Raw genomic sequence first — 115,343 nt, 5'->3', positions numbered from 1 at the left:
GCCAGACCCAGACCCGTCATCACCAGCGCTTCACCCACAGGACCAGCAATCTTGTTCAGGGTCACGCCATCGGACAGACCAATATTGATCAGTGCGTGGTACACCCCCCAGACCGTACCGAACAAACCCACAAACGGGGCGGTGGAACCGACCGAAGCCAGCAGCGTCAGGCCGTTTTCCAGCTTGGCGGTTTCTTCGTCCATGACTTTACGCATGATGCGCGAGACAAAGGCATCGGTAGAACCCTTCTCTTCCAGACGCATAGCGCCATATTTCACATGATGTTTTTGAGCGTGGATGGCGTGACTGGCCAAATGGCTGAACGGATCGCGGGCACCGTGAGTGGCGATTTCGTTTTCAACCTGCTCCAGGGAGCTGGCGGACCAGAACTCGCGCATGAAACCTTGCGAGCGACGCTTCAGACGGAAGGACAGTACGCCCTTGACGATGATCAGGTACCAACTGGCAACCGACATCAAGGCCAAGATCACGAACAAGGTCTTGCCAACCACATCACTTTGCTGGATAAAGTGCAGCACCCCGGTCGCTTCCTCAGCAGCAGCAACACTGGCGGCAGCCTGATCGGCAACAGGCCCTGCAACTTGTGCCAGGCTTACCCATACGCTTTGAAATAGTTCCTGCATCATTGATATATCCTAGTAAACAAAGTCGAAAGGAATATCGGCCATGGCACGATAGGCCACACCATTTTCCGTATACGGTTTGAAACGCGCTGTGCGTACCGCCTTCAATGCTGACTCATCCAGACGCTCATAGCCTGAAGAGCTTTGCACCTTGGCCTCCAGCACGGTTCCTTGGGTTGAAATCACTACACGAACCACCACGCGGCCCTGTTCACGACGGCGTTCCGACGCCCTTGGATACACAGGCACAGGACGGCGCCCCAAATAATCCACACGACCGATCAGCTTGGGTCGGTCCCCATCGGTAGAGCGGGCAGCGGTTTGGGAGGTGTTGTCCGTTGCCGGGCCTGCTTGAGCGGCCGGCGCTGCTGGTTGAGCAGGCTGTGGCGTTTCTGCCGGTGGAACCTCAGGCTTGGGCTGTGGCTTGGGCTTGGGTTTCGGCTTGGGTTTTGGTTTGGGCTTGGGCGGCTCGGGAATGGGTGGTTTTTCCACGATAGGCTCTGGCTCAGGCTCCGGCTCAACAACGGGTTCGGGCTCAGGCTCGGGATCGGGATCGGGTTCCACCTCGGGTTCAGGTTCAGGCTCAGGCTCAGCCACCACCTCCTCAGGGGGGGCGCTGACCTGCTCTTGCTGAACCGGGGACTCCGACACTTCCACCAGGGTCACACCGACAACATCCATCGGGGCGGGCTCGCCCACAATCTTGGGGGTTTCCGTCCACAAGATGGTAGCCACGACACCCACGTGCAATCCCAGTGCTAATGCCAAGCCAGTTGCCTTCAAGGCCAGCATCGAGCGATTATTCTTTTGAGAAGCAATTCCGGTCATAATCCGTTCTACACATTCTGCAACCCGCATGGACCATGACGGGACCGGACAGGATGCCCAGTGAAGTATCGAATCTTAACAGAAACAGGAATGATTCTCAATACTGAATCTCTATAATATTTTCTGCTGACAACCCGCCTCACAAAAACCTTCCAGATACTAACGCAGACAGGCTGCCCTAAGGGCAGCCTGTTTGTGAATAATTTGCAAAAAATCAGGACAAACGCACTTCAGCCTCAGGCTCGATAGGAAAAGCGCTGAACTTGCGCGGCAAGGCCAAGGCCCGTTCACCAGGTCGCAAGCCCAGCTGCGACCAGCGCTGATGATCAAACTCAGCTTCCCAGGCTCGCTCCCCCTCGTTCAAGGCCAACTCAACCCGCACCGTCGCGCCCAGAGGAATAATGCGCTGCACGGCTACGACGATACCCTGACCATCCAATTGACGCTGCAAATCCAGATCGTGCGGACGTACATATCCGACAGCCTCGCCCTGCCCTGTAGCCTGACCATTCAAAGCCTGATTGGACTCGAATTGCCCCAACTGAGGATCAGCGACAAAGCGTCCGTGCTCGAACTGACCCGGCAAGCGATTCGCTGCCCCCAGAAACTCATACACAAAGGGACTGGCTGGATGATTGTAGACATCCTGCGGAGCACCCTCCTGCTCAACCCGACCTTTGTTCAGCACCACAATACGGTCCGCCACTTCAATGGCCTCTTCCTGATCGTGCGTCACAAACAAGGTGCTGATATGCAGATCGTCATGCAGACGACGCAACCAGGAGCGCAACTCTTTGCGCACCTTGGCATCCAAAGCACCAAAGGGCTCGTCCAGCAGCAAGACACCCGGCTCTACGGCCAAGGCACGTGCCAGAGCAATACGCTGTCGTTGGCCACCTGACAAGGCCGCTGGATAGCGATCGGCCAGCCAGTCCAGTTGCACCAGTTCCAATAGTTCATGCACACGCTGACGAATCTGGGCTTCGGGCAAACGCTGCTTACGCGGTTTGATACGCAGACCGAAGGCAACATTTTCAAACACCGTCATATGACGGAACAAGGCATAGTGCTGGAACACAAAACCCACCTGGCGATCACGCGTGCCCACGGCGGCTACATCCTTGCCGTTGATCAGCACCTGACCCGCATCCGCATGTTCCAGGCCAGCCACGATACGCAGCAAGGTTGTCTTGCCGCAGCCAGAAGGCCCCAGCAAGGCCACCAGCTCGCCTGCTGGAAAATCCAATGTCACATCACCCAGTGCGGTAAACGCACCAAACTGTTTAGATAGATGACGAACTTCGATACTCATAATGAACTCCGAATGCGATCATCCGTGATGACCGTCTTGAACCATTTTGCGCTCGGCCCACAATTTAAGCGCCAACGTCAGTAAAGCCAAGACTGCCAACACCGAAGCCGCCGCAAACGCGCCCACCGTGTGATAGTCGTTGTACTCAATCTCTACATGCAAAGGCAGCGTGTTGGTCTGGCCCCGTATATGGCCCGACAGCACCGACACCGCCCCAAATTCGCCCATGGCACGGGCATTACATAGAATCACGCCATACAGCAGTCCCCACTTGATCTTGGGCAGCGTTACCCGCCAGAACATCTGTCTGCCATTGGCCCCCAGCACCCGCGCAGCCTGTTCTTCCTCACTGCCCTGCATTTGCATCAGTGGAATCAACTCGCGCGCCACGAAGGGAAAAGTGACAAACAAAGTCGCCAGGACCAAACCGGGCAAAGCAAAGACGATACGAATGTTGTTGGCATCCAGCCAGTCCCAAAACGGCCCCTGACGACCGAAAATCAGCAAGAACATCAAACCGGCAATCACGGGTGATACCGAAAATGGCAAGTCGATCAAGGTGGTCAACAGGCTTTTGCCACGAAACTCAAAACGAGCAATGGCCCAAGACGCCGCCAAGCCAAATGCAATATTCAACGGCACCGCAATCACGGCAACCAGAACCGTCAGGCTGGCCGCATGCCAGGTATCGCTCTGGCTCAAGGCGGACAGATACGGCATGATGCCCCGGCCAAAGGCCGTCATGAACACCAGGATCAAGGGCAGCAGCAAGAACAGCACAAAGAAGAGCAAGGCAATGCCAATCAGTATGGCTTTGACGGCCGGGCCTTCATCCTGTGCCGCCCGCAACCGTGCCGTATGTACCGGCACCGCCTGCACAGCGGTGTCTATTGTCAGGCTGCTCATCGTGCGCCCTCCAAAGATAAAGGCGCTGCTACCTTTGCCGCTTTAGCACTGGCCTGCCCTGAGTGACGCAACTGCAAATACCACTGCAAACGGTTGATCGCCAACAGAATGATGAAGGACAACACCATCATCAGGACAGCCAAGGCCGAAGCTCCCGCATAGTCAAACTGCTCCAGCTTGGTCACGATAAGCAAAGGCGTAATTTCCGAGACCATAGGGACGTTACCAGCAATGAAAATCACCGAACCGTACTCACCCACCGCACGAGCAAAAGCCAGGGCCACGCCCGTCAAGCAGGCAGGCAAAATGGCGGGCAAAATGACCTTGGTGACCGTCTGGAAGCGATCCGCCCCCAAACACGCACTAACCTCTTCCTGTTCCTGCTCCAGTTCTTCAAGAACCGGCTGCACGGTACGCACAACAAAAGGCAGGCCAATAAACACCAGGGCGATCAGCACCCCCCAAGGGGTAAACGCAATCTGCCCTACATAAGGTTCAGCCCAGGAACCGATCCAGCCGGTAGGCGCATAAATAGCGGCCAGTGAAACACCGGCTACCGACGTGGGCAGAGCAAAGGGAAGATCAATCAAAGCATCCACAATGCGGCGGCCAGGAAAACGGTATCGCACCAGAACCCAAGCCAGAATCAAGCCAAACACACCATTGATCACAGCCGCCAACGCGGCCATACCAAAGGTCAATTTCAAAGAAGCCAAGACGCGCGCGGCACTAATGGTTTCCCAAAAAGCAGACCAGCCCATAGAGGTGGTCTTGAGCACAACAGCAGACAAGGGAATCAGCACAATCAGGCTTAAATAACTGATGGATAAACCCATCGTCAGACCAAAGCCTGGTAAAGCCCGCTGCTTGCGCACAGCGGGCAAAAATCCCCACAGACGAGCCTGTAACATCGGACGGTCCTCGGTGATAGTAGGGTTATCTGCTCAAGTAGATGCTGTCGAACACGCCGCCATCCGCAAAGTGCTTGGCTTGCACCTGTGTCCAGCCACCCAGCTCATCATCCACCTTATACAACTTCAACGCCGGAAACTGATCGCGGTACTTAGCGGCCACCGACTCCAGGCGAGGACGGTAAAAATGACGTGCGGCGATTTCCTGCCCTTGCGGGCTATACAGATATTCCAGATAGGCTTGGGCCACTTTTTCTGTGCCATGCCTGGCGACATTAGTGTCAAGCAATGCCACAGGCGGCTCGGCCAGAATGCTGCTGGAAGGCACCACAATATCGAAGCGATCAGGCCCCAGATCCTTCACCGACAAGAGAGCCTCGTTTTCCCAGGCAATCAATACATCGCCAATGCCCCGCTCCACAAAAGTTGTGGTCGATCCACGCGCACCGGAATCCAGCACGCTGACGTTGCGATACAGTTTGGCCACAAAATCTCGGGCCTGCGCCTCGTCCCCATTACCTTTCTTTAAGGCATACAACCAGGCAGCCAGATAATTCCAGCGTGCCCCTGCCGAGGTTTTAGGATTAGGCGTCACCACCTTCACATCAGAGCGAATCAAATCGTTCCAGTCGTGAATCCCTTTGGGATTGCCCTTGCGCACCAGCAGAACAATCGTAGAGGTGTAAGGCGTACTGTTGTCCGGCAGGCGAGCTTGCCAGCCTTTGTCCAGTAAACCGGACTGGGCGATTTGATCGATATCGGAAGCAATACCCAGTGTCACCACATCAGCGGGCACACCATCAATAACGGTACGCGCTTGCTTGCTGGAGCCACCGTGGGAACTACGGATGACCACACTGTCACCTGTTTGTTCTTTGTAATGTGCCTGGAATGCCTTGTTGAATTCAGCGTACAGCTCACGCGTTGGGTCGTACGAAACATTCAGAATGCTGACCTCGGCCGCGACCGCCGTTGCAGCCGCTAACACCAAAGCGAGCAAAGCCCCTGCCCGAACGCCCTTCCACCTCTGTTGAATCCGCTTCATGTCCCATCCCCTAGAAACCACTTCCAAGCAATGAGAACGAGTCTAGCAAGGGTGTTACACCCGGCTAAATACCGATTCTTTGGTTAGATATAGCGGGGAGATGGAGGGGGCGGAAACGGCTGCCGGATCAAGACTGGTCTACGCTAGCCCGATCAAAGAAACGCTTGCAATTGCCCTGGTCGCGCTAGAAGTTGGCTTCAATCAACTCGCCCTGCCCGGCACCAAAATTCACATCTTCGATCGAGTTCAGACGACATAGAAACAAGGCACCGGGCCACAAACTGCTCCATATTCTGTGCACAATGTTCCGGGTTTCATCCCATGGGAAGTAGTGCAAGGACAGACTGGCCAGGACCAACTCAAGATTATTCGCCGCTTCCGGCCAAGGGCCGCGCCTATCCCTGCACTCAATCTGCGCCTCGGGCGCACGCTGCTGCGCGATCGCCACGCACTCAGGCGAGAGATCAAAAGCCATCACCTTCACGCCTGCCCGGATCAAAGTCAGCGTGTCGTCACCAAAACCACAGCCTGTCTCCAGCACCGGCGAGGCGATTTCACGTTGAGCGATTAAAGGCAACCAGCGATCAAGCCAAGGGCCCGAACACATAAGCGCGTTTCTTGTACGACAAGGAAAAAATCAGGCGGCAGAAACGCTAAGGTCACGGATCAGCAAAGTTAGAACAATCGCCGCCAACAGACACTCACCGACATTGAACCAAAGGTGCCACGGCTTGGACTTGTCATTCATACCCAGCGCGTAGCGAATTCCTCTGTAATTGATCCAGCCCAGGCTCACGACCAACACCGGCCACAGGATCCACAGCGGTGGGAAAAACAGAAGAAACATGAAGGCCAGCCAAGCCAGAATCAGAGTGGCAAGTGGAGACAGACAAGAGAGGAGTTTGCTCATGAAGACCCAAGGAGCGCATATCGACCAGCCTAGTGTCACCTGAAATAGTCGCTGCGCTCAAGAGCAGGCAAAAAGCAGCGACAAGTTTGGCAAGACTGCGAAATCATCTCGGCCCTACCTTGCCTTGGACCGGATAAGTAGAATTGAAAAAGCCGAACCCAATGTTTCAAAGGGCCCGGCTTTATTGATCAACGCAACGCTTGCCTAATCAGGCAAGCAGAGGATCAAATGATCTGGATCTGGGTAGCGCAAGGGCCTTTCTGGCCTACGCCTGCAACGAAAGAAACTCGTTGGTTCTCTTCAAGAGATTTAAACCCAGCACCCTGAATTTCACTGTGGTGTGCGAAGAGGTCTTTACCGCCACTTTCGGGCATGATAAAGCCGAAGCCTTTTTCGTTATTGAACCACTTCACGATACCAATTTCTGTTTTCAATGTATGTCCTAATTAATCAGGGGAAAAATGTCCCTGGACACACTATGGACGCTATTTGCAGATATAGATAGCGCCGTTACAAATTAAACCGACGCCACACCTGCACGAACCATCAACGAAGCATATGAAGGGTGCTCCGCCTCATGACTTTGCGCTCCGCTATACGTCGATATCCCAGAGCACTGTGCCCATATCTGAATACCTATAGGTCACTTACTCGCAGGTAATGCAGGAATTGACGTTGACCCCAGCTACGTCTCTCGCATGTTCTCCCCTGGAAGAAAAACAGGTCAAAAGCGCATTGGTGAGGAGCGTGTCGAACGACTGAATGCCGCCTTCCCTGGCTGGTTTGCCGCTGAATCTGGGGAGCTGACAACTGCAATCAGTTGCGCACCGCCCCCAGCATACCTATGGCCGGAATTCCTTCCCCCACCACCTCTAAGGGCCGTGGCCGGGAAGCCGGCGTCCCCGTGCAACTCATTCAACACGCAAATGTGCTTGAGCAGTGGGTGCGTGAAAAAGTGGGTAGTGTGAACCCGTACCGCATCAGGGGACTGACTGATAGCCGCAACAATATGTCTCCCACCATCAATGACGGGATTTTTTTTGTCGATGTGGAGTGCCAGAGTGTTTAAGCTGGCGGAGTCTACGTGCTTGATGTCGCGGGTCGGTTAAATAGCCGCCTGATGCTTAACCCGGCACACAACCATTTAGACTAGAGAGCCCCATACTTGCACCAGCCCAAAAAGATGCACCAGCCCATAAACCAAACAGATCGCTGAGCTGATCATGATAAACCGGCGGCTTCGACCGGTACCCGCCAGGGCCAACGGCCCAAGCAAACCGCGCAACAAGTAGATCGAGGTAATGCCGATCAAAGCCGGTCGCACCAAGGGAAGGCGCTCGATCACGCCAGCAGCGGACAGCGCGTAGGCCGCCCATACCGCAAGCACTAAGGCGATCCCTGCTGTAAACACCGCAGGAAACCAGCGGCCAGCCTGAGCCGCACGCACAAAGCGATCGCCTGCGCCAAACAGTTGATACCAGGAAGGCCCAACAATGATCACCCCAACATGCAGCAGGGCAGCTATAAGACTGAGCCCAGCGCCGATCACAAGCATTAAGTTATATTCGTTTGCCATTTCATCCTGACTTATTGCGGGCCTCCGCCAACTGGAGGGGGTTGCGTAATTTAGCATGCCAACCACTTCACCGTCGCATGAAAATGCACTCCAAAGCTGGCGGATACGGCAGATCAGTCCTTGTTCGCGGAAGTCGGCCCTCTTGAATGATCGCCAGTTTCCTTTCGTACTCACCGCACTCAAGCCTACGGTCCCGCCCCATATCAACACGTCCGCCACCCGACAGCGCAGCATCCAGCTTGATGTGCGTACCCATCCGGTAACGAGACGCTGTGAATGATCAGGAAACTGGACGTAGCCTTTTCTCACTCCCCAGTCGGTGCAACGAGCCCCTACGCGGGCACTCATGGTAGCTGGCGCAGCAGCCCCACCCTTTTTATTTCTGATGATCCAATTATCTACCCAGCCGACAGTAATCCTGGCCAACGGCCAATCCTCATGCATGCGCACAATCGTGCGCTGTGCTGCGACATTCTTCGGGAATGGATGGGCTTCCGGTTGGCACTCTCTGTCCAAGGCGTTAATCGTCAGGATGCGGCCGTCTGGCTGATGCGCTGAAGAAATGATGTCCCAATCCCGCAAAGGACATCAAACCGCTGGGCATACTCATCGCCCCCTTGCTCAGAGACGAAGGTCATATGGACAGGTTTTTCCAGTAACCCGGCTTTTTTGAATACGTATTCCCAGGTGCCGTTTGTGCGGATCTGTTTACAAGCCATTACATTTTCCCAGCACACCATCCAAGCTTAAACAGGCTTCAATGCAGGGCGTAGTTGAGTGGGTAGCAAGCCAATCCTGGTTGGTTGAGGCTATCCAAAAAGCGGGCTAAACAGGCACAAAAAAAGCACTTAGTTTTACCTAAGTGCTTGATTCGACTAGCAAAAGAAATGGTGGGTGCTGAGGGGTTCGAACCCCCGACCTACGCCTTGTAAGGGCGCCGCTCTACCAGCTGAGCTAAGCACCCATTTCTGTGATGCCGTTCTTCTTGTGAAGAAAAAGAATTATAGGATCAAAGATTTCTTTTTGCAAGCCTTTTGCGTCAATTAATTTAAAAATTAATTCACGGCGTCTTTCAGAGCCTTACCGGGACGGAACTTAGGCACGTTTGCGCCTTCGATCTCGATGGTTTCGCCGGTACGTGGGTTACGACCCGAACGGGCAGCGCGTTCCGACACAGCGAAGGTGCCAAAACCAACCAGAGTAACCGTATCTTTTTCTTTCAGCGTGGTGGTCACGGCATCGATAAACGCATCCAGCGCACGACCAGCGTCAGCTTTGGACAGATCGGCTTTGGTGGAAATGAATTCGATAAGCTCGGTTTTATTCATTGAGAAAATACCCCTGAAAATTATTTTACGGGCCCCCAGCGGGAACCAGTGTGTGGCGGTCAGACTTAATAGTGACAAACGAAAGGGCAGCTAAGCACTGCCGTCTGCCATTGCTACCGGGCGCATAAGCACCCCGGTTGGCTACCGCGTATTAAGCCTTCGTTTAATACCCGTGTCAAGCAAAAAACCTCTGTAACCCGCATCATTGCTCACTGTTGATACAAGTTGCAGGACTTTCCCTAATTTGTGCCGCGAAACTTAACAGGCCGTCGCAAATATGTTATTTGAACTTTTAAAACTTCAAAATTAGCCGACTGATACTGTGATTTTGAATGTTTTTCAACTGCTTATGCGCCCCTCTCTGCAGCCGCAAAAACCACTCTCAGCCTAATTTCCCTTACGAGAGCCGGACTTAACAACAGATAACACCTTATCTGAGTGACAGGAGCAAGGCTCTGCACCCTTCTCTTGAGCACCAACCGTGCCCATATCAGAGCGGTCTGCTCTCCTACAATTTTCTGCATTGTTTGACTGTATTTCGGTACTTGCTACCGTCAAGGAGCGCAACGATGCACGGCAAGGTTTATTTGGTTGGGGCGGGGCCTGGCGACCCTGAACTTCTCACACTACGCGCTTTATACCTGCTGCAACATGCAGATGCTGTGGTCTATGACCGCTTGGTCAGCCGCGCCATCATGAGCTGCATCAACCCTGAAGCCACCCTGCACGATGTTGGCAAGGTGGCCGCGTGCAAACCCAGCATGCAGGACGACATCAACGACATCCTCTTATCACTGAGCAGAACGCATCAGCGCGTTATCCGCCTAAAAGGCGGTGATCCCTTTATTTTTGGGCGCGGCGGCGAGGAGCAGCTTTATCTGCAACAACACGGCGTCCGGGCCGAGGTTGTGCCTGGAATTACTGCCGCGACGGGCTGTGCGGCTTCTTTAGGCATTCCCTTAACTCATCGCGGGCTGGCCAGCAGTGTGCGCTTTATCACCGGACATTTGCGGGACAACCAAGGCCTGGAACTGAACTGGGCCTCCCTATCCGACCCCACCTGTACGCTGGTGTTTTACATGGCCATGGCCAATTGCCGTCATATCGCCCAGGCCTTGATCCAACATGGACGCAGCCCACATACGCCCATCGCCCTGGCACAGGACGCCACACTTAAAAGCCAGCGATGGGGCTTGGGTACATTGCAGACACTTCCACAGCTAGCACAGACATTTAGCCCTCCTGCCTTGCTGATCATTGGGCAAGTTGTACAGCTACACCCGGACTACCCGCAGCCCACATCGAACACGCAAGACGCACTCACACCCGAATCATCCTGGGCACTGATGTGAGTGGTTTGCACTTCTCTTTAAAACGCTGCGGCAGACGGACTCTGGCCCGGATTGGGTTGCCTGTATTGCTCACCCTTGTTGACCCGCAACAAGCCACTGCAAATGACGTTACGTTGACTTCAGAGCGGCGCCTCTCTTTACAAACACTACTTCATCAAGAGTGCGGTTCCTGTCATGGCTTGTTCTTGAAAGGAGGTCTAGGCCCAGCTTTGACGGCAGATGCCTTGCAAGGCCAAAGCCCAGAACAAATCGCCTTGACCATCATGCAAGGTCGCCCCGGCACCGCCATGCCTGCCTGGAACCGCTTTTTGCAGCCAGCGGAAAGTTTATGGCTGGCGAACTTCCTTCTCCAGAACTCGGATACAGCACCATGAAAGCACTCATGACTCTTAGCCTGCTTGTCGTGTTAAGCGGCTGTGCCAACTCACTACGCGGCACTAACGACCTGGGGCTGATCGTCGAGCGCGCCACAGGCAGCGTAGCCCTTGTTGAGACCAGTCACCGCAGTCGCTTGGCGCGTATTGAGGGCTTGGGTGACCTCTCCCACGCTCATATCACTTATTCGCGCGACGGACGGTATGGCTATATATTCGGACGTGATGGCGGGCTGAGCAAAGTGGACCTGATCAAACAAGTCGTAGTCCGCCGCATTATTCAGTCCGGCAATGCCATAGGTGGGGCGATCTCCCAGGACGGCAAGCTGATTGTGGTACAGAACTACGAACCGGGCGGTATCAAGGTTTTTGACGCAAAGACCCTGGAATTGGTCAGTGAAGTTCCGTCCTACTACGCCCCCGACAAACGCGCCAAGGTGGTTGGGCTGGCTGACCTACCGAATCAGCAATTCGCCTATTCCTTGTTCGAGGCCGGTGAAATCTGGCTCACCGACTTATCCGACCCGCTGCACCCCACAACACGGCGTTTTGCGGCAGGCAGCCAACCTTACGATGCCATGGTCACCCCAGACGGACGCTACTACATTGCCGGCCTGTTTGGCGAAGACGCTTTGGCCATGCTGGATTTATGGCAGCCTGAAAATGGAGTCCGAAAAATCTTGCCAGGCTATGGCAAAGGCGAAACCGCCCTGCCCGTCTACAAGATGCCGCATCTGCGTGGCTGGTCCCAAGCGGGTCAGGACTTGTTTTTGCCTGCCATTGGACGCCATGAAGTACTAGTGGCCAGCACCTTGGATTGGCAAGAAAAAACTCGCATCCCTGTTCAGGGCCAACCCGTTTTCGTCATGGCTCAGCCCGATGGCCGGCAAGTCTGGGTGAACTTTGCTTTCCCAGACAACGACAAGGTACAGGTCATTGATGTTGCCACTTTAGAAGTGATTCGGACCTTGGACGCAGGCAAAGCGGTTCTCCACATGGAGTTCACCCCACGCGGCGAGGCTGTCTGGATTTCAGCACGAGACGATAATCGAGTCAGCGTATACGACACCCGCAGTTTCAAGCGATTGGACAGCCTGGAGATTCAGCAACCCAGCGGGGTGTTTTTTACGCATCGGAGTGGTCGCATTGGTTTCTGATCTTTCCCCTTCTGCCTTTCAACTATTGAATGCCTGGCAACACGGCTTCCCCCTGGAGTCCCGTCCGTTCCGTAAGCTGGGGCTGCTATTGGGACTAAGCGAGCAAGCCGTAATGGACTATCTCCAAGGCTGGCGCAGCGATGGCATCATCAGCCGTATCGGGCCGGTGCTGAACCCCACCTGCATGAGCAGCACCTTGGTGGGCATGCCTATCCCAGCCAAGGATCTGGACAGGATTGCGAACTGGATCAGCACCCTGCCCGCTGTGAACCACAACTACGCACGCGAACACGCGGTCAATCTATGGTTTGTGCTGACCTGTGCAAATGAGCAAGAACGGCAGGCAACCCTGGACCACATCGCCCAATACACCGGTTTGTTGCCCTTATCCTTGCCCATGCTCCGGGCCTATCACATTGACCTTGGGTTTAGCCTGACTACTCATGTCAAGATTGCCAGCCCCTTGGCACCAAGCCATAGTCTGCCTGCATTAGGCAGCGCCGAACGCAAACTCCTGGAGCGCTCCTTGCAAGGCTTGGAGATACAAGCCGAACCTTTCAAACCTTGGGCAGAGCATGCCCAAATGAGTGAGAAACAAGTTCTGCAACACCTGCGCAGCTTTCTGGAACAAGGTGTTTTCAGACGGTTTGGTCTGGTTTTACGCCATCGCACGCTGGGCTATAGCGCCAATGCCATGTGTGTCTGGACGGTAGACAACCATCGTATCGACGCCTTGGGTGAGGAACTGGCCAGGCAAAACGGCATCACGCTTTGTTACCAACGACAGCCCCACCCGCCACATTGGAATCACAATCTGTTTTGCATGATTCACGGCAAAGATCGCCAGCACGTACTGGCTCACCATGCGGAACTGAATAGCCGTTTAGGCTTGGGACAGTTCCCACAGGACGTACTGTTTTCCACTCGCTGTTTCAAACAACGCGGAGCCCTGCTTGGCCCGGCCTATCATGACTGACACTCACACGACGCCACTGCATGCGCCGGTCAAGTTAGACGACACCGACCGCCACATTCTCAATCGCTTGCAAGAGGGTTTCCCCATCTGCTCCCGCCCCTTTGCACGACTGGCTCCTGATCTTTCTTTAAGCGAATCCGACCTGATTGCGCGTGTCCAGTGCCTGCGTCAATCCGGAGTCCTGACCCGCTTTGGCCCCCTCTTCCAAATTGAAGCCTTAGGCGGCGCTTACTGTCTGGTCGCTATGTCTGTACCGGAAAAACGGTGGGACAGCGTTGTCAAAGCCGTGAACCGCCATCCCGAAGTCGCCCACAACTACCGACGCGCTCACGCCTTAAATATGTGGTTTGTACTGGCCACGGCAAGCGCACAAGACCTTGAGGCTTGCCTGACCACAATCGAAACCGAAACCGGCTTACCTGTCTTCGCTTTTCCAAAAGAACAGGAATACGCACTTAGCCTGAAACTGGAGCTTTGACATGGAGCATTTGAACCCTGCCTATACCGCACTGATACATGCTTCGCAGCAAGGGCTGGCTATAGAGCCGCAGCCTTACCTAAGGCTGGCGCAGGCGCTAGGCGTCTCCGAAGCCTATGTCATGAAGCAGTTTCAAACCATGTTGGACCAAGGTTTGATAAGACGGATTGCAGCCATCCCGAATCACTACGCCCTGGGCTATGTAGCCAATGGCATGTGCGTCTGGAATATTGCAGACGAGCGCCTGGACACCGTGGGTACATGGTTAGGTTCACAAGCTGGAGTCAGCCATTGTTATCGTCGCCCGCGTCGTCTGCCTGCGTGGCCATACAACCTGTTTGCCATGCTGCATGGCAAGGACCATGACACGGTCCGTGCCCAAGCAAAGAACATCAGCATGCACATCACGCAGCACTTTCCGGGTGTCTTGCACGATCACGACATTTTGTTTTCCACGGCCATTCTTAAAAAGACCGGCCTGCGTCTGCGGAGGCCTTGAGCATGTTCCGGATATCCCGTTTTATCGCTGCCCTGCACTCTCCTGTTGCCGCCACGCGTGCCAGCAAAGCCCCTGTGGTGATCTGGAATCTGATACGTCGTTGCAATCTCCATTGCAGCCACTGTTACTCTGCCTCCACCAACAAGGATTTTCCCGGCGAACTGAGCTACGAGCAGGCCTGCTCTGTCATGGACGATCTACATCAGTTCGGTGTGCGCGCCCTGATTCTGTCCGGCGGTGAACCCTTGCTGCGCAGAGACATTTACGACTTGGGTCGACGCGCAAAAACACTGGGTATGTACGTAGGGCTATCGTCCAACGGCACCCTGATTACTGAACAGAATATCGACCAGATTGCCGACTGCGGCTTTGACTATGTCGGCATATCCCTGGATGGTTTGCAGGCCAGGCATGACCGTATTCGTGGTGAAAACGGAGCCTACGCTGCTTCCTTGCATGGTTTACGGCTGTGTCGCGAAAAACACTTGAAAGTGGGCCTGCGCTTTACTCTGACCCAGGAAAATGCGGCTGACCTCAATGGCCTGCTGGCAGTGATGGACCAGGAGCGAATCGACCGCTTTTATCTCTCTCATCTAAATTACGCGGGCCGAGGTCTTAGCAATCGCGCTTTGGCCAGCCATCACGCCGTCACCCGGCGGGCCATGGAACAACTTTTCACGACCTGCATGACGTATCAGAAAGCCGGAAAACCCAAGGAATTTACCTCAGGGAACAATGATGCCGATGGCGTTTTCTTCCTGCACTGGGTACGACGCCACTACCCAGATCAGGCTAAAAAAATTCTGACCATGTTGCGTCAATGGGGTGGAAACTCCTCCGGCCAAGGAATTGCGAACATTGATAACCGTGGCAATGTACACCCGGACACCATGTGGTGGCACTACAGCTTAGGCAATGTGCTGAAACAGCCTTTCTCAGAGATTTGGTCCAACAATCAAGATCCTTTGTTAGCGGGACTGCGCCAACGGCCAAGGCCTGTACAGGGACGCTGTGCGGGATGCGCCTACCTGGATATTTGCAATGGTAATACGCGCACCAGGGCAGAGAAAAGTACGGGCAATGTATGGGCAGAAGATCCGGGTTGCTATCTCAATAACCGGGAAATTACTGCCTGAGCCTGCCCAATCAAGAAGCCAGTCAAAGCCCTTTTCGCTGTACCCCAATCCCGAATCCCCTTCCCTGCCCGGCCACGAAACCATGCAAAGCAACTGTCCAGAACAGTAAAGCAGCGCTGAGAGGCGAATACAGTCTCCAGACATAGCCAAGTTCGGATAAAAGTCTGGACAGAGACGGACCCGAACCCCGGATTTCCTGCATACTCTGTACCGGTATAAATACAAACACCGATGATGATGATGCTGCCGGTGCCAGTGCTGGTGCTAAAGCGGATGTGGATGTGGATGCTGGCAAAGTTCATCATTTCCAGGCCCATAAGCCTGCACAAACAAGAGACAAAAAAGTGAGGCAAGAATTCTTGCCTCACTCAAGCAGCTCCATATAACGTAGCAAGCACACGCCACCTAGTTCTTCATCACTCCAACACTTCTAAGCCAGTTCACAGCTCAAGCCTTGCTGCTTTAACAGCTCAAGCAAAGGTTGCACATCCCACGAAGACTTCCAGGCAATGACGATGCGCTCTCCTGGCGCCCATGAACGGCATAGCGGTGTCCAGAACGCCTGATTCAACAGGGTATCTTGCAAGACCACACCGGCCTGATCCAAGGCCATCAAACGGGCATCACGGCGTGCTTTTTCCAGAATCGCGGGCAGGATCAGAGGCAGGTACAAGACCCAGTCCGCCTGATTCAATTTTCGCAGGGCGCGCAGCGTCAACAAGTCCACGGCCTCCAAATCCGCGATAGGCAAAATGGTGACCTGAACATGCTGCTGGGGGGTCTGCTTCTGCAAGGCGTCATCAAAAGCTGCCAATGCTTCGGTGGACTTTCCTTGTGCCAGGAGGTCAGGAATATGGCCATCAAGCACGTAGTCAAAAAAATGACGGCGAGTATGCACCTCGGGAAAAGCTTGCTTGATATCAGCTCGACGACGAGCCAGCAGACCGGCCAAGTCCCCTACGGATTCAGGCAACTCGCTTTCTATCCACTCCCGAACCCGCCGCGCCAGCACAGGTGCAGACCCTGCCGAGGAAACCGCAATCATTAAAGGCGAACGGTCGATCATGGCAGGAACCTGCACGGTGGACAGTTGCCCGTCATCAACCACATTACAGGGCAGATGCAAGGCATCGGCCGCCTGAGCCACGATACGATTTATTTCTCGTCGTCCGGTGGCCGCGATAACCAGCCAGGCCTCGCGAATATGCTCGGCGACAAAAGCAGTGAACAAGCTGCTTAGCGCCCCTGCTTGCGCGCTGGCCCGTAACCAGGGAGTCTGTTCCGGTGCAACCACCGTCACCCGCGCTCCTGCGCGTAACAAGAGCCGAACTTTACGTTCGGCAACCGAGCCGCCACCTACAACAACAACGGCTTTGCCAGTCAGATTGAAGAACAAGGGAAACACATTCATTGCAGGACATCCTTAAGGCGCCAGTAAAAACTGGCGCCCAGTTCACACTTACTTCAAGCTGGCAAAGTAGGCAGCCAGTTCATTCACCATTTCCGGGCTGAGCGGTTCAGCCATCGGGCTCATGATGGGATCGTTACGCTCTCGGGATTTGAACTGCTGCAACTGCTTGACCAGATACTCCACCTTCTGCCCCGCCAAGTTGGGGTACATGCCTTCCGTACTGACACCTTCCAGACCATGACAAGAGGCACATAAAGGCAACATGGATGACGCCTGGGCCGACAGTTGTGACTGCCCATGCGAACCTTGTAAACCGGCGGGTTTATCCGCCGCCAACGCTGCACCTGAGCCTAAAAGACCAACCAGAGCCACACCCATAAAAAGCTGTTTCATGACATTCCTTTGCTTAGAATTTTTGGGTTTCAGGCTGACCGATGGTGAGCCAGCGAGTGCGAGCGCGAGAGAAAATACCCGATGGGCTTTCCATCTTGTGCTCGGCTACCAGCTCCAGGCTACGGCTGTCGTAGATTTTCAGACGGTCCCCCCAGTAACCCGAGCTGACGTACAAGTAATCTCCTGTGCGGTTGTAGTTAGGGAAGAAGGCATGGCCGCCCACATCCAGGGTTTTCGCCACCGACAAGGTGTTTTTGTCGATTAACTGAATCCAGGAAGCGCGCTTGTCCTTGTCAATAATGTCCACCGCCACATACGGTGCATTGGGATGTGCGGCAGGCGATTCGGTGGCCCCGGCTACCGGGATTTGTTTCACCACGGAAAAGTCCTTGGTATCCCAGGCCGTAACAACCGAACCCAGCTTGCAGCTGCCCATATTGGTACCGAAAGCCAGCATGCGACCATTCACTTCGGTAACCGCCCCCGAGCCTGCATGCGGTTGGCAGCCAGCTGGAATATCACGCACCACCTTGTCGTCCTTCAAGTCGATCGCCACATATTTGTTGTCATCGTAGGAAGCCACCATGGAGTAGCGACCATCAGGCGTCAGGAAAGTGTCATGCAACATGCGGCCCACCTTGGCCAGTTTGGTGACCGGCATGTCTGGCTTGTCCGGATCAATAATCCAGATCTGCCCGGCTTGGCGCAGCGTCAGTGCAAACTTGTTATTGATGCGGCTGCCAATGATGGGACCGCCGGCGGATTTGATGAAATTGCCATCCGGGTCCTCGCCCTCCAGAGCAAGATACTTCACCGGCTCCAGTGTGTCGGCTTTCAGGATGACCATACTATTGGGCACAAAAGAACTCAGTGCCAACCACTTACCATCTTTGGACAATGCAATACCGGTCCCCGTCAGGCCCACTTTGGCCTGCCGCACAATCTGCAAGGTGTACAGGTCAATTTTGTAGACGTGACCATCATCGCTTTTCAGGTAACCCCAACGCTCATGGCTGGGACTGAACTCCATGATATGTGGCGCACCAACCGTGGCAATTTCACCCACCTTCTGATTGTTCTTGCCATTGATGAAAACGGCGCGTGCCTGATTAGAACCATCCCCCCGACCGTAGCGTCCCCGGGCCATGATGACCATCAAGTCGTAGACGGAGTCGATCTCGTAATTGGGCTTGCTGGGCAAGGTGGATTCGTCCACCAGTACTTTCACGCTGGCACGAATTTGATCCATGTCCCAACTGCGTTCCACCACGGGCTCGTTCTTGATCATCTTGGCCAGGGCACGAATATCCTCGTCGGGTAAACGTCCGACAAAAGGCGGCATCAAGGTATCCGGGATTCCAGTCATGATGGTGCCGCGCAAGGCAATCTCGCTTTGAACCAGGCGATCACTGTGCAAGCCCGGAGCAATATACCCTCCCCGGTCGGCTGCGTGACACACCGCACAGTTTTGCTGAAACAAGTTGTCTACCCGCACTTGCTCTTGCGTCGGTGCCGCCAGAGCCGCACTGACGCTGGTAGACAGGAAGGCCAGGGTCATCATTTTTCTATACATTCCATTACCTCCAACAATTGCCTTGCTAAAGGGCAAGACCATAACAACTATAACGATTGTTATTTTTTATTGAGAAGGTATGGATACAGATTACATAATGGGAATGGTTTTTTTATATCGTAATTACAAGAAATTAAACACTCTTACTGAGATAAAAATATCCATGACAAGAGGTCAGTTGGCAGATCAAGAAGTCGGATAAATTTATCACGAACGAATCGTCACTTTGAGCTAACTCAAGTTAAAACTAGAGGCTGCTGCCTATAGTGGCCCGGCTTGGCTCGCCCTTGATGGTTTTGATTATTTTTCCAGTCCCGCCATGTTTTCTTTACCGATTACGCTCTCTCATACCCATAGCCCACCGTACAAGCGACAAATTGCACGTCAAATTGAAACCCTGATCTGTTCGGGACGTTTGCAGGAAGGCAATCGCCTGCCCTCAATCAACCGTATGGCTTCTTTGCTGCAGGTTTCTAAAAACACGATCATGGGTGCCTATGATTTGCTAATCGACTCCAACCTGATTCATAGCGAACCCAGCCGGGGCTTTTTTGTCGCCACGCCCACCCGCAACGGGCGCAGTCGACTGGTGCCGGATTTTGTCATGGAGACGGCCCACTGTTCACGCAACCTGCGTACCAGCACGGCCCTGGCCAGCGGTGTTCATGTGCCCGCCGCCAGTGTGCCGGTTCGTTTTGATTTCAAGATTGGGCGCCCCTCGCTTCATGCCTTTCCGCTGCGCCAGTTCATTTACCTATCCAATCAACTATTGCGTTATGCAGGCACTGGTATGACGGACTATCCACCGCCTGAAGGTTTATGGGGTTTGCGGCTGCAAATTGCAGATTATCTGGCCGCCAGCAAAGGCATTTTGGCTGACCCAGACCACATCCTCATTACGGCAGGGACGCAGGAGTCCTTGAGCCTGATTGCGGCCCACTTTCTGGACGAAAACAGCTGTGCGGTGCACGAATCGCCTGGCTATAACGGCTTCAGGCATCTACTGGCACGCCATCGTACTCAGGGCATTCCCGTGCCTGTAGATCAACACGGCTTATGCACCGATCAATTGCCCAACAGGGCGGTCCAACTAGCCTTTGTCACGCCCTCCCATCAATACCCCTTGGGGCACACGCTGACAGTGCCGCGCAGGCAGGAGCTGCTGGCTTGGGCCAGCTCCAGCGGTGCTTTGATTATTGAGGACGACTACGACGGAGACTTCTGTTATGGTCCGGCCCTACCTGCGCCGCTCAAGGCCATGAGCCCCGGACAGGTAATTTACCTGGGTTCGTTCTCGAAAACATTGGGGCCTGGTTTGCGCTTGGGCTATATGGTCTGTCCACCCCATTTGAGCCAGGACTTTATTGCTCGCAAGGCCTTGCTCAACAATGGATCGCCCTGGTTAACACAAGCTATTCTGGCACGTTTTTTTGATGAGTATGACTATCCTCGGCACCTGCAGTATTTGCGTCGCCGTTACCTGGAGCAACGCAATACCCTGCTGCAGGGACTAAAAAAAGCATGGGGAAATACCGGAGTGGTCAGCGGACACAATGCTGGCATGCATCTGGCTTTCCGACTGCCTTCACAAGGCCCGGATGCCCATCACGTTGCTGCGGCAGCGCTTCGCTATGGCATACGCCTATACCCTTTGGCACAGGCCGCCAGCCAGGAAGCGGACGGCAGCGACCCACGCCATCTGCTATTTGGCTACGCGAATCTGGAGTGCAGCGAGTTACAACAAGCGATGCAGCATCTAGCCCTGATACAAGCCAGGCTGAACCATGGCTAGCTGTGCAAAGAACTTAAGACTGGGCCAGTGCCTGATCAAAGTCGGACGTCAGATCAATGATCTCTTCGATACCCACAGAGATACGCAACTGATTGTCGGAAATACCCATCAGGGCACGCTGCTCGGGCCCCATCTCGTAGTAGATGGTATGGGCAACGGGCAGCACCAGACTGCGGTTGTCACCCAGGTGCGTAGCCAGAACAAAGACTTTCAGACGATTCAGGAAGTCGAAAATTTCGATGCCCTCTTCCAGCACGACACTCATCAGGCCGCCGAAGCGATTGCCGAACAACTGAGCCGTACGCTCGTGTTGGGGGTGATCCTCCAGACCCGGATACTGCACGTGCTTCACCTTGGGGTGAGCCTTCAAATGGCGCGCCAAAGCCAGCGCATTGGAACAGATGCGCTCCATACGTAACGGCAAGGTTTCCGAGCCTACAGCCAAACGGTGGGCCACATCGGACGACAAGGTGCCGCCCATATCGCGCAAGCCCTTCTTACGGATCTGTACCAGGCCCCAGTTCTGCGTATTGCCATTGCGGTACACCTGGGCAATATTAGGATAGGTCGTCCAATCAAACAGACCTGTATCTGTCACCATGCCACCCAGAGCATTTCCGTGGCCACCAATGTGCTTGGACAGCGAATTGACCACCAAAGAGGCTTTGAACTCGCGGCCGGGCGACAGGTAAGGCGAGGACAAAGTGGCATCGACCACATACAACAAGCCCTCGTCCTGACACCATTGCCCCACCCCTTTCAAATCAGCCACCTGTGTGCCCGGATTGGCAATGGTTTCAAGAAACACCATGCGAGTATTGGGCTGACGCGCGGCTTGCACCTGGGCCACATCGGTTGCGTCTACCAGCGTGGTTTGAACACCCAGGTCGCGCAAGGTGCCCAACAGACTATTGGTGTTACCAAACAGATATTTGCTGGCAATCAGGTGATCACCCTGGCGCAGCAAGGTAAACAGGGTCGCGGTCAAGGCTGCCATACCGGTTGCAAAGCTGACGCTGCCCACCCCTTTTTCCATACGCGTAATCTTGGCTTCCAGCGCCGCCGTGGTAGGTGTGCCCTGACGAGAATAGGTAAAGCCGGATTTGCCCTGAAAGACTGCGGCCAGCTCACGCGCATCCTGAAAACCGAACTCGGTCGATGGGTGCAATGGCTGATGAATAGCGCCATACTGCGTACCCAAACGACGGTCAGAGTGCAAGGTAGAGGTAATAAAGCCGTTTTCTTCCATGATCGTTTCAAAGCCCATAATGCGTGTACACACCGTCAGCACCGATTGGGTTTTGCCCGGCTGACGGCCAATTACTTATTATCTGGTGAAGCGGCGAATGAAGCCCGCCGTTTTTTATACAAATAAGTAATTAAGTAAGTAACAAGACTTAAAAGAAATTAGGCCTGGCTACGTTGACGCAAGGTTTCGTACAGACAAACCGCACTGGCGACACTGACGTTCAAGCTTTCTACCGCACCCATCATGGGAATGGAAACCAGCTCGTCGCAGGTTTCACGGGTGAGACGGCGCATGCCCTCGCCCTCGGCCCCCATCACCCAGGCCATGGGGCGGCGGGCATCCACCTGGTGGAATGTGTGGGTGGCTTGATCACTGGTACCGACCAGCCAGACGTCGCGCTCACGCAGCATGCGCATGGTACGGGCCAAGTTCGTCACCGTAATGTAAGGGGTCGATTCGGCTGCACCGCAAGCCACGCGCGAGACCGTCGCGTTCAGACCCACGGCACGATCACGAGGCGCAATCACGGCATGCGCGCCGGCTGCGTTGGCACTACGCAGGCAGGCACCCAGATTATGAGGGTCTGTGACCCCGTCCAGAATCAGCAAAAAAGGAACCTGACCGGCCTCTTCCAGATCATCCAGCAATTCGTTGACATCAACGGCCAGCTCTTGCTCCAGAGCCAATGCCACCACACCCTGGTGACGTGTGCCTTTGGCCAGACCATCCAGACGCTCGACCGGCACGGCCATGACTTTCAAGCCTGCCTGCTCTACCTGTTCGATAAAGGCCAGCATCCGTTTGTCGCGCCGGGTCTGATCCACATAGACCTCGCGCACCGAAGCGGCGCTGAAACGAACTCGGGCAATAACGGCATGGAAACCGGCCAAAACCTGCTGAGGCATAACAATCCTTGGGGGAAATAAGAGCAAATAAAGAAAGCCGGGCAAAAAGCCCGGCTTGGCATTGTACGCCTATCGGCGTCGCCCTCTAGGGCTGCGCGTGGATTTGGCGGACTTGGCTGCCTTCTCCGTACTGCGTTTTTCATCCCGCTCGGCCTGCTTTTGAGAAGCTCGTCGCTGGGAGGCCGTGGTGCCCTTCAAGGCCAGCGGCTTGGTTGAAGCCGCTTTCTTGATGGGCCGCTCGGACGGATCAGACCCTTCGGCCGCCGCCTTCACCGCTTTGTAGCCCACGCCTTTAACCAGACGGAACTCAATACGACGCGCCTCCAGATCAACACGGGCGACCTGCACTTGTACCGCATCGGTCAGACGATAACGCAGACCAGTGCGCTCACCACGCAACTCGTTCGAGGTTTCGTTGTACTGGAAGTAATCTGCGCCCAGCTCCGAGACGTGAACCAGGCCCTCCACATACAAGGTATCCAACGTCACAAACAAACCAAAGCTGGTTACACCACTGATCTTGCCAGAGTATTCCTCGCCCACGTGCTCTTTGACAAACCAGCACTTGAGCCAGGCTTCCACATCTTTAGAGGCCTCATCAGCACGACGTTCGCGCGCCGACAACAAGGCACCCAGTTTTTCCCAGCGTGCAAAATCGCGCTTGCTGGCTGGCAAGGCGGCATCGCCCGGTTCTTCGGCAATCGCCGGAATGTAGCGCTGGCCTTTCAAAATACCCTTGATGACGCGGTGCACCAGCAAGTCCGGGTAACGGCGAATGGGCGAAGTGAAATGAGCGTATTGTGAATAAGCCAGACCAAAGTGACCCGTTTTCTCCGGGCTGTAAATAGCCTGCTGCATGGAACGCAAGCACATGGTCTGAATAATGGCGAAGTCGGAACGACCACGAGCGGCGGCCACCACTTTGGCGTAATCGGCAGAAGTCGGTTCGTCGCCCCCTTCCAGGGTCAGACCCAAGCTACGTAAATATTCGCGCAAGGCTTCCAGCTTGGGTGGCGTTGGGCCCTCATGCACACGGTACAAACCATTGCGACGGCTACGAGCAATGAAGTCGGCAGCGCAGGTGTTGGCTGCCAACATGCACTCTTCGATCAGCTTGTGGGCATCGTTACGAACCAGAGGTTCAATACGCTCGATGCGACCCAAGGGGTTACACACGATTTTGGTTTCAACCGTATCAAAATCAATGGCACCTCGTGCAGTGCGCTGCTCGGCCAACAAACGGTACAAGGAGTACAGGTTCTGCACAGGTTCGAGCACATGCTGAATCTGTGCGGCGGCCGGACCTGTAGGCTGCTGCAGGGCGCTCCAGATATCGGAATACGTGGTGCGCGCATGTGAGTGAATGACCGCTTCATAAAACTGATAGGCCGACACGGTGCCGGATTTGGCACCATCGGCCAAGACGACCATATCGCACACCATGACCAGACGGTCTACCGACGGGTTCAGAGAACAGATCCCGTTGGACAGGCTTTCTGGCAGCATGGGGATCACACGGCGCGGGAAATACACGCTGGTGCCCCGCTCCAGAGCGTCTTCATCCAAGGCATCGCCGGAGCGTACGTAATGGCTGACATCGGCAATCGCCACCAGCAATCGCCACGCCCAGCGCGAGCGTTTGCCCGTGCCAATATCAACGCGTTCGCAATACACCGCATCATCAAAGTCCCGTGCGTCTTCACCATCAATGGTGATGAAAGGGACATCGCGCAGATCAACGCGACCTTTATATTCCGATGGCTTTACCTTGGCAGGAATACGGGCTGCCTGCTTGAGAGCCTTCTCGGAGAAATCGACCGGCACTTCAAACTTGCGCACCGCTATTTCGATTTCCATGCCGGGATCATCAATTTCCCCCAGCACTTCAATGACACGCCCCAAAGGCTGGCGATGGCGCTCGGGCTGCTGGGTGATCTCTACCGTGACGACCTGGCCGGGCTCGGCCTCGCCCTGATCTCCACTTGGGATCAGGATGTCGTGCTTGATACGCTGATCTTCGGGCACCACGATAAACGTGCCACGCTCGCGCAAGAATCGGCCCACCAGCTTACTGGTATGACGCGCAGTAACTTCGACAATCGAGGCATCTGGTTTGCCACGGTATTCACCGACGATACGCACCATAACGTGGTCGCCGTGCAACACTTTGGCCATCTCTCGTGGCGACAAAAACAGATCAGGCTGCCCATCGTCGCGCTGCAAGAAACCAAAACCGTCGCGATGGCCCAACACTTTGCCTGCGATAAAGCCAGTTTGGCTGTTTTTGCGAATTTTGCCTTCGGGGGAAATAAGCAATTGCCCATCGCGCTCCATTGCGCGTACACGCCGCTCAAAACCCACCGTAATTTCTTTGCCCAGGCCCAGCTTTTTCGCCAGAGCCTGCATGGTCAGGCCGTCTGCATCCTCGCGCAGCCCCGCCAAGATCACTTCCCGCGTCGGGGTATCCGGGTCAAAGTCAGGCGGCAACTCATAACGGCCCGTTGATTGAATACGGTCCTCAGTACTGTCTTGATGTTTTTTATTCAAAAGGACACTTCCATTATTAATAAAGTATGCCTATAATCTTTTTTCTTTGCTGCTCACGCAGCGAAGTCGTTAAAAAGCTTTTGGCACAACCATAAGCATACAACGATATGCCCAGGTGGCGGAATTGGTAGACGCGCATGGTTCAGGTCCATGTGCCTTCGGGTGTGGAGGTTCGAGTCCTCTCCTGGGCACCACAAATTCCTAAAAAGCCGATCATCGCAAGATGGTCGGCTTTTTTCATTCTCGCCCAGAAAGTCAGGTGCTTGAGCACCTGACGTGAGGACGAGAAAGGTCGGGCATGCAAGCCCGACCGGGGTCGCGCCTGTGTGACCGAGTCCTCTTCTGGGCACCAAAATTCCGAAAGGCCGATCATTTCTCAATGATCGGCCTTTTGTAGTTTGCTGCTTCACCAATTCAATATCCTTCAGCATCAGTGCGACAAAGCCTGACTGCGTCAGAAAACGAGCAGCAATGCGACTCCTTTCTTGTTTGAACACAGCCATTTCCACATAAAGAATCATCACTACATAATCGGCTGCTTTCTTTACAAGCTTGTGAATGCATAGGCAAACAAGCACTGGCGGGACCAAGCTGAAACCCTCAGGGCAGCACACCATCACACCCGTGCCTGCCCCTGCTTCGTACAGCCATAAAAAAAAAACCGACTGTGTTTCTACAATCGGTTTTCAGCTCCAGGATGTAGTGGGTTTAACCGCCACAACCACCGCAACAAGCACCATCTTCACCATGCACAGGTTTGGCGATTTGATAGCCTGCCTGCTCAACGGCAGCATGGAGGTCTTCCAGCGAGACCTGGGTTTCATCAAAACGGACCGATGCCTTTGCATTTTCGAATGAGGCATCTGCCGCTTGCACGCCATCGATAGCCGCCAAGGCAATGGCTACTTTATCGGCACATTCAGGATGTCGCAGACCCGCCAGTTTCAGCATTCCAACTTGCATTTTCTATCCCTTTAACATGAGGTGAGGCAGTTGATGAAATCGCCACCGCCCATAAAGATATATATTAAATACATCTTATAAATACGGCAAGAGACAAGAAGCCACCATAGATAAAAAAGCCCAGCTTGCGGCTGACTGACAGCAACGCCACGATACTGAGTAACGCCGCCATAAGCAGGGGATAGCTAGGCGCCACAGGCGAACTCGCCCAGGAGGGCAATCCCGTGACGATCACCGGGACAAAACCGCAGAGTACAGCCACCCCAATGTTATGACTCAAGGGCATACAGGTGCTTGGCCTACTACAGGCAGGAGCTCATGCAACTGCTGGGCCATGGGGCTGCGAGAAAGCCAAGTGCACAAGACTAGTCAGACGCAGGCTGCAATCAATAGAAAAGGCCAATCATCACTCTGAACACACACAACAAAAAGCCGACCATCTTGCGATGATCGGCTTTTTAGGAATTTGTGGTGCCCAGGAGAGGACTCGAACCTCCACACCCGAAGGCACATGGACCTGAACCATGCGCGTCTACCAATTCCGCCACCTGGGCTCTGACTGCGGAATTTGTTTTTCAACCAACCCCTGCAAGACAGAAGATAACTATAGCACGATTTTTAAATGATGCAAACTATTTCTGTATTTTTTCATATCCGACGGAAATAAACGCGGCCCTTGCACTTCATAAGAATCGCTTTTATGCTTATTGCTATATCAAGAGTTGGGGCAACCCATGCCAACCTGTGTACCCGCACAAGGTGGATTCAAGATATGGCCATCTGGCAATCAATGGGATCATCAAGACAAGAACCCGCTGCCAGCGGGTTTTTTTATGCTTGGCCCCTACCGGGCAAAGGGTCTTTTAATCCAACTTGCTCACCCGGAAGCGCCTTCCAAGAGCTAAACAGGAGTATTTCATGTTGTCTGCACCGTTTTACTATCACCTGACTTTAGAGCAGCACAGCTACCGCATTGTCCTGCGCCCCGGATGTTCCCGGCTGGCCGTGGTATGTGAACTGCATGCTGATACGGTCGGGGATTACGAGCCGCGCTGGCTGGGTTCCAGTTGTCGCGGTGGCTATTGGGCTCGCTTCCAGCATGATATCGACAGCACCTTGCTGCTGAACATGGATGCCATTGCCCGTTTGATTGACGAGCACCGTCTGGCTCATCCCAATGCCGTGCTGGATACGGATTTACAGCCCGTCCTGAACGTAGGCGGACGCTTGCGCGCCCAGCCCTACCCTCAGCAAAAAGCCGCTTAGTCCAGACGTGGGGCATCCTCACCCTGGTCACCTTGACGCCAGTAGCTACTGGCCCGAATCGCACCTTTGTCCAGACCGCGTTCTTGCACCCAGTATTCGCGCAGGCTTTGAGCAATGGCATATTCTGCGGCGACCCATACATGGCCGATGCCGCTCAGCTCGGGCGCAGCACGCAGAGCATCCAAAATGCCATTCAGACCGGCCAGCGAAGGAATCCAGTTCACCGTGACATGGTCCGGCGCTTCCATCGCACCCACGGTCAGCAGATTACGTGCCAGCACGTAAACCTGCACCTTCACGTTGGCCGGTAGTTCATTCACTCGTCGCGCCATGGCAGGCACAGCGGTTTCGTCGCCAATCAGGATTTGCCAATCCAGATCCTTGCTGACCAGAAAGGAGCCGCGCGGACCGGCCACGCCCAGCTTGTCACCCTCTTTGGCTTGCATGGCCCATTGGCATGCTGGACCTTCACCATGGACCACAAAATCAATATCCATCTCAAGTTCCTGTTCACGGAACAGGCGAGGCGTGTAATCACGGATGGGGGGCTTTTCCTGTCCGGCAGCAAAGACCATGCCACGATCGCCCATTTGGGGCAGGCGCAACTCTTTGGTGGCCGGGTCCGGGAAAATCAGCTTGACGTGATCATCAAAGCCGGGGGTATAAAAACCTTCCAGATCCGAGCCTTCCAGGGTGATGCGCACCATATCAGGACCCAATTCGCGCCGCTTTTTCACGGTCAGCAAACGCAACTTCAGGGTATGAGCCACTTTCTGCGTTAATTGTTCGGACTGCATTTTTCAGACTCCTTGGGCAAGTTCCGTATTTCGGCGATGGCTTTTTCCAGAATGGCCACCACCTCCGCCTGTCGCGCCAGACTGGCGGTCGATTGTTCAAACATGGCCTGCTTCAGGCTGTGGCGTACCTGGACAAATTCCGGCAACCAGCCCGTTTGCTCCTGCGCGGCCTTCAAATCCTCGTCGCTATTGTGTTCGGCCAGCATCTGCCGTATCCACACCAGCTTGCGCCCGCGATAGGTCAGGGACTGCATCAGGTAATCGCACTTTTCCTTTTGCTCTTGCAAATACGCTTGACCTTCCTTGGTCAGGCTGTACATCTTGCGACGACCTTCTTCTTCGATCAGCACCCAGCCTTGCGTGGCGCAATACGCAAGGGCGGGATACACCGCGCCCGCGCTGGGCACATAGCTGTTCTGGCTAAGCTGCGCAAAGCGGCGAATCAACTGATAACCGTGAGTACTGCCCTCTTTGAGCAGAACCATCAGCATGAGCTGCATGGCCCGAGCGGAGTACTTTCGGCCCTGGCCCATATCCAGCAGCATGCGCTCGACATCCACTGTATTGAATTTCATGTCCATACTCTTATGCTATATCACATGACACACTATAATGATAATGAGAATGCCAATCAACTAAAAACTGAAATTGAATTTATCGAGTGAAAAACGCTTGCTTTACTTTGGGATCTCATCCTATAATTTAATGCTTGAGACGGGCAGCAGCCTTAATCAAAGCCCAGGTGGCGGAATTGGTAGACGCGCATGGTTCAGGTCCATGTGCCTTCGGGTGTGGAGGTTCGAGTCCTCTCCTGGGCACCAAAATTCCGAAAAGCCGATCATCGCAAGATGGTCGGCTTTTTGTTTTGTACATTCAGCACACAAAAGGTTTGAAAATCGTGTTTGAGGGCGAGAATAGTTGCCATGCAAATTCTGCGGGGATCATCTCGATGCGCCCAAACTCTCTGCTGGCACTACAACCGCCGACCAGTAGAACTTCTTTCAGGATGCAACTCAAAGCGCCCAGAACAAACTCCAGCTGCACTGAAGAATAACCAAGCACAAAAAAGCCGAAACAGTGCCCATGTTGCTTCGGCTTTTTTACTCTGGCGGTGTTATCGCAAGTTATTCAGCTATCCCACCCTCTTCACCATCATTCCAATGGGCGATGACGACGTTGCCAGAAAGGCTGTGCCGCGTAGCGTTGCTCCATCCCATACAAAGCGTGCTGCGAATTCAAATGGCGCACCAAGCCCAGCAGATAGTCTTTCTCGTAAGCTCGAGCCGGTTCCGAATTGCCTTGTGTCAGGGCCACAGCAGCTTGCGCCGCTTGTGATCCGCTCCACAAGGCCGTTGCCAAACCGTTGGCGGCCAAGGGGTCCATGGCCGCGCCTGCATCGCCTGCTCGCAAGATACGACCTTCCACGAAGTAAGACACTGTGCAGCTGGCAGCGGCGCTGACTTTAGGCGTGTAGTCGGCCATCTTGCTATCCAGACCCAGGCTTTCCATACGCACCCGTGCCGCATCAGCACAGCCCAGCAAACCGGCCCATACCGCACCATCACGGCTCAAGCCATCAGGCAAAAGATCCGAGTCCGAGAACAAGGCCACCATCAAGCGATGACCTGGCATGGGGGACAAATACCACCAGCCCAGCTCTACCGCCTCCACCAGAGAAGCGGCTAATGGCTCGGCTCCTTCGGGCAAGTCAAAGACATGCCAGGCAGCGACCAGTCTGTCCAGACGATGGCGCTCGGCTGCCGCACCGGCGGACACGGCCGCACGGCCGGTGCAATCGATCAAGGCCGTTGCCTCCAGGCTGCTACCGTCTGCCAGCCTGGCAATGACTCCTTCCGCTTGATGCTCCAGACTCAAGACGCGAGTCTGGCGAATACTGACCTTCATTTCTTTTTGCACGCGCTCAAACAGCACCTGCTCCAGACGGGCCTTGTCCAGCAAATAGCCCTGCCCGTCCTCATCCTGCACGGTACGCAATCCTGCGCCACCCCATACTGAAAAACGCCCTTGAGAGCGCAAGGCAACCGTCTCGTCCAGGCAGCTTGCCCAGCCCAGACTGGTCAAGACCACGGCCCCGCGTTCGGACAAGGTCTCGCCAAACGAGGGCTGGGGCTCCTGAGGAGACACCAGCGTCACTTCCTGGCCTTGCATACTCAGGCGACGCGCCGCCGCTAAACCCGCCACACCGGCGCCAACAACAATAATCATGCCTTCATCCTCAGGTTCCCGCCTGCTTTATCAGCGGGACAATGTCCATAGAACCGCGTTGTACTTACCCATACAGCCCGGGCGGAACTCCCGCCTGCCCGACTGGCCCCGGACGTTTTACCACGACAGCCCGGTGAGGAAAACGATTTAAACCCAATAGGCACACTCAAGCCTATTGCAGCCACCTTAAACAGAAAAATCCACGAAACCCCGCGTCGATCCCCCCTCCCGAAAAAGGCCACGAATTAGCACGCATCAACACACATAAAATCCAACAAAGGGAAAACCGGCGGTCATTTTTTTATAGTTATAAAAATCACGAGACTTTTCTTTACAAAATGCGAGGCAACGAAAACAACATGACCCAGCCTCCCAACACCAGATAGGGGCCAAAGTGAATCGCCTGCCCTGCTTGCAAACGCCCACCAAGGCGCAGGACCAGAGCCGCCAACAGACCCAGTATCGATGCCGATAACAACACCCCCGGCAACGCAGTTGCTCCCAACCAGGCCCCCAAGGCAGCCAGTAACTTGAAATCGCCATACCCCATGCCCGCGCGTCCGGTCAGCAACAAGAACACATGGTTCAACAGCCACAGCAATCCGTAACCCAGCGCCGCCCCCATCACTGCCAAGGGCAGGCTGCTAAAAGTGTGATCCAGGTTGACCAGCAAACCCAGCCACAGCAAGGGTAAAGTCAGGCGATCGGGCAGATAGCCGGTTTCCGCGTCAATCCAGGCCAGCAAGGCCGTCCCGGCGATCAACACGCAAGCCGCCACTGCCGCTGGCGTCAGTTGCCAGCGCCAACCGGCCCATAGCATCAAGACCAAGGCCAGGCTCTGGCATACCCACCCCCATTGGCGATGGGTACGCGGCGAACGCCTGGTCAGTTCAGGCTCCAGCTCGATGGGCAGGCTCCAGGACAAGCGTCGGGCAGGCCAGACGAAACAGATTGCCAAGACCAGAGCAAGCCCCATTCCCGCCCAGGCATTGCCCCACGACGTCCACATCATAATGATCCTTCACTGGGTGAATAAACACGCGCTGGCACAGGCCGCGCAGCCCAAATCCTAGCAGAGCCTTGCGTGCTTTTGATGACGTAAGCATTTTTTGCTCCGAGGGGAAAAAGCCGGACGGTGGCATTTTTTTGTTACCCGAATGACAGACAGAGCCCCACAAGGCTAGGCATAATGCGCTTCACACCTTTGTTTCGCTTACGGATGAATAAGGAAGCGCTATGAACCACTTTGTGCCCCACGCTGCGCGTACGCCTCGCCTGCGCTCTTTGACCGGCGCCCTGCTCCTGGTCTGGATGGGCTCGGCAGCCAGTAACGCCTGGGCTCAGCAGATCGAGTCCATTACCTTATCCAGCGCTGGTATGGCCGAGATCGAGCGACAAGTCCCCATTTCCGACGCAGGCACCGCCCAGTTGCGTGTACCGCTGACTCAGGTCGATGACATTCTGAAAACCCTCATGGCCGTCGATGGCAAGAACCGCATTGACTCCCTGACTTTGTCGGGTCTGGCCCCACTGAAAGAAAGCTTCGACAGCCTGCCCTTCTCGGCCAAAGACCTGCGCTCGCCCGCTACCCTGGCGCAGGCCCTGCGCGGCCAGCAAGTCAGCGCCAGTTCGCAAGGCCGTCTGGTACGTGGTGCCATCTTGGGGGTGCAAGCAACGGCAGCCACTAATGAGCGTCCCGCCCAGGCCATCTTGAGCATACTGACAGAGCAAGGCCAGATCCAGACTCTGGAGCTGGGCCCGGATACCAGCCTGGAAGTGCTGGACAAGACTTTGCAGCAGCAATTGCAGCAGGCCACCGACGTGTTGGCGGGCCAGAGCAATCAACAATCGCGTGATATTCAACTGGTCCTGAACAAGACCGATACCCAAACAGCGCGCCTGTCTTACCTGATTCCCGCACCGGTCTGGAAAAGCGCCTATCGCCTGATGATGCAGGACGGCAAGGCCCGTCTGCAGGCCTGGGCCATTTTCGAAAACACCAGCGGCGAGGACTGGAAGGATGTGAAAGTCACCCTCAGCTCCGGTTCGCCTGTGATGCTGCGCCAACGTCTGCTGGAGCGTTACTGGAACGAGCGCCCTGAACTGCCGGTGGCGGTAGGCAGCTCCATCGCGCCGCAAGCAGACACCCAGGCCACCTTGAGCGCGAATCGCGCCCGCAAAGCAGCCAGCGAGGCCATGCGTGCGCGCATGGCGCCAGCCGCTCCCGCTCCCATCATGATGGAAAGCGCGGCCTACGCCGCCGATAGCAGCATGGCCAAACAGTGGGCTTCGGGCGGCGCGGGTGCCAGCACCCAGGCACAGGAAGGCCAGACTCAAGTGCGCTTTAGCCTGCCGCAAAAGCTGAGCGTGCCCACCGGCCAGACGGTCTCAGTGCCGTTTATCGATACCTCTTTACAAGCCGAATCCCTGTCGGTGTACCGCAGCGGCCAGGCCGGTGATCACCCTACAGCCGCGATCTGGGTCAACAATGAACAGGCCAACAGCCTGCCGCCCGGCATCATCACGGTCTTTAACCAGGCGGATGGTCATATCGGTGATGCAGAACTGGCCGGTCTGCCTGCTGGCGAGCAGCGCCTGATCTACTTTGCCCAGGACAACAAAGTGCAGGTCCGCGAAGAACAGACGGATGAGTACCGCCTGAGCAAAACCCGTGTGACCGACGGCGTAGCCCGTTCGGAATGGACACGCGTGCAGAACTTTCGCTACGAGATCAAGGCCCCCGCGGATGAGGACCGCACGGTGCTGATCCAGTTGCCCCGTCAGGACGGCTGGACCTTCAAGTCAGATGCTCACGACAGTGATACCGCACAGGAACACCGCCTGAAGGTAAACGTGGCCAAAGGCAAAACCGTTACCGTCACCGCGCAACTGAGTCTGCAAGACCATATGGAATTGCGCCTGGAGGAGATCGACGAGAACATGCTGCTGCAATGGCGTGGCAACGGCCAGGACAGCGCGCAACAAGCCAAGATGGACAAGCTGATCGAGCTGCGTCGTCAACTGAGCCAGGCCCAACACGCGCAGAACCAGGCCGTCGAGCGCCTGAACGAAACCGTGGCCGAACAGGAGCGCATCCGCGCCAACCTGGCTGCGGTCAGTGCTCAAAGCACCTTGGGCCAGCGGTTTAGCGAGCAACTGGCCCAACAGGAAGACCAGATTGCCAGCCAGCGCAAAGCCGTTCAGGAACGGCGCGACGCCGTGCAACAAGCCCGTCAGGCTTTTGAGAAGGGTCTGGCTGAACTGGCTTGATCCTGCTCGCTATACAGGCACAGGCAACTCGGCCTGCACCTGCTCCAGAAACGCGCGTATGGCATGGCCCTGCGCGCGTTCTTTCAGGCAATACACGAACTCGCTCAAATGAGCCGAGACATCACTCAGCGGCAAGCTGATAATGTCCGGATGCGCAGGCACTTCACGCAAGGGCAGCAAGCTGGCCCCCATGCCACACACCACCCCCCACCCGATCGCCTCCCGACTACCGATTTCCAGAATCTGGCTTGGTTCCTGTCCGGCCTGACGAAACACTTGATGGCACAGCTCGCGCGTCATGGACCCTTGCTCACGCATCAAAATGGGATAGCGGCACAAATCCATAATGCGCACACGTTGGCGATTTGCCAAAGGATGGTCCACCCGCAGCACAGCGACCAGAGGATCGGAGGCTAGCAGCAGGCGCACCAGGCGCGAATCATCAACCAGTGCCGACGACGCGATCACATCCAACTGATAGTCATGCAAGGCCCCCAAAACCCGTTGCGAGTTATCAATGCTCAAGCGCATCTTCACGCCGGGGTAGGCCTGATGGAAATTCCGTAATACCGCCATGATGTAATACGGCCCAGTCGCGCCTACCCGCAGCATGCCGCTTTTAAGATCGCGCAGATCGCGCAAGCTGAAATCGATCTGCGCGGCCTGCTGCATCAACTGCTCGACCTGGGGCAGGAGCCGTTCCCCCTGCTGGCTCAAGTACACACCCTTGCCTTGCCTATAGAACAGCTCCACGCCATAGCGGGTTTCCAGCTGCCGCAGATGCGACGTCACCGTGGGTTGGCTGATCCCCAGTTGCTGGGCAGCCTTGGTAATAGAGCCACAATGGGCGGTGGCGTGAAAGGACTTCAGTTCCAGAGCCAGCATGCTGCCGCTCTCCTTGCTAAGACTCAAAGCCCAAATTATCCGATTCTCGTATTACAGAAATTAGTTGTACTGTCATAGGGCCGCCATATACGCCTCCCATACTGACGTTCATGACATTCATGACAAGTCGGAACCCCGGGATGAGCGCCAAGCCTGCATTTTTAACCATACAAGGACTGCACAAGCAGTTCGGCTCCTTTACTGCTCTGGACCAGGTCAGCCTGGATATACAAGCCGGTGAACTGGTGTGCTTGCTGGGCCCATCGGGCTGCGGCAAAACCACCTTGCTGCGATGCATTGCCGGGCTGCAACAAGCCGATAAAGGCATCATCGTGATGGCAGGCCGAGACATTACCCACCTGCCGCCCCAACAGCGTGACTACGGCATTCTGTTCCAGTCCTACGCCCTGTTTCCCAACCTGACCGTGGCCCAGAACATTGCCTACGGCCTGTCTCCACGCAAGAACCTGGCTACCCAAGTACGTCAGCGCGTGTCTGAAATGCTGGACCTGGTAGGTTTGTCCGGATCGGAAAACAAATACCCGGCACAACTGTCCGGTGGCCAGCAACAGCGCGTGGCCCTGGCCCGTGCGCTGGCTCCCTCACCCTCGCTGCTCTTGCTCGATGAGCCCATGTCGGCTCTGGATGCCCAGGTGCGCGAACGCCTGCGCAGCGAGCTGCGCGATCTGCAAAAACAACTCTCCATTACGACCCTGATGGTCACGCATGATCAGGAAGAGGCCATGGTCATGGCCGACCGTATCGCCGTCATGGACAAAGGCCGCCTGGTGCAGTTTGATCGCCCCCAGGCCTTGTACCGCGCTCCTGCGGATCCGTTTGTAGCCGGCTTTATCGGTGATGCAAACTGGCTGCCCTTCACCCCCTTGCACGATTGTTCAGTGCTGGTGGAACGTGTCCGTCTGGACTTGAGCCAGGAAGCCCCCACCCGCGCCGGACGCCTCTTCATTCGTCCTGAGAACATTCGTGTGTTGGACAACAACAGCCCCGCTCCTGTCACCAATACCTTTTTAGCCGACATTGTGGATGGCATCTTTCTGGGTCGTCACTACAAGCTGACGCTGCGCCCCGAAGGTATGGATGGACTGACCGTGCAGGCCATCGTCAACCCCGAGCAGGGCGACCGCTTACTTGATCCCTTGGCCGCACGTCGCTGCCGAATCCAGCTTCCCAGCGAGGCGCTGCATGCCCACCACTGATTCCATGCCACAGCCTGGTACTGCGCCCCTGACATCCACCAGCCTGTATAGCCTGCCTGTAGCTAAAACCAGCGTGAAGAACCACCCCTTGATTCGCCCCGTGCTGCCGGCCTGGATAGGCTCGGCAGTACGACGCATCTTATTGATTGCCCTGTTTGCCCTGCTGATCCTCTTTCTGGCCTTGCCCATGCTGTTTATCTTGCTCCGCGCCATCCAGGACGGTGACGGGCAGTTAGTGGGCGTGGGGCAGTTCTGGTCGATTATCAGCGCACCCGGCTTTATGTCCATGGTGGGCCGCAGCGTGCTGGTCGGCGTAACCACGCTGATTATTGTCATCCCCGCCGCCTACGCCTTTGCCTTTGCCCTGCAACGCTGTTGCATACGGGGCGCAGGCATGTTCCGTGCCCTGGGCCTGTTGCCCTTGCTGGCTCCCTCCTTGATGCCGGGTTTATCGTTGATTTACTTGTTCGGCAATCAGGGCTTGCTGCGCCACTGGTTGGGCGGCGAGACAATTTATGGTTTCTGGGGCATTGTGCTGGGTGAAGCCTTCTACACCTTCCCGCATGCTCTGATGATTCTGAGCACGGGGCTGGCCCTGGCCGACGCTCGCCTGTATGACGCCGCCCGCGCCATGGGTGCGAACTCCTGGCGCCGTTTCTTGACGGTGACACTGCCCGCCAGCCGCTATGCCATCTTTTCTGCTGCTTGCCTGGTCTTTACGCTGACCGTCACCGACTTCGGTGTACCTAAAGTCGTGGGTGGCTCCTACAACGTACTGGCCATGGAAGCCTATAAAGCCGTGGTCGGTCAGTTGCAGTTCTCCAAAGGCGCCGCCATTGGCGTGCTGCTGCTGATTCCCGCTGTGCTGACTTTCTTTCTGGATCGCCACCTGCGGGCTCGTGCCCGTGGCCAGGCTCAAGGATCGCTGAGCGCCTATTCGCCCCTGCCACACCGTCAGCGCGACCGTTATTTCACCGCTGTCCTGATACTGGTTTCCCTGGCCATTCTGACGATTGTGGGCATGGCGGTCTGGGCCTCGCTGATCAAGTTCTGGCCTTACAACCTGAGCCTGTCCCTGAAGTCCTACGACTTCAACAATATGGACGGTGGCGGCTGGTTGGCCTGGCGTAACAGTTTGACCATGGCCTTGTTTACCGCCGTTCTGGGCTCAGCCCTGATCTTTCTGGGTGCCTGGGTACTGGAGAAACTGCCAGCCCGAGGCAAGGCCGAAAAAGGACTGTACGGCATGCTGCACATGCTGGCACTGGCCCCTATGGCCATTCCCGGTCTGGTGCTGGGCCTGGGCTACATCTTCTTTTTCAATCACCCCGAGAACCCCTTGGCGGGACTGTACGGCTCCATGACCTTGCTGGTGCTGTGTACCGTCATCCACCTGTACACCAGTGCTCACCTGAACTTTGTCACTGCTCTGAAAGCCATTCCCGGCGAGCTGGAAGCGGCGGCTGCGTCCCTGAAAGCGCCACGCCTTTCCACCTTGATGGGCGTGACCGTGCCACTGTGCCTGCCCGCCCTGCTATCGGTTTCGCGCTACCTGTTTGTATCGGCCATGACAACCGTGTCTGCCGTGGTCTTTCTGTACAGCCCGCAAACCGTACTGGCCTCGGTCGCGGTCATGAATATGGATGATGCCGGCTTTATTGGCCCGGCTGCCGCCATGTGTACGGTCATCATGCTCAGCTCCGGCTTTGTCTGTCTGCTGGTTCATGTTCTGAGCCGTGCCGCCTTGCGCCGCAGCCAAGCCTGGCGTTCCACCTCTTCCCTTTCCCCAACCCGATAGGACCGCAATGCCATCCCCTACTTGCGCGAATACGCCATTAGCCACGCCACGCTCCCAGGCCCCGCGCCTTGAAGCCCTGATCTTTGACTGGGCCGGTACGCTGGTGGATTTTGGCTCCTTTGCCCCGACCCAAATTCTGGTGGAAGCCTTCAAATGCTTTGACTTGACCCTGAACCTGGACCAGGCCCGCAGCGCCATGGGCATCGGTAAATGGGACCACATCAAGGCCATGCTGGCACTGCCTGAGGTGCATGCCCAGTTCATGGCCCTGCACAATCGTGAGCCCGATGACAGTGATGTGGACCGTATCTACAACACCTTCTTGCCCATGCAAAACGAGCGCGTGGGTGAGTTTTCCACCGCCATTCCCGGTGCGCGCGAAACGCTGTCCTGGGCACGCCGCCAAGGGCTGAAAATTGGTTCCTGCTCCGGCTATCCGCGCCTGGTGCTGGACAACCTACTGCAACACGCGCACCGCCAGCAAGTGCTGGTGGACTACCACGTGGCTTTTGACGAAGTCCCCCAAGCGCGTCCCTGGCCTGCCATGGCGTTGGAAAACGTCATTCGCCTGGAGATCACGAATGTCGGTGCCTGCGTGAAGATTGACGATACCCCGGTCGGTATCGAAGAAGGTCGCAATGCCGGCATGTGGACCGTGGGCTTGCTGCTGTCGGGCAACGCCGCTGGCCTGACCGAGCTGGAATTTCTGGCTCTGGACGAGCAAAGCCGCCAAACCCTGCGCGATCGCGCAGCGGCCACCTTTGCCCATGCCCAGCCCCACTACCTGATTGATACCGTTGCCCAACTACCCGCCGTGATTGAGCAAATCACCGAGCGCATGGCCCAGGGCGAATGCCCTGCCGACTCCCTCTAACCCCCACCCCCCTTTTGCTGTCACAAGGACACTTCTCCATGAAAACCATTGTTCTGAGCTCCTTGGCTGCCGCTTTGATGGGCGCCGCTTCCCTGGCTCAAGCCGCTACAACCCTGACCGTCTACACGGCGCTGGAAGCCGATCAGCTCAAGGCTTATCAGGCTGCTTTCGAGAAAAAAAATCCCGATATCAAGATCCAGTGGGTACGCGACTCCACCGGCATCATTACCGCCAAATTGCTGGCTGAAAAGAACAACCCAAAGGCTGACGCCGTCTGGGGTCTGGCTGGCTCCTCACTGGGTTTGATGGCCAGCCAGGACATGCTGCAACCCTACGCTCCCCAAGGCCTGGACAAGATCGACGCCAAAATGCGCGACCAGAACAACCCGCCTAGCTGGGTTGGTATGGACGGCTTTGCCGCTGCCCTGTGTGTCAACACCATTGAGCTGGAAAAAAACAAGCTCCCTATGCCCACCTCCTGGGAAGATCTGACCAAACCCGAATACGCCGGCAAGATTGTTATGCCTAACCCCGCCTCCTCGGGTACCGGCTTTCTGGACGTGAGCGCCTGGCTGCAACTGTTTGGTGAAGACAAGGGCTGGGCCTTCATGGACGGTCTGCACAAGAACATCGGTGCCTACACCCACTCCGGCTCCAAGCCTTGCAATATGGCCGCTGCTGGTGAATACACGATTGGCGTGTCCTTTGACTACCGTGGCGCTCGCCTGAAAGAAGAAGGCGCTCCCCTGGAACTGGTGTTCCCCAAAGAAGGCCTGGGCTGGGAAATCGAAGCCGCTGCCATCATGAAAGGCACCAAGAACCTGGAAGCCGCACAGAAACTGGCTGACTTCTCCGCCAGTGAAGAAGCCAACCACTTGTACAAGACCAACTTTGCCGTGCTGGCCATTCCTTCCATCGCCACGGCTAACCCACATCTGCCTACAGACCTGAACCAACGTCTGATCGACAACAACTTCGTCTGGGCCGCTGAGAACCGCGAGCGCATCATCGAAGAGTGGACCAAACGTTACGACGGTAAATCGGAAGCCAAGAAGTAATGAACACACAACACTACGATGTAATCGTGGTGGGGGGCGGCATCCTGGGCATGGCACATGCCTGGGCGGCTGCCCGCCGCAAGCTGAGCGTCGCTGTGCTGGAGCGCAGTCACCAGGCCCAAGGCGCCACCATACGTAATTTCGGTCAGGTTCTGGTCACTGGCCAGGCACCAGGCATCATGATGGATCTGGCTCGCCAAAGCCGCGGTCTGTGGTTGGAACTGGCTGAGCAAGCCGGTTTCCATGTACGCAGCAATGGCTCGCTGGTGCTGGCACGCAATCATCTGGAACTGGAACTGCTGGAGGATTTTGCCCAGGGCCGTGCCCAAGAAGAAAACGTCGCCTGCAAAATGCTCAACGGCAAAGAACTGGCCTCCCTATTTGATGGCCGTTTGGGGCATCACCACGGTGCGCTGCAAGGCTTTGATGATTTGCAGATCTACTCGCGCGACGCCCTGCCCGCCATCACCAGCAGCTTGCAAGCTATGGGCGTGGATGTGTACACCCAGACGCATGTGCATTATGCGCAAGAAGGCCAGGTACACAGCAGCGCGGGCAACTTCACAGCCAACAGCATTTTTGTGTGCCCCGGCCACGACTACAGCAGCCTGCATCGCGACCTGCTCGACACTGTCAAACCGTCGGTGACACATCTACAAATGTTGAAAGTACGTGCGCAAGATACCGGCTGGGCTTTGGACCGCCCTTTGCTGACGGGTTTGTCCTGCCTGCACTACGGTGCCTTCAGCGATCTGCCTCTGGCAGACACGCTGCGTGAACAAGTACAACAACGCCATGGTGTCTTGCTGGATCAAGGCATCCATCTGCTGATCAGCCCCACACCAGAAGGTGACCTGATCATTGGCGACTCGCACGACTACGGCCTGCAAGCCAGTCCCTTCAATCAGGAGGACACCGATCAGTACTTGCTGGCTCTGGCAGAAACGGTGCTGGGTTGCCCGGTACAGGTTTTGCAACGCTGGCAAGGCGTGTATGGCGCCAAAGGCCCTGGACCGTTTTCGGTTCTGCAAGCCGATGGCAGCACGCAAGTGACGGTCATGCACACGGGCTTGGGAATGACTACAGGCCTGGCCATTGGCGAACGCAATATTGCGGCGCGCTACGATTGATCAGTACCCCCGCCCTGCCGCTCCGGCAAGGCAAGTGCCAGAGATAACTGATCTGTATACTGGCCCAAAAAACGCGCAGCCCACGCTGCGCGTTTTTCTTTTCCTAAAGCGTGTGCCTGGATGGCGGAATTCAAGCCCCCAAAACAGGGCAAATCCATGCATTTTCTTACTGGGAATTTCCCATGAGAAACCCAATAGAGTGGAATAAAATACGCCACACAATAGGCCAGAGCGGGCGCTCATGAGCTTTAGCAATCCACATAGCCATGCCGCCAAGTACCTCGTCGCGATTGGCGATGAAATCCCGGCCTACCCCATGACAGGAACGGATCAATGAAAGACAGTGAGAGCGGGTTGCACTTTATAGACTGCAATGAAGCGCAGCATGCAACCGCCATTTTGGCAATTCTGAACGATGCCATCGTGAACTCCACCGCACTCTACGACTATGTGCCGCGCCCACCCGAGGCCATGGTGAGCTGGTTTGCCACCAAACGCGCCAATGACTTTCCGGTGGTCGGAGTGATCGATGAAACCGGCACACTGATGGGTTTTGCCAGTTGGGGCAGCTTTCGCGCTTTTCCCGCCTACAAATACACCATGGAGCACAGTGTGTATGTGCACCCGGAACACCGTGGCAAAGGTTTGGGCAAAATCCTGATGCAAGAGTTGATACGTCGTGCTCGTCAGGCCAATCTCCATACGCTGGTCGGTTGCATTGATGCCAGTAATGCCGGCAGTATCCACCTGCACCAAAGCCTGGGCTTTACGCATGCCGGCACCTTCAAGGAAGTGGGCTTCAAATTTGGCCGCTGGCTGGATGTGGCTTTCTACCTGCTGACGCTGGATACGCCTGCCGAGCCGGTAGACGGCTGAAGAGTATCGAAAAAGCCCCCACGCTGCGCCTACGGCTTGCTGCCCCCCGAGGGGGAGCTTTTGCCTTGGGGCGGCCCGGCGGCAAAAAAGCCCCCTCGCTGCGCCTTCGGCTTGCGCTCCACCTCGCGGCTTGTATGCCGCTCGGATTCGCTAGGCACACAGCAGTCCGCAATGGACTGCTGTGTGTCCAGGCTCATCCCCGAGGGGGAGGTTTCGCCGGAGGCGCCGAGCCTTGGGGCGGCACGGCGACAAAAAAACCATCGCTGGCAGCACGCCGCGATGGTTTTTCTCAAACGGTTTGTCCCTGACTCAGGCGCTGGCTTTCGGCTTTTCGTAACAGACCGCAAAGGCAATCACGCCCAGCACAAGACTGAACATCCCCACACCCACTGCCACGGCAGCCACCAGGCCCAGACCAATTGCAATAAACACGCCGGGAAAGGCGTAGTTTCGCAACCAAGAAGGCTTCTTGGGAACAAGAAATAGCCCTAAAAACAAGAACCAGGGCATCACAATCGTCCAGAACAGACTGTCCATTAGCACGTCACGCATCATTATTCCATTGAAGTAGGAGGGGCTTGGGCGAGAGCTAGACACCCCCGCCGTTCTGGGTGGATTGTAAACGTCCTGAGGCTGGCCTCCCAGTATGGGCGACTGTTATAAAAGAGGATTATTGTTTTACAGCTAAAGGACACGCCATGAGTACGCTTAGCTTGACCAGCGCAGACCAGCACCGTTTCCAGGCCTATGCCGCAGGCGACGAAAAGGCCGAACGTGGCTTGATCGTGTTGCAGGAAATTTTTGGTGTGAATCAACACATACGCAACACCTGCGAGCGTTTTGCCGAGCAGGGCTACCGGGTCTTGTCCCCCGCCCTGTTTGATCGGCAGCAAAAGAATGTAGAACTGGGCTACACCGCCCAGGACGTGCAAGCCGGTCTGGCCCTGCGCAACGGCATTGCCCAGGATAAAACCCTGCTGGATATCCAGGCCTGCGTGGACGCCTTGGGTTCGCGCAAGATTGGCATTGTGGGGTATTGCTGGGGGGGCTCCTTGAGCTGGCTGGCCGCCTGCCACGTGCAGGGTCTGAAAGCGGCCAGTTGCTGGTATGGTTCGCAGATTGCCCAGAACGCCCAGGAACAGCCCAAGATTCCGGTGCAAATGCACTTTGGTGCCCAGGACCACTCCATTCCCGCCAGCGCCATTCAGACGATCAAAGACGCTCAGAAGGAGGTGGCCATTTACGTGTATGAGCCTGCCGGTCATGGTTTTGGCTGCGACCACCGCCCTGACTTTCACGAGGCGTCCTACAAACTGGCTCAGGAACGTACACTAGCCTTCTTTGCCGAACATCTGCGTTAACCATCCATGCTTGAATCCAGCGACGACCTGCTTGCCCTGTTGAACACCACCATGCCTTATGGGAAATACAAAGGTCGCTTGCTGGCGGACCTACCGGGGCATTATCTGAACTGGTTTGCCCGCGAAGGCTTTCCTTCCGGGCGGCTGGGTCAACTACTGGCTCTGATGCACGAACTGGATCATAACGGTCTGAAATCCTTGCTGGATCCCTTGCGCCCGCGTGGCCGGTAAGCAGACCAATACCTTACTGAAAAGCAGGCTGCGGCGGTCTGTCGACAGCCCGCTTGCTACTATCAACACTTCCTCTACGCCCCATTGTGAAGGACGTCATGACCATCGATCTCTCTGCCTTTCCCATCACCCGCAAATGGCCCGCTCAGCACCCCGAGCATCTGCAACTGTATTCCTTGCCCACCCCCAACGGCGTCAAGGTTTCCATCATGCTGGAAGAAATTGGCCTGCCCTACGAGCCGCATCTGGTCAGCTTTGAGCGCAACGACCAGCTCAGCCCGGAGTTTATTTCGCTCAGCAGCAACAACAAGATCCCGGCCATTCTGGACCCCAATGGCCCCGGCAATAAGCCGCTGGCCCTGTTCGAGTCCGGTGCCATCCTGATCTATCTGGCCGAAAAATCCGGTCAGCTCCTGTCGGTTGACCCAGCCCAGCGCTATGAAACCCTGCAATGGCTGATGTTCCAGATGGGGGGCGTCGGTCCCATGTTTGGTCAGCTAGGCTTCTTTCACAAATTTGCCGGCAAGGACTTTGAGGACAAGCGCCCTCGCGACCGCTATGTCAACGAATCCAAGCGTCTGCTGGGTGTGATCGACAAGCACTTGGACGGCAAGGACTGGATGGTGGGCAACCACTACTCTATCGCCGATATTGCCCTGTTCCCCTGGATTGCCAACCTGATTGGTTTTTACGGCGCAGGCGAGCTGGTGGAGTACGAGCAATTCAAGAACGTGGCTCGCGTTCTGCAACAATTCCAGGCCCGCCCGGCAGTACAACGCGGCCTGAATATCCCTGTTCGCGATTAATGGATAAGCAGCGCCAATCAATGCTTATAAGCCAATATGCAATAGCCCTGCTATCAAACTGGTCTTTTTTGTTTCGCTTGGCGCCAATCCGTACAATTGGCCTCCTAAACATTCTGCGCAAGCGGTACTATTCCGTTTGCCAGGCTTGCCCATCAATCAAAAAACCAGTCTGCTCATAGAGCGGATACAGGCAAATCCACCAGCCTGATGAGCAAGCCTTCAAAGCCCTGGATTCTTTCCAGGGCTTTTTTTTGTGTACGGTTTGGCGCCTTCGCTGCTACGCTTTTGGCTCCCTGCGACCTTGCCAGAACACCGCCATGAAAACGCACCACTATGAATTGTTGATCAACTGGACCGGCAACACTGGAAACGGCACCCGTACACTCCATTCCTACTCACGCAATCATGAGCTAAGCGCGGCCGGCCTTGACACTATTGCCGCCTCTTCAGACCCCGCCTTTCGAGGTGATCCGGACCGTTGGAACCCCGAGCAGCTTTTCCTGGCATCGATCGCTCAGTGCCATATGCTGTGGTATCTGGGACTGGCGGCAGAAGCCGGCATTGTGGTCACGGCCTATGAAGACCGCCCTGTTGGCAGCATGATCGAACAGGCCAACGGGGCCGGTCAATTCGAGAGTGTTACCTTGCGCCCATGTGTCACAATCACACCAGACAGTGACGCTGCCTTGGCCAAATCGCTTCATGATCGCGTGGGCGAATACTGTTTTATTGCCCGCTCGGTCAAAACCCCGATTGACCATGACGTCACGGTTCAGATACACGCCCCGAGGGCCCCGCAGCAGACATAAACATTACACTGCCGGCAAAGGAATGAACTGCTCATCATCCAGCGGTGGCAGCTTGATTCGGCCATGGAGCCAATCGTCCTTGGCTTGCTCGATACGGTCCTTGCTCGAGGACACGAAGTTCCACCAGATATGGCGTGGCCCCAAAGGCTCACCGCCCAGCAGCATCAAGTGGCTGTTTTGCTCAGCAAGGATACGGGGGCTGTCGCCTTTGGCAAAGACCAGCATCTGACCGGCTCGATAGCGTTGTCCCCCCACTTCCAGCTCGCCCGCACAGATATAAATTGCGCGCTCTTCATGGCCGGTTGGCAAGGGTACGGACTGGCCGCCTTGAACGCGCAACTCCATATAGAACAGGGGCGAGTCCACACTAACAGGACTAGACAAACCCAGCGCCGAACCGGCAATCAGGCGGCCTTCCAGGCCTATGTCCTGAATCAGAGGCAATTGCTCGGCTTCGTAATGCACAAAGTCCGGGTTCTGTTCTTCTTTGTGTTCCGGCAAGGCCACCCAAGCCTGGATCCCATCCATGCGGCCGCCTTGCGTGCGCATGGGTTCAAAACGCTCGGAGTGACTAATACCTGAACCGGCGCTCATCCAATTCAGCGCGCCGGGCGTAATGTCCTGTTCCACGCCCAGACTGTCACGATGCGTCATGGCCCCTTCAAACAAATAGGTGACGGTAGACAGGCCGATATGCGGATGTGGCAGCACATCGTTCTCCGTTCCCACCGGTGCCCTCAGCGCTTGCGGCCCCATGCGATCAAAGAAGATAAAAGGCCCCACCATACGCCGTTGGCGAAAAGGCAAAACGCGCCCCACCTCAAATGCTCCAATGCTGTGCTGACGTTGTGGAATAAGTAGCTCGACCATAGACACCTCTACTGGAAAGTCACACACATACAATCCCGATTACTATACTCTGGTCCCTGATTGGTTCGCCCACTCTCGCATGTCCACACTCTCACTCTTCGATCCCGTTCCCGGCCATGTGCTGACTCTGGATACCGGCCTGATAGCCCTGCCTGGTTTGGCCTTGCCCTACGCCTGCGCCTTGGCACAGGCCATTCAAGAACTGCTGCACAGCGCCCCCTGGCGACATATGCAGGTTCCATCAGGACATCGCATGTCGGCTGCACAAAGCAGTTGTGGCGTTTTGGGTTGGACATCGGACGAGCACGGCTACCGCTACAGTCCTACAGACCCGCAAACGGGTTTGGCCTGGCCAGCTATGCCTGCTGTATTCAAGGATTTGCTAACGCACATTGCCCAGGAGTCGGGCCAAGGCCCTTTTCAGGCCGATACCTGCCTGATCAATTACTACGATGAGCAGGCGCATATGTCCTTGCATCAGGACAAAAACGAGCGCGACTTGCAGCACCCGATTATCTCGGTGTCCCTGGGACGTGAAGCCTTGTTTTTATGGGGTGGCGCAAAACGCAGCGACCCGGTGCGTACCCTGCGTCTACGCGATGGCGATGTGCTGGTCTGGTGGGGGCCATCCAGACTGAATTTCCATGGGGTGCGCAGACTGGAAGGCCCGGCCCATCCACACTGGGGCTCGGGCCGGGTCAATCTGACCTTCAGAAAAGCAGGCTAAGCGGGTGTAATCAACCCAGTTCGGGCGGTGCAAAACGACGGTTTTCCAGCACGGGCAAAATCCGGCGAGCATACGCCAGACGCTCCCGATCCAGATCCACCAACAGCAGGGCCGGTGCCTCTGCCGCCTGGGCCACGATCACGCCCAAAGGATCCACCACCAGACTTTGGCCGATATTGCGTTCGCCACATTCCCCCACGGCTACCATATAGGCCGTGTTCTCCAAGGCACGCGCCGTCGTCAGCACACGCCAATGATGCTCTTTCAACGGTCCTTTCAGCCAGGCCGAAGGCGCCAGCAAGACTTGAGCCCCATCCACGCACAAGCGTCTGGCCAGTTCAGGAAAACGCAGATCGTAGCAAGTCATCAAACCGACCTTGAAACCGGCCACATCAATCAAGGCAGGGATTTCAGTGCCCGGCTGGACATAGCGCGACTCCTGCACCGAAAAGGCATCATACAAATGGAGCTTGTTGTAATGCGCCAGCACCTGACCATCACGCAGCACCACCAAGGTATTCCAGACCTTACCTTCCCCTGCCGGCGTATGAATGCAAAACACCACGGTCAAATCGGTATCGCGGGTCGCAACGCTCAGGCGGCTGACAAATTCCCCGTCCAGGGCCTGCGCGGATTTCAGGACCACTTCGGGGTCGGCCACATTTCTGGCCAGCACACCCTCAGGCAACACCAATAACTGCGCATCAGACCGTAAGGCCTGCTCGATCAACCCCAAGCATGCGCTCAGGTTTTCCTGCGAATCTCTGGATACGGCCATCTGGCCCAATGCAACTTTCATGACCACCTCCTTGAGTATGCTGCCTAAATGATTCTAACGCAGCACCCCGGCTTGGCCAGCCAACAGTCCGAGCACACAAAGGGTTCACCTGGTGATCAAACGTAAAACAACACTTTGCCCTTCTGTATCACTGATACGTTTGCCTATCGCTCCCTTCCCAGCATGTAAAAAAAAAGACATGAATTGAAATTAAAAAACAGCTCATATTTTCGTCAACACCCCAAATGCGTTTAACCACACTAAACAGGCTAGACGAATTCAAGAACATTCCAGTAAGACTTTCCGCTTAATTAAGCGACTGAACAAGCAAACAATACAATAGCTTGCCGACCTGCAAGCTGCGCTCTGGGAGCTTATCTACACAACTTGCATTTTTCCCTCATGAACTTGAATTGGATTCAAGCAAGAAGCTCGGAACACAATACTTCCTGCCAAGCAAATCCTTAAAAACCATCAAATATATGATAATGAGATATAAAAAATAATCATATTTACAATGTCATAAAAGATATACAAACAGGCAAAATTACTCTTTCATTAAGCCGGACAAAAATGGCAGAAGTTAGGGTTAGTCTTGATACAGTCTGGAAATTATCTGCTTTACTCCCTTCAAGGGGTCGCTTAACCTTGACAATTTATGACCGGACATAATCAAAAAATCAACTTATCCTGGATAAGCCAATAAATCAAAGAAAGAGAAAATCAGCTTAAAAAAATGGGCCTGCTGCAAACATGCACAGGCCCACTCTTTAATTCCTAACACCACCCAATCGCCTGAAAAAAGGCATTGAGCCAGGGCTGAATGCCGCTTCGACATTAGACCGTCAATGTACCAATGATTGAAACTCAAAATAAGTAAAACAAAAAAAACCCCCGATTTCTTGCAAAACCAGGGGAAAGCTACCACAGGAAAATGATTGGATACAAAACACCCAATACCGTGATTCTATATAAAAAATATAAAAAAATCTCTATACGTTGCTTCGGACTAACGCTGTAGATCATTAAATTAATTTGTGCTAGGACGTAATAAAAACTAAAAATTTAAAAAGAACTTCAATACCCTGCAGTTACATAACCTTATTCAAGCTCTAGAAATCTTGAGTCAGACACCAGGACTGCGTGACAATAAGGCCTCTTACGGGTGGACGTGCCACCCCTCTTGTTTCTCAGGCTTTTATCTTGTCTTCATCACACGACTCTTTATCCCCACGCCAGGTTCTGCTGGCGATTCTGGCCTTGGCAGTGGGTGGTTTTTCCATCGGTACGGGCGAATTTGTCATCATGGGTTTGCTGCCTGATGTCGCCCAGGATCTCGGTATCGATATTCCCACTGCGGGCCATTTAATCAGCGCTTATGCGCTGGGCGTGGTTATCGGCGCGCCAGTGTTAGCTGTGCTCGGGGCGCGCTGGCCTTGGCGACGCCTCTTGATTGCCTTGATGGGCGCCTACGCCATAGGCAATTTTCTGACCGTCATCGCCCCCAGCTATGAAACCGTGTTAGTCACCCGCTTTTTGGCAGGCTTTCCACATGGCACTTACTTTGGTGTTGCGGCTCTGGTGGCCGCCCGTTTGGTGCCGCCCCATCACCGCGCACAGGCGGTGGCCTATGTCATGCTGGGATTGACCGTCGCCACCTTATTAGGTGTACCCATTGCGACCGCTTTGGGCCAATGGCTGAGCTGGCAGGCGGCCTTTACTTTTGTCAGCATCATTGCCCTGATCACCATGGCACTGGTGCTGCGGTTTGTGCCTTTTGTCCCTCCCAATACCTTGGCCAGTCCCTTGCGCGAGCTAGGCGCCCTGAAACGCAAGCAAGTCTGGTTGACTCTAGGTATAGGCGCGATTGGCTTTGGCGGCATGTTCTCGGTATTCAGCTATGTGAAATCCACGCTGATGGAGCTGGCCGGGCTGTCAGCAAGCGCCATTCCCGTTGTACTGGCTCTGTTTGGGGTCGGTATGATCTTGGGTAATCTGCTGGGCGCACGCTATGCTGACCGCTATCTGGATCGCAGTATCCGTCTGGTGCTGATCTGGGCAACCGGTGTGCTGCTCTTGTTCATGATTACGGCCCACCACCCTATTCTTGGCCCTTTGAATATCATGCTGATCGGCACCTTGGTGGCTTTGGGTCCAGCCTTACAAATTCGTTTAATGGACGTGGCCGGAGATGCCCAAACACTGGCTGCTGCCTTGAATCACTCCGCCTTCAATATGGCCAATGCCTTGGGAGCCTGGTTAGGCGGCCTGACGATTGCGGCTGGTTGGGGCTGGACCTCCACCGCCTGGGTCGGCGCCCTGCTGGCATTGGGCGGCTTGGGCCTGCACACCCTTTCACTGCGCATCAAAGAATAAGGACAGAAATTGCCCCCAAAGCAATGGGCGTCGCTATATAGCTACAACAACGTCAAGACAGGCAAACTTGCTACTTCCCAATAGCCGTGGCAGAACAAGCAATCCGCCAGTCGTCCCCAAAAAAAGGCCTGTGATTGCAAGAATCTCGCAATCACAGGCTTTTTTTCAACCCTCTCTCGACGAACCAGCTCTTTACGGCTTACAAATTCGGCTCAAGCCTTACCAGTCCATGCAGGGCGGGCCGCCAGCCAACCGGCATAGCTCATTGCGAAACTGACCAAAATACACAAGCCCAGAGCCCAGCCCCAGCTATCGAACAGATCATGCAAGCCGCCCATGGCGGGCGGACCAAAGGCAGCCAGCAAATAGCCCATGCATTGCGCCATTCCTGACAGGGACGCCGCCTGCGAAGTGGAGGTCGACCGCACACCGATCAAGGCCAGGGCAATCAAGAACACGCTACCGCTACCGATGCCAAACAGGACCGCCCACAGCAGAGACCAAGACGGCAAGACCAAAAAACCCACAAAGGTCAGGGTCTGCAACAAGGCGCCGGCCAAGGCAACGGCACGCTGATCATGCAAACGACTAAGCACAGGCATGAGCAGCAAGGCGGGAATGGCCGTCGCCAGCTGCATCAAACCGTGAATCTGGCCGGCATGATCCGCTTCAAAACCATAATTGACCAACATCACAGGCAACCAGCTAGCAATCATGTAGTAAGCCACCGAGTTCAAACCCATATACAAGGTGATGTGCCAAGCCAGGGGCAAGCGCCACACTGACACGCTGCTGGCAGCCGCGGCTGGTGCACGTTGAGCCGCACGGCGATCCGCTCCCAGTTGGGTGGCCCACACCGCGACACTGGCCAGTGCCATGACACCCACCACAATCAGGGACGACCAGCGCCAGCTTTGGCCTGTCCACTCTGCCATTGGCACGGCCATCGCAGAGTTGAAAGCCGCCACCAGGCCCATAAACAGCACATACAAAGAGGTCATGAAGCCAATACGCAGGGGGAAATGGCGTTTGACCAGGGACGGCAAAAGCACATTACCCAGTGCAATCCCGATGGCCAGCAAGCCGATACCGGCAAACAGTTCCGTCGTGCCCCCCAGGACACGCACCACCACGCCAATGGCGATCAGCACGGAAGCAATAAACAGGGAACGGGACAGCCCCACCTTACGGGCGATGGAGGCAGCCAGCAATGAGACCACGGCAAAGATGAACAAAGGCATGGCGGTCAACAACCCAGCCTGTGTCGAGGACAAGGACAGGTCGGCCTGGATCAGCTCCAGCAAGGGGGCTATCCCCGTAATCGGAGCCCGCAGACTGCCGGCGATCAGCAAAACACCGATCAGCACCAGCAAGGGATGGGAGAGCCAGGAAGGTCGAGCAAGGGACATGACAGGCAGCTAGTAGGTGAAAACCCTAGTCTATCTTGTTTCATACTCGGCGCGAACAGGATATTATGACAACTTATACCTCAAACCAGACAAACCATGAGTTTTAGCACCAATCCTCAGGGCGGACCTGTCTTCAGCATCAAAATGGAGATGGGCAGTACGACCGAAAATCCACTGCACACCCATCCCAATGGGCAGTTGATCATGACGCAATATGGCTCCGTCACTCTGCAAACTGACCAGGGCTACTGGATGGTGCCACCGCTGTGTGCCGTCTGGGTACCTGTCGGGATTCGTCATCGCGCCCGCGCCGACGATCAGGCGCTGATTCATTTCCTGTACATACAGCCCGGCCTGGATCAATTGCCGGATCACTGCTGCACCCTGGATTTGAGCCCCATGGTGCGCGAAATGATTATTCATTTAAGCGATCTGAATGCTGACTACGAACCGGGTAGCCAAACGCACAGACTGGCCTTGGTCCTTTTGGAAACCCTGAATCAGATGCCTAGCCGCCAATTGCATGTGCCTGTGCCCGAGGACAAGGTCTTGCAAACGATTGCACAGCATATGCAGCAACAGCCTGACGCACGTCCCACGATGGCCGACTGGGCCAAAGCGCTGGCCATGAGTGAGCGCACCCTGGCCCGACATATGCTAAAACACACAGGGATGAGCTTTGGGCGCTGGCGTCAACAATTCATGATTATGCTGGCCCTGCAAAAACTGGGTTCGGGAATGTCCGTAAAGAGCACGGCCAGGGAATTGGGTTACACCTCTATCAGTGCCTTTATCAGTGTTTTCAAATCTATTTTGGGCGAAACCCCCAGCCGTTATATAAGCCAAACCTATTCTTCTTGAGCCTCTACGACCCTCACCACACGCATCCATGTCCTCCACACACCTGTCCCGCCCCGGGTCTCTGCAGCGCTTATTAAGTTGGTTCCAGATCTCTCATATGTCGGCGGGGCTGATTGCCGTGCTGGTAGGCTATACCAGCTCCGCTGCCATTGTTTTTCAGGCAGCGCAGGCGGCCGGAGCCAGCACTGCCGAGCTGGGTTCCTGGATGTGGTCTTTGGGTATTGGTTTGGGCCTGCTGTCGGCAGGTCTTTCACTACGCTACAAGATTCCGATTCTGACCGCCTGGTCCACCCCCGGCGCCGCACTGCTGGCCACCGGCCTGCTTGGCCTGCCCATGTCTCAGGCAGTGGGTATTTTCCTGTTTTCGTCTCTGCTGACCACAATTTGCGGTCTTAGCGGCAGCTTTCAAAAGCTGATGCAGTACATGCCGCGCAGTATTGCCGGCGCCATGCTAGGCGGCATCTTGCTGCGCTTTGGCCTGGACCTGTTTGGTGCCATGCAGACTCAGTGGTTGCTGTGCCTGAGCATGTTCATCGTGTTCCTGGTGGTGCGCCAGTGGTCGCCCCGCTATGCCGTGCCTCTGGCACTGGTAGCCGGTGTCACGATTGCCGCCCTGCAAGGTTTGCTGAAAATGGATATTTTGAGCTGGACGCCTGCAACGCCGGTACTGGTCTGGCCCGAGTTTTCCTGGACTGCCCTGATCGGTGTCGGCATTCCGTTTTTCATCGTGACCATGAGCTCGCAGAACATTCCAGGCGTGGCCGTGTTGAAAGCCCATAATTACGATGCCCCTAACTCCACCGTCATCAGTTGGACCGGGATTATCGGCCTGATCTTTGGCCCCTTCGGTGGCTATGCCTACAATCTGGCCGCCATTAGCGCCGCCCTGTGCATGACGCCGGAAGTGGATGCAGACCCGCGTCAGCGCTATCGTGCCAGTGTCTGGGCCGGTATTTTCTATTTTGCCGCCGGTATTTTTGGTGCCACTGTCGTCAGCCTGTTTGCAGCCTTCCCCACAGAATTGATTGCCGCCATCGCGGGTCTGGCCTTGCTGGGCACGATAGGCAACAGCATTCACATGGCATTGGAGGCTCCGGATACTCGTGACGCGGCGCTGGTCACCTTTTTGACTACCGCCTCGGGCATGAGCCTGCTCAATATCGGCAGCGCTTTCTGGGGCCTGGTTTTCGGTATGGCTATGTATCTGATTCAGAAACGAAAAGTGTCCTGAACTGGCGATTTCCCCGATCTTTGTTCAAGACGGCAAACAAGCTTCACATTTGCTTGCTTGGCCGTCCTGTTCATTTGGCACACTACAGGCGTGACCACTTTTCTCTAACGGAGGTGCTTCATGCCCGCTTTATCTCAAGCTCAACAAAAAGCCGCCGGCGCTGCTTTGTCCGCCAAACGAGGAGAGACTCCCGTATCCAGCCTGAAAGGGGCGTCGATAGAAATGTATAAAACGCTCAGTGAAGGTGAGTTGGAAGAACTGGCCAGCACCGATACCGCGCGCCGCAATCTGCCTGAGAACAAAGAGTAATCAGACCGCCAGAACGCGCACGCCGCTTTGCTCGAAGGCCTGATGCAAACGCTGCGCAAACTCGGCCGCACCGGCCTGATCCCCATGCAGACACAGGGTATCGGCCGACAAAGGCACCGTTTTACCTGACAAGCTGGTAACGGTGCCTTGCTCTATCATTTGCATGACTTGCTGCACGGACTGATCGGCGTCGGTAATCATGGCGCCAGCTTGCTGACGGGGTGTCAGACTGCCATCATCCTGATAACTGCGGTCAGCAAACACCTCTTGAGCCACCGTCAAACCCGCATCACGGCCGGCCTGCACCTGCACACTGCCTGCCAACGCATACAGAATCAGGCTGCGATCAATATCGGCTACCGCCTGGGCAATGGCTTTTGCCAATGCCGCATCGCGGGCGGCCATATTGTAGAGCGCGCCATGCGCCTTGACGTGATGCAGGGCGGCACCCTGTGTGCGGGCAACGGCAGCCAAGGCCCCCACCTGCACCACCACCATGTCATAGACCTGCTCGGGGGTAACCGCCATTACCCGCCGACCAAAACCTGCCAGATCTGGCAGACCGGGGTGGGCACCCAGCTTCACGCCATGGCTTAGCGCCAAAGCCACCGTCTGACGCATCGTGCCAGGATCGCCGGCATGAAAGCCGCAGGCGATATTGACCGACGTCACCCACGGAATCACCTGCTCATCATGGCCCATAACCCAGGGGCCAAAGCTCTCGCCCATGTCGCAGTTCAAATCAATACTCAAGCTCATGGAGTTCCCTCTGATAATCCATCCAACCTGCCGGCGGCCTGGGCAATGCAACGCCTGAACCACAGCAGCTCTGCCGCATTATGCGTGCGCGGATGCCACAACTGGTAAAAACGCATCAGTGGAAAGTGAACCGGGCAAGGCAGAACCGTAATCGGCAGAATGCGGGCATAGTACTCGGCAAACTGGCGGTTAGTGGTAAATACCATATCCGTGCGGCTCAAAATGCCAGGCACCAGTCCGAAATACGGCACTACCATCTGTACATGACGGCTGATGCCCTGCTCGGCCAAGCAGCCATCAATAAAGCCGCGCTTGTCCGTCACATGAGCTGAAGGGGCCAGATGCGGCATTTCCAGATAATGCTGCAAAGACAGGCCACGCTGCGCCAGCGGATGATGACGGCCCAGCATACAGACCACCTCGTCATCAAACAGGCGCGCCAGATGCAGCTTTTCCGGAGGCTCCAGCCAGTTGCCGATCACCACGTCCAGTTCGCCCTCCTCCAGGGCCTGCACGTAGTCCAGATCCGGGTTGATGGTATGGACCACCAAGCGGGCCTGCGGTGCCTGACGACGCACCCGCTCCGCAATATCCGGGATAAAAGCACCGTCCAGATAGTCCGGTGCCCCCAGGTTGAAAACCCGAGTAGACTGACTGGGATCCATGGGTTCCGCGCTAGCAGAAATTCGCTCGATCGCTTGCAAGGCTTCCGTAGCATGAGCCAGCAAAAAGGGACCGCGCTCGGTAGGCACCATTCCCTTTTTACCGCGCAACAAAATTGGATCGCCCGTGATTTCGCGCAAGCGCCGCAAGGCATTACTGACGGCTGGCTGGGACATGCCCAAGCGGATAGCCGTACGCGAGACGCTGTGCTCTTTGAGCAGCGACTGCAATACCCGCAGCAAATGCAGATCTAGTTGTTCTCGTAATTTTGGCATGGTCTCAATAATACAAGCGCTGGCCCGCGCCGTTGATCCGTGTAGACACTCATACGCCTATATAGTGAACATCATTCCAAGCAAATGTTCGCGTCCTAAGCAAATGCTATCTTCGATACGTAAAAAACCAGTCGAGTGAGATCATGGAGACAAGACCAATTCGTTTTATTTATCGCGGCGAAGTACAGGAAGTGGCCCAAGCCCCGACCACGCGAACCGTTTTACAGTATATCCGTGAGGATCTGCACTGCACCGGCACCAAAGAAGGCTGTGCCGAAGGTGATTGCGGCGCCTGCACGGTCATGATTGGCGAACTGGACCAGAACAATCAACTGCAATTACGTGCCGTCAATGCCTGTATCCAGCTACTGCCTACGCTCGATGGCAAGGTGCTCTACACCATTGAAGATCTACGCCAGGACGATGGCACCTTGCACCCTGTGCAGCAAGCCATGGTGGACTGGCACGGTGCCCAATGCGGCTTTTGTACGCCCGGCTTCATCATGTCGCTGTGGGGTCTGTACATGACGCACTCACCTGAAAACGGCCCGGTTTCGCGAGAACAGATCGACGATGTGCTCTCGGGCAATCTGTGCCGCTGTACCGGCTACCGCCCCATTATTGATGCGGCCAAGGCCATGCACAGCTACCCGGCAGTCAGCATGGATCGCCAATCCATTGAAGACAAGCTGCGTGCCATTCGTCAAGACGGCATGCTGGCCTATGAATATCAGGGCCAGACCTTCCACGCCCCCCGCACCCTGGATCAGTTGGCCCAATTGCGCGAGCAATATCCGCAAGCCCGCATTCTGGCTGGCAGTACCGATATAGGCCTGTGGGTGACCAAGCAATTCCGCGATCTACCGCATCTTATTTATATCGGCCAAGTCGTTGAACTGCGCGAGCTGAAAACCACCGAGGACGATCTTTACATTGGTGCAGGCGTGCTGCTGAACGACGCTTTTGATGCCCTGATCAAAGACCACCCCGAATTGACGGAACTGCGCCAGCGTTTTGCCTCCTTCCCTATTCGCAACGCCGGTACTTTGGGCGGTAACGTGGCCAACGGTTCGCCTATTGGTGACTCCATGCCGGCCCTGATTGCCATGCGCACTCGTGTCGTGCTGCGCAAAGGTGGGCTTGAGCGCGTCATGCCTTTGGAAGACCTGTATCTGGCCTATCAGAAAACCGCCATGGAACCGGGCGAGTTTGTACAAGGCCTGCTGGTCCCACGCCACAAGGGCCAATGGCAATTTCGCACCTACAAGCTGTCCAAACGGTTCGACCAGGACATTTCTGCCGTGTGTGCCGCCTTTGCGGTGGAGCTGGATGGCGAAATCGTCAAACAGGCCCGCATCGCCTTTGGTGGCATGGCCGCCACTCCAAAACGTGCCAGCCACGCCGAGCAGGTGCTACAAGGCCAGGAATGGAACGAGGAAAACGTACAGGCTGCCATGAAGGCACTCCAGCAGGACTACCAGGCCCTGAGCGACATGCGTGCCAGCAGTGAATACCGCAACCAAAGTGCGGCCAATTTGCTGTACCGCTTCTTCCTGGAAACCCACCCTGAACACGCTTTGAGTCCCGCCCAGTTGAATGTCTTTCACCGAGCTCAAGCCAGCCTGGAGACTTTGTGATGAAAATTGACAGTATCGACCACCTGAACACCGCCACGGCGCAACGCGTCGGCGTGTCCTTTTTGCACGAATCGGCAGACTTGCACGTGAGCGGCACCGCCACGTATACCGACGATTTACCCGAATTGCAGGGCACAGCCCACATTGCGCTGGGCCTGTCGGAAAAAGCCCATGCCCGTTTGCTGGAAGTGGATCTGGAAGCCGTCCGTCAGGCACCCGGCGTCATTGCGGTCCTGACGGTTGCCGACATTCCCGCCGCGAATAATTGCGGCCCGATTCTGCATGACGACCCGATTCTGGCCGATGGCGTGGTGCATTACTTTGGTCAGCCCATTTTTGCGGTGATCGCCAAATCCCACGACCAGGCACGCCGTGCCGCGCGTCTGGGCAAGATCAGCTATGAAGAGTTGCCTGCCATCCTGACACCACAAGAAGCCAAGGCCGCCAACGCCGGGGTTCTGCCCTTGATGAGCCTGAAACAAGGCGACGCCAAGAAAGCGCTGGAATCGGCACCGCACCGTCTGCAAGGCACATTCCAGTGCAATGGTCAGGAACAGTTTTATCTGGAAGGTCAGATTTCCTACGCTGTGCCCAAGGAATACGGCGCCGTGCATATCTGGTGCTCCACGCAGCATCCTTCGGAAATGCAGCAGTTGGTTGCCCACTGCCTGGGCGTTGGCGCACACAAGGTTCACGTGGAATGCCGTCGCATGGGCGGCGGTTTCGGCGGCAAGGAATCCCAATCGGCCCTGTACGCCTGCGTGGCCAGTATGGCCGCCGTCAAGTTACAACGCCCCATCAAGCTGCGTCTGGATCGCGACGACGACTTCATGATTACCGGCAAGCGTCACGGTTTCTACTACGAATACGATATTGGCTACGACGACGAAGGCCGCCTGCTGGGCGCCCGTCTGGACATGACCGCCAACTCGGGCTTTTCTGCCGACCTGTCCGGCCCGGTGGCAACCCGCGCCATCTGTCACTTTGACAATGCCTACTACCTGTCTGATGTAGACATGAGCGCGCTGTGCGGTCGCACCAATACCCAATCCAACACGGCCTTCCGAGGATTTGGCGGCCCGCAAGGGGCTTTGGTGATGGAAGTGGCACTGGACACCATTGCCCGCCGTCTGGGCAAAGATCCACTGGATGTACGCCGCATTAACTTCTACGGAAAAGAAGACCGCAATGTGACGCCGTACGATCAAACCGTGGTCGATAACATCATTCACGAACTGGTGGCCGAGCTGGAAGAGACCAGTGAATACCGGCAGCGCCGTGAACACATTCGTCAATTCAATGCCAGCAGCCCAGTTCTGAAAAAGGGGCTGGCACTGACGCCGGTGAAATTCGGTATTTCCTTTAACGTGCCCGCCTTTAACCAGGCCGGTGCTCTGGTTCACGTCTATCGTGACGGCACCGTCCTGGTAAACCACGGTGGCACGGAAATGGGCCAGGGCCTGAACACCAAGGTGGCCCAGGTGGTTGCCCATGAGCTGGGCCTGAATCTGGAGCATATCCGGGTCACGGCCACCGATACCACCAAAGTAGCCAATACATCGGCCACCGCCGCCTCTACCGGGACCGACTTGAACGGTAAAGCCGCTCAGGATGCGGCCTACCAGATTCGCCAGCGCCTGACGACAGTGGCGGCCCAGCTGTTCTCGGTTGAAGAATCCAACGTGAAGAAGTTCGAGCGCGGTCAGGTCCAGATCGGTGACCAGACCATGCCCTTCTTCCAACTGGTTGAGCACGCCTATCAGGCCCGTGTCCAGCTATGGTCCGATGGTTTTTATGCCACCCCTGGCCTGCACTGGGACTCTAAAGTCATGAAGGGTAACCCCTTCTACTATTTTTCCTATGGTGCTGCCGTCGCTGAAGTGCTGATCGACACCCTGACCGGAGAATCCCGTCTTTTGCGTGCCGACGTGCTGCACGATGTCGGCAAATCCATCAATCCGGCCCTGGATATTGGCCAGGTTGAGGGCGCCTTTATTCAAGGCATGGGCTGGCTGACGACGGAAGAGCTAGTATGGAACGCCCAAGGCAAGCTCACCACGCATGCGCCGTCAACCTACAAGATCCCGGCCATCAGCGACTGCCCCATAGACTTTCGCGTCAATCTGTTCGATGGCCACAACGCCATGGATTCGATTCACCGCTCCAAAGCCGTGGGCGAGCCGCCCTTGCTGCTGCCCTTCTGCGTGTTCAATGCAATCCGCGATGCGGTCGCCAGCGTAGGAAACTACCAGATCGAGCCCGAGCTGAACGCTCCCGCCACTGCCGAAGCCGTCATGCGGGCGGTTGCGGCGATTCGAAAAGCGAAATGAGTAGCTGGCCCTCTCTTGCCCTCGCCCGTGTAAAAGCGGGCGAGCGGCTGGTTTTGTGCTCGGTGGCCTTGGCAAAAGGCTCCACCCCGCGCACCACGGGTACGGCCATGCTGTTCAGCCAAACTGAGCAGTGGCTGACCATTGGTGGCGGACACCTGGAATGGGTGGCAGCAGAACAGGCACGTGCCATGCTCAGCCAGCCCGGCGGCCCCGGCTGGAGCATGAGCCGCCTGCCACTGGGCCCCAGTCTGGGCCAATGTTGCGGCGGGGTGGTTACCTTGCTGTACGAAACTCTGGATGCGTCAGACTTGGGCTGGCTGGAAGAACTGGACAACACCGTGCGGGCCGGTCAGGCGACCAGCCGCCGTTCGCAATTGCTCTCGGACGGTAACAAGCAGGTTGATATTCAAAGCCCTTCGATTGTGGACGAGTCCCGACTGGACTACGACGGCTCGCAAGGCGTCTGGATGGAAGACCTGCCGCCCCCACCCCTGACCATTCTGCTGTTTGGGGCTGGTCACGTGGGCGAGGCCTTGGTGCAGATTCTGGGCACCCTGCCATGCCAGGTTCTATGGATTGACGAGCGCCCCGAGCTATTTCCCGCCCAGGTACCCAGCAATGTCAGCCTGGAAATTACCGACATCCCCGATGCCCTGATTGAACAAGCACCAAGCAATAGCTATTTTCTGGTAATGACGCATAATCACGGCCTTGATTTGGCGCTGTGCCAAAAGATCTTGCGCCGCCCCGATACCGCCTATGTGGGCCTGATCGGTTCCATGACCAAACGCCGTCAATTCGAGCGCCGCCTGCAACAGCGCGGTATGCCCGAATCCCGTATTCAGGAACTGATCTGCCCCATTGGCGTGCCAGATATCAAGGGCAAGGCCCCTTCGATTATTGCCGTGGCTGTCGCCGCCGAATTGCTGGCCCACGCCTATGAAATGGGCCAGCTCAGTCGCTGATGCGACCTCGACTTCTAGGACACTATGACTACCTCTTTACACTCCGCCTGCGCCTACCGTGCCCAACTGCTGTACTTTGTTGCAGACCCCGCCACACTGGAAGATCCTTCCGAAGCCGTGCGCTACCACAGTGATGGTCTGTTGCTGGTCAACGAGCAAGGCCAGATTCAGGCCTGTGGCGACTGGGCCGAACTGTCGCGCAGCCTGCCTGCCGGTACAAAAACCGTGGATCTGAGCGGGAAAATCATCATGCCGGGCATGATCGATACCCACCTGCACTTCCCGCAAACCGACATTATTGCCTCCCCTGCCAGCGGCCTGCTGCCTTGGCTGGAAACATATACCTTCCCGACTGAGGGCCGTTTTGGCGATAGCGACCATGCCCGCGAAGTAGCTGGCGTGTTTCTGGACGAATTGCTGCGCAACGGCACGACCACCGCCCTGGTCTACGGCAGTGTGCACCGTCAATCCGTGGATGCCTTCTTTGAAGAAAGCCACGAGCGCAATCTGCGCATGATTGCGGGCAAAGTCATGATGGACCGCAACTGCCCGGACTATCTGCAAGATACCGCCGAGTCGGGCGCACGCGACTCGGAAGACCTGATCAAGCGCTGGCACGGCAAGGGCCGCCAATTGTACGCATTGACCCCCCGTTTTGCCCCTACCTCCACCCCGGAACAATTGGCCGCTTGTGGTGAACTGGCCCGCGCCTATCCCGATGTCTTTCTGCAAACCCACGTGGCGGAGAACAAGGACGAAATCAAATGGGTGAGCGAGCTGTTCCCCAAGAACCGCAGCTATCTGGACGTATATGACAGCTTTGGCCTGCTGCGCCCCCGTGCTATTTACGGCCACAGCATCTGGCTGGATGAGCAAGACCGCGCCCGCATGCACGATACCGGCAGTATCGCGGCCCACTGCCCCACGTCCAATCTGTTCCTGGCCTCCGGCCTGTTCGACTTCCAGTCCATTCGCCACAGCAAGGTGCTACACACCCTGGCCACCGACGTAGGCGGCGGTACGTCCTTCTCCATGCTGCGCACCATGAACGAAGCGCACAAGGTGGCCCGTCTGAACAATTACCACCTGACCGCCGCGTCCATGTTCTATATGGCCACCGAAGGGGCTGCCCGCGCGCTGGACATGCAAGGCCAAATCGGCACACTGGCTCCGGGTGCCGAGGCCGATTTTATTGTGATGGATCCCAAGGCAACGCCCTTGATGGCGCGCCGCAGCACCATGCTGAACTCGCTGGAAGAGCAACTGTTCGTACTGGCCCTGCTGGGTGACGATCGTTGCATTCAAGCCAGCTACAGCGCAGGCCGCTGTGTGCATCAGCGCGATCACTAAAGCAGACCAAAAAACGCATGCCCGGCTTCTATCCTCCCCCCATGACTGAAGCCGGGAACGAGTTTTCTTCCTTATCGGCCCGCCAAAGCACATTACGATTTCACGCGGATTTTACGCTGCCAACGATACATTGAGCCCGTCAGCAGAGAACCAGTTCCGGTTCCCTCGAATTCTTGGCGAGATTTCTTTATGTCCGGCACATCTATTCAGGTGCAGCGCAACGCTTTGTTCTACCTGTTAACCCAGGTTCTGGGGGTCACTTTCTTGTTTCTCTGGTTGGCCAGCCTGACTCAGGACTGGTCACCGCTTAACCCCTTGCTGGCTATCAGCCATCAGCCCGGCCATATGGCCCATGAAATGAAAGAGGCGCAAGGCTTGTTGACCGGCCTGATTGCCGCCGCCGGACTGTCATTTGCCGCTTGGAAACTGTTGCGTTTGCGTGGACAGGATGCCGTGGCAGGCAAGCGCATCATGCTGCTCGGCACCGCCCTGTTCCTGGCCGTTCCCTTGCTGATGCTGATGTTGCAGCGCTCTGCCTCCTCCTACGGACTGCCGTCCATGTACCTGTCGATACCCGAAATCAAACCCTTGCTGGGTGTGGGGGCAGTCGTAGCGGTGGGAGCCGGTCTACTGCATTTGTACTTTGCAGGCTGGGCCTTGAACCAGTCCCGCCTGCGCTGGGGTGGCCTGTTGGCAGGCCTGCTGTGCGCGTTCTTGCTGGGCTTGCTGGAAACCGACCAAGAACGTCTCGATCTGCCGCAGGTCTTTGCCTCGCTGGCCATTGTCTGGTTGTTAGGCAGCTTGGCCTTCTATCCGCTGATTGTGAACCCCAAACGCTGGTCTGCTTCCCATAGCAAGCGCGCCACCGTCGCACAGGCCTGGGAACATCTGGCCAGCATTCAGGTACAGCGTCGTCGAACCTTGGGGGTGTTTGGTGGCCTGATGGTCGTGATTCTGCCTTTCTTTGCCCCCACCTGGGCCAGCGATTCGCTGGTCTTTCAATTCACCCGCATGGCCGGTCTAGGTCTGGTGCTGATTGCCGTCCTGGGCCGTTGCTGGTGTATGTTGTACCTGGGTGGGCACAAAGGCTCCAGTCTGATCAGCCAAGGCCCCTACTCCATCAGCCGCAACCCGCTGTATCTGTTCTCACTTTGTGCTGTCACCGGCATGGGCGCACTATCTGGCAGCCTGCTGCTTGGTCCCGTGTTGGCACTATTTGTCTACGCCGTCTTCAATAATGTGATCGACGAAGAGCAGGTTTTGCTGCAAAAGGTTTTTGGCCAGGATTATCAGGACTACTGCCAGCGCGTCCCTCGTCTGGCCCCACGCCTGAGCCTGTGGAACAGCCCAGATGAGCTGCGTGTGTCCCTGACAGGTTTGGCCCGTACCCTGCGCGACGCCTTGCCCTACTTCCTGATCTGGCCCGTCTTTGCCCTGGCTCAGTGCTTGCAGATAAATGGCTGGGTACCCGTACTTCTGCGTCTACCCTGATTGCCCCCAAGTGCAGTAAGCTGAACAAGAACTGTCCCAACCCTGTGGAACAAGCTGTCATGCGTGTCCTGATTGTTGAAAACGATACCACCATTGCCGAAAATCTTTATACCTATCTGGAGCTGAAAGGCTTTGCGGTCGATGCCGCCTACGACGGCAATGGTGCGCTGACACTGCTGCAAGAACAGGATTTTGATGCGCTGGTGCTGGATCTGGGCCTGCCCGGTCTGGATGGCTTCGGTGTCCTCCAGGCCCTGCGCCAATCCAAACAAACGCCCATCCCCACGTTAGTCCTGACGGCTCGCAGCCAGCTCGAAAGCAAACTCACCGCCTTTGACCTGGGAGCCGACGACTATCTGATCAAACCCTTTGCTCTGGCCGAAGTCGAGGCGCGGCTACGCGCCCTGATGCGTCGTGGCCCACCACAAGTACAGCACGGTTCGCTACATTGGGGCAGTCTGGAATACAACCTGGATACGGCGCTGGTCAGTGTGGACGGACAAGAGCTGCACCTGAGCTTCAAAGCCCGCCAGTTGCTGGAAGCCTTGTTACGCGACCCGCAAGCCATTCTGACTCGCCGCTCTCTGGAAAAAACACTGTGGCCTCAGGGTGCGCCGTCGCCTGAAGCCTTGCGCAGCCAAATCCATCTCTTGCGCCGTGCTCTTTCCGAAGCAGGTGCAGGTACCGTCGAAACCTTGCCTGGTATGGGCTGGCGCTTGCAACAGGAGAGTTAAGAGATGGCCAAAGCGCCACGCCGAAGCCGCTTCATGAGCACCCTCACCCAGCGCGTGTCCTGGGCCCTGACCCTGATTGCCGCCTTGTTGGTCATCATCATGGGTGGGCTGGCCTATGTGGCCTTTGCACGCATGGAAGACGAGATGGTCAATGCCATGCTGATCTCCTACGCCCGCAACCCTAGCCTCTTGCCCGATAGCGCCTACAACCGTAGCGAAGCCTTGGGGGCAGAACTGGACAGCTACTGGTTCCTGCCAGGCCAAACCCTGGACAACCTACCTGAATTTGCCCGCGTCCCCAGACCGGGGATTTACGAGTTCCATATAGGCAGCGATACCTGGCACGTACTGCGCCAGGATAAAGAGCAAGGGCAACTGTATCTGGTGTATCGCGCCACCCCTCACGAAGACCGGGTGCGCGAGTTTGGTCTGATTCTGCTCCTGATCGGTTCTGCCACGATTTTGCTGGTGTTTTTGCTCGGACGCCGGGTCGCTCGCCACGCCGTGGCTCCCATGCTGACCCTGTCCCGTCACCTGGAAAACTGGGCACCTGGGCGCTCCGGCCTGCCCGAGCACCAGGACGATGAGGCTGGACGTCTGATCCGGGCCTTTAATCGCATGCAGGAGCAGGTTGAAGAACTGCTGACTCATGAACGCGAGTTCGCCGCTAATCTGGGCCATGAACTCCGTACAGGGCTCACCGCCATACGCAGCGATTGCGAGCTTTTGTTGCTGCAACTGCCCGAAGGCCCACAACAACAGCGTCTACAGCGCATGATGGCGCAAGCCGATGCGGTCACCGCCAGTCTGGATGCCGCCGAAAGCCTGGCCTATACCGCAGAGCGCCATGTGCGCGAGGTGGACGTTCACGAACTGGCTCAACAAACCTGGCAGGCCGTCGCCCTGCTGGATGCGAATAGCCACCAAGTACGCTGGAGCAACTTGGTGCCCGACACCTTGCTCTACACCCTGGACCCCTATGCCCTGTCCATGCTGCTGCGCATCCTGATGCGCAACGCCATCGACCATGCCGCACCCTGCAAACTACAACTGAGCTGGATTGCGCCCTCCATCCTGGCTTTGCAAGACGACGGCCCCGGCATTGCCAAGCAAGATCAAATTCTGATTTTTGAGCGCCATTTCAGCCAAGGCAAGCAACTGCCCACAGGACTGCGTGCAAAGGGCCACAGAGGCATCGGACTGGCACTGGCCCGCCAACTGGCGCTGGCTCAAGGCTGGAGCTTGAGCGTACAAGGTGGACCGAACGGCAAAGGCTGCGTATTCAAGCTGGATCTGGATCCGTCATAAGCCGGTTTGAGGCAAGACCGTCACCCACTTGTCAGGACAAACCCAAGACAGCCTATTCAGCGCTGACGTTTAGGTCTCATAAACCAAGACCGCCGCAGCCAGATCCTCCAGGGCGGTTCCTACCGCTTTAAAAACCGTGCGACCATCCGACGCGTTCCGGCCCTCCACCCGCTTGTGAACCAGATCCGCCAAATCACCCACTACATCGCCTGGCGTAAAGACTCCGCGAGACATAGGTCCCAGCAACTCACCACTCTTTTGCAAGGCCTCTTGCGTATCGATATAGAGACGTACATCGCTAAAACACGCGTCGTCAGCTTCCCGCATCTGCGGGGTGAAGCTACCAATCAAATCAAGGTGGCTCTCGGGACCCAGCAGCGCACCACGAATAATCGGCTCGGTGGCCAACGTCGCACAACTAACAATGTCGACCTCACCCACAGCGCTATCTAAATCCAACGCAAGCCGTGCATCAAAGCCTTGCAAGCCCAAGGTCTCTAACAGCCTCTTCGCTGCCGTCACATCACGGTCCCACACCAGCACCCGCTCAATAGGCCGGACAACTCGGTAGGCTTCCGGGATCAAACTACCCACACGCCCACACCCTACGACCAGCAGGCTCCGGGCCGCTACAGGAGCAAGGTAGGCAGCAGCCAATGCCGACGCAGCCGCCGTTCGGCGAGAGGTAATTTCATTCCCGTCCAGTAATGCCAGTGGCTCACCCGTCCTGGCGTCATACAGCAGATAACTGGAGTGCAGACCAGGCAAGCCACGTTCAGCGTTGGCGGGGCAGATAGCGACTGTCTTGATACCCAAATATCGGTCCCCTTGCCATGCAGGCATGATCAACAAAGTTCTGGGAGACGCCTCATCCGTCTCATGCAGCGAGTGAGTATGCCGCAAAGGAACGTGGCAGCCCGTGATGAACATCTGTTCCAGCGCGGGAATCAGTCGATCAAAAGAAAGCGCCAGGCGTGTGTCTGCGGTATTAACAATTTTCATAGTCGTCCTGTGTTTACAAGGGCTTGAAGATCTGCGTGTCATCATGCATCCAGGACAACATCCGCAATAGGAATAGCCTGACAGACCAGACAAACGCCCGGGTCCTCTGGCTCACCACCATGAAGGTGGCGCACCTTGCCAGAAACCAAATGCACCGCGCAGCTCTCGCACTGCCCCACCCGACAACCACTGGCCATCTGCAAACCCAGCGATTCAGCAAAGCTCAGCAGTGTCCCTTGTTGAGGCCCCCACTCCACGGCATCCCGGCCCGAACGTAAAAAGCTGACCTTGAAACGCTGATCACCCTGCGGAGGTTCAGTAGGCGAACGAAAAATCTCGCTAAAAATGTCAAAACGGGGAACACCCCGCTCCACCAGTCCGGCGGAAACAATATCCATCATCATAGGAGGGCCACACATATACACCCGCGCACGCAACTCGATCAGCCTGTCATCGACCACACTGGCGTCGATATAACGCTGTTCGGTGAAATCGACTCCCTCCCGATCCCCTTCAAGCGGCGCGGCGTAATAATTGAGCACCTTCAACTGGGGAAGACGGGACTGGTGATACAAGATGCGGTCACGAAATGCATGTGTGCGACTATTTTGATTGCCGTAATACAGCCAGATTTCAGGCCCTTCCGCCCCGTCTGGAAGGGACTCCAGAAGACTGATGAAAGGCGTGATACCAATACCACCCGCAAATAAACAAAGCGGCTGCTGGGATTGACGCGGCAAGACCCACCCCCCGGAGGGCGCGCGCAGCGATACCACATCACCCAGGCGGAGTCGGCGGTGCAACAGGCCAGACATGCGGCCCTCAAAGGGCACGCCTTCAGGCGACCACCCCTTTTGATGGCGAACAGCAATACTGTAGCTGCGTCGATGAGGGACGTGAGCCGCAGCAGTCAGCGAATATGCCCGTGACAAGGCGACCCCACCCCCTCCATCCCACTGAATTTCGATATGCTGCCCCGGTCTATAGTCCGGCAGCTCCAGCGCATCTACAGACTCAAAATGAATACCTAGAACCCCCTCGGCTTCCGGATGCAATTGACTCACTCTGAAATCTCGATAGCCTGCCCACTTGCGTTGCCGCTCCTGGGTCGAGGGGTCCAGCTCCACATCACAAAGAAAAGAGCGCATGGGCACAGAACCACTGACAGGATCATGGTGGTCGGCAGAGATCAAGGTATTGAAATTACTGGCCTGTGCTCCCTCAATGGGCACATCCGGACGGTCCAACTCCGGACAGCTTTGCCACCAGCCGAACTCGGCCACAATCAGGTTTTCAGCCAGTTGTGGCGTAATACGGGCAACAAATCGCGCCTTGCCTAGACGGGTGCTGATGCGTATCCAGTCTCCATCCAAAATACCTTTTGCATTCGCCAAGACAGGGCTCAACTCAGCAACTGGATCCGGAGCGCGTTTACGCAACGACACCAGGCTGCGGTGCTGACTATGGCAATAAAAGCCATTTTTGGCCGAGCTCAACACATAGGGAAAGCGCCCCTGCTGCGTCGCCTTAGGATCAAGTGGTGTATCAGCTGGCTCAATAAAGGTGGCCAGGGGAGGTTGGGAATGCTTCAGCAGCCTCTCTGAATAGAGTTCGACCCGCCGCGTCGGCGTATCAAACCCCCGTACTCCCTTTGTGGTGGCACGCGCATACTTTCTTTCGCTGGCATCAATAGGGAAGGCAAGGCCCTGCGGCTGCCGCCGCAGTTGTTCCACCGACAGGCCCAAGGGTTCCAGAATATGATTCCACCCAGCATCCAGACTACCCCCAAAAAAATCATCCCCCATGCCCAGTCGGCAGGCCAGGTCAAAAACAACATCATTGTCAGATCGTGACTCGCCTTGAGGCGGCACCATACGCTGACGCAGTTGCACCCACCCTGCCGCCCGATCAGTAATCTCAAAGCCGACCCGCAAACCCTCACGCTCCCAAGGCGTATTGATGGGCAACACAATGTCTGCATATTTGGCAGCAGGCGTCTCAAACAAATCGCAGTGCACATAAAACTCAAGCTGAGAAAGCGCCTGCTGCGCTTGCGCCGTGTCAGCCTGCGATACCAGCAAATTCGTACCAAACGCCAACATCCCGCGTACCTTGTACGGCTTCCCCTCCAGAATGGCCCGGTAAGTATCACGTGCTGTCACCCAGCCTTGGGCGGGTGGGCCAATAGGCCGCTCATCAATCCCCAATGCCTTGATACGCTGACGATCAGACAAGAGGGAAAGTGGATTCACTGACCGAGTAGGCGACCCGATGCGCACTCGGTTAGCCCCTATACGATCAAAACTCCCTGTCAGTGCATACAAGCAGGCGACTGCCCGCTCCGTCTGTGTTGCATTGGAATGCTGCCCAATGCCCGTCCAGGCGTGATAGGCAATGCGGGCGCTGGACGCAAACAGTGCAGCAGCGGCATGCAAGGCCTTTTCCGGCACACCACTGATACGCTCAACCTCCTTTGGCTGATAGGCGGCACTGGCTTGAGCCAGCAGTTCAAATGCAGGATGGCAAAGAAGCCCTGCGACCTTTTCGGTATCAATTGAAAAAGTACCCCGCAAGCAAAAATGTTCACCACCTTGTACCTGGGCGCTTTGTTCGGTGTCATACGGCACCGCACACTGATGTGCATCGCTCCACACTACATAGCGGTTCCGCCCGGCATGGGGCCACAGATCTTGCTCTCGTAAAAAATGCCCGTTATCGCTACGGACCAATAAAGGCCCGTTAGTCCAGTCACGGACAAATGCCGTATCGAAGCCCTCGTCACGTAGCATCAAGTGCATCAGGCCAAGCGCAACCGCCGCATCCGTGCCTGGGCGTACCGGCAGCCACACCTCGGCCTGGCGCGCCAATGCCGTTGGCCTAGGGTCAACCACAATCAGCTTGGCCCCTTTTGCCCTCCCCTTGCCAATCTCATTGGCTTGCGCCAACCAGGTATTGGTGGGGTTGTGCCCCCACAGGACCATCAGATCTGCATTGGCATAATCAGCCGGTGGCATGCCACAACCAAAGGTAAAAGCATGCGCATAGTCCTTATGCCAATTACACACCTCGGTCGCGTAACAAATATTAGGGCTACCAAACAGGCGGACAAAACGCTCAATCCAGTCGATGCTGTCACTGAGCGAGGTTCCACTGGGTGTCGTCACGGCAAACACGACCGCCTCCGCGCCGCTCTCGGACTTGATTCGACCTAGCTGTTGCGCCGTCTCCGAGAGCGCCTCCTCCCAACTGATACGCACCCACCCAGGATCTGCACTGCCTTTGGGCCGGGTGCGTCGCATCGGATAGTGTATGCGATGAGGGCTATGCACCATTTCAGGTGCCGACTTCCCCTTCATACACATGGCCTGCCCGGTTGGATGCGACGGGTCGGGACGTACGGAAATTAAGCTATCCCCCCGCACCTCGTTGAGCGTGCCACAACGCGAACGACACAGCGTGCAATATCCTTGTTTGAATTCAGTCGGTATCACGATTAATTACACTCCCTCTGAATCAAGGCATCACAGGCGGGATGTAGGTCAAGGTACGCCCAAAGAACCAGAGCATGAACAGCACCAGTGGTGCATGCACCAGCAACTGCAAAAAGGTGAAGCCAACAATGTCGCGGGCTTTCAAGGCCAGCACCCCGAGTAGTGGCAACATCCAGAAGGGATTGATCAGGTTGGGCAGCGCCTCGGCCGCGTTATAGACCTGGACAGCCCAGCCCAAATGCACCTTCAGTTCATTCGCTGCCTGCATGACGTAGGGGGCTTCAATAATCCATTTCCCACCGCCCGAGGGGATGAAAAAACCTAAAACTGCCGAATAGGCTCCCATCATCACTGCGAAAGTCTCTGTGCTGGAGATACTGACAAACAGATGCGCGATACGGTCGGCCAAGGTCACTCCCCCGGCGCCCTTGGCGGCAGTCAACATAGCGGCAATAGCACCGTACAAGGGGAACTGAATAATCACACCTGCTGTAGAGGGGACTGCACGCGTCACCGCATCAAGAAAGTTGCGTGGACGCCAATGGAGCAACAAACCCAGCAAGAGGAACAAGAGGTTATAAGTGTTCAGCCCGGAGATCGCCACCAGCGGACTCTTGGCAATCAGCTCTTGTGCCAGCCAGCCAAAACCAAGAGCGCACAGAAGAATGGTCAGAATGGGGCTACGTTCAAACCACTCGCCCGGACGCCGGGTGCTGGACTCTTTATCAGCCGATTTGAACTCCGTCAGGTCCACACCTAACTCCTGAGCCGTCACCGCCTTGGAAGCCGTTGGAGCGGACAGAAATGCAATCAATACGGACACTATGATCAAAATCAGGGCCATGACCATGGACTGCCATAAAAAAATGGTCTGGCCAAATGGAATCACCCCGGTGATATCAAGAATACTTTTAGGCAAGCTGTCGGGATTGGCTTGCAACTGTGCGGCTGAAGAACTAAGACCCAAGGCCCATGTGCTCCCCAAACCCAGATACGCTGCAGCACCTGCGGCGCGGTAATCAAGCCGCAAGTCCGGGCGACGTGCCAAGGCGCGCGCATAGAGAGCACTGAAAATCAACGACACGCCCCAATTGAACAAGGACAAAATTATGCTGATGGTCGCAACGCAGGCAATGCCCTGTCGACCGGAGCTTGGCATGGCGGCAAGGCGTTCAATAAGGCGGGCGGCCAGCGGCGAAGTCGCCACCACGTAACCACCAATCGCCACCAAGGCCATTTGCATCGTAAAAACAATCAGACTCCAGAACCCATCGCCAAAGGCCTTGGCAACTGCTTGCGGACTGGAACCGTTGGCCATAGCCGCGCATGCCACAACAACCACGGCAATAGCGGCAAACACATACGCATCAGGGAACCAGCGCTCTGCCCAGGCCGTAAAACGCAAACCTAGCCGACTCAAAACGCCAGACTGGCTGCCCGTCTCGTCAGATGCATGAGAAACAGATGTACCCCGCCCTAGCCCGGCAAGGATTTTTGATGAAGATTGCATGAGTGTCTCCGTATATTGGAACTGTTGGCGTTCCTTGTTGCACATCGACAAACGGTGTGCTGATGGAGATCCTAACAATCGTCATACGACATTCATAATCCTTTAAATCTATGCTGTGATATAGAATAAAACTATGAAAATCACGATCAAACAACTGGAGCACTTCGTCGCTGCCGCCCAAACCGGACAGGTTTCTCGGGCAGCCCAGCGTTGTTATGTCAGCCAGCCTTCACTCACCACGTCCTTGAAAAACCTGGAGTCTTTTCTGGGGGTCCAGCTATTTAGCAGGCATTCTGCTGGCTTGCGGCTAACCTTGCATGGCGAACGCTTCCTGCGGCATGCCGAGCACATACTGGCATCTCTGGACATGGCAGTCGCGGAGACCAAAGACGCCATTTCATCCGTGGAGGGCTCAGTGAAACTAGCCATCACAGACACGGTCTCGGAATACATGTTGCCCAAGATTATCGGTGCCATGCGCCGTCAACTCCCCCAGGTATCCTTTGAACCAGTTGAGCGCAACCGCCTTCAGATCGAGCATGGAGTACGAGATGGCGAGTTCGACCTGGCTGTCGTCCTTATCTCCAACTTGACGCGTCGCTCAGACCTTAAGCAGGAACGATTACTCAAGTCCGAGCGCAGACTATGGACCGCGCTGGACCATCCCTTGGCGGCACAAAGCTCCGTCTCCTTGCGGGAACTGTCTGATCAGGCATTTATCTTGCTGGATATGGATGAACATGTGGCTACCGTCAATCGTTACTGGAGCGCGGCAAAGCTCAAGCCCAAAGTCGTTTTTCGTACGAAGTCGATTGAAGCGGTACGCAGTCTGGTGGCCCAGAATGTTGGGGTCACTATTTTGTCAGACCTTGTTTTCAGGCCTTGGTCCCACGATGGTGGCAGGATACGCAGAACGGCCATGACTGGTGGTGTGCCCTCCATGGATTTGGGCCTTATTTATCGACATGAGGCCCAGATGTCCAAAGCAGCCCAGGCCTGCGCCAACACCTTGCGTTTGCTGGCCAAAAGCGTTCTACGCGAATCCCATCTGATGATGGAAGGGAATGTACAGGGACTCAGAAATTGAGCCTTAAAAAGCTCTCGCCAAACAAGCTGATCTGATGAAGCCACGCATAAAAAACACCCCAAATGTTGGAGAACGCTCCAACTTTTGGGGTGTGATTCAGAAGGCCGGTTTTGCTACCGTTCCGATCTGAACAGCGACAACCTTACTGGCTTTCCAGAAAGCTCTTCAACTTATCAGCACGGCTAGGATGACGCAACTTGCGCAAAGCCTTGGCCTCTATTTGACGAATACGCTCACGCGTGACATCAAACTGCTTGCCCACCTCTTCCAGAGTCTGGTCGGTGCTCATCTCGATACCGAAACGCATGCGCAGCACTTTGGCTTCGCGTGGCGTCAGGGAATCCAGGACATCTTTCACCACGTCGCGCATGGAACCGTGCAAAGCCGAATCCGATGGCGAAACAGTGTTGTTGTCCTCGATGAAATCGCCCAAGTGGGAATCGTCATCGTCACCGATAGGCGTTTCCATGGAGATAGGCTCTTTGGCGATTTTCAGGATCTTGCGAACCTTGTCCTCGGGCATGTCCATCTTCTGGGCCAGGGTTGCGGGATCGGGTTCAACGCCGGTTTCCTGCAAGATCTGACGATTGATACGATTCATCTTGTTGATCGTTTCGATCATGTGAACCGGAATACGAATCGTGCGGGCCTGGTCAGCAATCGAACGCGTAATGGCCTGACGAATCCACCACGTTGCATAGGTGGAGAATTTGTAGCCACGACGGTATTCAAACTTGTCCACCGCCTTCATCAAACCGATATTGCCTTCCTGAATCAGATCCAGGAACTGCAAACCACGGTTGGTGTACTTCTTGGCAATCGAGATCACCAGACGCAAGTTGGCCTCGGTCATTTCGCGCTTGGCTTTACGAGCCTTGGCTTCACCGGTGGTCATGCGTTTGTTGACTTCTTTGAGATCCTTCAAAGGCAGAACAACGCTGGTTTGCAGGTCGATCAGCTTTTGCTGAACTTCCTGAATGGCAGGGATGTGGCGTTCCAGAATGGCGCTGTAAGCGTGGTTGCCAGCAACCTCTTGCACCACCCAATCCAGATTGGTTTCGTTGCCTGGGAAAGCCTTGATGAAATGCGCACGTGGCATATCAGCACGATCCACACAGATGTTCAGGATTTCGCGTTCGTGCTGACGCACAATCGCAACCTGCTCACGCATGGTGTCGGCCAGCTTTTCCACCATCTTGGCGGTAAAGCGAATGCCCATGAATTCGTTCAGGATGGTTTCCTGTGCCTGCACGTAACCGGGGCTCTTGTAGCCATCGGTCTCGAAAGACACGCGCATCTTGTCAAACCATTCGCCAATGATGTCGAATTTCTTGAGCGACTTGTTGCGCAGGTATTCAATCTGCTTGCTGCTCATGCCGCCGGCTGGACCTTCGTCCTCATCGTCAGCGCTCACGCCGGAACCGGCGTATTCCTCGCCATCATCGTCCACTAGGCCGTCAACCACTTCGTCGATCTGCATGACGCCTTCACGCACACGCTGAACATAGGCCAGAATTTCGTTAACCGTGGTTGGGCAGGCGGCAATCGCCATCACCATGTGCTTCAGACCATCTTCGATACGCTTGGCGATTTCAATTTCACCTTCGCGAGTCAGCAGTTCCACCGAGCCCATTTCGCGCATGTACATACGCACAGGGTCAGTCGTGCGACCGAAGTCGGAATCCACCGTGGTCAACGCAGCCTCAGCTTCGTCCTCAACATCGTCGTCGCTGGATGCCATGGGCGCGTTATCGCTCATGAGCAAGGTATCAGCGTCGGGAGCCTGGTCGTAAACCGAAATACCCATGTCACTGAAGGTGCCGATAATGCCATCAATGGCTTCGACATCCACCAGATCATCGGGCAGGTGGTCATTGATTTCACTGTAGGTCAGGTAACCGCGATCCTTACCCAGCTTGATCAGGGCTTTGAGGCGGTTGCGACGGGCTTCCTGTTCTTCAGGGCTCAGTTGGCCACGTACCCCAAAAACGTCTTTTTCGGCTTTGGCGCGCTTGGCACCACGCTTGGCCACCGGCTTGAGATCAGGAATGACCTCTTCTTCGCCGATTTCGTCGTCATCGACAAAATCGATACCGTCGTTATTGGCATTTTTTGCAGGACGTCCACGGCGACCGCCGGTAGCGGCTTTAGCCGCTGTTTTCTTGGCAGCCGCTTTTTTAGCTACCGTTTTTTTAGCAGCCGCCTTTTTAGCTGCCTTTTTGGCAGGCGCTGCGCCTGGCTCTCCACTTTCGTGAAGCTCATCGAGCTCTACCGAGCTTGATGCCCCTGATTTTGCTGTCGCGGCCAAGGTTTTCTTAGCAGACCGAGAGACCGTCGTCGAGGTTTTACCAGTCGTTTGAGTCATATTTTCTTCCATAGACGCCATTTACCCCTGTGGCACTAAATGTGTAGCCACCGAGTCGTACAGGCAAAAGAGCCTGATGATGAGCGTGTTCACAACCGGCTTGCGCCTGGGCGTGTTGCGCGAGCGAACCCTAAGTCATTTAATCCCTGGCTCATGGGCTCAAGGCATAAGGTGGTTCACAATCCGCTAACCCGCCGCATTTGCTTGCGTACCAGTTTTAACCCCCTGGCCGGCCACAAACACCACACATAACCCATTATTTTACTTCACTTGCCGAGTATAAGCAGCATTCAACAAAGCAATACGGCGTGTCAATTCTTGATAACGCTGACGCTGCTCGGGCTCTTTCAAGCCCGTAGTGATCAATGCCGACTGCTCTGCCTTGATCGCATCCAGTTCGATGCGATGCAGCGCATCACGCCATTCGCCTTGGGGATCGGGCAATTCCTCCTCGCCCAAAAGCTCTGTGGCCAGCGCCTCGAGCACAGGGGCCAAGTCAGACTCGGGGTCCACGGCCTCCAGCAAAGCACCGGCGTGACGCGCCGAACTGATATTACTTAAGGCGATCAGCTCTTGCACCAACCGTAAGTGGGGGCTTTGTGCCAAAATTTCAAGCTGTTGATCGCCTAGCCCTCCCACCAAAGTGGGATGCCCAATAAGCAAGCGCAGCAATCGCTTGGCCATCGGGGTCACGGTACGGCTGCCACCGAGGACAGCACGCTCTTGCCGTTGACGATTATTCTTGCCCCCCTTGCCTCGCCCTGAAACCGGCCGCTCCTGGTATTGTTCCTGCGGCTGCCAATCGGGCTCATCTTGCCAGCCATCCATCGGCAAACTGTCGGCAAAGGAACCATCAAAGCCGTCCTCAAACGGGGCCATCTCATCCGTTGCGGGCGCAGCTTGTATCGGTACAGCAGGCCTGGCGACCAGGCCGTCCTGTGCCGGTGGCGTATCGACAACAGCTCGACGCAACGGCTCTACCGTGCTCAAACGCTGCGCCAGCTCTTCCGGGGTGAGCAGCACCATGCGGGCAAATTCATGTTGAATCTGCACCTTCAAAGTGCTGTCGGCCAGCTCCAGCAACAAAGGCAACGCTTCGTGTACACAGGCCGCGCGACCTTCTGCCTCGTCCATACGATGATGGGCAGCCAGTTCATCCAGGAAAAAGCGTGATAACGCCGCTGCTTGCTGGGCTTGCTCGCGAAACGCTTGCGCGCCGTACTCACGAACAAACGAATCCGGGTCGTGGTTATCCGCCAAAAACATGAAGCGGATGGAGACATCATCACGAACCAAGGGTAAGCAGGTATTCAAGGCACGCCAGGCAGCTTTGCGCCCAGCCCTGTCACCATCAAAGCAAAACACCAGCCTGTCGCTGGCGCGCATTAATTTGGTAATGTGGTGTTCGGTGGTCGCGGTGCCCAATGTCGCCACAGCGTTATGCAAGCCATGTTGCGACAGCGCCACCACGTCCATATAACCTTCAACAATCAGGACAAAGCCTTCTTGGCGTATGCCCTGACGCCCTTCCCACAAGCCGTAAAGCTCATGCCCTTTGGAAAACAGCGTCGTTTCTGGTGAGTTCAGGTACTTGGGTTCGCCTTTTTCGATCAGACGGCCACCAAAGCCAATGATATGGCCTTTGGTACTGCGGATCGGGAACATGACACGCGAACGAAAACGATCGTAGCGACGACCATCCTCGGACTCGATCACCAAGCCGGACTCAACCAGTTGCTTGTCTTCGTATTGCGGAAAAACAGCCGATAGCCCGCGTCGCTCGGTACCTGTCCAGCCTAGGCCGAAACGGGCAGCCGTCTCCCCATCCAGGCCACGACGTTTTAAATAATCGATCGCAATGGGAGATTGTTTTAGCTGACGCAGGTAATGCCCCTGTGCCGTCTCAAGAATATGATGCTGGCGCGATAGCTCGTCTTTACGACGCGCATCGGCAGCACGTTGGCGTGGGGTGCGATCTGCTTCGGGCACAGTCATTCCGACGGACCCAGCCAAGCTGCGTACCGCCTCGGGGAATGAAGCCCCGGTGTGTTCCATCAGGAACGAGATAGCCGATCCGTGAGCGCCGCAACCGAAGCAATGGTAAAACTGCTTGGTCGGACTGACTGTAAATGAAGGGGATTTTTCGTTGTGAAAAGGGCACAGGCCAAGCAAGTTGGCCCCGCCTTTACGCAACTGCACATATCGCCCGACGACATCTACGACATCGACACGGGCGAGCAGTTCCTGAACAAAAGATTCAGGGATCAATACAAGCGTGGGGGCAGTTGCTGGCTGCGGATGCGTTTGTAGTGGCGCTTCACGGCGGCTGCGTGTTTACGCTTGCGCTCAGCCGTTGGCTTTTCGTAGAATTCGCGCGAGCGCAGCTCGGTCAACAGACCGGTTTTTTCGATAGTGCGTTTGAAGCGGCGCAAAGCAACTTCAAAAGGTTCGTTTTCTTTCAGGCGAACAATGGACATGTAATCCCTGACCTTTGTAAAAAGAGTTAGCGTAACAGATAGCCCAACATGGTAGCACGATTGCAGGCATACACCAAGCAAGGCGCAATTAGGCTATCCACCAAGTATCTGAATACCAACGATCAAGCCTGACCTGTACCCTTACGGATCCAGGCGTCCAGCTGATGAGGGCGAATGCTATCGTAGTCCTCAAAAGGCTGATGAATCCAGGGATTTGTGGGCAACTTGGACACGTAGTAGTCTGGGTCGACTTGTGCGTGGCCTTTCCACCACAAAACAGCGGTTTTCAGCTCGGTGATCGCAGGAAACTGTGCACGCAAGTGATCGCGTACACGCATAAAAGTCTTGCCGGTATCGACCATATCATCGACCAGCAGCACATTGCCATCCAAGGTGCCACGGGTAATGGTGATGTATTGCGCAATATCCAGATCGCCCTGTTCGGTACCGGCGGCCTCACGATAACTGCTGGTGGCCAAAATACCCAAGGGCACATCATAGATGCGCGAAATAACGTCTCCCACTCTCATGCCGCCTCGAGCCAGGCAAACAATTTTGTCGAATTTCCAGCCTGATTCGTGAATGCTCAGGGCCAATTGCTCAATCAGGCGATTGTATTGTTCCCAGGAAACCCATTCATCAGTATCGCTATTTGGGGGCAGACTCATATGTATTCCAGATATAAATGCACTAGCTGCGCTTTGGTACCTGCAAAACAAGAGTCTGGTAGGCCAACGCAGCGTCCAGAACGACAAAGCGGCCCTTCAGGCCGCTCTGTACGCACCGTACAACGGTGCAAGGCATTATACCGCGATAAATCGCTTATTTGGTAAACGGATCGCGCAATACAATAGTTTCGTTGCGATCTGGCCCTGTGGAAACCATGTCGATAGGCACATCGCACAGTTCAGCAATACGTTCCAGATAACGACGAGCGTTGATAGGCAGCTTGTCGTAGTCGGTCACGCCCACTGTGGACTCGGTCCAGCCGGGCATTTCTTCCAGAACAGGTTCGGCCTCAGCAACCGCGTGTGCACCGTAAGGCAAAACGTCCAGGAACTCGCCCTTGTAGCGGTAACCCACACCAATCTTGATTTGCTCAACGCCGTCCAGCACGTCCAGCTTGGTGATGCACAGACCGGAAATACCGTTGATCATGACCGAGCGCTTCATGGCAGCCGCATCAAACCAGCCACAACGACGGGGACGGCCGGTTACGGAACCAAATTCCTTGCCCACGGTAGCCAGACGCATGCCGGTGTCATCCAGCAATTCGGTTGGGAATGGACCCGAACCCACACGTGTCGTGTAGGACTTGGCAATGCCCAGCACGTAGCTCAGTTCCTGAGGACCGACACCCGAACCCGCAGAAGCGGCACCGGACAGACAGTTGCTGCTGGTAACGAAGGGGTAGGTACCGTGGTCAATATCCAACAGCGCACCTTGGGCACCTTCAAACAGAAGCTTTTGCCCTGCTTTTTTGGCCTGGTACAGGTTATTGGACACGTCAGCGACCATAGGAGCCAGTTGTTCAGCGTGCTTCATGGCCAGATCACGCACTTGCTCGGCGCAAACGGCTTCGGCGCCCAGGTACTGGGTCAACACGAAGTTGTGGTAATCCAGCGCTTCCGACAGTTTCTCGTCGAAGATTTCGGGGTCGTACAAGTCCTGAACACGCAGGGCACGGCGTGCCACCTTATCTTCGTAGGCAGGGCCAATACCGCGACCAGTAGTACCGATCTTGCCATCGCCTTTACGCTTTTCACGAGCCTGGTCCACAGCGATGTGGTAGGGCAGAATCAATGGGCAGGCAGGCGAGATCTGCAGGCGCGAACGCACGTCCAGACCGGCCGCTTCCAGCTCGGCAATTTCGGTCAGCAAGGCTTCGGGCGAGAGCACCACGCCATTGCCAATGTAGCAAGTGACGTGCTCGTGCATGATGCCCGAAGGAATCAGGCGCAGAATTGTCTTCTTGCCATTAATCCACAATGTATGGCCAGCGTTATGCCCACCCTGGAAACGAACCACGCCATGCGCGGACTCGGCCAGCCAGTCGACGATCTTGCCTTTGCCTTCGTCACCCCACTGGGTGCCAATCACCACAAGGTTTTTGCTCATGTCTAGTATCAGAATAAAGGAGGCCGGCGCGGTGCCGGACCGATAACAATCACCAGCGCCATAAACCGTCTGGTTTACAGCGCCCTAACTTGCCACTGACCGTCCGACAAGACCAGCTCGCGGTCGATCACGAATTCATCCAGATTCAGCTCCTGACCGGGCAGCATCTGAATCACAATTTCACCGTTCTGACGCAACTGCTTGACCGCTGCACTCAGGGCCGCATCATTGCCCCAGGGGGCACGTACCGCGCGGGCCGCCTGAGCCGGCGGCAGGCCAGCCGAGAGCTTGCGCAAATCCAGGCTGAAACCGGTTGCAGGACGGGCACGGCCATACATGCGGCCAATGCCATCAAAACGTCCGCCCTTGACCAGGGCATCGTGCCAGCCTTCGGCGTAGACCGAAAAGATCAGGCCCGAATGGTAGGCATAACCGCTGCCGATATCGGCCAGGTCCACCGTAATCTCGTGGCCGGGCAAGGCATCAATAAAGCTGCGCAGGCTGCCCAGGGCTTCGCGCACTTCGGGCTCGTCCGGCAGAACACTGCGGGCACGCTCCAACACGCTGCCATCGCCGTACAGCGAGGTCAAAGCCAGCAGATAACGGGTGGTTTCAGGCAAACAGCCCGATTCACGCCCCAGGGCGCGCAGGCCCGACACATCCTTGGCGTTCAGAAGCTCACACACTTCTGCCACGCGGGTTTTCAAAATAGGATCGCGCTCGATCAGGAAGCGCCCCAGATCGGGGTAGTTCAAGTCCAGACGAGGATGATGCACCCCTGCCCGACCCACGCTTTCCAGCGCCAGTTGCACCACTTCCAGATCGGATTCGATACCGGCATGGCCGAAGATTTCCGCGCCGATCTGCAATAGCTCACGGTCCGACAGCAAACCAGCCGGACGAGCATGCAAGACCGAACCACAGTAGCAAAGCCGAGTCACGCCTTCGCGGTTAAGCAAGTGAGCATCAATACGAGCTACCTGGGGGGTCATGTCGGCGCGTACGCCCATCGTACGACCCGAGATTTGATCGACGACTTTGCTGGTCCGCAGATTCAAATCTGTGCCAGAAACCGCCTGCAGGGATTCCAGATACTCCACCAGCGGCGGAGCGACCAGTTCGAACCCGTAAGTACGATACAAGTCTAGCAAATCGCGGCGCAGCTCTTCGATGCGACGCGCCTCTGCAGGCAAGATATCAGCCAGGCTCTCTGGCAACAACCAATTGGACATACTCGTGCCTCGGACTACTTATAAACGAAAGTTCCAGCCAAACAAAAAGCGACTTAGGGCTTGTAAGCCGCCTAAGTCGCATGCGAAGTGGTGTTAGTAACTTACACGCTAGTATAAACGATCAGGGCCGCGGGTGGAACACCCAACGGCCCTAAGTTCTCTAGCGGGGATCAGTTCGCAGGTGCTGCGGGTGATCCTTGCTCGCCCCAATACTTGAAGAAATCAGAGTCAGGACTGATGACCAGCGTATCGGTCTGCTTGCTGAAAGCACTACGATAGGCTTCCAGGCTGCGGTAGAAACGGTAGAACTCGGGGTTCTTGCCATAACTATCGGAGTAAATAGCAGCGGCTTCACCATCACCCTGACCACGAATGGCCTGAGCTTGTGCGTAGGCATCTGCCAGCAACTCTTCACGCTGACGTTCGGCTTCGGCACGGATACGCTCGCTTTCAGCGGCACCGGTTGCACGCAAGCGGTTTGCTTCTTGTGTACGCTCGGCTTCCATACGGCGGTACACCGATTCCGAAATCTCGGGAGCGAAGTCAATGCGGCGCAAACGCACATCAACCACTTCCACCCCCAAAGGACGAGCACGCGCTTCAACGGCAGTCAGCACCTCGCGCATAATGGCATCACGTTCGGTAGACACCACTTCTTTCACGGTACGGACGTTCACCGAAGCGTTCAAAGCGTCACGAATCTGAGCCTGCAAACGCTCGACCGCACCACGATCCGTTGCGCCAAAAGTCACGTAAAACAGGCGCGGATCGGAAATACGCCATTTGACGTAAGAGTCGATCAACAGGTTCTTCTTTTCAGCGGTCTGAATACGCTCGGGGTCCTTGGTTTCAATTGTCTGCAGACGCTTGTCAAGGAACACCACGTTTTCAAATGGCGGCGGCAACTTGAAGTGCAAACCGGGCGTTGTAATGGTATCGCGCACTTCACCCAGGGCAAAAACCAGCGCCGCATCGCGCTCACGCACGATAAATACGGAAGACAGCAGCAGACCGACAATTACCGCCAGGGCCACCAGAGCAGGAAATAAACGTTGCATCAAGCTCTCCTAGCGTGCGTATGGGGAATAAGGGCTGACCAGCGAACCCAGCGAAGTATCCAGGCCGGCTGAGTTAGCAGGTGCCGGCGCTTTGGGTACCGAAGCTGGTGCGGGCGAACGGCTTACCTGCCCTTGCACCGACGCAGAAACGACCGGGGCTGACGGCTCCATATCGGTACGGCTACCTACCTGACGCACGATCTTGTCCAAAGGCAAATAGAGCATGTTGTTATCGCTACGGGTATCAACCAGTACCTTGCTGGTGCTTTCCAGAATTTCCTGAATCGTGGACAGGTACAGACGATCCCGCGTTACACCCGGAGCCTTCACGTACTCGGCCTCAACGCTGCCAAAACGTGCGGTATCACCCTTGGCATCACCAATCACACGAGCCTTGTAACCCTCGGACTCCTGCATCATGCGAGCCACTTGACCAGCAGCTTCGGGCAATACCTTGTTGGCGTATGCCTGACCCTCATTGATCTGACGCTCGCGGTCCTGACCGGCCTTGACGGCATCATCAAAGGCCGCTTGAACCTGCTCGGGCGGCTGCACGTTCTGGATAGCCACGGTGCTGATCTGAATACCGGTACGGTAACGGTCCAGAATGGACTGAGCCAGTTGCTGCACGTCCGACGCAATCTGCGTACGGCCGGAATACAGAACGGTATCCATAGGCTGTTTGCCCACGACTTCACGCATGGCGGTTTCTGCCGCCTGACGTACCGATTCGTCCGGATTATTGGTGTTGAACAAATAGTCCGGTGCACCGGTAGGCAACAGGCGATACTGAACCACGTACTGCATATCAACGATATTCTCGTCGGTCGTCAGCATCAGGGACTCAGGCAGGACTTTGTTGCGCGCACTTCCGCGGTAACCCACCTCGAAGGTACGCAACTGGGAAATATTGACAGTTTGGTAATCTTCGATCGGAGCAGGCCAGCGCCATTGCAGACCGGGATTCAAGGTTTTGGTGTACTCGCCAAAACGAGTCACCACGGCAACCTGACCTTCTTGCACGATGGTAAAGCCACTGGCCATCCAAAGACCTACCGCCACCACGCCGCCGATAATCAGCAGCTTGGGGGAGCCTTTAGGCATGGAGGGGCCATTACCACTCCCCGGAGGCATGCCACCCGGAGGGGAACGACGTCCCTTTTTGCCAAATAGAGATCCCAAGCGACTATTGAAGTCACGCCACACCTCGTCGAGGTCAGGCGGGCCATCTTGTTTCTCGGGGCGGCGAGGTGGCTCGGAACCGTTTTTGCCACTGTCTCGTCCCCAACCGGGATCATTGAGATTGAATATTTTATTGTTCAGACGCATTGTTTTCCGCGAAATGACCTGATTCGACGATTGCTGCACGCAACCCGTCCAATCCGATGCGCTCTAAAGCGCTAACAAAGACTCGGGCAATAGTACCATGTTCGTCCCGCTCTACCCGTGGCTCATAGCCAGCCTGGTCAATTTTGTTGTAGACCAGAATACGAGGTATCTCATGGGCCCCGATGTCCTCCAGAACCTTATGAACTTCAGCGATTTGCTCATCGCGTTGAGGGTTGGCGGCATCGACCACATGCAGCAATAAATCCGCATGGACGGTCTCTTCCAAAGTGGCCCGGAAAGCCGCGATCAAGGTCGGCGGCAATTCCCGAATGAAGCCCACCGTATCCGAAATCACGACCTGCCCAGCCCCTTCAATCCAGATACGGCGCGTCGTGGTGTCCAAGGTAGCAAATAACTGGTCGGCCGCGTAGGCATCCGCCCGAGTCAAGGCATTGAACAAGGTGGATTTACCCGTGTTGGTATAGCCCACCAGTGACACCGACAACGTCCCGCTGCGAGTGCGGGCACGGCGCTGGGTACTGCGTTGACGCTGCACCTTGGCCAGACGTTCTCGCAAGGTACGGACTTTGTCGCCAATCATGCGGCGGTCCATTTCCAACTGTGATTCACCTGGACCACGCATCCCGATCCCGCCCTTTTGGCGTTCCAGGTGAGTCCACATCCGGGTCAATCGGGAAGTCAGGTGCTGCAACTGCGCCAGTTCGACCTGCAACTTACCTTCATGGCTTTGCGCCCGCAGGGCAAAAATATCCAGAATCAGAGCAACCCGGTCGACAACGCGCAATTCCAGCTTACGCTCCAGGTTACGCTGCTGTGCCGGGCTCAAGGCATGGTCAAAGAGCACCACTTCGGCCTCTGTCGCCTTGGCCAGCGCGACGGCCTCTTCCAGCTTGCCTGTACCAATGTAGTAAGCAGAATCTGGGCGGGAACGACGCACGACCAACTGTTCCACAATCTGGGCGCCAGCACCTTCGGCCAGCATGACGAACTCTTCCGCATGGGCTTTATAGTCCAGCTCGCCCATATCCACACTAATGACCAGTGCCTTCAACGCTTGCTCCAGAAATAAAGACCCGCCCGCGGGCTCCGCGAGACGGGTCTTTCAGAGTACAAAGAACTGGGTGAGGATTTATTCAGCCTGCTCATCCGCAGCCAAAGTAACAGGGCGTGCAGGAACGACGGTAGAGATCGCGTGCTTATACACCATTTGAGTGACGGTATTGCGCAGCAGTACGACATACTGATCGAAGGACTCGATCTGACCTTGCAGCTTGATGCCGTTGACCAGGTAGATCGACACAGGGATATGCTCCTTGCGCAGCGCGTTCAAAAACGGGTCTTGTAGAATTTGCCCTTTATTGCTCATTGGTGATGCTCCGGTTATGTTGTTTTTCCAGAAATGGAAGCGAATCCCACTACTTTACCGGGTTTTCCCTGAATTCGCACGTTCCAAACTGGAGATTTTTATCTAATAAGTGTATATCAGGCGCCTTGCCCTAAAATCTGCCGCAAACTGTTACACAGTCGGGCACACTGCTCGGGCGATCCTACCGTAATACGTAAATATTGCTCAATGCGTGGCTGACGGAAGTGACGAACCAAAATCCCCTGCTCGCGCAGGGCTTGCTGAATACCCGCTGCCGAATGCTTAGGGTGCGTTGCCAACAAAAAGTTCGCTTTCGAGGGTAAAACCTCAAAACCCAACTGCTCCAGATCGGCACGCAACTGTTCGCGAGCATCAATCACCGCCTGGCATTGACGGTCAAAATACTCCGTATCCTTCAAGGAAGCCACGGCGCCCACCTGGGCGATGGTGTCCATGGGGTAGGAGTTGAAACTGTCTTTCACCCGCTCCAGAGCCTGGATGATGTCGGCACTGGCCAGGGCATAACCAACACGCAGGCCTGCCAAGGCACGTGACTTGGACATAGTCTGGATCACAACCAGATTGTCATACTTTTCCAGCAGGCTGACCGAAGAGGTACCGCCGAAATCCACGTAAGCCTCATCCACAACAACCGTGGTATCCGGGTTGGCAGCCAGAATGGTTTCGATATCTTCCAGAGACAGCGGAATACCGGTAGGTGCATTGGGGTTGGCAAAGATAATGCCGGCGGGCGGCAGGCTGCGCTTGCGCACATAGTCCTGCACGTTCAGCGTGAAGTCCTCACGCAGGGGCACGATATCAGCGGGCACACCAAAGTACGAACAGTAAGTGGTGTAGAAGCTGTACGTGATATCGGGCAGCAGGACCGGACGCACACCACGCAGGAACAGGGCGCTGAACACATGGGCCAGCACTTCGTCCGAGCCATTGCCCAAAAAGACATTATTGGCTTTGACGCCATGGTTGTGCGCCACGGCGTCACGCAGCTCCTGCGCGCTGTAAGAGGGGTAAAGACGCAAATCGTCGGTCGCCGCCTGGCGGATCGCTTCCAATGCCTTAGGCGACGGACCGAAAGGATGCTCGTTTGTGTTCAGCTTCAAGAGGTTATCCAGCTTGACCTGCTCACCCGGTACATAGGGAGAAAGCCCTGCTACATGATCACTCCACAAACGGCTCATTACGCGTCCTTCAGATAAGGGTTTTTAGATGATTTGAACTCGATGCGCAAAGGCGTGCCTTCCAACTTGAAGGCCTCGCGAAAACGCGTCTCCAGATAACGGCGATAACTGTCCGAAATGGCATCCAGGGCGTTGCCGTGAATCACCACAATCGGCGGGTTCATGCCACCTTGGTGAGCATACCGCAACTTGGGACGGAAAATACCTTTGCGTGGCGGCTGTTGCTGTTCCACCGCTTCTTGCATGACACGCGTAAGTTTGGGAGTCGACAGCTTGGCGAACGCGGCGGCGTGTGCGGCATTGACCGACTTGAGCAAGGGATTGATGCCCTGCCCTTTCAGAGCCGACAAAGTATGCATCTTGGCAAAGCTCAAAAAACGCAGTTTGCGATCGAACTCACGCTTGATCCACTCGCGCTGGTACTCGTCCAGCCCATCCCACTTATTGATGCCGACAACCAGCGCACGGCCGGTCTCTACCACGAAGCCGGCAATGCTGGCGTCCTGGTCGGAAATTTCCGTGTGGGCATCAATCATCAGCAAGACCACATTACATGCCTCAATCGCCTGCAAGGTCTTGATAACAGAGAATTTCTCCACCGCCTCGAATACCTTGCCGCGTTTGCGCAAACCGGCCGTGTCGATCAGGGTGTATTCCACCCCGTTGCGCTCGAACTCGATTTCAATGGCATCACGCGTGGTACCGGGCTGGTCGAACGCAATCACGCGATCCTCACCTACCAAGGTGTTGATCAGGGTGGACTTGCCCACATTGGGGCGGCCCACAATCGCCAACTTGATACGATGCTGAAACTCCTCATCGTCCTGGCCCTCGCTATCAGAATCGGGGCTGGGCACCTGCTCCAGAGCCAGATTGATCAGCTCTTCCACGCCATCGCCGTGCGAAGCGGAAATCAGGTAAGGCTGGCCCAGACCCAGTTCGTGAAACTCTGCCCCACCGGCCTCATAACGCATGCCTTCGGCTTTATTCACGGCCAACAGCACTTTTTGACCCAGCTTGCGCAGCAACTGCGCAATTTCCAGATCCAGGGCATTGACACCTTCACGGGCATCGACCAAAAAGACAACGACATCGGCCTCGGCAATTGCTTGCTGAGTCTGGCGAGCCATCTCCAGCAACATGCCGGTTTTAGCGACAGGTTCAAAACCGCCCGTATCGACCACAATATAGGGACGTTCACCCACCCGGCCTTCGCCGTAATGACGGTCGCGGGTCAGGCCCGGGAAGTTCGCCACCAGAGCCGCGCGCGAGCGCGTCAAGCGGTTGAACAAAGTGGACTTGCCAACGTTGGCCCGACCGACCAAAGCCACTACGGGCTTAAAAGAAACGCTTTTCAATTGATTCCAACCAAGACCAAATTACCATTGCCGGTCTGGACCAGAACCCCGCGTGGGGTTCCGACCAAAGGCGACACAATGGCACCACCGCCGACACTGACCCGGCCCAACAAGGTGCCGTCCAGTCGCGATAGAAAGTGAACATAGCCTTCCATGTCACCGGCGGCAAGCGCCTGGGGCATGACGGCCAAAGGAGCCAGACTACGGTTACGCAACGCATTCTGCGTCCAGATCGTTTGCCCGTCAGTCATGGCAAACGCTTCAATCTGGCTGCGGCTATTGGCGGCATACAACATATGGTTGTCCGCTGCGATACCGGTACCGGCCGAAAATTCCCTATCCCACACCAAGCGCCCACCTTGGGAAACGTCAAAGCAGGCTACGCGCCCCTGATAGGTGGCGCCACACAACAAAGGATCGACGACCTGGGGAGCACCCACAACGTCATTAATGCGCTCCAGATCGGTTGCACCGCGAGAAACAGAGATACTACCTTCCCACACCAGATTTCCCTGAGCGGCGTCAATCGCCATCAGGCGACCATTGGGCATACCTGCCAGCAACAAACCGTCGATAATGCGCATCTGCATGCTGGTTTTCAATGACAAGGCCGGACCAGGACGCTGTAAGCTCCAACGCAAATCACCCGTACTGGCATCAAAGGCTTGCAAGCGGTAGTCACTAGTGCGCACGACAACCACACCAGCACCAACGGCAGGAGGCACATTCACGGCACTGCTGCTACGGCTGCGCCACAATTCCTTGCCCGAGTCGTCAAACGCAATCACGTTGCCATCCACTGAAGCCACGGCCGTCACTACGCCATCCGAACCTGCACCAGCCGTCAACTTCTTGCCGGCATTGGTCGACCACTGCACACGACCCGTATCCAGATCCACCTTGCTGACCTGACCCGAGACCGATGCAGCGTAGACCGAAGAGCCAGTCACTTGCGGTGCAAAGCCCGAATCTGCCCCGCTGCCAATAGAGGTGCTCCAGCTAATTTTGGCGGCCACACCGGGCGTGTATTCCGTCAAGGGAGTGGGCTCGAAACGTGGGTCCTTGCTGGAGAACATGGAGCAACCAGCCAAAGCGGTCAGACTCAAAGCCAGAGCACTCAGACGCAGGACACGCATGGCAGAGGATGAGGATGGGCGAATAGTAGAAAGAGACATGCGTTAAGCTCCTGCCAGGGCATCAAGTTTGATCTGGACCAACTGCGAAATAGGGTCTTGCTTGAGCAACTCCACGGCCTGTTTCCAGGCGTCGCGCGCTGCATCGTTCTGTCCTTGAGCGGCCAGAATATCGCCTTTGCGATCCGCAAACAGACCGGCAAAGCTGGCAGGAGGATTTGCCAGTTGAGCCAGCGCTTCGTCATAATTCTTTTGTTCCAGCAAGATACCGGCCAGACGCAGACGTGCCAGCGGGGTCAGCGCGGGGTCGTGGTTGGTTTTGACCATCCACTCCAGTTGCTCTCGAGCAGGCGTCAGATTGCCGCGTTGCTGCAAGGCCTGGGCAGCCAGCAGAACACCGCGAGAGGTGTAGCCAGATTTGGGAAAATCGTTACGCAAGGTCGTGCTGGCAGCCAGCACGCGGGCATCAGCCTCTTCGCCGGTCTGGGCAGCAGCACTTTCCAGCGCCTCAAAGTAACCCATGGCCTGACCTGCCTGATGGCCCTGGTACCACTGCCAACCGCGCCAGCCCGCTACCGCAGCCAACGCGGCAAACGCCAGCACAATGCACAAGGTGCCCCAGCGGTCCCACCATGCTCGCATGGCATCTAGTTTTTCCTGTTCTTCAAGATCGTAGGCCATGCTCAAATCCTTGCTGACAAAACACTGGCGAGTTCAGAAAAATCAACAGACTGTTGCTGCTCGGCGCCATCCGCAGCACGCAACCATTTCACACTGGCCTGTTCTTTTTGGAGTTCATCGTCACCCAAAATAACGGCGGCCTGCGCGCCACTGGCATCAGCCCGTTTGAACTGGGACTTGAAGCCACTGGAGCCTGCATGGACGATCACCTGCAAACCGGCATCACGCAATTGCTCGGCCAACAGTGAGGCCTTGCGCTGGGCAGCCTCGCCTTGGTGAACCATATAAACCTGACATTCAGGAATGGCTGGCTGCTCGCCATCTTGCGAGCACAGATCCAGCAAACGCTCCATGCCAATGGCGAAACCCACGGCAGGCGAAGGCTTGCCACCCATCAATTCGATCAGGCCATCATAACGGCCACCACCGCACACCGTACCTTGTGCACCCAGGCGATCCGTTACCCACTCGAACACAGTCAAGTTGTAGTAGTCCAGACCACGCACCAGGCGCGGGTTCAGTGTGTAGGCAATGCCGGCATCGTCCAGACGCTCGCACACGCCCTGAAAATGCGCACGGGACTCTTCACCCAGGAAGTCGAACAGGCGTGGAGCTGCATTGGCCATTTCCTGCATGGCCGGATTTTTGGTATCCAGCACGCGCAAGGGATTGGTATACATGCGGCGCTGGGCCTCTTCGTCCAGCACATCCTTGTGGGCTTCCAGGTGTTCGATCAAGGCCGCACGGTGGGCGGCACGCTCTTGCGCCTGCCCCAGGGAGTTCAGCTCCAGACGAATGTCCGTCAAACCCAGCTTCTTCCACAAACGGGCCAGCATGACGATCAGCTCGGCATCCACATCCGGCCCGGGCAGACCCAAGGCCTCCACATCAATCTGATGGAACTGACGGTAGCGGCCACGCTGCGGGCGCTCATGACGGAACACCGGCCCCATTGCATAAACACGATGAGGGCGATCGTACAAGAGATTATGTTCGATAGTGGCGCGCACCATGCCCGCCGTAAATTCGGGGCGCATGGTGAGCTTGTCGCCATTGAGCGAGTCGGTGAAGGAATACATTTCCTTCTCGACAATGTCGGTGACCTCGCCAATACCACGGGCAAACAACTGGGTATGTTCCAGCACGGGGGTACGCATATTGCGATAGCCATAGCTGGCCAACCAGTCCCGCACCAGAGCCTCCAGGGCTTCCCACTGTGCGCTTTCACCCGGTAAGGTGTCTTTCATGCCCGTCAGGGCGCGGAGCTTTTGAAACTGCTGCGTCATAATTCTAATGGTTTGCTCGCCATAGACTGACAAGCGTGTTGATCAAACCGTTGGAGCCTTGCCATAGCGGCGCTCAACGTAATTCTGGACAATGGTCTGAAATTCTTGAGCGATAGTATCACCCTTCAGGGTCACCACCCGCTCGCCATCCACATAGACGGGTGCCGAGGGCACTTCCCCGGTTCCCGGCAAGCTGATGCCGATATCGGCGTGGCGGCTTTCCCCTGGACCATTGACCACACAGCCCATCACCGCGACGTTCATGGTTTCCACGCCGGGATACAGATCTTTCCAGACGGGCATCTGGTCACGCAAATAGCCTTGAATATCGTTGGCCAGCTCCTGGAACACCGTACTGCTGGTGCGACCACAACCCGGACACGCCACCACCATAGGGGTGAAGGCACGCAAACCCATGGTCTGCAAAATTTCCTGAGCCACCACCACTTCACGGGCACGATCGCCACCGGGTTCGGGCGTCAGGGAAATACGAATGGTGTCACCAATGCCTTGCTGCAACAAGACGGACAAGGCGGCGGTGGAAGCCACAATACCCTTGCTGCCCATCCCCGCTTCGGTCAAACCCAGATGCAGGGCGTAATCGCAACGCGCGGACAAATCCTGATAAACCGTAATCAAATCCTGCACATGGCTGACCTTGCAAGACAGCACGATACGCTTGCCGTCCAGACCCAGCTCTTCGGCACGCTGGGCATTGCTGATGGCCGAAAACACCAGGGCATCACGCATGACAGCTTGCGCCGTCCAAGGGTGTGCGCGTTGATTGTTCTCGTCCATCATGCGGGCCATCAGCTCGTGATCCAGGCTGCCCCAGTTCACACCGATACGCACGGCCTTGTCGTAACGGCAGGCGATTTCAATCATCTTGGCAAAGTTATCGTCCCGACGCTTGCCTCCGCCCATATTGCCCGGATTGATCCGGTACTTGGACAAGGCTTGTGCGCATTCCGGAAAGTCGGCCAGCAGCTTGTGCCCGTTGTAATGAAAGTCCCCCACCAAGGGAACATTGACACCCATGCGGTCCAATTGCTCACGGATCGCCGGCACTTCTCGCGCAGCTTCCGGGGTATTGACGGTAATACGCACCAGCTCGGAACCCGCACGCGCCAACTCCTTGACCTGGATGGCCGTTGCAATGGCATCGACCGTATCCGTATTGGTCATGGACTGCACCACGACAGGAGCCGAGCCCCCCAGTTTCACGACATGATCGCCCCAGCGCACATCCACCGTGCGCGTCACCCGTTTGGGTTGAGCACCAACCGGCAAGGGCTGGCAAGCAGAGGGAGTTCCGGGACCCTGCGTCATTTCTTCAAATCCTTAAGCCAATCAAACACCAACCATTGATCAGGAACCCAGCCCCGATCAATGGCGTAAAAACCGGCTACCAACAACAAAACAATAATGATTAGAATCCAGATCCAGCCTGAACCACCGCGTGATTCGGCATATAGGCCCAAATCCGTACTGGCCAGCCCCGAACCGGAATGATCACGCGGTACGGGCTTGGGGGCTGCGGTATCACTGACCTGAGATTCCAGCATGACCAGCACTGCCGAGACATCAGTCTCGAGAAAGCGCGCATAATTGCGCACCATGCCACGCAAGGGCTGCCCCCCGGGCAACTGACTCCACTCCTGAGCCTCCAGAGCCTCCAGTTGCCGAACCGAAAACTTCAGGCGGGTGGAGGCTTCGTTCAGCGTACACGATTGCGCCAGACGCAACTCACGGAGTGTGGGACCCACACCTGAGCCCGCTTCCGGCGCCGATTGCTTGGTAGGATCCAGAGTCTCGCTCATGCACGTTCCTGTTTGATTTGAATGACGGCCCGATCAGGCAAACGCTGCTCGATACGGGTGCGATCACGAATATCACCCGCCAACTGCCCGCAAGCAGCCGCAATATCGTCGCCACGCGTCTTTCGTACGGTAGTGACCACTCCGCCATCCATCAGCCTTTGGGCAAACTGTTTGACCCGTGCGGCAGAGGAGCGCTTCAGACCGGACTGCGGAAAAGGATTAAAAGGGATCAGATTAAATTTGCAGCGCACAATGCGCGCGATATCCAGCAATTCCTGCGCATGTTGGTCGGTATCGTTGATGCCGTCCAACATGATGTATTCAAAGGTAATGAAGTCACGCGGGGCATGCTCCAGATAGCGATTACAGGCATCCAGAAGCTCGGCCAGCGGATACTTCTTGTTCAGCGGCACCAGACGGTCGCGCAACGCATCATTGGGCGCATGCAGCGACACAGCCAGAGCCACCGGGCAATCTTTGGCCAAACGATCCATCATGGGTACCACACCGGAGGTGGATACCGTCACGCGACGGCGCGACAGACCGTAGGCATTATCGTCCAGCATCAGGCGCAAGGCACCGAGCACCTGATCATAATTAAGCAAGGGCTCGCCCATGCCCATCATGACCACATTGCTGATGACGCGCGTACTGGTTTGTTCAGCTTCCCCGATGCGGGCCGTTTCAGGCGCACCCAGCAAAGCGCGGCGGGCAAACCAAAGCTGACCAATGATTTCAGAGCTTGTCAGGTTGCGGTTGAAACCCTGGTAACCCGTGGAACAAAATGGACAGGCCACGGTACAACCAGCCTGACTGGAAATGCACAGGGTGCCCCGATCATCCTCGGGAATGAAAACCGCTTCGACGGCGTTATTGCTGCCTACATCAAACAGCCATTTACGAGTGCCGTCGGTAGAAATGTGTTCGTGCGACATGCTGGGCGCGGTGACAACGCAATTGGCGCTCAGCTGCTCGCGGAACTCGCGCGCCAGATCTGTCATCTGCCCAAAATCGTCCTGTTGACGCTGGTGTATCCAGCGCTGCAATTGGCGCGCACGGAAAGGCTTGCCGCCCCATTGGGCAACCAGTTCAACAAGTTGCTCCGGGCCCAGGCCCAGAATATTGGTAGGTTCGAGCGATGACATAAAAATAATACCTTCACGCGGTCTGGCGACTCATTTTTTGCAGAAATGCAAAAAAGCCTCTTCTTGTAGGACTTACCCGGCACACCAGAGTTCCAGTGGGCCGGGCAAGTCTTGATCAGAGTGCCGCCGGTACTGCGCGGTTTAGCCAATTAACGGCTGTAAACGTTGCACTCTGGGAAGAAGAAAGCGATTTCGACAGCAGCAGTTTCAGGAGCGTCGGAACCGTGAACAGCGTTGGCGTCGATGCTCTCAGCGAAGTCAGCGCGGATGGTGCCAGCGTCAGCTTTCTTGGGGTCGGTAGCGCCCATCAATTCGCGGTTCTTGGCAATGGCGCCTTCACCTTCCAGAACTTGTACGAATACAGGACCGGAAACCATGAAGTCGACCAGATCCTTGAAGAAAGGACGCTCGGCGTGCACGCCGTAGAAGCGCTCGGCTTCGCCACGGGACAGGTGAACCAGGCGACCAGCGATCACTTTCAGGCCAGCGCCTTCAAAGCGGGAAATAATCTGACCGATCACGTTTTTAGCAACAGCGTCGGGCTTGATAATGGACAGAGTGCGTTCAATAGCCATGTGAAAATCCAAATAAGAACAATATAGTGTAGTCTTTGCTGCGTAAAGCAAAATGCAGATCCGACGGTTCGCGCTAAATTTTTTAATGAAAACAAGCACTTTCATCAGATTTACGGCAACCCGGCATTTTACCACGCCAAAGACGCACGGCCACATCTTAAAATAGTGCATCTTACATTCGTTTTTTACCCAGGATTAGTCCCGCCCTATCTGGCACCGAACGTGCCAAAAGGGGCAGGCAGACCGCATCACCATGACCAACTCATCCGCAACGACCTCCGACGAGCAATTATCCAAGAGCTTTGAACCCCAGGAAATCGAAACGCGCTGGTACGCGCGCTGGGAGCAAGCCGACCTTTTCAAGGGAGGCCAGCACGTCCAGCCCTTGGGTGATCATCAGTCCGAACCCTTTGTCATTCAGTCCCCACCACCGAACGTCACCGGGACTTTGCACATGGGCCACGCCTTTAACCAGACCATCATGGATGGCCTGACGCGCTACCACCGCATGAAAGGCGACGATACGGTCTACATTCCTGGCACCGACCACGCCGGGATTGCCACCCAGATCATTGTGGAGCGCCAGCTCGATGCCCAGAACATCAGCCGCCACGACCTGGGTCGCGAGAAATTCCTGGAAAAAGTCTGGGAGTGGAAAGAGAAATCCGGCAACACCATTACCAGCCAGTTTCGCCGCCTGGGCGCGTCCTGTGACTGGAGCCGCGAATACTTCACCATGGACGACAACCTGTCCCGTGGCGTGCTGGAAACCTTTGTCCGCCTGTACGAACAAGGTCTGATTTACCGTGGTAAGCGCCTGGTGAACTGGGACCCCGTACTGGGCACCGCCGTATCCGACCTGGAAGTGGTCAGCGAGGAAGAAGACGGTCATCTGTGGGAAATCCGCTACCCGCTGACTACACCCCAGGGTGATCTGACCCACCTGACGGTGGCCACCACCCGTCCGGAGACCATGCTGGGCGACGTTGCCCTGATGGTGCACCCTGAAGACGAGCGCTATATCGGCCTGATCGGCCAGACCGTTACCCTGCCCCTGGTCGGCCGCTCCATCCCGATCATTGCGGACGATTATGTAGACCCAGCCTTCGGCACCGGTGTCGTGAAGGTGACCCCTGCTCACGACTTCAATGACTATGCTGTTGGCCAACGCCACGGCCTGGAAATGATCAGCATCCTGACACTGGATGCCCACATTGCCGACACCGCTCCCGAAGCCTATCAAGGCCTGGAGCGCTTTGCCGCGCGCAAGCAAATCGTGGCCGACCTAGAAGCCCAGGGCCTGCTACAGGCCGTCAAGCCACACAAGCTGATGGTGCCACGTGGCGACCGCACCAATACAGTCATTGAACCCATGCTGACTGACCAGTGGTTTGTAGCCATGAGCAAGCCCGCTCCGGAAGATTCACTGCACCCCGGCAAGAGCATCACCCAGGTTGCCCTGGATGTGGTGGCCGATGGCCGTGTGCGCTTCTACCCCGACAACTGGTCCAACACCTATAACCAGTGGCTGAACAATATTCAGGATTGGTGCATTTCCCGTCAGTTGTGGTGGGGCCACCAAATTCCCGCCTGGTACGCCGAAGACGGTAGCCTGTTTGTCGCCCGTTCCGAAGAAGAAGCTCTGGAACAAGCCCGCGCCGCTGGCGTGACCGGCCCACTGCGCCGCGACGAAGACGTGCTGGATACCTGGTTCTCCTCCGCCCTGGTGCCCTTTACCGATCTGGGATGGCCTGAAGAAACTCCAGATCTGGCCCGTTACCTGCCCTCCAGCGTGCTGGTCACTGGTTTCGACATTATTTTCTTCTGGGTTGCCCGCATGGTCATGATGAGCATGCACCTGACCGGCCGCGTTCCATTCAACACCGTCTACGTTCACGGACTGGTGTGCGATATGGAAGGCAAGAAGATGAGCAAATCCAAGGGTAATACCATTGACCCTGTGGATTTGATCGACGGCATCGATCTGGAAAGCCTGATCCACAAACGCACGTTTGGCCTGATGAACCCCAAGCAGGCACAAAGCATTACCAAACGCACCAAGAAAGACTACCCCGACGGCATCCCCGCCTTCGGCACGGACGCACTGCGCTTTACCATGGCCGCCTACGCCACTCTGGGCCGCAATATCAACTTCGACATGAAGCGTTGCGAAGGCTACCGCAACTTCTGCAACAAGCTGTGGAACGCCACCCGCTTTGTGTTGATGAACACCGAAGGTCATGAGCTGCACACCGACGCACCCGCCGAACTGAGCTTTGCTGATCGCTGGATCATCAGCCTGTTGCAAGGCCTGGAACAGGACGCCGAGCGCGGTTTTGCCGACTACCGTTTCGACAACGTCGCCAATGCCATCTACCACTTTGTATGGGACGAGTACTGCGACTGGTACCTGGAGCTGGCCAAGACCCAGATCCAGAACGGCACGCCCGAGCAGCAACTGGGCACCCGCCGCACCCTGATCCGCGTACTGGAAGTGGTGCTGCGCGTAGCGCACCCTATCATCCCCTTCATCACGGAAGAACTGTGGCAGAAGGTCTCGGTGGTGGCTGGCAAACATGCCGCTGACGAAACCACCAGCATTTCGGTCCAGCCCTACCCCATTGCCAACCCCGCCGCGGTTGATGAGCAGGCCGTGGCCCAGGTTGCCGAACTGAAAGCCCAAGTGGACGCCATCCGTGCCCTGCGTGGCGAAATGAACATTTCGCCCGCTCAGCGCGTACCGCTGATTGCCCAAGGCAATGCCGAAACCCTAAAAGCCAACAGCCCGTATCTGGCTGCGCTGGGCAAGCTGGAAAGCGTGGAAATTGTCGATCAACTGCCTACCGATGCAGGCGCACCGGTACAAGTGATCGGCACCACGCAACTGATGCTGCACGTAGAGATTGACGTGGAAGCGGAGCGTATCCGCCTGTCCAAGGAAATTGAACGCCTGCAAGGCGAAATCAGCAAGGCCGAAGCCAAACTGGGCAACGCCAGTTTTGTGGAGCGTGCCCCAGCAGCCGTAGTGGAACAGGAACGACAGCGCGTCATTCAGTTTGGCGAAACCCTGGCTAAAGTCCAGCAGCAATTTGCTCGCCTGAACTAACGGCCTCCCAGCACAAAAAAACTGGCTGCAATAAACGACACCCCAAAGATTGGATGCCCATCCAACCTTTGGGGTGCTTTTATGACGAAGCAGGATAGATAGCCCAGATTGGCTGCATCATGGCACAACCGTGCCCAACAATGGCGTGCTCAGTCCCGACTTGCCTCAAGACCATACATCAAAGGGACGCCAGCCTGGCCTACGGGTGCATACATTCGCCGCCCCGGGCCCTCATGCATCTGCTTAAAACCCTTCCAGCCATTTGAATACGGATACTCTTCCAATTTTCGCAAACGCAAACCGGCTTCCAGCAAGACACCAATCAGTTTAGCCAAGCCCCAACTAAACTCCACACTGGGATGCGGGTTCTCAAACTCCTGCACACCTTCAGTTTTGCCTGAAAGCAGCAACCCTTCGCCTGATTCCGCTACGTAATCACCCACCCCTTCCGGGAACACCATGGGCTGGGTATTGAAATAATCGTATTTCAGCGCCCAGTGCTCATCAAAGCAAAGCGCAAAGGGGTGGAACTCCACCAGCACCAAACGCCCTCCAGGCCTCAAAACAGAAGCGACGCCCTGCGCCCACGCCCTTAAATCCGGCAACCAACACAAGACACCATAGCTACTGAATACAATATCGTATTGCAGCCCCTGACTGGCAGCCTTCCTTAACCACTGCACCACGTCTTCGCGATGAAACGCAGCCGGAATACCCGTATCTCGAGACAGAGCCGTCGCAAAGGAAATCGCTTCATCGGCGATATCAACCCCAGTCACTAGTGCCCCAAGCGTGGCCAAACTCAAACTATCCTGCCCGCAATTGCATTGCAAATGCAGCAGTGAGCGCCCCTTGAGTTCACCTAGCAGCTCCAGCTCCTCTGGAAACAAAGTAGAACCACCACGGCGAAAGAACTGAGCCTGATCCCCTTTATGACTATTATGGGCAAGTGTTGCCGCATTCCAGGACTGGCGATTTTGTTGCTCAACTTTACTCATAACCCCCTCATGGGCCACCCTAGGCAGCACACCATCAGATTACTTGCCCAATGTCATACCCACCCCAAGCCGCTTATGACACTCCCCCGTCATCAAGCGAGGCCAGGAAACGCTCATCTGCCTTGTTAAGCTCACCACGCTGACGGGCCTGTTCGATCAACTCCGGGCGCCGCAAGGCGGTCAAACGCAAAGACTGCTCACGCCTCCATGCCTGGATGCGACCATGATGACCGGACATCAAGACCTCAGGCACAGCCTGATCGCGATAAACCTCGGGACGCGTGTAATGAGGGCTGTCCAACAAGCCACTATTGTCGGCATGGAAAGAATCCTGACGAGCCGAATCGGCATCATTTAACACGCCGGGCAAGAGGCGGACCACGCTGTCGATAATCGCCAGCGACGCGATTTCACCGCCAGACAGCACAAAATCACCCAAAGAAAGCTCCTGGGTGACGCGTGCATCAATAAAGCGTTGATCTATCCCTTCGTAGCGACCACAAACCAGAACCGCGCCGGGGCCTTGAGCCAGCTCCTGAGCCACAGCCTGATTAAAGCGTCGCCCTGTAGGGCTAAGTAAAATCACTTCCGGCTTATCGCCACGGTCAGCCAGAGCCTGATCCAAAGCGTCGTTCAAGGGATCAGCCAGCATGACCATACCAGGACCACCTCCGTAAGGGCGGTCATCCACTGTGCGGTGCACATCGGTAGTGTAGTCGCGCGGATTCCAGGTCCGCATCTGCCAGATGCCCTGCTTGTGCGCACGGCCGGTGACACCAGCCTGGCTGACCACATCAAACATGTCCGGGAACAGGGTCAGGGCATCAAATCGCATGAGGACTCGGCAAGAGAAAAAGCAGATACGCGTTATAAACCCGGCCAGTCAAGCCAAAGCACTACAGGCGCACAGGATTGAAACGATCAGATCGCCCAGTGGCTGTGCAACTCGCGGGCGGACATATCCACCGTATGCACAATGGCTTGCACAAAGGGAACCAGCTCTTCTTGTGGCCTACCCTGTTCGTCCTTTTCAGGTGTAAAGACACCCTCGGCATCCCAGGAGCCACGATGCACGACCAAAATGGAATGCGCGCCGTTATCCAGCACCTCTACCACTTCGCCTAAGCTTTCAGCTTGGCCGTCCTGCTCGCCAAAAAAGCGGCAGCCGATCAGATCGACCCAATAAAATTCGTCTTCGTCCGCTTTGGGAAAAGCGGCACGGGATACCCAAACGGTATGCCCCTTAAGAGCTTGAGCCAGCTCTCGATTATCCAGACCTTCAAACTGCGCCACGATGGTTGCCCCATGTTGCTTTGCGGTTTGCACTTGTCTGGGTGACGCAGACGCAAAAACGCCCGCCTGAGATTCAGGCCGGGGCGTTTTTAACCACCACGTTTTTACATTCAGCAGCGCTTTGGTTTGCATGGAGTGCGGCTGGATTTTGACCCAACCACGTACGCCATAAGCGGAAACAATGCGTCCAAGCTCAACAAGGTCAGCAGGAATCGCTGGTTGCTTCACACTAACACCACTAAAAAAACAGGTGAATCAACTTAGGCAGCCGAAGCAACCTTAGCCGAGTATTCTTTCAACAGGCGAGCCACAGCAGGCGAAACCTGAGCACCGTTGTCGGTGAAGTGCTTAACGCGGTCCATTTGCAGACGCAGGTTTTCATGACCTTCGCCAGCAACGGGGTTGTAAAAACCCAGACGTTCGATGAAGCGACCATCACGGCGTTGGCTCGCCTCGGCGGCTACTACGTTGTAAAAAGGACGCTTTTTGGAGCCACCACGGGCCAAGCGAATTACCACCATTGATAATCCCTTTATTGTGTAAGGTAAACAAAAAATTCTAGCACTATTCTGGCACGTATGCCAAAAGTAACACGCTAAGATAGCAGATTCAGTGCTAGATACGCAACAGACAAAACAGTATTCTACCGCCGTCAGCTTACCGACGGCGTAAAAAATGCAGAGTTTTTTCAGCTTGCTGGTCTTGAGCCAACAGTTCATTGCCAGTTTGGCGACAAAAAGCCTGAAAATCTTGAATAGCGTGCTGATCGGTTGTAATGACCTGCAACACTTGCCCAGACTCCAACTGCGCCAAGGCTTTCTTGGCACGCAAGATAGGCAAGGGGCATTTCAGCCCGCTTGCATCCACCTGCAGATCGCTATTGGGCAAAGCGCCGGTCTCGAACATCGTCATTACGCACCTAACTTGCTTTGTACCCAGGCCTGCACCGAGGCATTGGCCTGAGGCAGGACGCTGGCATCGGTACCGCCGCCCATGGCCATATCAGGACGACCACCACCCTTGCCGCCCATTTGCGAGGCCACAAAACCCACCAGATCACCGGCCTTGACCTTGGCGGTCAGGTCAGGTGTCACGCCCGCCACCAGACTGACCTTGCCGTCGGCCACGATGGACAGCAAAATCACGGCAGACTGCAGCTTGTTCTTCAACTGATCGGCCATTTCGCGCAGGGCTTTGGCTTCCACGCCTTGCAGCGTGGCCACCAGCAGACGACTGCTGTCATTCAAGGGTACGGCTTGGGCCAACAAGTCCTGGCCGGCCGAAGCCGCCAGCTTGGATTGCATTTGTTCGCGCTCGCGCTCCAGATCCTTGATCTGAGCTTGCAAGGCACTGATACGGGCAACCAAACCTTCTGGTTGGGTACGCAGGCTGGCAGAGGCATCGTTCAGCAGACGTTCCTGGGCTTGCACCCAGTGCAGGCTGTTGGTGCCGGTGATGGCCTCAACACGGCGCACACCAGCGGCTACGCCACCTTCCGAGACAATCTTGAACAAGCCGATATCGCCCGTACGCTGAACGTGCGTACCACCGCACAGCTCGCGCGAGAAACCAATATCCAGTACACGCACTTCGTCGCCGTACTTTTCACCAAACAAAGCCATGGCACCGCCGCTGACGGCGTCGTCAAAGGACATCAGCTGGGCTTGCACGGCCTGGTTAGCCAGAACCTGCTCGTTCACAATGGCTTCGACCTGAGCGATTTGCTCGGCCGTCATGGCGGCATCGTGAGCAAAGTCAAAACGGGTCTTGTCAGCGTCTACCAGGGAGCCACGTTGTTGAACGTGGCCACCCAGCACCTGACGCAAGGCCTTGTGCATCAAGTGCGTGGCCGAGTGGTTACGGATCACACGCTCACGACGCTCGGTATCCACCTGGGCTTGAACAGTCTGGCCCACGGTCAGCGTGCCAGCGTTCAGAACACCTTGATGACCGAACACCTGATTGGAAATCTTTTGGGTATCCTGCACCTCAAAGGACAAGCCCTCGGCATCGCTCAGGATACCGGCATCCCCTACCTGACCACCGGACTCGGCGTAGAAAGGAGTGGCATCCAGAACCACTACCGCTTGCTGACCTTGGGTCACGGATTGCACAGAGGTGCCATCCACATACAAGGCGGTAACCGTGCCGCTACCTTCCAGGGTGGTGTAACCATCAAAACGGGTCTGCACACCGGAGTAGCTCAGGCCTTCGGCGGTTTTGAATTTGCCCGAAGCGCGTGCCATCTGACGCTGGTTTTCCATGGCGACTTCAAAACCGTCCAGATCGACCTCGATGCCACGCTCGCGGCAGATGTCGGCGGTCAAATCCACAGGGAAACCGTAGGTGTCGTACAAGGTGAACAGCGTCTGGCCGTCCAGCTTGGCATTCTCTGGCAGGTTGGCCAAAGCGCCTTCCAGAATACGCATGCCGTTTTCCAGCGTTTCGCTGAAACGCTCTTCTTCCTGGCGCAGCACTTGTTCGATACGCTCGCGCTGGCTAATCAGCTCGGGGTAGGCTTCGCCCATGGTCTGGCCCAAGTCTTGCACCAAACGGTAGAAGAACAAGCCCTTCTGACCCAGCTTGTGGCCGTGACGCAGGGCACGGCGAATAATACGGCGCAGCACATAGCCACGGCCTTCATTGCTGGGGATGACCCCATCAATGATCAAGAAGCTACAAGCACGGATGTGGTCCGCAATTACCTTGAGCGAGTTATTGCTCAAGTCGCTGGTCTTGGTTTCGCGCGCGGCGGCTTGAATCAAGGATTGGAACAGATCAATTTCGTAGTTGGAGTGCACGTGCTGCAGCACAGCCGAAATACGCTCCAGCCCCATCCCTGTATCCACACAAGGCTTGGGCAGCGGTGTCATGGTGCCGTCGGCGGAACGCTCGAACTGCATGAACACCAGGTTCCATACTTCGATGTAGCGGTCGCCGTCCTCTTCAGGCGATCCGGGAGGGCCTCCCCAGACGTCGGCGCCGTGGTCGTAGAAAATTTCCGAACAAGGTCCACAGGGGCCGGTATCGGCCATCTGCCAGAAGTTGTCCGAGTTGTAACGCACGCCGCCCTTGTCGCCGATGCGGATGATGCGCTCTTTGGGCACACCAATTTCCGAGGCCCAGATATCGTAGGCCTCATCGTCTTCCTGGTAGACGGTGACCCAGAGTTTTTCTGCAGGCAGTTGGTAAACCGTCGTCAGCAGTTCCCAGGCATAGCGAATAGCGTCTTGCTTGAAGTAATCGCCAAAGCTGAAGTTGCCCAGCATTTCAAAAAAGGTGTGGTGGCGGGCGGTGTAGCCCACGTTTTCCAGGTCATTGTGTTTACCACCGGCACGAACACAGCGCTGAGAACTGGTCGCACGCTTGTAGGGGCGGGTCTCTTTACCCGTGAACACGTCTTTGAACTGCACCATCCCTGCATTCGTGAACAGCAAGGTAGGGTCATTCCCTGGAACCAAGGAAGCCGAGGAAACGATGTGGTGTCCCTTGGATTCAAAAAAAGAAAGAAACTTCTGACGAATTTCTGAGGTTTTCATTACATGCAACGCGATGGAAAATTTAACTGCCTATTATAAGACGATCAGCCTTGCAGCCCATGCGCGCGCTGCGCTGGCACAACACCTGCCGCCCCGGCATAGCAGTGAGAAGCCCGGACGCCACACTCCCTTTACGAGCGGCTGCGTAAGCGTCAGATAGTACTGTTTTCAGCGGGCAGAAACAACAATTCCGACCCTGGCGAGTCGGAATGTGAATGCACCCTGCTCAGATTCAGGATGTTGTCTTGATGGGCCAGGAGGCATGAACCCTGGCCCTGCCCCGATCAGGCCTTGGGCTGATAGGGATGATGCTCGGCCCAGTGGCGAGCAATGTCCACACGACGGCACACCCAGACACGCTCATGCGATTGCACGTAATCCAGGAAACGCTGCAAGGCGCGGAAACGGCCAGGACGGCCGATCAGACGGCAATGCAAACCGATGGACAGCATCTTGGGAGCCTCTTCACCTTCCTCGTAAAGCACATCAAACGCGTCTTTCAGGTAGGAGAAGAAATGATCGCCAGTGTTAAAGCCCTGAGGAGCCGCAAAGCGCATATCATTGCTGTCCAGGGTGTAAGGCACGATCAACTGAGGCTTGACAGTATTGTCGCTGAGCTGAACCTCGGCCCAGAAAGGCAAATCGTCACCGTAGTAGTCGGAGCTATACAGGAACTGGCCCTCTTCAGCCACCAGACGCAATGTATTTGGGCTATCGCGGCCGGTGTACCAGCCTTCGGGATGGTGGCCCAGCAAGTCCGTCAGCACTTTCACGCACTGGCGCATATGCTCGCGCTCGACTTCTTCGGACACGTTCTGGTAGTGAATCCAGCGGTAGCCATGGCAAGCGATCTCATGACCCAGGCGCACGAATTCCTGAGCCAGCTCGGGATGACGCTCCAGCGCCATGCCCACCCCAAACACGGTCATGGGCAGGCCACGCTTTTCAAACTCGTTCAGAATCCGCCAGACACCAGCACGCGAGCCGTATTCGTAAATGGACTCCATGGATAAGTGACGGTCCGGGTAAGCGGCTGCACCAATAATTTCAGACAAAAACTGCTCAGAGCCCGGGTCACCGTGCAGGACGCAATTCTCGCCGCCTTCTTCATAGTTCAAGACAAACTGCACCGCAATGCGCGCCCGATCAGGCCATTGTGCATGGGGCACGTTTTTACCGTAACCGACCAGGTCACGAGGGTACTTGCTCAAGGACATACCGTCTCCGTTTAGCGTTTTACGCTGAGGGCCAGCCAAGGATCGGCAGCATTGCCATCACCCGCTTCGCTCATGCGATGTTCACAATCACTTAAGTGATGATGCATAGCCAGATGCGCGCCTTCGGCATCGCCCTGACTAAGCTTGTCCAAAATCTCTTTGTGCTCGTAAAACGAACACGCCTGTTCGCCCGGTGTATCGTGATACGCAATGATGAGCGTGGTGCGGGCGCACAAGGTGTGCATCAACTCGGTCAGTTCATCATTGCCAGCGCAGCGCGCCAGCATCACATGAAACGCATTGGACAGGCGCAACCAGCTGATGCGGTCGCCATTTTCAAAAGCGTGCTGTTCACGTTCCACCATTTCATACAGGCCAGCCAAACGCTCCGGCAGATCCGGGTAGCTGATCAGTTTTTGCAGAATCAAGGCTTCCAGATCACGCCGCAGTTCAAACACGTCCCGTGTTTGCTTGGCCGTCGGCTTCCAGACAAAAGCACCCCGATTGGGTTCAATGACCACAATCTTGTCGTGTTCGAGGGCAGCCAGCGCCGCACGAACGGTCGCCCGCGAACACTCGAAAATCGTGCATAGCGTGGCTTCCGTCAGTTTGGTTCCAGGCAAAAGACGGCGGTCAACGACCGCATCAAAGATCTGGCTATAAACACGCCCGACCTCGCTATCTGCCATGCCTCCCTCTAGCAGCGAGGAGGCGCTGGGCGCTTGGGATTCACTGCTCATCCCCTCTTGCCGCCGTATCTGAAGCATAGAATTTCTCGTTATTGACTATTGACAATTATTCGGTACCCCGACAAAATCGTCAACATAAATTGTCGACAATCTGATTCCTCAAACAGAGCGACAGTTTCGGGGCCTCAACCCAGCGCACTGATCCTTGCACCGTTGGCCCCCGGCCGGTTCTCAAAACTGGGCTCGCTGGACCTTTTTTGATCACCATAAACCGGAGACATTTATGGGAAAGCTATCAACCCATGTCCTTGACACGACTCAAGGACGCCCAGCCAGCGGCGTGCGCGTCGATCTTTATTCCATCGAAAACGATCAACGTACTCTGATCAAAACCACTCACACCAATAGCGACGGTCGCTGTGATGAGCCCCTGCTGCAAGGCGAGGCCATGCACACGGGCGTTTTTGAACTGGTGTTTCATGCAGGTGACTACTTTGCCGCCAGCGGTGTGACTCTGCCCGAGCCACGCTTTGTGAATCAGGTCGGCATTCGCTTTGGTATCGCTGATGCCAATGCCAATTACCACGTACCTCTGGTCGTGACCCCCTGGTCCTGGTCCACCTATCGCGGCAGCTGATCGCGTATCCAAGTCGACTTTTCGCTTCTATACGAAACCACTCTGATACGAGATCTTTATGTACGCTTACCTACTTGAGTACGGCAACCTGCTGCTGCGCTGGTTGCACGTAATTGCGGCCGTCGCCTGGATCGGCGAGTCCATCTACTTTGTGATGCTGGACAACGGCCTGAAACCGCCTAAAGGCGAAGAAAGCAAGAAACGCGGCGTGTTTGGCGAGATGTGGGCTGTCCACGGCGGCGGCTTCTATCACAACCAGAAATACCTGACCAACCCGGCTGAGCTGCCCGATGACCTGCACTGGTCTTTCTGGAAGTCCTACACCACCTGGTTGTCCGGTTTCTTCCTGTTCGCCCTGCTCTACCTGACCAAGCCCGAGTTCTATCTGGTCAACCCCAACAGCCCCTGGGAATGGGCGGCTCAAATGACCGGCACCCAAGCCAACGTCATGGCTATTGCCTTCCTGGTACTGGGCTGGGTGGTCTATAACGGCCTGTGCCGCTTGATCAGCCCCAACATGAACCGCGACGGTCTGCTGAGCGTGGCCGTGGCCATCATGATGGTGGTCGTGGCTTACCTGAGCGCGCACATCTTCTCGGGTCGTGCTGCTTTCTTGCTGACTGGCGCTGTCATGGCCACCAGCATGTCGGCCAACGTGTTCTTCTGGATCATTCCCGGCCAACGCCGCATGGTCAAGGCACTGAAAGCCGGTCAAGCCCCCAACCCTCTGGATGGCAAGCGCGGCAAACAGCGTTCGGTACACAATACCTACTTCACGCTGCCCGTTCTGCTGCTGATGCTGAGCAACCACTACTCGTTCACGTATAACAACCCCAATGCGTGGATCATCATGGTGCTGTTCATCTTTGCCGGCGCCCTGATCCGTCAATACTTCGTGCTGATGCACGCTGGCATCAAAAAGCCTGCCTACCCGGCTGCCGGTGTTGTGCTGCTGCTGATCGTGGGTTACCTCGCGGCACCTGCCAGCCTGAAAGGTGACGTTGCCAGTGCTCCCGCAGCCGCTAACGGCGCAGAAACCGTCAACGTTGCACGCATCCAGGAAATCATGGATGCCCGATGTGTTCAGTGCCACGCGGCCAAACCCAATGCCGACTTCGGCTTTACGGCTGCCCCTGCCGGCATGTTGCTCGATACCATCGACAACACGGTGCTGCACGCCGAACAGGTGAAAACCGTGGTGCACTCCAAGTACATGCCCCTGGGCAACATGACGCAAATGACCGACGAAGAGCGTGCTGCCATTGCCGCTTGGAGCGGTACCCGCGACTAATGCAGAACAAGGCTCAAGCCTGACCGAGCGACAAGCTCCGTGGTCACTTTCAACCCCGATCTGATGAAAATCACGTCGGGGTTTTTTCTTTCTCAAGGACTGTGGGGAGACGCGCCAGATTTGCGACTTGACGGGCTCCTGACCTTGGGGAGTCAATGACATACAGGCTCAAGGATATACGGGCTGGCAAACTGAATCATGGTGACTTTGAAAGCCCGAGTTTGGCTAGACGCATCCCCCCGGCCTCAGGAAGGCAAACAGAGTTTTATGGATTGAACTTCCGGCTGCGACTGCTGAGCCTGATCCGAGGCGGTTGACAGATTCAAAACCTGAGCCTGTCCCCGACTGTGGCTTTGGCTTTGGCTTTGGCTTTGGCTTTGGCTTTGGCTTTCAGCATGTTCCCGGGGCAGCCCTATTTCAAGCTCAATACAGCGACTATCTAAAGACAAGAGGCGCATTTGCCTATCTCGCTCGCGCCCTATCGGCCATAACTGTCCTTGCTGAAACAGGAGCAGGCGCTGCCCATGCTGCACCTCAGCCAGCAAGCGCGTATCCCGCCCATAGACAGCTTTCAGTTTTAATCCAGGAATAGCTTTGCTCGATCTGCTCTTGTCCACGTCCGGTTGAGCCAAACCCGCCCCCTCCTGCCCCTCTAATGGCCTGGAACATGAGACCATGTTCTTTCGCGCCTGCTCGGCCTCCAGCAGCAACATATCGCGCACGACCGAAACCATGGCTTCAGTTGCTTGAGCTGGCAAGCTAAGTATCAGCGCTCCGCCAAACAGAATGCTCAAATACCTGCGCGCGTTCCTCCTTGCCCGAACCTGCCCACTCATCAACATAGCCTTCCAGCTCCACGATAAAAACGCTGCCCAGCAGCGAGGGATAAGACTGCGGACTCACTGACAAGCTCAACCTGTCCCACTGCAACTGAGGCAAGTGTGCGGCGAGCAGGTAGGCTGAACGCAAAGGAGACTGACTGCTCCAAGTACGACGCCAGGCATCTGGTTCTGATTGATCTCTGGTGCGCCGAGACTCCTTGGCTTGGATCAGAGCCTGTGTCTGCTCCCCAGCCTTTGCTTGCAGCTGTGTGTTCACCTGATTACCGGTTTGAACTTGCCCTGAATACTGAGATTGGTGGTGCGCCTGTGCCCGGGCAAGCGAAAAACGCATAAATGCGGGCTGCAAAGCCTTCAATTCGGCAATCAGGTTGGCTGATGACTCAACAGGCAGCGTTCCCTGACCTTGTGGCGATGGGCGCTGTTGCTCCTTAGGCATATAAGTGCGTTGCACATGCAATTCAGCCTGCCCTGCCCCTGTCAGCGCCAGCATGTTCGGAGCGCGAGTTTGACGCTGCATGGCTAAACTAAAGCTTTGTACATCTTCAAACCCATAGCGTGCATGACAGTCCCAAGAAGCCACGCGACGACGGCAGTCCACCTCTTGCAAGCGCCAGCCCGCTCCTTGTGCCGGCAGCTCCTCAATCAGATCCAGAACAGTCTGCGCACTAGATAGCGGCAATGTATTACCCTGCTCAAGAACCCCTTTGCCAGCAAGCTGTCGTTCAGCCCCCACCCCACGAGAGTCGGCAGACAAAACGCCTGCCAGAGCCAGCACCACCAGCAACGGCGCAACAAGCAAGCGAAGAGGGACCTTACTGGGACGCCAAAGCTCTCTGCCGCCTTGACGCTGCATACAAGCCTGCGCTCGTCTACCCTGCTCCAGGCACACCCATACATCATTGGGTTGCCGCAGTTCACGTATGGCGGGATAGCGTTCCTGCATTGCCTGTCGCAAGGCCTGCACCTGCCCGACCTGTGTCAGCACACAATCGCTGCCTTCCACAACTAAACCCTGCTCCAATGCCAGGAACCACAGCAGGCCGGGAGCCACGGCCCATAAAAGAAAAACCGCTTCATCAGGGTGATGCACAGCCAGACACGCAGCCGCCGAATAAGCCCGCATATGCCTGCGTTTTACCCGTGTTGGCCCCTCTTGAACCAATCGCAATATCGAGTGTGTCCGTTTGGAATAGAGCCACCGGTTTTGTACCCAGCCTATTGCTTGTCCTGCTGCCTGCCCTTCCAAGAAACAAGCCCAATGCGATTGTGTCGAATTCCGAGTGTGAGTCCAGCGCGTGTCCTGTCCGTGACGTGCCCATTGCAAACCAAACCAATACTCACACTTGGCTGTGGAAGCATTCATTTCTCTCTCCCGCCGCTACCCACAGAGCGGCTAGCTCGCGCACTCTCGAAATACCACAATTCAGGCTGGTGCTTCAACGCTGAACCCAATGCCTCCAAGCGTTCCGGTGTATCAGTCACCAACAAAGCATGGGGCGGCACCCCAAGCACCTGGACCCTTCCAGCGCGAGATAGAAAAGCTTGTGCCGTGTCTTGCAGATAAACATGGGCGGCGTTTTCCAGACTTGGCGTTTCAGTCTGCACAGACGTCACAGCGGACTCGAAGGCATTAGCTGCAGGTTTATCCAAATAAGCAGCATTCACAGCTTTGATCAGCGGTAAGGCAAAGTGACGCGTTTCCGTGCGATATAACTCGATACGTCCTGCCCGATAGCGCCACCGAATGCTGTATACCGCGCTGACTTGATTGAGCAACTCCGGCAAGCGTAATTGCTCAAAAACCAGGCTGCCATATTGGGGCGGCACGTCCAACTGATCCCCCACACTGAGTCGCGGCAAGAAAAGCGCCAAAGGCAGTCGCGCCTCCGGGCTGATGGATACCGTCAGATCCGACAAAAAAGACAAGCGGCGCGCCAGTTCATCCAGACCAGGTAAAGGCGTTTCCAAGGAAAAGCTGAATGTCTGTCTGGAACTCATCAGGTCTGGTGAGTCAGCGGCTTGCTGGATGGGCACAGCAGCGCCCAACAGCCAAGGTCTATCAACAGACTGGGCCAGTGCATCTGTAGGCAGGTCTAACTTGCCAAAAAAAACAGCATCGTCCAGCCACGGCGGGTCAAGGTGATGCTCCGCTGTTTCCAAAGCACAGCCCGACAACAAAACCAAAAGCAGCAAAAAGAGGTGATTCATGACCGCTCCTGCTGCTGCACACTCGGGTCGCAGGGTTGCGGACTGGCCAGAACACGCAGCACCTGATTGGAATAAAAACAGGCCTGCAAAGAATGGGCGTTCAGTTGTGCCGCCGTCAGCAATTGGACCACCGCAGACTCAAAGTTCCCCTTAAAGCTGGCGGCAGCCTTGACAGGAAAATCCACCTCCAAAGTCCAATGTTCCGGCGCAAAAACCCATTTCGCTTGTTTGGCCCAACGCATTAACGCCTGCCTTAGCGTCCGATCTTTCAAACGCAGTTCAAAAACAGTGGAATCAGGGTTCGGGAGATTGACCGCCCACATATCCGAGCTGGCTTGAAAGGCAACCCGTTGCACCAACTGTGCGGGCGCGGGCCCTGGTTCCAGCTCCAGCACTTGTACCGCCCCCACAGAGCTCGGTTTCAAGGGATCTCCTACAAGCAAAGGCTGGGCTAAAACATCCGATTCCTCTGCCCCTGACAAGGCAGAGCCTTCACTCTGGCTACTCTTGCGCCGCAGACTGGCCTGTGCCTGCGCCCTGCCTGCACGAAACACCAGCTCCGCCCACAAGCCATCGACTAACTGAAACTGCCCCGAAGGTCGTAGCGACAGCAGCACTTCCTGTCCGTCCCTGCGGCCAAACACCGCTGGCAAAATCTGATCTGGTGCAAAATGCAGCCAAATGCGCGTCCCGTTATCAAAGACCTGCATAGGCCCCACTTTGGGGTCGCCGGATAAGCGCCAATCAAAATTGAAGACGCGCGCACCCGGATCGGCCAACAGACCATCCGGCCCCTGACTGGACTGACAGGCAGACAGCCCAAGCGCACAGATCAGCACGATGCAGAAACGGACAAGAAAACGCATTACAAACACCCAAAGAAAAAACCCCATGTCCCGTCAAGGGCATGGGGTCTATCTTCAAGGATGCTTGCTCAAGCCGCTAGATCGGCTTGTACGCACAGATAAATCAGCGTCCTCTCTGTGCCACCAAACGATTAGCTTGCGTGGCGGCAGTACGCAATGCCGTCATGGCAGGTTGCTGCCCATCCAGCGCACTTTCCAGGCTCTGATTGAACACGGCACGAATCTGACGGTAGTTACGGAAATTGCCCTTGGCTGTGCCCGACGTACCGCTGCTGTAGGCTCCCACCAGGTGCATCCAGTCGCCCTTGTCCTTGTAGTAGTCGTTGCCTGTGGCATTAAAGGCTTCGCGGCTCACCGGTAAAAAACCTGTCTTCTGGTACCAACGTGCGGCGTTCTCAGGCTGAGCCAACCAGCTGATGAAACGGGCCGAAGCCTGATTCTGTTCGGCATTATGGCCTTTTACCGCCCACAGCGCCGATCCGGTCACAAACGGTTTACCAGGAGTTTGGGTCACTTCAGGATAGTAAGGCAGACCAGTCACTGCGTACTTCAAGCCACGCGTGTCGCTGTATTCACCAATATGGCCGGAGTTCGAGAACATGACGGCACATTCGCCCTTGGCAAAGCGCTGGGGCGATTCTGGCAATGTGCCGGGCTTGACCATCAGCTCGGATTTCACCCAACTGATCATCATGGACAGGTGACGGATGTACATCACATCAAAGTCAAAGCCCACTTTGCCTTTCACCTTGGGACCCGGTGCCAGACCGTAAATCTGGTTATTCACCGCTGCCAGGTTCTCCAGGTTGATGGAGACAGACTGATCCGAAGTCAAGGGACAACGGCGCGAGCCTTTATTGGCCAGATCGACGAGCTGGGCCTGCAAATCCAGCCAGACACGGCTGGGCACCGCAGGCTCGATCTTGGCTTTATCAAACGCGTCCAGGTTGTAGTACATGACCGGAATTTCGGCCATATAAGGGAAGCCTTGCAATTGACCGCGGCCATTGCGCACAAAGGAGTTCGAGGCCAGGAACCAGGACACATTATCCATTTTTTCCCGAGCCAGCAAGGTGTGCATAGGCATGATGTAGGGGCGATCAGCGACCTCGTCCAGACCGGACATCTCGCCTAATTGCACCAGATTGGGCAAATCCTTGCCCGCTTGCAAAACCTGTTCTAAAGAAGCTTCCGTATCATGAGCCTTGACCGACACCTTGACATCGCTCTGGCTACGATTGAAATCCCGAACCAAGCGTTCAAACTCGTCCTGATTGTGCGAGTTCAAAGCGGTCCAGACCTGAATATCAACGGCTGCCAGGGCAGTCGACCCGAACAGCAAAGCGGCTGAGCCACCCGCTGCCATCGCCAAAGCCATAACACCCCGTTTCAACAGTAATCCGCGTAGATTTTTCATACATCCTTCATGATAAAAAAGGAAATTCAGGTTCGGGTTTGTGTCCCATGAGCAGGTCTGCCAGGGCTCGGCCAGAGCCTACACCCATCGTCCACCCCAGGGTGCCATGCCCGGTATTCAGGTACAGGTTAGGTATGGAAGAGCGGCCTATCAGTGGGATATTTGATGCTGTGGCAGGACGCAGTCCTGACCAGAAATGAACATTATCAAAATCCAATGCGCTTGGGAACAGATCCGCTACATGCGTTAACAAAGCCTGACAGCGGGCGGGGTTCAAATTGCGCGAATAGCCCGACAACTCTGCAGTTCCAGCGACCCGCAGGCTATCGCCTAAGCGGGAAAAAACAAGTTTGTGATCTTTATCGGTCAGGCTGACCGTGGGCGCCCCCTCGGGAACCAGTACCGGAAAGGTAGCCGAATAGCCTTTAGCCGGGTAAACGGAGCAGGAAATCCCCAGCGGCTGCAAGACGGTGGGACTGAAGCTACCCATGGCCACCACAAAGGCGTCTGCCTGTATGGACTCGTACGTACCGTCCGGGCCAATGACCTCAACACCTACCACACGCCCCTTGGCCGTCAGCAAACGGGTGATTTGTGTAGAAAAGCGAAACTCCACCCCGGCTCGCTTGGCCATGGCCGCCAAACCGCAGGTAAATTGGTTGGCATCACCGGATTCATCATCCTTGGTATAGTCGCCACCCACAATCTGGCCACGGGCCGACGCCAGAGCAGGCTCTAACTGCACCAGCTCGTCCACGCTCATGATGCGGCGATCCACCCCCATATCGCGCATGATATCGGCCATCTGCTGAGAATCATCCAGGCTTTGAGCATCACGGTAAAAAGTGATGATGCCTTTTTCCTGATGGCGGTAATCAAAATCCAGGCTAGGACGCAATTGCTTGAGTGTGCTGCGGCTGTATTCCGCCATGGCCACCAGGGCGCGCACATTGGGCGTAACCCGTCCAGGCAGGCATTCACGCATGAACGACAGGCACCAGCGCCACTGGCGCAGATCCAGACGCGGACGGAATAACAAGGGAGCATCGTCCTGCAACAACCACTTCAGCAGTTTGAACGGCATTTTCGGGTTGGCCCAGGGCTCGGCATACGACACCGAAATCTGGCCGCCATTGGCACGCGAGGTTTCCTGCGCAGGGCCGGTTCCCCGCTCCACGACCACCACCTCACAACCTTGCTGGCTAAGCCACCAGGCAGTTGATACCCCAATAATGCCGCTGCCCAGAACTGCTACTTTCATGTGTACTGTCCGCTTGTTGAGCTATTGACCAAGACGCTTACTTTACATCTGCCAGGGACGTAAAGGCATCTGCAAAATAATTGTCCGGATTCAGTTGGGCCTGCTCCACAAAATCCTTGCGCGCCGCTTCAACCATGCCCGGCGCGCCACAGGCGTATACCTGCCAGGCTGACAGGTCCGGCAAATCAGCCAGCACAGCTTGATGCACAAAACCGGTGCGGCCTGTCCAGCCATCTTCAGGCTGAGCGTCGGAGACCACCGGAATGAAACGCAAATTAGGCAATTCGCTGGCCCATTTCTCGGCCAGTTCGCGCTGGTACAAATCCTTGGGTCGACGCCCGCCCCAGTACAGCGCCACTTCGCGCTGGCTGCCGGTTTGAATCAGGCGTTCGATCAAGGCCTTGATCGGAGCAAAGCCCGTACCGCTGGCCAGGAACACCATAGGAGCCGCGCTGTCTTCACGCAGAAAGAAAGAACCCAGAGGCGCTTCCACACGCAGAATTTCGCGCTCTTTCATGGCGGTGGCACCGGCACCGAACACGTGATCGGTAAACACGCCGCCGGGCATGTGACGAATATGCAATTCCACCTGATTGTCTTCCCGTGGCGGTGTGGCCATGGAGTAGCTGCGACGGCTGCCGTCCTTCAGGATGAACTCCAGATACTGACCCGGGTAGTAACGAAATGGCTCGGACGACGGCATTTGCAGACGCACCACCATCACATCATCACGTACTTTTTCCAGGCCCACCACGCGCGAGGGCATTTTGCGAATCTGGATATCGGTCGCCATACGAATTTCGTGGGACTCGATCAACATGTCGCTGCTGGGCTTGGCCTGACAAAACAGGGTGTAGCCTGCAGCGCGATCCTCTTCGCTCAACAATTGCTCGGGCGCACGGCCTGCCTCGTACTCACCTTCAATGACCTTGCCACGGCAAGACGAACAGGTGCCGTTGCGGCAGCTATAGGGCAAGACGATACCGGCATTCAGTGCGCCATCCAGCACAGACTGTCCGGGCTGAACGTCAAAACTGTGCCCGCTGGGCTGAACCGTGACTTTGAAACTCATATCCAACACTCAAAAAAGAAATCTATCAGGCGGAGGGCCAGCCTCCGGCGGCTATACAAATTCAGGCCTGTTCAGGTCGATGCAACACAGGGTCGTTCAATTTGAGCGACAGGGTCTTGCCCTTGCCTGCGCGCTTGCCCAGATAATTGGCCAGCATATCCAGATCCATCACGATGGTAGACGGACGTTTGCGATTCACCCCGCTAACGGCCAGCCCCGCCTCCCCAAAGGCCACCCATTGACTGAGCGTATCGCCATCGTTCAGCTTGATCAGCACCGTGCCACGGCCGCCTTTGGACAGCACCTTCAGTTCCTTGATATCCACCACCAGGAAACGCCCCTGTTCGCTGAGCAGGCCTACGTACTGGTCATCCGGACGCAAGGCCAAAGGTTTGAGCAGCTTTTTGCCGTCCTCAATAGTGACAAACTGCTTGCCCGCTTTCTGGCGTGTATTCATGTCGCCTTGAGAGGCCACAAAACCGTAGCCGTCGCAGGCAGCCAGCAAATAGTTCTGATCCAAAGGAGCGCCCAGGATGTGCTCGATAGGCGCACTGGGGCTGACTTCAATCATGGAGGTAATGGGCTGACCGTCTCCACGCGCCGAAGGCAAGCTGGAGACCGGAACAGTATAGACCCGGCCATCGGTGCCGATGGCGACCAGGTCTGTGGTACTACGGCACTCCAGCGCATCGCGCAAGCCATCGCCGGTCTTGAAACTGAACTGTGAAGCGTCATGACCGTGGCCCTGGCGCGAACGCAGCCAGCCTTTGCGCGACACAATCACGGTGACCGGCTCATCCACCACCTTGGTTTCCAGCACAGCACGCTCGGCCGCTTCAATCAAGGTGCGACGCTCATCGCCATAGGTTTTAACGTCTGCTTCGATTTCTCGAATCATCAAGCGTTTCAAGGATTTGGGATCGTCCAACAGCTTTTGCAAAGACTCCTGTTCCTCCAGGCGCTCTTTCAGCTCTTTCTCGATCTTGAAACCTTCCAGACGGGCCAACTGACGCAAGCGCATTTCCAGAATATCGTCAGCCTGGCGCTCGCTTAAATCAAAGCGCTCCATCAAGGCAGCACGCGGCTCGTCGGACTCACGAATGGTTTGAATGACCTCGTCCACATTCAGGTACACCACCATGCGCCCTTGCAGCACATGAATACGATCGGTGACCTTGTCCAGACGGTAACGAGTACGACGCTCCATCGTGTGACGACGAAATTCCAGCCAGCTCAGCAAGACCTGACGCAGGGAGCGCTGGCCAGGACGACCGTCCGTATCGATACATACCAGGTTGATGGAGACGTTGCGCTCCAGGCTGGTCTGTGCCAGCAAGGTGGTCACGAACTCGTCCCGATCAATGGCGCGGGATTTGGGTTCAAACACCAATCGCACCGCAGCCTGCTTGCCGGACTCATCGCGCACGGCGTCGAGCATGTTCAGCATCAAGGCTTTGGTTTGCTGTTGCTCGGTGCTCAGGGATTTCTTGCCCGCCTTGACCTTGGGATTGGTGCGCTCTTCAATCTCTTCCAGAATCTGCTGAGAGGAGCTGCCGGGCGGCAATTCAGTGACCACCAATTGCCATTGACCACGTGCCATTTCCTCAAATACCCAACGGGCACGTGCCTTGATGGAGCCCCGGCCCTGAGCGTACACCGCCGCAATATCATCGGCAGCGGAAATGATCTGGCCACCCCCTGCAAAATCCGGG

General features: G+C 56.0%; 105 protein-coding genes, 4 tRNA genes and 1 riboswitch (2 of these 110 only partly in view). Of the genes, 39 read left to right on the top strand and 70 right to left on the bottom strand.

Features of this window, described 5'->3' with window-relative positions:
* The 9 genes from LNA76_RS03105 to LNA76_RS03065 all read right to left on the bottom strand — a co-directional run.
* Window positions 1-647, bottom strand: the 5' portion of a protein-coding gene (locus tag LNA76_RS03105) for a MotA/TolQ/ExbB proton channel family protein (RefSeq protein WP_094196988.1). 211 nt of this gene lie to the left of the window's left edge; only the first 647 of its 858 coding nucleotides appear in the window; the start codon lies at window positions 645-647; the stop codon falls past the left edge of the window.
* A gap of 9 nt (window positions 648-656) precedes the next feature.
* On the bottom strand, window positions 657-1,472 hold the full coding sequence (locus tag LNA76_RS03100) for an energy transducer TonB (protein ID WP_442778973.1): 816 nt from the start codon (window positions 1,470-1,472) through the stop codon (window positions 657-659).
* Between the two features lie 214 nt (window positions 1,473-1,686).
* Window positions 1,687-2,784 (bottom strand): sulfate/molybdate ABC transporter ATP-binding protein, encoded by a 1,098-nt coding sequence (locus LNA76_RS03095; RefSeq protein ID WP_230017883.1) that lies wholly within the window; start codon window positions 2,782-2,784, stop codon window positions 1,687-1,689.
* Between the two features lie 18 nt (window positions 2,785-2,802).
* Complete coding sequence (gene cysW, locus LNA76_RS03090; protein ID WP_230017881.1) at window positions 2,803-3,690, bottom strand: sulfate ABC transporter permease subunit CysW; 888 nt, start codon at window positions 3,688-3,690, stop codon at window positions 2,803-2,805.
* The gene (gene cysT, locus LNA76_RS03085) at window positions 3,687-4,601 is read right to left on the bottom strand and encodes a sulfate ABC transporter permease subunit CysT (protein WP_230017880.1); all 915 of its coding nucleotides are present in this window, start codon (window positions 4,599-4,601) and stop codon (window positions 3,687-3,689) included. Before cysT ends, cysW begins: the two co-directional genes overlap by 4 nt.
* A 25-nt stretch (window positions 4,602-4,626) precedes the next feature.
* A complete protein-coding gene (locus LNA76_RS03080) occupies window positions 4,627-5,646 on the bottom strand; it encodes a sulfate ABC transporter substrate-binding protein (RefSeq protein WP_230017879.1) in 1,020 nt (339 codons plus the stop codon).
* Between the two features lie 184 nt (window positions 5,647-5,830).
* A complete protein-coding gene (locus tag LNA76_RS03075; protein WP_108727610.1) occupies window positions 5,831-6,253 on the bottom strand; it encodes a class I SAM-dependent methyltransferase in 423 nt (140 codons plus the stop codon).
* Window positions 6,254-6,283: 30 nt separating this feature from the next.
* The gene (locus LNA76_RS03070; protein WP_108727611.1) at window positions 6,284-6,556 is read right to left on the bottom strand and encodes a hypothetical protein; all 273 of its coding nucleotides are present in this window, start codon (window positions 6,554-6,556) and stop codon (window positions 6,284-6,286) included.
* 224 nt (window positions 6,557-6,780) lie between these two features.
* On the bottom strand, window positions 6,781-6,990 hold the full coding sequence (locus LNA76_RS03065; protein ID WP_094196995.1) for a cold-shock protein: 210 nt from the start codon (window positions 6,988-6,990) through the stop codon (window positions 6,781-6,783).
* A 410-nt stretch (window positions 6,991-7,400) separates the two neighbouring features.
* Here LNA76_RS03065 and LNA76_RS03060 point away from each other — a divergent pair, with 410 nt between their 5' ends.
* A complete protein-coding gene (locus tag LNA76_RS03060) occupies window positions 7,401-7,625 on the top strand; it encodes a hypothetical protein (RefSeq protein WP_230017878.1) in 225 nt (74 codons plus the stop codon).
* Window positions 7,626-7,700: 75 nt separating this feature from the next.
* Here the strand turns inward: LNA76_RS03060 and LNA76_RS03055 are convergent, their stop codons facing one another.
* The 4 genes from LNA76_RS03055 to LNA76_RS03040 all read right to left on the bottom strand — a co-directional run bounded on the left by LNA76_RS03055 (window position 7,701) and on the right by LNA76_RS03040 (window position 9,460).
* Window positions 7,701-8,576, bottom strand: coding sequence for a hypothetical protein (locus LNA76_RS03055; RefSeq protein ID WP_230017877.1), 876 nt, complete (start codon window positions 8,574-8,576; stop codon window positions 7,701-7,703).
* 83 nt (window positions 8,577-8,659) lie between these two features.
* Window positions 8,660-8,851 carry a hypothetical protein gene (locus LNA76_RS03050; protein WP_094196997.1) on the bottom strand — a complete coding sequence of 64 codons (192 nt, stop codon included), beginning with the start codon at window positions 8,849-8,851 and terminating at the stop codon, window positions 8,660-8,662.
* A 169-nt stretch (window positions 8,852-9,020) separates the two neighbouring features.
* Window positions 9,021-9,096: transfer RNA gene (locus tag LNA76_RS03045), tRNA-Val, on the bottom strand.
* Between the two features lie 91 nt (window positions 9,097-9,187).
* Window positions 9,188-9,460, bottom strand: a complete 273-nt coding sequence (locus tag LNA76_RS03040) for an HU family DNA-binding protein (protein WP_003799450.1) — start codon at window positions 9,458-9,460, stop codon at window positions 9,188-9,190.
* A 569-nt stretch (window positions 9,461-10,029) separates the two neighbouring features.
* Here LNA76_RS03040 and cobA point away from each other — a divergent pair.
* From cobA to nirJ, 7 genes are all read left to right on the top strand, one after another.
* Window positions 10,030-10,812: a uroporphyrinogen-III C-methyltransferase gene (gene cobA / locus LNA76_RS03035; RefSeq protein ID WP_108727613.1), complete on the top strand. Its 783-nt coding sequence runs from the start codon at window positions 10,030-10,032 to the stop codon at window positions 10,810-10,812.
* A 185-nt stretch (window positions 10,813-10,997) separates the two neighbouring features.
* Window positions 10,998-11,186: a c-type cytochrome gene (locus LNA76_RS18025; protein ID WP_230017876.1), complete on the top strand. Its 189-nt coding sequence runs from the start codon at window positions 10,998-11,000 to the stop codon at window positions 11,184-11,186.
* Complete coding sequence (locus LNA76_RS03025; protein WP_230017875.1) at window positions 11,183-12,343, top strand: cytochrome D1 domain-containing protein; 1,161 nt, start codon at window positions 11,183-11,185, stop codon at window positions 12,341-12,343. Before LNA76_RS18025 ends, LNA76_RS03025 begins: the two co-directional genes overlap by 4 nt.
* Window positions 12,333-13,319 carry a siroheme decarboxylase subunit beta gene (gene ahbB / locus LNA76_RS03020; protein WP_108727616.1) on the top strand — a complete coding sequence of 329 codons (987 nt, stop codon included), beginning with the start codon at window positions 12,333-12,335 and terminating at the stop codon, window positions 13,317-13,319. The genes LNA76_RS03025 and ahbB (LNA76_RS03020) overlap by 11 nt, the downstream gene beginning before the upstream one ends.
* On the top strand, window positions 13,312-13,797 hold the full coding sequence (locus tag LNA76_RS03015; RefSeq protein ID WP_121739058.1) for an Lrp/AsnC family transcriptional regulator: 486 nt from the start codon (window positions 13,312-13,314) through the stop codon (window positions 13,795-13,797). Before ahbB (LNA76_RS03020) ends, LNA76_RS03015 begins: the two co-directional genes overlap by 8 nt.
* Window position 13,798: 1 nt before the next feature.
* Window positions 13,799-14,296, top strand: coding sequence for a siroheme decarboxylase subunit beta (gene ahbB, locus LNA76_RS03010; RefSeq protein WP_094197003.1), 498 nt, complete (start codon window positions 13,799-13,801; stop codon window positions 14,294-14,296).
* Between the two features lie 2 nt (window positions 14,297-14,298).
* Window positions 14,299-15,432 carry a heme d1 biosynthesis radical SAM protein NirJ gene (gene nirJ / locus LNA76_RS03005; RefSeq protein WP_108727619.1) on the top strand — a complete coding sequence of 378 codons (1,134 nt, stop codon included), beginning with the start codon at window positions 14,299-14,301 and terminating at the stop codon, window positions 15,430-15,432.
* A gap of 430 nt (window positions 15,433-15,862) precedes the next feature.
* On the opposite strand, the gene LNA76_RS03000 is transcribed toward nirJ, so the two are convergent.
* From LNA76_RS03000 to LNA76_RS02990, 3 genes are read right to left on the bottom strand one after another with little or no spacing between them, the layout of a single operon-like run.
* Window positions 15,863-16,843, bottom strand: coding sequence for a precorrin-2 dehydrogenase/sirohydrochlorin ferrochelatase family protein (locus LNA76_RS03000; RefSeq protein WP_094197006.1), 981 nt, complete (start codon window positions 16,841-16,843; stop codon window positions 15,863-15,865).
* A 48-nt stretch (window positions 16,844-16,891) separates the two neighbouring features.
* On the bottom strand, window positions 16,892-17,236 hold the full coding sequence (locus LNA76_RS02995; protein ID WP_094197007.1) for a c-type cytochrome: 345 nt from the start codon (window positions 17,234-17,236) through the stop codon (window positions 16,892-16,894).
* 13 nt (window positions 17,237-17,249) lie between these two features.
* On the bottom strand, window positions 17,250-18,809 hold the full coding sequence (locus LNA76_RS02990; protein ID WP_230017873.1) for a nitrite reductase: 1,560 nt from the start codon (window positions 18,807-18,809) through the stop codon (window positions 17,250-17,252).
* Between the two features lie 319 nt (window positions 18,810-19,128).
* Here LNA76_RS02990 and pdxR point away from each other — a divergent pair, with 319 nt between their 5' ends.
* On the top strand, window positions 19,129-20,601 hold the full coding sequence (gene pdxR / locus LNA76_RS02985) for a MocR-like pyridoxine biosynthesis transcription factor PdxR (RefSeq protein WP_094197009.1): 1,473 nt from the start codon (window positions 19,129-19,131) through the stop codon (window positions 20,599-20,601).
* A gap of 13 nt (window positions 20,602-20,614) precedes the next feature.
* Here the strand turns inward: pdxR and LNA76_RS02980 are convergent, their stop codons facing one another.
* The 3 genes from LNA76_RS02980 to rnr form a co-directional block, all read right to left on the bottom strand.
* Window positions 20,615-21,850, bottom strand: coding sequence for a cystathionine gamma-synthase family protein (locus LNA76_RS02980; RefSeq protein ID WP_094197010.1), 1,236 nt, complete (start codon window positions 21,848-21,850; stop codon window positions 20,615-20,617).
* A gap of 158 nt (window positions 21,851-22,008) precedes the next feature.
* Window positions 22,009-22,755 carry a 23S rRNA (guanosine(2251)-2'-O)-methyltransferase RlmB gene (gene rlmB / locus LNA76_RS02975; RefSeq protein ID WP_063690574.1) on the bottom strand — a complete coding sequence of 249 codons (747 nt, stop codon included), beginning with the start codon at window positions 22,753-22,755 and terminating at the stop codon, window positions 22,009-22,011.
* Window positions 22,756-22,824: 69 nt separating this feature from the next.
* Window positions 22,825-25,302, bottom strand: a complete 2,478-nt coding sequence (rnr, locus tag LNA76_RS02970) for a ribonuclease R (RefSeq protein WP_230017871.1) — start codon at window positions 25,300-25,302, stop codon at window positions 22,825-22,827.
* Window positions 25,303-25,411: 109 nt separating this feature from the next.
* Between rnr and LNA76_RS02965 the strand changes: the two genes are divergently transcribed.
* Window positions 25,412-25,496: transfer RNA gene (locus LNA76_RS02965), tRNA-Leu, on the top strand.
* A 514-nt stretch (window positions 25,497-26,010) separates the two neighbouring features.
* On the opposite strand, the gene LNA76_RS02960 is transcribed toward LNA76_RS02965, so the two are convergent.
* Window positions 26,011-26,265, bottom strand: coding sequence for a heavy-metal-associated domain-containing protein (locus LNA76_RS02960; protein WP_094197012.1), 255 nt, complete (start codon window positions 26,263-26,265; stop codon window positions 26,011-26,013).
* A gap of 469 nt (window positions 26,266-26,734) precedes the next feature.
* Window positions 26,735-26,819: transfer RNA gene (locus tag LNA76_RS02955), tRNA-Leu, on the bottom strand.
* Window positions 26,820-26,972: 153 nt separating this feature from the next.
* Window positions 26,973-27,066, top strand: a riboswitch (SAM-I-IV-variant riboswitch).
* Window positions 27,067-27,183: 117 nt separating this feature from the next.
* Between LNA76_RS02955 and LNA76_RS02950 the strand changes: the two genes are divergently transcribed.
* On the top strand, window positions 27,184-27,531 hold the full coding sequence (locus LNA76_RS02950; protein ID WP_230017869.1) for a hypothetical protein: 348 nt from the start codon (window positions 27,184-27,186) through the stop codon (window positions 27,529-27,531).
* On the opposite strand, the gene LNA76_RS02945 is transcribed toward LNA76_RS02950, so the two are convergent.
* Window positions 27,528-28,328 (bottom strand): siderophore-interacting protein, encoded by an 801-nt coding sequence (locus tag LNA76_RS02945; protein WP_230017867.1) that lies wholly within the window; start codon window positions 28,326-28,328, stop codon window positions 27,528-27,530. The genes LNA76_RS02950 and LNA76_RS02945 overlap by 4 nt on opposite strands.
* On the bottom strand, window positions 28,310-28,903 hold the full coding sequence (locus tag LNA76_RS02940; protein ID WP_230017866.1) for a PadR family transcriptional regulator: 594 nt from the start codon (window positions 28,901-28,903) through the stop codon (window positions 28,310-28,312). The genes LNA76_RS02945 and LNA76_RS02940 overlap by 19 nt, the downstream gene beginning before the upstream one ends.
* Before the next feature lie 161 nt (window positions 28,904-29,064).
* Between LNA76_RS02940 and LNA76_RS02935 the strand changes: the two genes are divergently transcribed.
* Window positions 29,065-29,149, top strand: a tRNA-Leu gene (locus LNA76_RS02935).
* A gap of 331 nt (window positions 29,150-29,480) precedes the next feature.
* On the opposite strand, the gene LNA76_RS02930 is transcribed toward LNA76_RS02935, so the two are convergent.
* Together LNA76_RS02930 and LNA76_RS02925 are read right to left on the bottom strand one after the other, a co-directional pair.
* The gene (locus LNA76_RS02930) at window positions 29,481-30,554 is read right to left on the bottom strand and encodes an NAD(P)/FAD-dependent oxidoreductase (protein ID WP_094197016.1); all 1,074 of its coding nucleotides are present in this window, start codon (window positions 30,552-30,554) and stop codon (window positions 29,481-29,483) included.
* Window positions 30,555-30,885: 331 nt separating this feature from the next.
* Window positions 30,886-31,566 carry a prepilin peptidase gene (locus LNA76_RS02925; protein ID WP_413544451.1) on the bottom strand — a complete coding sequence of 227 codons (681 nt, stop codon included), beginning with the start codon at window positions 31,564-31,566 and terminating at the stop codon, window positions 30,886-30,888.
* A 224-nt stretch (window positions 31,567-31,790) separates the two neighbouring features.
* Between LNA76_RS02925 and LNA76_RS02920 the strand changes: the two genes are divergently transcribed.
* Window positions 31,791-33,824, top strand: a complete 2,034-nt coding sequence (locus LNA76_RS02920; RefSeq protein WP_230017863.1) for a DUF4139 domain-containing protein — start codon at window positions 31,791-31,793, stop codon at window positions 33,822-33,824.
* 9 nt (window positions 33,825-33,833) lie between these two features.
* On the opposite strand, the gene LNA76_RS02915 is transcribed toward LNA76_RS02920, so the two are convergent.
* The gene (locus tag LNA76_RS02915) at window positions 33,834-34,709 is read right to left on the bottom strand and encodes a LysR substrate-binding domain-containing protein (RefSeq protein WP_094197019.1); all 876 of its coding nucleotides are present in this window, start codon (window positions 34,707-34,709) and stop codon (window positions 33,834-33,836) included.
* A gap of 140 nt (window positions 34,710-34,849) precedes the next feature.
* Here LNA76_RS02915 and LNA76_RS02910 point away from each other — a divergent pair, with 140 nt between their 5' ends.
* The 6 genes from LNA76_RS02910 (at window position 34,850) to LNA76_RS02885 (ending at window position 41,662) form a co-directional block, all read left to right on the top strand.
* Entirely contained in the window at window positions 34,850-35,926 is a 1,077-nt protein-coding gene (locus LNA76_RS02910) for a putative 2-aminoethylphosphonate ABC transporter ATP-binding protein (protein ID WP_094197020.1), read from the top strand.
* A gap of 91 nt (window positions 35,927-36,017) precedes the next feature.
* The gene (locus LNA76_RS02905) at window positions 36,018-37,724 is read left to right on the top strand and encodes a putative 2-aminoethylphosphonate ABC transporter permease subunit (protein WP_420866722.1); all 1,707 of its coding nucleotides are present in this window, start codon (window positions 36,018-36,020) and stop codon (window positions 37,722-37,724) included.
* 7 nt (window positions 37,725-37,731) lie between these two features.
* Entirely contained in the window at window positions 37,732-38,598 is an 867-nt protein-coding gene (gene phnX / locus LNA76_RS02900; RefSeq protein WP_108727629.1) for a phosphonoacetaldehyde hydrolase, read from the top strand.
* A gap of 38 nt (window positions 38,599-38,636) precedes the next feature.
* On the top strand, window positions 38,637-39,656 hold the full coding sequence (locus LNA76_RS02895; protein ID WP_094197023.1) for a putative 2-aminoethylphosphonate ABC transporter substrate-binding protein: 1,020 nt from the start codon (window positions 38,637-38,639) through the stop codon (window positions 39,654-39,656).
* Window positions 39,656-40,786, top strand: coding sequence for a TIGR03364 family FAD-dependent oxidoreductase (locus LNA76_RS02890; protein WP_230017860.1), 1,131 nt, complete (start codon window positions 39,656-39,658; stop codon window positions 40,784-40,786). The genes LNA76_RS02895 and LNA76_RS02890 overlap by 1 nt, the downstream gene beginning before the upstream one ends.
* Window positions 40,787-41,119: 333 nt before the next feature.
* Entirely contained in the window at window positions 41,120-41,662 is a 543-nt protein-coding gene (locus tag LNA76_RS02885) for a GNAT family N-acetyltransferase (protein ID WP_230017858.1), read from the top strand.
* A 309-nt stretch (window positions 41,663-41,971) separates the two neighbouring features.
* Here LNA76_RS02885 and LNA76_RS02880 read toward each other — a convergent pair whose 3' ends face one another.
* The gene (locus LNA76_RS02880; RefSeq protein ID WP_230017856.1) at window positions 41,972-42,214 is read right to left on the bottom strand and encodes a hypothetical protein; all 243 of its coding nucleotides are present in this window, start codon (window positions 42,212-42,214) and stop codon (window positions 41,972-41,974) included.
* Between the two features lie 146 nt (window positions 42,215-42,360).
* Here LNA76_RS02880 and LNA76_RS02875 point away from each other — a divergent pair, with 146 nt between their 5' ends.
* The 4 genes from LNA76_RS02875 to LNA76_RS02860 all read left to right on the top strand — a co-directional run bounded on the left by LNA76_RS02875 (window position 42,361) and on the right by LNA76_RS02860 (window position 44,869).
* Window positions 42,361-43,023, top strand: coding sequence for a dienelactone hydrolase family protein (locus tag LNA76_RS02875; protein WP_094197027.1), 663 nt, complete (start codon window positions 42,361-42,363; stop codon window positions 43,021-43,023).
* 6 nt (window positions 43,024-43,029) lie between these two features.
* Complete coding sequence (locus LNA76_RS02870) at window positions 43,030-43,254, top strand: DUF3820 family protein (RefSeq protein ID WP_094197028.1); 225 nt, start codon at window positions 43,030-43,032, stop codon at window positions 43,252-43,254.
* Between the two features lie 98 nt (window positions 43,255-43,352).
* Window positions 43,353-44,060 (top strand): glutathione binding-like protein, encoded by a 708-nt coding sequence (locus tag LNA76_RS02865; protein WP_094197029.1) that lies wholly within the window; start codon window positions 43,353-43,355, stop codon window positions 44,058-44,060.
* 317 nt (window positions 44,061-44,377) lie between these two features.
* Entirely contained in the window at window positions 44,378-44,869 is a 492-nt protein-coding gene (locus LNA76_RS02860; protein ID WP_230017854.1) for an OsmC family protein, read from the top strand.
* Window positions 44,870-44,872: 3 nt separating this feature from the next.
* Here LNA76_RS02860 and LNA76_RS02855 read toward each other — a convergent pair whose 3' ends face one another.
* Complete coding sequence (locus LNA76_RS02855; protein WP_108727637.1) at window positions 44,873-45,739, bottom strand: pirin family protein; 867 nt, start codon at window positions 45,737-45,739, stop codon at window positions 44,873-44,875.
* A gap of 79 nt (window positions 45,740-45,818) precedes the next feature.
* Between LNA76_RS02855 and LNA76_RS02850 the strand changes: the two genes are divergently transcribed.
* Window positions 45,819-46,466 carry an alpha-ketoglutarate-dependent dioxygenase AlkB gene (locus LNA76_RS02850; RefSeq protein WP_094197032.1) on the top strand — a complete coding sequence of 216 codons (648 nt, stop codon included), beginning with the start codon at window positions 45,819-45,821 and terminating at the stop codon, window positions 46,464-46,466.
* A 10-nt stretch (window positions 46,467-46,476) separates the two neighbouring features.
* Here LNA76_RS02850 and LNA76_RS02845 read toward each other — a convergent pair whose 3' ends face one another.
* A complete protein-coding gene (locus LNA76_RS02845; RefSeq protein ID WP_094197033.1) occupies window positions 46,477-47,265 on the bottom strand; it encodes a deaminated glutathione amidase in 789 nt (262 codons plus the stop codon).
* A gap of 1,182 nt (window positions 47,266-48,447) precedes the next feature.
* Between LNA76_RS02845 and LNA76_RS02840 the strand changes: the two genes are divergently transcribed.
* Window positions 48,448-49,620: an MFS transporter gene (locus LNA76_RS02840; protein ID WP_230017853.1), complete on the top strand. Its 1,173-nt coding sequence runs from the start codon at window positions 48,448-48,450 to the stop codon at window positions 49,618-49,620.
* A gap of 212 nt (window positions 49,621-49,832) precedes the next feature.
* On the opposite strand, the gene LNA76_RS02835 is transcribed toward LNA76_RS02840, so the two are convergent.
* The gene (locus LNA76_RS02835; RefSeq protein ID WP_230017852.1) at window positions 49,833-51,029 is read right to left on the bottom strand and encodes an MFS transporter; all 1,197 of its coding nucleotides are present in this window, start codon (window positions 51,027-51,029) and stop codon (window positions 49,833-49,835) included.
* A 96-nt stretch (window positions 51,030-51,125) separates the two neighbouring features.
* Here LNA76_RS02835 and LNA76_RS02830 point away from each other — a divergent pair, with 96 nt between their 5' ends.
* From LNA76_RS02830 to LNA76_RS02820, 3 genes are all read left to right on the top strand, one after another.
* On the top strand, window positions 51,126-51,890 hold the full coding sequence (locus LNA76_RS02830) for an AraC family transcriptional regulator (RefSeq protein ID WP_094197036.1): 765 nt from the start codon (window positions 51,126-51,128) through the stop codon (window positions 51,888-51,890).
* 28 nt (window positions 51,891-51,918) lie between these two features.
* A complete protein-coding gene (locus LNA76_RS02825; protein WP_230017851.1) occupies window positions 51,919-53,121 on the top strand; it encodes a benzoate/H(+) symporter BenE family transporter in 1,203 nt (400 codons plus the stop codon).
* 120 nt (window positions 53,122-53,241) lie between these two features.
* Complete coding sequence (locus LNA76_RS02820) at window positions 53,242-53,430, top strand: DUF3008 family protein (RefSeq protein ID WP_230017850.1); 189 nt, start codon at window positions 53,242-53,244, stop codon at window positions 53,428-53,430.
* Here LNA76_RS02820 and LNA76_RS02815 read toward each other — a convergent pair whose 3' ends face one another.
* Both LNA76_RS02815 and LNA76_RS02810 read right to left on the bottom strand, forming a co-directional pair.
* Window positions 53,431-54,189: a LamB/YcsF family protein gene (locus LNA76_RS02815; protein WP_230017849.1), complete on the bottom strand. Its 759-nt coding sequence runs from the start codon at window positions 54,187-54,189 to the stop codon at window positions 53,431-53,433. It lies immediately after the preceding gene.
* Window positions 54,186-55,127, bottom strand: a complete 942-nt coding sequence (locus LNA76_RS02810) for a LysR family transcriptional regulator (RefSeq protein ID WP_094197040.1) — start codon at window positions 55,125-55,127, stop codon at window positions 54,186-54,188. Before LNA76_RS02810 ends, LNA76_RS02815 begins: the two co-directional genes overlap by 4 nt.
* Window positions 55,128-55,270: 143 nt before the next feature.
* On the opposite strand from LNA76_RS02810, the gene xdhA reads away from it, so the two are divergent.
* From xdhA to LNA76_RS02775, 7 genes are all read left to right on the top strand, one after another.
* Window positions 55,271-56,764 (top strand): xanthine dehydrogenase small subunit, encoded by a 1,494-nt coding sequence (gene xdhA, locus LNA76_RS02805; RefSeq protein ID WP_230017848.1) that lies wholly within the window; start codon window positions 55,271-55,273, stop codon window positions 56,762-56,764.
* Entirely contained in the window at window positions 56,764-59,094 is a 2,331-nt protein-coding gene (gene xdhB, locus LNA76_RS02800) for a xanthine dehydrogenase molybdopterin binding subunit (RefSeq protein ID WP_230017847.1), read from the top strand. Before xdhA ends, xdhB begins: the two co-directional genes overlap by 1 nt.
* Window positions 59,091-60,059 carry a xanthine dehydrogenase accessory protein XdhC gene (gene xdhC / locus LNA76_RS02795; protein WP_121739085.1) on the top strand — a complete coding sequence of 323 codons (969 nt, stop codon included), beginning with the start codon at window positions 59,091-59,093 and terminating at the stop codon, window positions 60,057-60,059. The genes xdhB and xdhC overlap by 4 nt, the downstream gene beginning before the upstream one ends.
* A gap of 24 nt (window positions 60,060-60,083) precedes the next feature.
* Window positions 60,084-61,409: a guanine deaminase gene (gene guaD, locus LNA76_RS02790; protein ID WP_230017846.1), complete on the top strand. Its 1,326-nt coding sequence runs from the start codon at window positions 60,084-60,086 to the stop codon at window positions 61,407-61,409.
* A 189-nt stretch (window positions 61,410-61,598) separates the two neighbouring features.
* Window positions 61,599-62,900, top strand: a complete 1,302-nt coding sequence (locus LNA76_RS02785) for a methyltransferase family protein (protein ID WP_230017845.1) — start codon at window positions 61,599-61,601, stop codon at window positions 62,898-62,900.
* A gap of 59 nt (window positions 62,901-62,959) precedes the next feature.
* Window positions 62,960-63,634 carry a response regulator transcription factor gene (locus LNA76_RS02780; protein WP_094197045.1) on the top strand — a complete coding sequence of 225 codons (675 nt, stop codon included), beginning with the start codon at window positions 62,960-62,962 and terminating at the stop codon, window positions 63,632-63,634.
* A gap of 33 nt (window positions 63,635-63,667) precedes the next feature.
* Window positions 63,668-64,942, top strand: coding sequence for a sensor histidine kinase (locus tag LNA76_RS02775; RefSeq protein ID WP_159063936.1), 1,275 nt, complete (start codon window positions 63,668-63,670; stop codon window positions 64,940-64,942).
* Window positions 64,943-65,011: 69 nt separating this feature from the next.
* Here LNA76_RS02775 and LNA76_RS02770 read toward each other — a convergent pair whose 3' ends face one another.
* The 3 genes from LNA76_RS02770 to LNA76_RS02760 are packed head-to-tail and all read right to left on the bottom strand — an operon-like array spanning window position 65,012 to window position 70,945.
* On the bottom strand, window positions 65,012-65,944 hold the full coding sequence (locus LNA76_RS02770; RefSeq protein WP_230017844.1) for an ornithine cyclodeaminase family protein: 933 nt from the start codon (window positions 65,942-65,944) through the stop codon (window positions 65,012-65,014).
* Window positions 65,945-65,985: 41 nt separating this feature from the next.
* Window positions 65,986-69,432 (bottom strand): molybdopterin-dependent oxidoreductase, encoded by a 3,447-nt coding sequence (locus LNA76_RS02765; protein WP_230018775.1) that lies wholly within the window; start codon window positions 69,430-69,432, stop codon window positions 65,986-65,988.
* A 25-nt stretch (window positions 69,433-69,457) separates the two neighbouring features.
* The gene (locus LNA76_RS02760; protein WP_442778972.1) at window positions 69,458-70,945 is read right to left on the bottom strand and encodes a short-chain fatty acid transporter; all 1,488 of its coding nucleotides are present in this window, start codon (window positions 70,943-70,945) and stop codon (window positions 69,458-69,460) included.
* 133 nt (window positions 70,946-71,078) lie between these two features.
* Between LNA76_RS02760 and LNA76_RS02755 the strand changes: the two genes are divergently transcribed.
* Window positions 71,079-72,032: a LysR family transcriptional regulator gene (locus LNA76_RS02755; protein WP_230017843.1), complete on the top strand. Its 954-nt coding sequence runs from the start codon at window positions 71,079-71,081 to the stop codon at window positions 72,030-72,032.
* Window positions 72,033-72,174: 142 nt separating this feature from the next.
* On the opposite strand, the gene rpoD is transcribed toward LNA76_RS02755, so the two are convergent.
* The 19 genes from rpoD to ndk all read right to left on the bottom strand — a co-directional run bounded on the left by rpoD (window position 72,175) and on the right by ndk (window position 93,195).
* Window positions 72,175-74,397, bottom strand: a complete 2,223-nt coding sequence (gene rpoD, locus LNA76_RS02750; protein ID WP_230017842.1) for an RNA polymerase sigma factor RpoD — start codon at window positions 74,395-74,397, stop codon at window positions 72,175-72,177.
* Between the two features lie 261 nt (window positions 74,398-74,658).
* On the bottom strand, window positions 74,659-76,665 hold the full coding sequence (gene dnaG / locus LNA76_RS02745; RefSeq protein ID WP_108727645.1) for a DNA primase: 2,007 nt from the start codon (window positions 76,663-76,665) through the stop codon (window positions 74,659-74,661).
* Complete coding sequence (gene rpsU / locus LNA76_RS02740; protein ID WP_003799344.1) at window positions 76,662-76,874, bottom strand: 30S ribosomal protein S21; 213 nt, start codon at window positions 76,872-76,874, stop codon at window positions 76,662-76,664. The genes dnaG and rpsU overlap by 4 nt, the downstream gene beginning before the upstream one ends.
* 122 nt (window positions 76,875-76,996) lie before the next feature.
* A complete protein-coding gene (locus tag LNA76_RS02735; protein WP_021446480.1) occupies window positions 76,997-77,542 on the bottom strand; it encodes a phosphoribosyltransferase in 546 nt (181 codons plus the stop codon).
* Window positions 77,543-77,696: 154 nt separating this feature from the next.
* Window positions 77,697-78,992: an adenylosuccinate synthase gene (locus LNA76_RS02730; protein ID WP_162988159.1), complete on the bottom strand. Its 1,296-nt coding sequence runs from the start codon at window positions 78,990-78,992 to the stop codon at window positions 77,697-77,699.
* A 74-nt stretch (window positions 78,993-79,066) separates the two neighbouring features.
* On the bottom strand, window positions 79,067-80,224 hold the full coding sequence (locus LNA76_RS02725) for an ATP phosphoribosyltransferase regulatory subunit (RefSeq protein WP_108727646.1): 1,158 nt from the start codon (window positions 80,222-80,224) through the stop codon (window positions 79,067-79,069).
* Between the two features lie 170 nt (window positions 80,225-80,394).
* The gene (hflC, locus tag LNA76_RS02720) at window positions 80,395-81,282 is read right to left on the bottom strand and encodes a protease modulator HflC (protein ID WP_094197050.1); all 888 of its coding nucleotides are present in this window, start codon (window positions 81,280-81,282) and stop codon (window positions 80,395-80,397) included.
* 9 nt (window positions 81,283-81,291) lie between these two features.
* Window positions 81,292-82,611, bottom strand: a complete 1,320-nt coding sequence (gene hflK, locus LNA76_RS02715; protein WP_094197051.1) for an FtsH protease activity modulator HflK — start codon at window positions 82,609-82,611, stop codon at window positions 81,292-81,294.
* The gene (gene hflX / locus LNA76_RS02710; protein WP_094197052.1) at window positions 82,595-83,683 is read right to left on the bottom strand and encodes a GTPase HflX; all 1,089 of its coding nucleotides are present in this window, start codon (window positions 83,681-83,683) and stop codon (window positions 82,595-82,597) included. The genes hflK and hflX overlap by 17 nt, the downstream gene beginning before the upstream one ends.
* A gap of 78 nt (window positions 83,684-83,761) precedes the next feature.
* A complete protein-coding gene (hfq, locus tag LNA76_RS02705; protein WP_003799329.1) occupies window positions 83,762-83,998 on the bottom strand; it encodes an RNA chaperone Hfq in 237 nt (78 codons plus the stop codon).
* Between the two features lie 116 nt (window positions 83,999-84,114).
* Entirely contained in the window at window positions 84,115-85,197 is a 1,083-nt protein-coding gene (gene hisC, locus LNA76_RS02700; RefSeq protein ID WP_108727647.1) for a histidinol-phosphate transaminase, read from the bottom strand.
* Window positions 85,197-86,555: a ribosome biogenesis GTPase Der gene (gene der / locus LNA76_RS02695; RefSeq protein WP_108727648.1), complete on the bottom strand. Its 1,359-nt coding sequence runs from the start codon at window positions 86,553-86,555 to the stop codon at window positions 85,197-85,199. The genes hisC and der overlap by 1 nt, the downstream gene beginning before the upstream one ends.
* Window positions 86,552-87,730 carry an outer membrane protein assembly factor BamB gene (gene bamB, locus LNA76_RS02690; RefSeq protein ID WP_094197055.1) on the bottom strand — a complete coding sequence of 393 codons (1,179 nt, stop codon included), beginning with the start codon at window positions 87,728-87,730 and terminating at the stop codon, window positions 86,552-86,554. Before bamB ends, der begins: the two co-directional genes overlap by 4 nt.
* Window positions 87,731-87,733: 3 nt before the next feature.
* Window positions 87,734-88,369, bottom strand: coding sequence for a YfgM family protein (locus LNA76_RS02685; protein WP_094197056.1), 636 nt, complete (start codon window positions 88,367-88,369; stop codon window positions 87,734-87,736).
* A gap of 2 nt (window positions 88,370-88,371) precedes the next feature.
* On the bottom strand, window positions 88,372-89,655 hold the full coding sequence (gene hisS, locus LNA76_RS02680) for a histidine--tRNA ligase (protein ID WP_094197057.1): 1,284 nt from the start codon (window positions 89,653-89,655) through the stop codon (window positions 88,372-88,374).
* A 42-nt stretch (window positions 89,656-89,697) separates the two neighbouring features.
* Entirely contained in the window at window positions 89,698-90,984 is a 1,287-nt protein-coding gene (ispG, locus tag LNA76_RS02675; protein ID WP_230017841.1) for a flavodoxin-dependent (E)-4-hydroxy-3-methylbut-2-enyl-diphosphate synthase, read from the bottom strand.
* Window positions 90,981-91,475 carry a helix-turn-helix domain-containing protein gene (locus LNA76_RS02670; RefSeq protein ID WP_094197059.1) on the bottom strand — a complete coding sequence of 165 codons (495 nt, stop codon included), beginning with the start codon at window positions 91,473-91,475 and terminating at the stop codon, window positions 90,981-90,983. The genes ispG and LNA76_RS02670 overlap by 4 nt, the downstream gene beginning before the upstream one ends.
* Window positions 91,472-92,620 (bottom strand): 23S rRNA (adenine(2503)-C(2))-methyltransferase RlmN, encoded by a 1,149-nt coding sequence (gene rlmN / locus LNA76_RS02665; protein ID WP_094197060.1) that lies wholly within the window; start codon window positions 92,618-92,620, stop codon window positions 91,472-91,474. Before rlmN ends, LNA76_RS02670 begins: the two co-directional genes overlap by 4 nt.
* 149 nt (window positions 92,621-92,769) lie before the next feature.
* The gene (gene ndk / locus LNA76_RS02660; protein ID WP_009455885.1) at window positions 92,770-93,195 is read right to left on the bottom strand and encodes a nucleoside-diphosphate kinase; all 426 of its coding nucleotides are present in this window, start codon (window positions 93,193-93,195) and stop codon (window positions 92,770-92,772) included.
* Window positions 93,196-93,448: 253 nt separating this feature from the next.
* Between ndk and LNA76_RS02655 the strand changes: the two genes are divergently transcribed.
* A complete protein-coding gene (locus LNA76_RS02655; RefSeq protein WP_230017839.1) occupies window positions 93,449-96,301 on the top strand; it encodes a valine--tRNA ligase in 2,853 nt (950 codons plus the stop codon).
* A gap of 149 nt (window positions 96,302-96,450) precedes the next feature.
* On the opposite strand, the gene LNA76_RS02650 is transcribed toward LNA76_RS02655, so the two are convergent.
* From LNA76_RS02650 to LNA76_RS02615, 8 genes are all read right to left on the bottom strand, one after another.
* Window positions 96,451-97,299 carry a class I SAM-dependent methyltransferase gene (locus LNA76_RS02650; RefSeq protein ID WP_230017838.1) on the bottom strand — a complete coding sequence of 283 codons (849 nt, stop codon included), beginning with the start codon at window positions 97,297-97,299 and terminating at the stop codon, window positions 96,451-96,453.
* A gap of 73 nt (window positions 97,300-97,372) precedes the next feature.
* Entirely contained in the window at window positions 97,373-98,134 is a 762-nt protein-coding gene (gene trmD / locus LNA76_RS02645; RefSeq protein WP_108727653.1) for a tRNA (guanosine(37)-N1)-methyltransferase TrmD, read from the bottom strand.
* Between the two features lie 86 nt (window positions 98,135-98,220).
* Window positions 98,221-98,820, bottom strand: a complete 600-nt coding sequence (gene rimM, locus LNA76_RS02640; RefSeq protein WP_094197064.1) for a ribosome maturation factor RimM — start codon at window positions 98,818-98,820, stop codon at window positions 98,221-98,223.
* A 32-nt stretch (window positions 98,821-98,852) separates the two neighbouring features.
* Entirely contained in the window at window positions 98,853-99,113 is a 261-nt protein-coding gene (rpsP, locus tag LNA76_RS02635; RefSeq protein WP_009455906.1) for a 30S ribosomal protein S16, read from the bottom strand.
* A gap of 136 nt (window positions 99,114-99,249) precedes the next feature.
* The gene (locus tag LNA76_RS02630; RefSeq protein WP_108727654.1) at window positions 99,250-99,504 is read right to left on the bottom strand and encodes a sulfurtransferase TusA family protein; all 255 of its coding nucleotides are present in this window, start codon (window positions 99,502-99,504) and stop codon (window positions 99,250-99,252) included.
* Window positions 99,504-102,131, bottom strand: coding sequence for an alanine--tRNA ligase (gene alaS, locus LNA76_RS02625; protein ID WP_230017837.1), 2,628 nt, complete (start codon window positions 102,129-102,131; stop codon window positions 99,504-99,506). The genes LNA76_RS02630 and alaS overlap by 1 nt, the downstream gene beginning before the upstream one ends.
* A gap of 284 nt (window positions 102,132-102,415) precedes the next feature.
* A complete protein-coding gene (gene puuE, locus LNA76_RS02620) occupies window positions 102,416-103,348 on the bottom strand; it encodes an allantoinase PuuE (RefSeq protein WP_108727656.1) in 933 nt (310 codons plus the stop codon).
* A gap of 11 nt (window positions 103,349-103,359) precedes the next feature.
* On the bottom strand, window positions 103,360-104,115 hold the full coding sequence (locus LNA76_RS02615; protein ID WP_230017836.1) for a GntR family transcriptional regulator: 756 nt from the start codon (window positions 104,113-104,115) through the stop codon (window positions 103,360-103,362).
* Between the two features lie 205 nt (window positions 104,116-104,320).
* On the opposite strand from LNA76_RS02615, the gene uraH reads away from it, so the two are divergent.
* Window positions 104,321-104,674: a hydroxyisourate hydrolase gene (gene uraH / locus LNA76_RS02610; protein WP_108727658.1), complete on the top strand. Its 354-nt coding sequence runs from the start codon at window positions 104,321-104,323 to the stop codon at window positions 104,672-104,674.
* Between the two features lie 58 nt (window positions 104,675-104,732).
* Complete coding sequence (locus LNA76_RS02605) at window positions 104,733-105,965, top strand: urate hydroxylase PuuD (protein ID WP_230017835.1); 1,233 nt, start codon at window positions 104,733-104,735, stop codon at window positions 105,963-105,965.
* 245 nt (window positions 105,966-106,210) lie between these two features.
* On the opposite strand, the gene LNA76_RS02600 is transcribed toward LNA76_RS02605, so the two are convergent.
* The 8 genes from LNA76_RS02600 to parC all read right to left on the bottom strand — a co-directional run.
* The gene (locus LNA76_RS02600) at window positions 106,211-106,699 is read right to left on the bottom strand and encodes a hypothetical protein (RefSeq protein WP_230017834.1); all 489 of its coding nucleotides are present in this window, start codon (window positions 106,697-106,699) and stop codon (window positions 106,211-106,213) included.
* 25 nt (window positions 106,700-106,724) lie between these two features.
* A complete protein-coding gene (locus tag LNA76_RS02595; protein WP_230017832.1) occupies window positions 106,725-107,930 on the bottom strand; it encodes a hypothetical protein in 1,206 nt (401 codons plus the stop codon).
* 236 nt (window positions 107,931-108,166) lie between these two features.
* Complete coding sequence (locus LNA76_RS02590; protein WP_230017830.1) at window positions 108,167-109,015, bottom strand: hypothetical protein; 849 nt, start codon at window positions 109,013-109,015, stop codon at window positions 108,167-108,169.
* Window positions 109,012-109,881, bottom strand: a complete 870-nt coding sequence (locus tag LNA76_RS02585; protein ID WP_230017829.1) for a TcpQ domain-containing protein — start codon at window positions 109,879-109,881, stop codon at window positions 109,012-109,014. Before LNA76_RS02585 ends, LNA76_RS02590 begins: the two co-directional genes overlap by 4 nt.
* 103 nt (window positions 109,882-109,984) lie before the next feature.
* Window positions 109,985-111,298 (bottom strand): extracellular solute-binding protein, encoded by a 1,314-nt coding sequence (locus LNA76_RS02580; RefSeq protein ID WP_094197073.1) that lies wholly within the window; start codon window positions 111,296-111,298, stop codon window positions 109,985-109,987.
* Window positions 111,299-111,305: 7 nt separating this feature from the next.
* Complete coding sequence (locus tag LNA76_RS02575) at window positions 111,306-112,559, bottom strand: D-amino acid dehydrogenase (protein WP_230017828.1); 1,254 nt, start codon at window positions 112,557-112,559, stop codon at window positions 111,306-111,308.
* A 37-nt stretch (window positions 112,560-112,596) separates the two neighbouring features.
* A complete protein-coding gene (locus LNA76_RS02570) occupies window positions 112,597-113,631 on the bottom strand; it encodes a CDP-6-deoxy-delta-3,4-glucoseen reductase (RefSeq protein ID WP_094197075.1) in 1,035 nt (344 codons plus the stop codon).
* Window positions 113,632-113,692: 61 nt separating this feature from the next.
* Window positions 113,693-115,343, bottom strand: the 3' portion of a protein-coding gene (gene parC / locus LNA76_RS02565; protein WP_094197076.1) for a DNA topoisomerase IV subunit A. It continues 659 nt past the right edge of the window; the window shows 1,651 of its 2,310 coding nt (coding positions 660-2,310); the start codon falls outside the window, past its right edge; its stop codon occupies window positions 113,693-113,695.

The organism is Alcaligenes sp. MMA (assembly GCF_020907215.1).
GTDB lineage: Bacteria > Pseudomonadota > Gammaproteobacteria > Burkholderiales > Burkholderiaceae_B > Alcaligenes > Alcaligenes aquatilis.
Note: the sequence above shows the minus strand (reverse complement) of the source record. Positions and strands in the feature narration are given on the sequence as shown.

What these genes read in the sequence shown, in the direction of transcription:
- LNA76_RS03100 (WP_442778973.1), bottom strand. Translation starts at nt 1,472, where the DNA reads ATGACCGGAATTGCTTCTCAAAAGAATAATCGCTCGATGCTGGCCTTG.
- LNA76_RS03095 (WP_230017883.1), bottom strand. Translation starts at nt 2,784, where the DNA reads ATGAGTATCGAAGTTCGTCATCTATCTAAACAGTTTGGTGCGTTTACC.
- cysW (WP_230017881.1), bottom strand. Translation starts at nt 3,690, where the DNA reads ATGAGCAGCCTGACAATAGACACCGCTGTGCAGGCGGTGCCGGTACAT.
- cysT (WP_230017880.1), bottom strand. Translation starts at nt 4,601, where the DNA reads ATGTTACAGGCTCGTCTGTGGGGATTTTTGCCCGCTGTGCGCAAGCAG.
- LNA76_RS03080 (WP_230017879.1), bottom strand. Translation starts at nt 5,646, where the DNA reads ATGAAGCGGATTCAACAGAGGTGGAAGGGCGTTCGGGCAGGGGCTTTG.
- LNA76_RS03075 (WP_108727610.1), bottom strand. Translation starts at nt 6,253, where the DNA reads ATGTGTTCGGGCCCTTGGCTTGATCGCTGGTTGCCTTTAATCGCTCAA.
- LNA76_RS03070 (WP_108727611.1), bottom strand. Translation starts at nt 6,556, where the DNA reads ATGAGCAAACTCCTCTCTTGTCTGTCTCCACTTGCCACTCTGATTCTG.
- LNA76_RS03060 (WP_230017878.1), top strand. Translation starts at nt 7,401, where the DNA reads ATGGCCGGAATTCCTTCCCCCACCACCTCTAAGGGCCGTGGCCGGGAA.
- LNA76_RS03055 (WP_230017877.1), bottom strand. Translation starts at nt 8,576, where the DNA reads ATGCATGAGGATTGGCCGTTGGCCAGGATTACTGTCGGCTGGGTAGAT.
- LNA76_RS03050 (WP_094196997.1), bottom strand. Translation starts at nt 8,851, where the DNA reads ATGGCTTGTAAACAGATCCGCACAAACGGCACCTGGGAATACGTATTC.
- LNA76_RS03040 (WP_003799450.1), bottom strand. Translation starts at nt 9,460, where the DNA reads ATGAATAAAACCGAGCTTATCGAATTCATTTCCACCAAAGCCGATCTG.
- cobA (WP_108727613.1), top strand. Translation starts at nt 10,030, where the DNA reads ATGCACGGCAAGGTTTATTTGGTTGGGGCGGGGCCTGGCGACCCTGAA.
- LNA76_RS03025 (WP_230017875.1), top strand. Translation starts at nt 11,183, where the DNA reads ATGAAAGCACTCATGACTCTTAGCCTGCTTGTCGTGTTAAGCGGCTGT.
- LNA76_RS03015 (WP_121739058.1), top strand. Translation starts at nt 13,312, where the DNA reads ATGACTGACACTCACACGACGCCACTGCATGCGCCGGTCAAGTTAGAC.
- ahbB (WP_094197003.1), top strand. Translation starts at nt 13,799, where the DNA reads ATGGAGCATTTGAACCCTGCCTATACCGCACTGATACATGCTTCGCAG.
- nirJ (WP_108727619.1), top strand. Translation starts at nt 14,299, where the DNA reads ATGTTCCGGATATCCCGTTTTATCGCTGCCCTGCACTCTCCTGTTGCC.
- LNA76_RS03000 (WP_094197006.1), bottom strand. Translation starts at nt 16,843, where the DNA reads ATGAATGTGTTTCCCTTGTTCTTCAATCTGACTGGCAAAGCCGTTGTT.
- LNA76_RS02995 (WP_094197007.1), bottom strand. Translation starts at nt 17,236, where the DNA reads ATGAAACAGCTTTTTATGGGTGTGGCTCTGGTTGGTCTTTTAGGCTCA.
- LNA76_RS02990 (WP_230017873.1), bottom strand. Translation starts at nt 18,809, where the DNA reads ATGTATAGAAAAATGATGACCCTGGCCTTCCTGTCTACCAGCGTCAGT.
- pdxR (WP_094197009.1), top strand. Translation starts at nt 19,129, where the DNA reads ATGTTTTCTTTACCGATTACGCTCTCTCATACCCATAGCCCACCGTAC.
- LNA76_RS02980 (WP_094197010.1), bottom strand. Translation starts at nt 21,850, where the DNA reads ATGGAAGAAAACGGCTTTATTACCTCTACCTTGCACTCTGACCGTCGT.
- rlmB (WP_063690574.1), bottom strand. Translation starts at nt 22,755, where the DNA reads ATGCCTCAGCAGGTTTTGGCCGGTTTCCATGCCGTTATTGCCCGAGTT.
- LNA76_RS02960 (WP_094197012.1), bottom strand. Translation starts at nt 26,265, where the DNA reads ATGCAAGTTGGAATGCTGAAACTGGCGGGTCTGCGACATCCTGAATGT.
- LNA76_RS02950 (WP_230017869.1), top strand. Translation starts at nt 27,184, where the DNA reads ATGTTGTCTGCACCGTTTTACTATCACCTGACTTTAGAGCAGCACAGC.
- LNA76_RS02945 (WP_230017867.1), bottom strand. Translation starts at nt 28,328, where the DNA reads ATGCAGTCCGAACAATTAACGCAGAAAGTGGCTCATACCCTGAAGTTG.
- LNA76_RS02940 (WP_230017866.1), bottom strand. Translation starts at nt 28,903, where the DNA reads ATGAAATTCAATACAGTGGATGTCGAGCGCATGCTGCTGGATATGGGC.
- LNA76_RS02930 (WP_094197016.1), bottom strand. Translation starts at nt 30,554, where the DNA reads ATGATTATTGTTGTTGGCGCCGGTGTGGCGGGTTTAGCGGCGGCGCGT.
- LNA76_RS02925 (WP_413544451.1), bottom strand. Translation starts at nt 31,566, where the DNA reads ATGATGTGGACGTCGTGGGGCAATGCCTGGGCGGGAATGGGGCTTGCT.
- LNA76_RS02920 (WP_230017863.1), top strand. Translation starts at nt 31,791, where the DNA reads ATGAACCACTTTGTGCCCCACGCTGCGCGTACGCCTCGCCTGCGCTCT.
- LNA76_RS02915 (WP_094197019.1), bottom strand. Translation starts at nt 34,709, where the DNA reads ATGCTGGCTCTGGAACTGAAGTCCTTTCACGCCACCGCCCATTGTGGC.
- LNA76_RS02910 (WP_094197020.1), top strand. Translation starts at nt 34,850, where the DNA reads ATGAGCGCCAAGCCTGCATTTTTAACCATACAAGGACTGCACAAGCAG.
- phnX (WP_108727629.1), top strand. Translation starts at nt 37,732, where the DNA reads ATGCCATCCCCTACTTGCGCGAATACGCCATTAGCCACGCCACGCTCC.
- LNA76_RS02895 (WP_094197023.1), top strand. Translation starts at nt 38,637, where the DNA reads ATGAAAACCATTGTTCTGAGCTCCTTGGCTGCCGCTTTGATGGGCGCC.
- LNA76_RS02890 (WP_230017860.1), top strand. Translation starts at nt 39,656, where the DNA reads ATGAACACACAACACTACGATGTAATCGTGGTGGGGGGCGGCATCCTG.
- LNA76_RS02885 (WP_230017858.1), top strand. Translation starts at nt 41,120, where the DNA reads ATGAAAGACAGTGAGAGCGGGTTGCACTTTATAGACTGCAATGAAGCG.
- LNA76_RS02880 (WP_230017856.1), bottom strand. Translation starts at nt 42,214, where the DNA reads ATGCGTGACGTGCTAATGGACAGTCTGTTCTGGACGATTGTGATGCCC.
- LNA76_RS02875 (WP_094197027.1), top strand. Translation starts at nt 42,361, where the DNA reads ATGAGTACGCTTAGCTTGACCAGCGCAGACCAGCACCGTTTCCAGGCC.
- LNA76_RS02870 (WP_094197028.1), top strand. Translation starts at nt 43,030, where the DNA reads ATGCTTGAATCCAGCGACGACCTGCTTGCCCTGTTGAACACCACCATG.
- LNA76_RS02865 (WP_094197029.1), top strand. Translation starts at nt 43,353, where the DNA reads ATGACCATCGATCTCTCTGCCTTTCCCATCACCCGCAAATGGCCCGCT.
- LNA76_RS02860 (WP_230017854.1), top strand. Translation starts at nt 44,378, where the DNA reads ATGAAAACGCACCACTATGAATTGTTGATCAACTGGACCGGCAACACT.
- LNA76_RS02855 (WP_108727637.1), bottom strand. Translation starts at nt 45,739, where the DNA reads ATGGTCGAGCTACTTATTCCACAACGTCAGCACAGCATTGGAGCATTT.
- LNA76_RS02850 (WP_094197032.1), top strand. Translation starts at nt 45,819, where the DNA reads ATGTCCACACTCTCACTCTTCGATCCCGTTCCCGGCCATGTGCTGACT.
- LNA76_RS02845 (WP_094197033.1), bottom strand. Translation starts at nt 47,265, where the DNA reads ATGAAAGTTGCATTGGGCCAGATGGCCGTATCCAGAGATTCGCAGGAA.
- LNA76_RS02835 (WP_230017852.1), bottom strand. Translation starts at nt 51,029, where the DNA reads ATGTCCCTTGCTCGACCTTCCTGGCTCTCCCATCCCTTGCTGGTGCTG.
- LNA76_RS02830 (WP_094197036.1), top strand. Translation starts at nt 51,126, where the DNA reads ATGAGTTTTAGCACCAATCCTCAGGGCGGACCTGTCTTCAGCATCAAA.
- LNA76_RS02825 (WP_230017851.1), top strand. Translation starts at nt 51,919, where the DNA reads ATGTCCTCCACACACCTGTCCCGCCCCGGGTCTCTGCAGCGCTTATTA.
- LNA76_RS02820 (WP_230017850.1), top strand. Translation starts at nt 53,242, where the DNA reads ATGCCCGCTTTATCTCAAGCTCAACAAAAAGCCGCCGGCGCTGCTTTG.
- LNA76_RS02815 (WP_230017849.1), bottom strand. Translation starts at nt 54,189, where the DNA reads ATGAGCTTGAGTATTGATTTGAACTGCGACATGGGCGAGAGCTTTGGC.
- LNA76_RS02810 (WP_094197040.1), bottom strand. Translation starts at nt 55,127, where the DNA reads ATGCCAAAATTACGAGAACAACTAGATCTGCATTTGCTGCGGGTATTG.
- xdhA (WP_230017848.1), top strand. Translation starts at nt 55,271, where the DNA reads ATGGAGACAAGACCAATTCGTTTTATTTATCGCGGCGAAGTACAGGAA.
- xdhB (WP_230017847.1), top strand. Translation starts at nt 56,764, where the DNA reads ATGAAAATTGACAGTATCGACCACCTGAACACCGCCACGGCGCAACGC.
- xdhC (WP_121739085.1), top strand. Translation starts at nt 59,091, where the DNA reads ATGAGTAGCTGGCCCTCTCTTGCCCTCGCCCGTGTAAAAGCGGGCGAG.
- guaD (WP_230017846.1), top strand. Translation starts at nt 60,084, where the DNA reads ATGACTACCTCTTTACACTCCGCCTGCGCCTACCGTGCCCAACTGCTG.
- LNA76_RS02785 (WP_230017845.1), top strand. Translation starts at nt 61,599, where the DNA reads ATGTCCGGCACATCTATTCAGGTGCAGCGCAACGCTTTGTTCTACCTG.
- LNA76_RS02780 (WP_094197045.1), top strand. Translation starts at nt 62,960, where the DNA reads ATGCGTGTCCTGATTGTTGAAAACGATACCACCATTGCCGAAAATCTT.
- LNA76_RS02775 (WP_159063936.1), top strand. Translation starts at nt 63,668, where the DNA reads ATGAGCACCCTCACCCAGCGCGTGTCCTGGGCCCTGACCCTGATTGCC.
- LNA76_RS02770 (WP_230017844.1), bottom strand. Translation starts at nt 65,944, where the DNA reads ATGAAAATTGTTAATACCGCAGACACACGCCTGGCGCTTTCTTTTGAT.
- LNA76_RS02760 (WP_442778972.1), bottom strand. Translation starts at nt 70,945, where the DNA reads ATGCAATCTTCATCAAAAATCCTTGCCGGGCTAGGGCGGGGTACATCT.
- LNA76_RS02755 (WP_230017843.1), top strand. Translation starts at nt 71,079, where the DNA reads ATGAAAATCACGATCAAACAACTGGAGCACTTCGTCGCTGCCGCCCAA.
- rpoD (WP_230017842.1), bottom strand. Translation starts at nt 74,397, where the DNA reads ATGACTCAAACGACTGGTAAAACCTCGACGACGGTCTCTCGGTCTGCT.
- rpsU (WP_003799344.1), bottom strand. Translation starts at nt 76,874, where the DNA reads ATGTCCATTGTTCGCCTGAAAGAAAACGAACCTTTTGAAGTTGCTTTG.
- LNA76_RS02735 (WP_021446480.1), bottom strand. Translation starts at nt 77,542, where the DNA reads ATGAGTCTGCCCCCAAATAGCGATACTGATGAATGGGTTTCCTGGGAA.
- LNA76_RS02730 (WP_162988159.1), bottom strand. Translation starts at nt 78,992, where the DNA reads ATGAGCAAAAACCTTGTGGTGATTGGCACCCAGTGGGGTGACGAAGGC.
- LNA76_RS02725 (WP_108727646.1), bottom strand. Translation starts at nt 80,224, where the DNA reads ATGTCCAATTGGTTGTTGCCAGAGAGCCTGGCTGATATCTTGCCTGCA.
- hflC (WP_094197050.1), bottom strand. Translation starts at nt 81,282, where the DNA reads ATGCAACGTTTATTTCCTGCTCTGGTGGCCCTGGCGGTAATTGTCGGT.
- hflK (WP_094197051.1), bottom strand. Translation starts at nt 82,611, where the DNA reads ATGCGTCTGAACAATAAAATATTCAATCTCAATGATCCCGGTTGGGGA.
- hfq (WP_003799329.1), bottom strand. Translation starts at nt 83,998, where the DNA reads ATGAGCAATAAAGGGCAAATTCTACAAGACCCGTTTTTGAACGCGCTG.
- hisC (WP_108727647.1), bottom strand. Translation starts at nt 85,197, where the DNA reads ATGAGCCGTTTGTGGAGTGATCATGTAGCAGGGCTTTCTCCCTATGTA.
- bamB (WP_094197055.1), bottom strand. Translation starts at nt 87,730, where the DNA reads ATGTCTCTTTCTACTATTCGCCCATCCTCATCCTCTGCCATGCGTGTC.
- LNA76_RS02685 (WP_094197056.1), bottom strand. Translation starts at nt 88,369, where the DNA reads ATGGCCTACGATCTTGAAGAACAGGAAAAACTAGATGCCATGCGAGCA.
- hisS (WP_094197057.1), bottom strand. Translation starts at nt 89,655, where the DNA reads ATGACGCAGCAGTTTCAAAAGCTCCGCGCCCTGACGGGCATGAAAGAC.
- ispG (WP_230017841.1), bottom strand. Translation starts at nt 90,984, where the DNA reads ATGACGCAGGGTCCCGGAACTCCCTCTGCTTGCCAGCCCTTGCCGGTT.
- LNA76_RS02670 (WP_094197059.1), bottom strand. Translation starts at nt 91,475, where the DNA reads ATGAGCGAGACTCTGGATCCTACCAAGCAATCGGCGCCGGAAGCGGGC.
- rlmN (WP_094197060.1), bottom strand. Translation starts at nt 92,620, where the DNA reads ATGTCATCGCTCGAACCTACCAATATTCTGGGCCTGGGCCCGGAGCAA.
- ndk (WP_009455885.1), bottom strand. Translation starts at nt 93,195, where the DNA reads ATGGCTATTGAACGCACTCTGTCCATTATCAAGCCCGACGCTGTTGCT.
- LNA76_RS02655 (WP_230017839.1), top strand. Translation starts at nt 93,449, where the DNA reads ATGACCAACTCATCCGCAACGACCTCCGACGAGCAATTATCCAAGAGC.
- LNA76_RS02650 (WP_230017838.1), bottom strand. Translation starts at nt 97,299, where the DNA reads ATGAGTAAAGTTGAGCAACAAAATCGCCAGTCCTGGAATGCGGCAACA.
- trmD (WP_108727653.1), bottom strand. Translation starts at nt 98,134, where the DNA reads ATGCGATTTGATGCCCTGACCCTGTTCCCGGACATGTTTGATGTGGTC.
- rpsP (WP_009455906.1), bottom strand. Translation starts at nt 99,113, where the DNA reads ATGGTGGTAATTCGCTTGGCCCGTGGTGGCTCCAAAAAGCGTCCTTTT.
- LNA76_RS02630 (WP_108727654.1), bottom strand. Translation starts at nt 99,504, where the DNA reads ATGACGATGTTCGAGACCGGCGCTTTGCCCAATAGCGATCTGCAGGTG.
- alaS (WP_230017837.1), bottom strand. Translation starts at nt 102,131, where the DNA reads ATGAAAACCTCAGAAATTCGTCAGAAGTTTCTTTCTTTTTTTGAATCC.
- puuE (WP_108727656.1), bottom strand. Translation starts at nt 103,348, where the DNA reads ATGTCCTTGAGCAAGTACCCTCGTGACCTGGTCGGTTACGGTAAAAAC.
- LNA76_RS02615 (WP_230017836.1), bottom strand. Translation starts at nt 104,115, where the DNA reads ATGCTTCAGATACGGCGGCAAGAGGGGATGAGCAGTGAATCCCAAGCG.
- uraH (WP_108727658.1), top strand. Translation starts at nt 104,321, where the DNA reads ATGGGAAAGCTATCAACCCATGTCCTTGACACGACTCAAGGACGCCCA.
- LNA76_RS02605 (WP_230017835.1), top strand. Translation starts at nt 104,733, where the DNA reads ATGTACGCTTACCTACTTGAGTACGGCAACCTGCTGCTGCGCTGGTTG.
- LNA76_RS02600 (WP_230017834.1), bottom strand. Translation starts at nt 106,699, where the DNA reads ATGGTTTCGGTCGTGCGCGATATGTTGCTGCTGGAGGCCGAGCAGGCG.
- LNA76_RS02595 (WP_230017832.1), bottom strand. Translation starts at nt 107,930, where the DNA reads ATGCGGGCTTATTCGGCGGCTGCGTGTCTGGCTGTGCATCACCCTGAT.
- LNA76_RS02590 (WP_230017830.1), bottom strand. Translation starts at nt 109,015, where the DNA reads ATGAATCACCTCTTTTTGCTGCTTTTGGTTTTGTTGTCGGGCTGTGCT.
- LNA76_RS02585 (WP_230017829.1), bottom strand. Translation starts at nt 109,881, where the DNA reads ATGCGTTTTCTTGTCCGTTTCTGCATCGTGCTGATCTGTGCGCTTGGG.
- LNA76_RS02580 (WP_094197073.1), bottom strand. Translation starts at nt 111,298, where the DNA reads ATGAAAAATCTACGCGGATTACTGTTGAAACGGGGTGTTATGGCTTTG.
- LNA76_RS02575 (WP_230017828.1), bottom strand. Translation starts at nt 112,559, where the DNA reads ATGAAAGTAGCAGTTCTGGGCAGCGGCATTATTGGGGTATCAACTGCC.
- LNA76_RS02570 (WP_094197075.1), bottom strand. Translation starts at nt 113,631, where the DNA reads ATGAGTTTCAAAGTCACGGTTCAGCCCAGCGGGCACAGTTTTGACGTT.